Source organism: Niallia laureatilytica (assembly GCF_046613985.1).
GTDB lineage: Bacteria > Bacillota > Bacilli > Bacillales > Cytobacillaceae > Niallia.
Genome location: NZ_JBKKHP010000003.1, coordinates 230687 through 346029 on the forward strand (window position 1 = coordinate 230687; position 115343 = coordinate 346029).

At 39.8% G+C, this 115343-nt stretch carries 118 protein-coding genes and 1 pseudogene (2 of these 119 running past the window's edge); 91 read left to right on the forward strand and 28 right to left on the reverse strand.

Going from position 1 to position 115343, the window contains the following annotated elements; genetic code table 11:
• Positions 1-443: the 3' portion of a YwgA family protein gene (locus ACLIJJ_RS10830; RefSeq protein WP_411410873.1), read on the forward strand. The gene continues 64 nt to the left of window position 1, outside the view; 443 of the gene's 507 nt are visible here — the last part of the coding sequence; the start codon falls outside the window, past its left edge; it ends in the stop codon at positions 441-443.
• Positions 444-498: 55 nt separating this feature from the next.
• On the opposite strand, the gene thmT is transcribed toward ACLIJJ_RS10830, so the two are convergent.
• Complete coding sequence (thmT, locus tag ACLIJJ_RS10835) at positions 499-684, reverse strand: 2-hydroxymuconate tautomerase (protein WP_233315954.1); 186 nt, start codon at positions 682-684, stop codon at positions 499-501.
• A 220-nt stretch (positions 685-904) separates the two neighbouring features.
• Here thmT and ACLIJJ_RS10840 point away from each other — a divergent pair, with 220 nt between their 5' ends.
• A complete protein-coding gene (locus ACLIJJ_RS10840) occupies positions 905-1525 on the forward strand; it encodes a site-2 protease family protein (protein WP_411410874.1) in 621 nt (206 codons plus the stop codon).
• 27 nt (positions 1526-1552) lie between these two features.
• A complete protein-coding gene (locus tag ACLIJJ_RS10845; protein WP_233315952.1) occupies positions 1553-2062 on the forward strand; it encodes a YwhD family protein in 510 nt (169 codons plus the stop codon).
• A gap of 37 nt (positions 2063-2099) precedes the next feature.
• Here ACLIJJ_RS10845 and ACLIJJ_RS10850 read toward each other — a convergent pair whose 3' ends face one another.
• A complete protein-coding gene (locus tag ACLIJJ_RS10850) occupies positions 2100-4175 on the reverse strand; it encodes a transglycosylase domain-containing protein (protein WP_233315951.1) in 2076 nt (691 codons plus the stop codon).
• 380 nt (positions 4176-4555) lie between these two features.
• On the opposite strand from ACLIJJ_RS10850, the gene speE reads away from it, so the two are divergent.
• The 4 genes from speE to argS all read left to right on the forward strand — a co-directional run bounded on the left by speE (position 4556) and on the right by argS (position 8961).
• Positions 4556-5383 (forward strand): spermidine synthase, encoded by an 828-nt coding sequence (gene speE, locus ACLIJJ_RS10855; protein ID WP_233315950.1) that lies wholly within the window; start codon positions 4556-4558, stop codon positions 5381-5383.
• 86 nt (positions 5384-5469) lie between these two features.
• On the forward strand, positions 5470-6342 hold the full coding sequence (speB, locus tag ACLIJJ_RS10860) for an agmatinase (RefSeq protein WP_233315949.1): 873 nt from the start codon (positions 5470-5472) through the stop codon (positions 6340-6342).
• Between the two features lie 502 nt (positions 6343-6844).
• Complete coding sequence (locus tag ACLIJJ_RS10865; protein WP_233315948.1) at positions 6845-7294, forward strand: YwiB family protein; 450 nt, start codon at positions 6845-6847, stop codon at positions 7292-7294.
• The gene (argS, locus tag ACLIJJ_RS10870; protein WP_411410875.1) at positions 7291-8961 is read left to right on the forward strand and encodes an arginine--tRNA ligase; all 1671 of its coding nucleotides are present in this window, start codon (positions 7291-7293) and stop codon (positions 8959-8961) included. The genes ACLIJJ_RS10865 and argS overlap by 4 nt, the downstream gene beginning before the upstream one ends.
• 36 nt (positions 8962-8997) lie before the next feature.
• Here the strand turns inward: argS and ACLIJJ_RS10875 are convergent, their stop codons facing one another.
• Both ACLIJJ_RS10875 and ACLIJJ_RS10880 read right to left on the reverse strand, forming a co-directional pair.
• Positions 8998-10155 carry an ABC transporter permease gene (locus ACLIJJ_RS10875; protein ID WP_411410876.1) on the reverse strand — a complete coding sequence of 386 codons (1158 nt, stop codon included), beginning with the start codon at positions 10153-10155 and terminating at the stop codon, positions 8998-9000.
• Positions 10145-10897, reverse strand: coding sequence for an ABC transporter ATP-binding protein (locus ACLIJJ_RS10880; RefSeq protein ID WP_233315945.1), 753 nt, complete (start codon positions 10895-10897; stop codon positions 10145-10147). Before ACLIJJ_RS10880 ends, ACLIJJ_RS10875 begins: the two co-directional genes overlap by 11 nt.
• Positions 10898-11125: 228 nt before the next feature.
• On the opposite strand from ACLIJJ_RS10880, the gene ACLIJJ_RS10885 reads away from it, so the two are divergent.
• The 3 genes from ACLIJJ_RS10885 (at position 11126) to ACLIJJ_RS10895 (ending at position 13077) form a co-directional block, all read left to right on the forward strand.
• Positions 11126-11824, forward strand: a complete 699-nt coding sequence (locus ACLIJJ_RS10885) for a LytR/AlgR family response regulator transcription factor (protein ID WP_233315944.1) — start codon at positions 11126-11128, stop codon at positions 11822-11824.
• A 13-nt stretch (positions 11825-11837) separates the two neighbouring features.
• Positions 11838-12818, forward strand: a complete 981-nt coding sequence (locus ACLIJJ_RS10890; RefSeq protein WP_411410877.1) for a sensor histidine kinase — start codon at positions 11838-11840, stop codon at positions 12816-12818.
• A 73-nt stretch (positions 12819-12891) separates the two neighbouring features.
• Entirely contained in the window at positions 12892-13077 is a 186-nt protein-coding gene (locus ACLIJJ_RS10895) for a XapX domain-containing protein (RefSeq protein ID WP_233315942.1), read from the forward strand.
• Between the two features lie 39 nt (positions 13078-13116).
• Here ACLIJJ_RS10895 and uvsE read toward each other — a convergent pair whose 3' ends face one another.
• Together uvsE and cls are read right to left on the reverse strand one after the other, a co-directional pair.
• The gene (uvsE, locus tag ACLIJJ_RS10900) at positions 13117-14073 is read right to left on the reverse strand and encodes a UV DNA damage repair endonuclease UvsE (RefSeq protein ID WP_411410878.1); all 957 of its coding nucleotides are present in this window, start codon (positions 14071-14073) and stop codon (positions 13117-13119) included.
• A 31-nt stretch (positions 14074-14104) separates the two neighbouring features.
• A complete protein-coding gene (gene cls / locus ACLIJJ_RS10905) occupies positions 14105-15304 on the reverse strand; it encodes a cardiolipin synthase (protein WP_341079117.1) in 1200 nt (399 codons plus the stop codon).
• Positions 15305-15627: 323 nt separating this feature from the next.
• Here cls and rpoE point away from each other — a divergent pair, with 323 nt between their 5' ends.
• Together rpoE and pyrG are read left to right on the forward strand one after the other, a co-directional pair.
• Positions 15628-16215: a DNA-directed RNA polymerase subunit delta gene (gene rpoE / locus ACLIJJ_RS10910; RefSeq protein WP_237942065.1), complete on the forward strand. Its 588-nt coding sequence runs from the start codon at positions 15628-15630 to the stop codon at positions 16213-16215.
• Positions 16216-16518: 303 nt separating this feature from the next.
• The gene (gene pyrG / locus ACLIJJ_RS10915; protein WP_233315938.1) at positions 16519-18123 is read left to right on the forward strand and encodes a CTP synthase; all 1605 of its coding nucleotides are present in this window, start codon (positions 16519-16521) and stop codon (positions 18121-18123) included.
• A gap of 41 nt (positions 18124-18164) precedes the next feature.
• On the opposite strand, the gene ACLIJJ_RS10920 is transcribed toward pyrG, so the two are convergent.
• Positions 18165-18698 carry a DUF2529 domain-containing protein gene (locus ACLIJJ_RS10920; RefSeq protein ID WP_233315937.1) on the reverse strand — a complete coding sequence of 178 codons (534 nt, stop codon included), beginning with the start codon at positions 18696-18698 and terminating at the stop codon, positions 18165-18167.
• 292 nt (positions 18699-18990) lie between these two features.
• Here ACLIJJ_RS10920 and ACLIJJ_RS10925 point away from each other — a divergent pair, with 292 nt between their 5' ends.
• The 6 genes from ACLIJJ_RS10925 (at position 18991) to ACLIJJ_RS10950 (ending at position 25391) form a co-directional block, all read left to right on the forward strand.
• Positions 18991-19353: a response regulator gene (locus ACLIJJ_RS10925; RefSeq protein ID WP_127738990.1), complete on the forward strand. Its 363-nt coding sequence runs from the start codon at positions 18991-18993 to the stop codon at positions 19351-19353.
• A 329-nt stretch (positions 19354-19682) separates the two neighbouring features.
• Positions 19683-20540 carry a class II fructose-bisphosphate aldolase gene (locus ACLIJJ_RS10930; protein WP_233315936.1) on the forward strand — a complete coding sequence of 286 codons (858 nt, stop codon included), beginning with the start codon at positions 19683-19685 and terminating at the stop codon, positions 20538-20540.
• 603 nt (positions 20541-21143) lie between these two features.
• Entirely contained in the window at positions 21144-22430 is a 1287-nt protein-coding gene (gene murA, locus ACLIJJ_RS10935; protein WP_233315935.1) for a UDP-N-acetylglucosamine 1-carboxyvinyltransferase, read from the forward strand.
• A 448-nt stretch (positions 22431-22878) separates the two neighbouring features.
• On the forward strand, positions 22879-24156 hold the full coding sequence (gene rho, locus ACLIJJ_RS10940) for a transcription termination factor Rho (RefSeq protein WP_233316151.1): 1278 nt from the start codon (positions 22879-22881) through the stop codon (positions 24154-24156).
• 184 nt (positions 24157-24340) lie between these two features.
• Positions 24341-24553, forward strand: coding sequence for a 50S ribosomal protein L31 (gene rpmE, locus ACLIJJ_RS10945; RefSeq protein ID WP_233315934.1), 213 nt, complete (start codon positions 24341-24343; stop codon positions 24551-24553).
• Between the two features lie 223 nt (positions 24554-24776).
• Positions 24777-25391: a thymidine kinase gene (locus ACLIJJ_RS10950; protein WP_237942064.1), complete on the forward strand. Its 615-nt coding sequence runs from the start codon at positions 24777-24779 to the stop codon at positions 25389-25391.
• 48 nt (positions 25392-25439) lie between these two features.
• Here ACLIJJ_RS10950 and ACLIJJ_RS10955 read toward each other — a convergent pair whose 3' ends face one another.
• Complete coding sequence (locus ACLIJJ_RS10955; RefSeq protein ID WP_251646615.1) at positions 25440-26288, reverse strand: STAS domain-containing protein; 849 nt, start codon at positions 26286-26288, stop codon at positions 25440-25442.
• Positions 26289-26456: 168 nt separating this feature from the next.
• Here ACLIJJ_RS10955 and prfA point away from each other — a divergent pair, with 168 nt between their 5' ends.
• From prfA to spoIIQ, 27 genes are all read left to right on the forward strand, one after another.
• Entirely contained in the window at positions 26457-27530 is a 1074-nt protein-coding gene (gene prfA, locus ACLIJJ_RS10960) for a peptide chain release factor 1 (protein ID WP_233315931.1), read from the forward strand.
• 10 nt (positions 27531-27540) lie between these two features.
• Positions 27541-28398: a peptide chain release factor N(5)-glutamine methyltransferase gene (gene prmC / locus ACLIJJ_RS10965; protein WP_411410879.1), complete on the forward strand. Its 858-nt coding sequence runs from the start codon at positions 27541-27543 to the stop codon at positions 28396-28398.
• A 101-nt stretch (positions 28399-28499) separates the two neighbouring features.
• Positions 28500-29246 carry a stage II sporulation protein R gene (spoIIR, locus tag ACLIJJ_RS10970; RefSeq protein WP_233315930.1) on the forward strand — a complete coding sequence of 249 codons (747 nt, stop codon included), beginning with the start codon at positions 28500-28502 and terminating at the stop codon, positions 29244-29246.
• 216 nt (positions 29247-29462) lie between these two features.
• Entirely contained in the window at positions 29463-29921 is a 459-nt protein-coding gene (locus ACLIJJ_RS10975; protein ID WP_233315929.1) for a GNAT family N-acetyltransferase, read from the forward strand.
• A gap of 163 nt (positions 29922-30084) precedes the next feature.
• Positions 30085-31125 (forward strand): L-threonylcarbamoyladenylate synthase, encoded by a 1041-nt coding sequence (locus tag ACLIJJ_RS10980; RefSeq protein WP_237942060.1) that lies wholly within the window; start codon positions 30085-30087, stop codon positions 31123-31125.
• A 109-nt stretch (positions 31126-31234) separates the two neighbouring features.
• Positions 31235-31789, forward strand: a complete 555-nt coding sequence (locus ACLIJJ_RS10985; RefSeq protein ID WP_237942059.1) for a manganese efflux pump MntP — start codon at positions 31235-31237, stop codon at positions 31787-31789.
• A gap of 199 nt (positions 31790-31988) precedes the next feature.
• Positions 31989-32432 carry a low molecular weight protein arginine phosphatase gene (locus ACLIJJ_RS10990; protein WP_233315926.1) on the forward strand — a complete coding sequence of 148 codons (444 nt, stop codon included), beginning with the start codon at positions 31989-31991 and terminating at the stop codon, positions 32430-32432.
• 11 nt (positions 32433-32443) lie between these two features.
• Entirely contained in the window at positions 32444-33739 is a 1296-nt protein-coding gene (locus tag ACLIJJ_RS10995) for a methyl-accepting chemotaxis protein (RefSeq protein ID WP_233315925.1), read from the forward strand.
• 128 nt (positions 33740-33867) lie between these two features.
• A complete protein-coding gene (gene rpiB / locus ACLIJJ_RS11000) occupies positions 33868-34317 on the forward strand; it encodes a ribose 5-phosphate isomerase B (RefSeq protein ID WP_233315924.1) in 450 nt (149 codons plus the stop codon).
• Between the two features lie 32 nt (positions 34318-34349).
• Positions 34350-34922, forward strand: coding sequence for a TIGR01440 family protein (locus ACLIJJ_RS11005; protein ID WP_233315923.1), 573 nt, complete (start codon positions 34350-34352; stop codon positions 34920-34922).
• A gap of 310 nt (positions 34923-35232) precedes the next feature.
• Positions 35233-36474, forward strand: coding sequence for a serine hydroxymethyltransferase (glyA, locus tag ACLIJJ_RS11010; protein WP_233315922.1), 1242 nt, complete (start codon positions 35233-35235; stop codon positions 36472-36474).
• A 153-nt stretch (positions 36475-36627) separates the two neighbouring features.
• Positions 36628-37257 (forward strand): uracil phosphoribosyltransferase, encoded by a 630-nt coding sequence (gene upp, locus ACLIJJ_RS11015; protein WP_127739133.1) that lies wholly within the window; start codon positions 36628-36630, stop codon positions 37255-37257.
• 138 nt (positions 37258-37395) lie between these two features.
• Positions 37396-39624 carry a S8 family serine peptidase gene (locus ACLIJJ_RS11020; protein ID WP_411410880.1) on the forward strand — a complete coding sequence of 743 codons (2229 nt, stop codon included), beginning with the start codon at positions 37396-37398 and terminating at the stop codon, positions 39622-39624.
• A gap of 403 nt (positions 39625-40027) precedes the next feature.
• Positions 40028-40417 carry an ATP synthase subunit I gene (locus tag ACLIJJ_RS11025; RefSeq protein ID WP_233315921.1) on the forward strand — a complete coding sequence of 130 codons (390 nt, stop codon included), beginning with the start codon at positions 40028-40030 and terminating at the stop codon, positions 40415-40417.
• Between the two features lie 25 nt (positions 40418-40442).
• A complete protein-coding gene (gene atpB, locus ACLIJJ_RS11030) occupies positions 40443-41147 on the forward strand; it encodes a F0F1 ATP synthase subunit A (RefSeq protein WP_396953816.1) in 705 nt (234 codons plus the stop codon).
• A gap of 70 nt (positions 41148-41217) precedes the next feature.
• The gene (gene atpE / locus ACLIJJ_RS11035; RefSeq protein ID WP_127739009.1) at positions 41218-41430 is read left to right on the forward strand and encodes a F0F1 ATP synthase subunit C; all 213 of its coding nucleotides are present in this window, start codon (positions 41218-41220) and stop codon (positions 41428-41430) included.
• A gap of 102 nt (positions 41431-41532) precedes the next feature.
• Positions 41533-42063 (forward strand): F0F1 ATP synthase subunit B, encoded by a 531-nt coding sequence (locus tag ACLIJJ_RS11040; RefSeq protein WP_233315919.1) that lies wholly within the window; start codon positions 41533-41535, stop codon positions 42061-42063.
• Entirely contained in the window at positions 42060-42596 is a 537-nt protein-coding gene (locus ACLIJJ_RS11045) for a F0F1 ATP synthase subunit delta (RefSeq protein ID WP_233315918.1), read from the forward strand. The genes ACLIJJ_RS11040 and ACLIJJ_RS11045 overlap by 4 nt, the downstream gene beginning before the upstream one ends.
• A gap of 24 nt (positions 42597-42620) precedes the next feature.
• Positions 42621-44129, forward strand: a complete 1509-nt coding sequence (atpA, locus tag ACLIJJ_RS11050; protein ID WP_233315917.1) for a F0F1 ATP synthase subunit alpha — start codon at positions 42621-42623, stop codon at positions 44127-44129.
• 35 nt (positions 44130-44164) lie between these two features.
• The gene (atpG, locus tag ACLIJJ_RS11055; RefSeq protein ID WP_233315916.1) at positions 44165-45025 is read left to right on the forward strand and encodes an ATP synthase F1 subunit gamma; all 861 of its coding nucleotides are present in this window, start codon (positions 44165-44167) and stop codon (positions 45023-45025) included.
• A gap of 61 nt (positions 45026-45086) precedes the next feature.
• Positions 45087-46508 carry a F0F1 ATP synthase subunit beta gene (atpD, locus tag ACLIJJ_RS11060; protein ID WP_233315915.1) on the forward strand — a complete coding sequence of 474 codons (1422 nt, stop codon included), beginning with the start codon at positions 45087-45089 and terminating at the stop codon, positions 46506-46508.
• 21 nt (positions 46509-46529) lie between these two features.
• A complete protein-coding gene (locus ACLIJJ_RS11065) occupies positions 46530-46937 on the forward strand; it encodes a F0F1 ATP synthase subunit epsilon (RefSeq protein WP_233315914.1) in 408 nt (135 codons plus the stop codon).
• Between the two features lie 198 nt (positions 46938-47135).
• Positions 47136-47372 (forward strand): DUF1146 family protein, encoded by a 237-nt coding sequence (locus tag ACLIJJ_RS11070; RefSeq protein ID WP_233315913.1) that lies wholly within the window; start codon positions 47136-47138, stop codon positions 47370-47372.
• 208 nt (positions 47373-47580) lie between these two features.
• Positions 47581-48336: a YwmB family TATA-box binding protein gene (locus ACLIJJ_RS11075; protein WP_233315912.1), complete on the forward strand. Its 756-nt coding sequence runs from the start codon at positions 47581-47583 to the stop codon at positions 48334-48336.
• Positions 48337-48369: 33 nt separating this feature from the next.
• Positions 48370-49677, forward strand: a complete 1308-nt coding sequence (murA, locus tag ACLIJJ_RS11080; protein WP_233315911.1) for a UDP-N-acetylglucosamine 1-carboxyvinyltransferase — start codon at positions 48370-48372, stop codon at positions 49675-49677.
• Between the two features lie 285 nt (positions 49678-49962).
• Complete coding sequence (gene spoIID / locus ACLIJJ_RS11085) at positions 49963-50979, forward strand: stage II sporulation protein D (RefSeq protein ID WP_237942057.1); 1017 nt, start codon at positions 49963-49965, stop codon at positions 50977-50979.
• 189 nt (positions 50980-51168) lie between these two features.
• Complete coding sequence (spoIIQ, locus tag ACLIJJ_RS11090) at positions 51169-52089, forward strand: stage II sporulation protein SpoIIQ (protein ID WP_233315909.1); 921 nt, start codon at positions 51169-51171, stop codon at positions 52087-52089.
• 103 nt (positions 52090-52192) lie between these two features.
• Here spoIIQ and ACLIJJ_RS11095 read toward each other — a convergent pair whose 3' ends face one another.
• The 3 genes from ACLIJJ_RS11095 to ACLIJJ_RS11105 are packed head-to-tail and all read right to left on the reverse strand — an operon-like array spanning position 52193 to position 54167.
• Positions 52193-52777, reverse strand: coding sequence for a ferric reductase-like transmembrane domain-containing protein (locus ACLIJJ_RS11095; RefSeq protein WP_233315908.1), 585 nt, complete (start codon positions 52775-52777; stop codon positions 52193-52195).
• Positions 52770-53693, reverse strand: a complete 924-nt coding sequence (locus ACLIJJ_RS11100; RefSeq protein WP_411410881.1) for an FAD:protein FMN transferase — start codon at positions 53691-53693, stop codon at positions 52770-52772. Before ACLIJJ_RS11100 ends, ACLIJJ_RS11095 begins: the two co-directional genes overlap by 8 nt.
• 12 nt (positions 53694-53705) lie before the next feature.
• Entirely contained in the window at positions 53706-54167 is a 462-nt protein-coding gene (locus tag ACLIJJ_RS11105) for a hypothetical protein (RefSeq protein WP_411410882.1), read from the reverse strand.
• Positions 54168-54549: 382 nt separating this feature from the next.
• Between ACLIJJ_RS11105 and spoIIID the strand changes: the two genes are divergently transcribed.
• The 7 genes from spoIIID (at position 54550) to ACLIJJ_RS11140 (ending at position 59870) form a co-directional block, all read left to right on the forward strand.
• Complete coding sequence (gene spoIIID, locus ACLIJJ_RS11110) at positions 54550-54822, forward strand: sporulation transcriptional regulator SpoIIID (RefSeq protein ID WP_016204804.1); 273 nt, start codon at positions 54550-54552, stop codon at positions 54820-54822.
• Between the two features lie 629 nt (positions 54823-55451).
• A complete protein-coding gene (locus tag ACLIJJ_RS11115; RefSeq protein WP_233315905.1) occupies positions 55452-56453 on the forward strand; it encodes a rod shape-determining protein in 1002 nt (333 codons plus the stop codon).
• 267 nt (positions 56454-56720) lie between these two features.
• Positions 56721-57539: a flagellar hook-basal body protein gene (locus ACLIJJ_RS11120; RefSeq protein WP_233315904.1), complete on the forward strand. Its 819-nt coding sequence runs from the start codon at positions 56721-56723 to the stop codon at positions 57537-57539.
• A 49-nt stretch (positions 57540-57588) separates the two neighbouring features.
• On the forward strand, positions 57589-58431 hold the full coding sequence (locus tag ACLIJJ_RS11125) for a flagellar hook-basal body protein (RefSeq protein WP_233315903.1): 843 nt from the start codon (positions 57589-57591) through the stop codon (positions 58429-58431).
• A gap of 15 nt (positions 58432-58446) precedes the next feature.
• The gene (locus ACLIJJ_RS11130) at positions 58447-58725 is read left to right on the forward strand and encodes a DNA-directed RNA polymerase subunit beta (protein WP_233315902.1); all 279 of its coding nucleotides are present in this window, start codon (positions 58447-58449) and stop codon (positions 58723-58725) included.
• Positions 58726-58829: 104 nt separating this feature from the next.
• Positions 58830-59267, forward strand: a complete 438-nt coding sequence (gene fabZ / locus ACLIJJ_RS11135) for a 3-hydroxyacyl-ACP dehydratase FabZ (protein ID WP_233315901.1) — start codon at positions 58830-58832, stop codon at positions 59265-59267.
• Positions 59268-59435: 168 nt separating this feature from the next.
• Positions 59436-59870 (forward strand): hypothetical protein, encoded by a 435-nt coding sequence (locus ACLIJJ_RS11140; protein ID WP_411410883.1) that lies wholly within the window; start codon positions 59436-59438, stop codon positions 59868-59870.
• 36 nt (positions 59871-59906) lie between these two features.
• Here the strand turns inward: ACLIJJ_RS11140 and ACLIJJ_RS11145 are convergent, their stop codons facing one another.
• Positions 59907-60344: a YwpF-like family protein gene (locus ACLIJJ_RS11145; RefSeq protein ID WP_233315899.1), complete on the reverse strand. Its 438-nt coding sequence runs from the start codon at positions 60342-60344 to the stop codon at positions 59907-59909.
• Positions 60345-60725: 381 nt separating this feature from the next.
• Between ACLIJJ_RS11145 and ACLIJJ_RS11150 the strand changes: the two genes are divergently transcribed.
• Positions 60726-64523, forward strand: coding sequence for a S8 family serine peptidase (locus ACLIJJ_RS11150; RefSeq protein ID WP_411410884.1), 3798 nt, complete (start codon positions 60726-60728; stop codon positions 64521-64523).
• A 94-nt stretch (positions 64524-64617) separates the two neighbouring features.
• Here ACLIJJ_RS11150 and ACLIJJ_RS11155 read toward each other — a convergent pair whose 3' ends face one another.
• The 4 genes from ACLIJJ_RS11155 to ACLIJJ_RS11170 all read right to left on the reverse strand — a co-directional run bounded on the left by ACLIJJ_RS11155 (position 64618) and on the right by ACLIJJ_RS11170 (position 71435).
• Positions 64618-67443 carry a DEAD/DEAH box helicase gene (locus tag ACLIJJ_RS11155; protein ID WP_237942054.1) on the reverse strand — a complete coding sequence of 942 codons (2826 nt, stop codon included), beginning with the start codon at positions 67441-67443 and terminating at the stop codon, positions 64618-64620.
• Entirely contained in the window at positions 67430-69046 is a 1617-nt protein-coding gene (locus tag ACLIJJ_RS11160; protein WP_237942053.1) for an SWIM zinc finger family protein, read from the reverse strand. Before ACLIJJ_RS11160 ends, ACLIJJ_RS11155 begins: the two co-directional genes overlap by 14 nt.
• Positions 69047-69256: 210 nt before the next feature.
• Entirely contained in the window at positions 69257-70327 is a 1071-nt protein-coding gene (locus tag ACLIJJ_RS11165) for a C40 family peptidase (protein WP_233315895.1), read from the reverse strand.
• Between the two features lie 211 nt (positions 70328-70538).
• The gene (locus ACLIJJ_RS11170) at positions 70539-71435 is read right to left on the reverse strand and encodes a helix-turn-helix domain-containing protein (protein ID WP_233315894.1); all 897 of its coding nucleotides are present in this window, start codon (positions 71433-71435) and stop codon (positions 70539-70541) included.
• A gap of 452 nt (positions 71436-71887) precedes the next feature.
• On the opposite strand from ACLIJJ_RS11170, the gene dcuS reads away from it, so the two are divergent.
• Both dcuS and ACLIJJ_RS11180 read left to right on the forward strand, forming a co-directional pair.
• Positions 71888-73486, forward strand: coding sequence for a DcuS/MalK family sensor histidine kinase (gene dcuS / locus ACLIJJ_RS11175; RefSeq protein ID WP_237942052.1), 1599 nt, complete (start codon positions 71888-71890; stop codon positions 73484-73486).
• Positions 73483-74190 carry a response regulator gene (locus tag ACLIJJ_RS11180; protein WP_233315892.1) on the forward strand — a complete coding sequence of 236 codons (708 nt, stop codon included), beginning with the start codon at positions 73483-73485 and terminating at the stop codon, positions 74188-74190. The genes dcuS and ACLIJJ_RS11180 overlap by 4 nt, the downstream gene beginning before the upstream one ends.
• Before the next feature lie 55 nt (positions 74191-74245).
• Here the strand turns inward: ACLIJJ_RS11180 and ACLIJJ_RS11185 are convergent, their stop codons facing one another.
• Positions 74246-74635: a thiol-disulfide oxidoreductase DCC family protein gene (locus ACLIJJ_RS11185; protein ID WP_233315891.1), complete on the reverse strand. Its 390-nt coding sequence runs from the start codon at positions 74633-74635 to the stop codon at positions 74246-74248.
• Between the two features lie 223 nt (positions 74636-74858).
• On the opposite strand from ACLIJJ_RS11185, the gene ACLIJJ_RS11190 reads away from it, so the two are divergent.
• From ACLIJJ_RS11190 to ACLIJJ_RS11200, 3 genes and pseudogenes are all read left to right on the forward strand, one after another.
• Positions 74859-76859 (forward strand): penicillin-binding transpeptidase domain-containing protein, encoded by a 2001-nt coding sequence (locus tag ACLIJJ_RS11190; RefSeq protein ID WP_233315890.1) that lies wholly within the window; start codon positions 74859-74861, stop codon positions 76857-76859.
• Positions 76860-77034: 175 nt separating this feature from the next.
• The gene (locus ACLIJJ_RS11195; protein ID WP_233315889.1) at positions 77035-78450 is read left to right on the forward strand and encodes a SpoVR family protein; all 1416 of its coding nucleotides are present in this window, start codon (positions 77035-77037) and stop codon (positions 78448-78450) included.
• Positions 78451-78589: 139 nt separating this feature from the next.
• A pseudogene (locus ACLIJJ_RS11200) lies at positions 78590-79609 on the forward strand (homoserine dehydrogenase); the annotation flags it as partial.
• 165 nt (positions 79610-79774) lie between these two features.
• Here the strand turns inward: ACLIJJ_RS11200 and ACLIJJ_RS11205 are convergent.
• Entirely contained in the window at positions 79775-79966 is a 192-nt protein-coding gene (locus ACLIJJ_RS11205) for an aspartyl-phosphate phosphatase Spo0E family protein (RefSeq protein WP_233315887.1), read from the reverse strand.
• A gap of 356 nt (positions 79967-80322) precedes the next feature.
• Between ACLIJJ_RS11205 and ACLIJJ_RS11210 the strand changes: the two genes are divergently transcribed.
• The 4 genes from ACLIJJ_RS11210 to ACLIJJ_RS11225 all read left to right on the forward strand — a co-directional run bounded on the left by ACLIJJ_RS11210 (position 80323) and on the right by ACLIJJ_RS11225 (position 83737).
• Complete coding sequence (locus ACLIJJ_RS11210) at positions 80323-80628, forward strand: PTS sugar transporter subunit IIB (RefSeq protein ID WP_127739040.1); 306 nt, start codon at positions 80323-80325, stop codon at positions 80626-80628.
• Positions 80629-80648: 20 nt separating this feature from the next.
• Positions 80649-81977 (forward strand): PTS cellobiose transporter subunit IIC, encoded by a 1329-nt coding sequence (gene celB, locus ACLIJJ_RS11215; RefSeq protein ID WP_233315886.1) that lies wholly within the window; start codon positions 80649-80651, stop codon positions 81975-81977.
• Positions 81978-82082: 105 nt separating this feature from the next.
• Positions 82083-82412 (forward strand): PTS lactose/cellobiose transporter subunit IIA, encoded by a 330-nt coding sequence (locus tag ACLIJJ_RS11220; RefSeq protein WP_127739042.1) that lies wholly within the window; start codon positions 82083-82085, stop codon positions 82410-82412.
• Complete coding sequence (locus tag ACLIJJ_RS11225; RefSeq protein ID WP_233315885.1) at positions 82409-83737, forward strand: 6-phospho-beta-glucosidase; 1329 nt, start codon at positions 82409-82411, stop codon at positions 83735-83737. Before ACLIJJ_RS11220 ends, ACLIJJ_RS11225 begins: the two co-directional genes overlap by 4 nt.
• Before the next feature lie 85 nt (positions 83738-83822).
• On the opposite strand, the gene ACLIJJ_RS11230 is transcribed toward ACLIJJ_RS11225, so the two are convergent.
• A complete protein-coding gene (locus ACLIJJ_RS11230; protein ID WP_282581408.1) occupies positions 83823-83948 on the reverse strand; it encodes a hypothetical protein in 126 nt (41 codons plus the stop codon).
• A gap of 133 nt (positions 83949-84081) precedes the next feature.
• A complete protein-coding gene (locus ACLIJJ_RS11235; protein ID WP_233315884.1) occupies positions 84082-85041 on the reverse strand; it encodes an exonuclease domain-containing protein in 960 nt (319 codons plus the stop codon).
• A 286-nt stretch (positions 85042-85327) separates the two neighbouring features.
• Here ACLIJJ_RS11235 and ACLIJJ_RS11240 point away from each other — a divergent pair, with 286 nt between their 5' ends.
• The 8 genes from ACLIJJ_RS11240 (at position 85328) to ACLIJJ_RS11275 (ending at position 91118) form a co-directional block, all read left to right on the forward strand.
• Positions 85328-86209, forward strand: coding sequence for a GNAT family N-acetyltransferase (locus ACLIJJ_RS11240; protein ID WP_237942049.1), 882 nt, complete (start codon positions 85328-85330; stop codon positions 86207-86209).
• 49 nt (positions 86210-86258) lie between these two features.
• Positions 86259-86969, forward strand: coding sequence for a class I SAM-dependent methyltransferase (locus ACLIJJ_RS11245; protein ID WP_251646592.1), 711 nt, complete (start codon positions 86259-86261; stop codon positions 86967-86969).
• Between the two features lie 64 nt (positions 86970-87033).
• Positions 87034-87495 carry a GNAT family N-acetyltransferase gene (locus ACLIJJ_RS11250; protein WP_237942047.1) on the forward strand — a complete coding sequence of 154 codons (462 nt, stop codon included), beginning with the start codon at positions 87034-87036 and terminating at the stop codon, positions 87493-87495.
• Positions 87496-87883: 388 nt separating this feature from the next.
• Entirely contained in the window at positions 87884-88210 is a 327-nt protein-coding gene (locus ACLIJJ_RS11255) for a MazG-like family protein (RefSeq protein ID WP_233315880.1), read from the forward strand.
• Between the two features lie 81 nt (positions 88211-88291).
• A complete protein-coding gene (locus ACLIJJ_RS11260) occupies positions 88292-89020 on the forward strand; it encodes a hypothetical protein (RefSeq protein ID WP_411410885.1) in 729 nt (242 codons plus the stop codon).
• A 6-nt stretch (positions 89021-89026) separates the two neighbouring features.
• The gene (locus ACLIJJ_RS11265; protein WP_233315878.1) at positions 89027-89863 is read left to right on the forward strand and encodes a metallophosphoesterase; all 837 of its coding nucleotides are present in this window, start codon (positions 89027-89029) and stop codon (positions 89861-89863) included.
• Between the two features lie 141 nt (positions 89864-90004).
• Positions 90005-90757, forward strand: coding sequence for a DUF2087 domain-containing protein (locus ACLIJJ_RS11270; RefSeq protein ID WP_237942045.1), 753 nt, complete (start codon positions 90005-90007; stop codon positions 90755-90757).
• A gap of 19 nt (positions 90758-90776) precedes the next feature.
• A complete protein-coding gene (locus tag ACLIJJ_RS11275) occupies positions 90777-91118 on the forward strand; it encodes a GIY-YIG nuclease family protein (RefSeq protein ID WP_233315876.1) in 342 nt (113 codons plus the stop codon).
• 24 nt (positions 91119-91142) lie between these two features.
• Here the strand turns inward: ACLIJJ_RS11275 and ACLIJJ_RS11280 are convergent, their stop codons facing one another.
• Entirely contained in the window at positions 91143-91565 is a 423-nt protein-coding gene (locus tag ACLIJJ_RS11280) for an NUDIX hydrolase (protein WP_233315875.1), read from the reverse strand.
• Between the two features lie 220 nt (positions 91566-91785).
• Here ACLIJJ_RS11280 and ACLIJJ_RS11285 point away from each other — a divergent pair, with 220 nt between their 5' ends.
• The gene (locus ACLIJJ_RS11285) at positions 91786-92298 is read left to right on the forward strand and encodes a DinB family protein (RefSeq protein ID WP_411410886.1); all 513 of its coding nucleotides are present in this window, start codon (positions 91786-91788) and stop codon (positions 92296-92298) included.
• Between the two features lie 29 nt (positions 92299-92327).
• Here the strand turns inward: ACLIJJ_RS11285 and ACLIJJ_RS11290 are convergent, their stop codons facing one another.
• Entirely contained in the window at positions 92328-93236 is a 909-nt protein-coding gene (locus ACLIJJ_RS11290) for a LysR family transcriptional regulator (RefSeq protein ID WP_411228714.1), read from the reverse strand.
• Positions 93237-93354: 118 nt separating this feature from the next.
• On the opposite strand from ACLIJJ_RS11290, the gene ACLIJJ_RS11295 reads away from it, so the two are divergent.
• On the forward strand, positions 93355-94320 hold the full coding sequence (locus ACLIJJ_RS11295; protein WP_411410887.1) for a quinone oxidoreductase family protein: 966 nt from the start codon (positions 93355-93357) through the stop codon (positions 94318-94320).
• A 19-nt stretch (positions 94321-94339) separates the two neighbouring features.
• On the opposite strand, the gene ACLIJJ_RS11300 is transcribed toward ACLIJJ_RS11295, so the two are convergent.
• Positions 94340-94732 (reverse strand): GNAT family N-acetyltransferase, encoded by a 393-nt coding sequence (locus ACLIJJ_RS11300; RefSeq protein ID WP_237942042.1) that lies wholly within the window; start codon positions 94730-94732, stop codon positions 94340-94342.
• Positions 94733-94876: 144 nt separating this feature from the next.
• On the opposite strand from ACLIJJ_RS11300, the gene ACLIJJ_RS11305 reads away from it, so the two are divergent.
• The 4 genes from ACLIJJ_RS11305 to ACLIJJ_RS11320 are packed head-to-tail and all read left to right on the forward strand — an operon-like array spanning position 94877 to position 97389.
• On the forward strand, positions 94877-95260 hold the full coding sequence (locus ACLIJJ_RS11305; protein ID WP_233315870.1) for an aminotransferase yhxA: 384 nt from the start codon (positions 94877-94879) through the stop codon (positions 95258-95260).
• 25 nt (positions 95261-95285) lie between these two features.
• Positions 95286-95684, forward strand: a complete 399-nt coding sequence (locus tag ACLIJJ_RS11310; protein ID WP_233315869.1) for a DUF350 domain-containing protein — start codon at positions 95286-95288, stop codon at positions 95682-95684.
• Positions 95685-95699: 15 nt separating this feature from the next.
• On the forward strand, positions 95700-96155 hold the full coding sequence (locus ACLIJJ_RS11315) for an RNA helicase (RefSeq protein WP_233315868.1): 456 nt from the start codon (positions 95700-95702) through the stop codon (positions 96153-96155).
• 1 nt (position 96156) lies between these two features.
• Positions 96157-97389 carry a glutathionylspermidine synthase family protein gene (locus ACLIJJ_RS11320; RefSeq protein WP_411410888.1) on the forward strand — a complete coding sequence of 411 codons (1233 nt, stop codon included), beginning with the start codon at positions 96157-96159 and terminating at the stop codon, positions 97387-97389.
• 333 nt (positions 97390-97722) lie between these two features.
• Here ACLIJJ_RS11320 and ACLIJJ_RS11325 read toward each other — a convergent pair whose 3' ends face one another.
• Positions 97723-98343, reverse strand: a complete 621-nt coding sequence (locus ACLIJJ_RS11325; protein ID WP_411228717.1) for a TetR/AcrR family transcriptional regulator — start codon at positions 98341-98343, stop codon at positions 97723-97725.
• 170 nt (positions 98344-98513) lie between these two features.
• Here ACLIJJ_RS11325 and ACLIJJ_RS11330 point away from each other — a divergent pair, with 170 nt between their 5' ends.
• The 10 genes from ACLIJJ_RS11330 (at position 98514) to ACLIJJ_RS11375 (ending at position 107439) form a co-directional block, all read left to right on the forward strand.
• The gene (locus tag ACLIJJ_RS11330; protein ID WP_237942037.1) at positions 98514-99695 is read left to right on the forward strand and encodes a YhgE/Pip domain-containing protein; all 1182 of its coding nucleotides are present in this window, start codon (positions 98514-98516) and stop codon (positions 99693-99695) included.
• A 132-nt stretch (positions 99696-99827) separates the two neighbouring features.
• Positions 99828-100292 carry a hypothetical protein gene (locus tag ACLIJJ_RS11335; protein WP_237942036.1) on the forward strand — a complete coding sequence of 155 codons (465 nt, stop codon included), beginning with the start codon at positions 99828-99830 and terminating at the stop codon, positions 100290-100292.
• Positions 100293-100641: 349 nt separating this feature from the next.
• Positions 100642-101475 (forward strand): transketolase, encoded by an 834-nt coding sequence (locus ACLIJJ_RS11340; RefSeq protein ID WP_233315863.1) that lies wholly within the window; start codon positions 100642-100644, stop codon positions 101473-101475.
• Positions 101475-102419 (forward strand): transketolase family protein, encoded by a 945-nt coding sequence (locus ACLIJJ_RS11345; protein ID WP_233315862.1) that lies wholly within the window; start codon positions 101475-101477, stop codon positions 102417-102419. Before ACLIJJ_RS11340 ends, ACLIJJ_RS11345 begins: the two co-directional genes overlap by 1 nt.
• A 23-nt stretch (positions 102420-102442) precedes the next feature.
• Complete coding sequence (locus tag ACLIJJ_RS11350) at positions 102443-103201, forward strand: SDR family NAD(P)-dependent oxidoreductase (protein ID WP_237942035.1); 759 nt, start codon at positions 102443-102445, stop codon at positions 103199-103201.
• A 193-nt stretch (positions 103202-103394) separates the two neighbouring features.
• Positions 103395-104057 carry a FadR/GntR family transcriptional regulator gene (locus ACLIJJ_RS11355; protein WP_233316148.1) on the forward strand — a complete coding sequence of 221 codons (663 nt, stop codon included), beginning with the start codon at positions 103395-103397 and terminating at the stop codon, positions 104055-104057.
• 239 nt (positions 104058-104296) lie between these two features.
• On the forward strand, positions 104297-105646 hold the full coding sequence (locus tag ACLIJJ_RS11360) for a gluconate:H+ symporter (RefSeq protein WP_233315860.1): 1350 nt from the start codon (positions 104297-104299) through the stop codon (positions 105644-105646).
• 22 nt (positions 105647-105668) lie between these two features.
• A complete protein-coding gene (gene rpiB / locus ACLIJJ_RS11365) occupies positions 105669-106118 on the forward strand; it encodes a ribose 5-phosphate isomerase B (RefSeq protein ID WP_411410889.1) in 450 nt (149 codons plus the stop codon).
• Positions 106119-106139: 21 nt separating this feature from the next.
• Positions 106140-107066 (forward strand): ATP-dependent 6-phosphofructokinase, encoded by a 927-nt coding sequence (locus ACLIJJ_RS11370; protein ID WP_233315858.1) that lies wholly within the window; start codon positions 106140-106142, stop codon positions 107064-107066.
• Between the two features lie 106 nt (positions 107067-107172).
• Complete coding sequence (locus ACLIJJ_RS11375; protein WP_233315857.1) at positions 107173-107439, forward strand: hypothetical protein; 267 nt, start codon at positions 107173-107175, stop codon at positions 107437-107439.
• A 36-nt stretch (positions 107440-107475) separates the two neighbouring features.
• Here ACLIJJ_RS11375 and ACLIJJ_RS11380 read toward each other — a convergent pair whose 3' ends face one another.
• The 3 genes from ACLIJJ_RS11380 to ACLIJJ_RS11390 all read right to left on the reverse strand — a co-directional run bounded on the left by ACLIJJ_RS11380 (position 107476) and on the right by ACLIJJ_RS11390 (position 108265).
• Complete coding sequence (locus tag ACLIJJ_RS11380; protein WP_233315856.1) at positions 107476-107637, reverse strand: hypothetical protein; 162 nt, start codon at positions 107635-107637, stop codon at positions 107476-107478.
• 82 nt (positions 107638-107719) lie between these two features.
• On the reverse strand, positions 107720-107953 hold the full coding sequence (locus ACLIJJ_RS11385) for a hypothetical protein (RefSeq protein ID WP_237942032.1): 234 nt from the start codon (positions 107951-107953) through the stop codon (positions 107720-107722).
• Positions 107954-108019: 66 nt separating this feature from the next.
• Complete coding sequence (locus ACLIJJ_RS11390) at positions 108020-108265, reverse strand: DUF3949 domain-containing protein (RefSeq protein WP_411410890.1); 246 nt, start codon at positions 108263-108265, stop codon at positions 108020-108022.
• Between the two features lie 205 nt (positions 108266-108470).
• Between ACLIJJ_RS11390 and ACLIJJ_RS11395 the strand changes: the two genes are divergently transcribed.
• The 5 genes from ACLIJJ_RS11395 to ACLIJJ_RS11415 all read left to right on the forward strand — a co-directional run bounded on the left by ACLIJJ_RS11395 (position 108471) and on the right by ACLIJJ_RS11415 (position 114722).
• Entirely contained in the window at positions 108471-110501 is a 2031-nt protein-coding gene (locus tag ACLIJJ_RS11395; RefSeq protein WP_233315853.1) for a Na+/H+ antiporter, read from the forward strand.
• 107 nt (positions 110502-110608) lie between these two features.
• Complete coding sequence (locus tag ACLIJJ_RS11400; RefSeq protein ID WP_233315852.1) at positions 110609-112531, forward strand: BglG family transcription antiterminator; 1923 nt, start codon at positions 110609-110611, stop codon at positions 112529-112531.
• 136 nt (positions 112532-112667) lie between these two features.
• Positions 112668-112982 carry a PTS sugar transporter subunit IIB gene (locus ACLIJJ_RS11405; RefSeq protein WP_285109765.1) on the forward strand — a complete coding sequence of 105 codons (315 nt, stop codon included), beginning with the start codon at positions 112668-112670 and terminating at the stop codon, positions 112980-112982.
• Positions 112983-113018: 36 nt separating this feature from the next.
• Positions 113019-114338 carry a PTS sugar transporter subunit IIC gene (locus ACLIJJ_RS11410; RefSeq protein WP_233315851.1) on the forward strand — a complete coding sequence of 440 codons (1320 nt, stop codon included), beginning with the start codon at positions 113019-113021 and terminating at the stop codon, positions 114336-114338.
• A gap of 42 nt (positions 114339-114380) precedes the next feature.
• Positions 114381-114722 carry a PTS sugar transporter subunit IIA gene (locus tag ACLIJJ_RS11415; RefSeq protein ID WP_233315850.1) on the forward strand — a complete coding sequence of 114 codons (342 nt, stop codon included), beginning with the start codon at positions 114381-114383 and terminating at the stop codon, positions 114720-114722.
• Positions 114723-114734: 12 nt separating this feature from the next.
• Here the strand turns inward: ACLIJJ_RS11415 and ACLIJJ_RS11420 are convergent, their stop codons facing one another.
• Positions 114735-115343, reverse strand: partial view of an aminotransferase-like domain-containing protein gene (locus tag ACLIJJ_RS11420; protein WP_411410891.1) — the final stretch only. The gene runs 822 nt beyond the window's last position; the window shows 609 of its 1431 coding nt (coding positions 823-1431); the start codon falls outside the window, past its right edge; the stop codon is at positions 114735-114737.

Below are 115343 nucleotides of genomic sequence, written 5' to 3' on the forward strand. Positions count from 1 at the left end.
AAAAATTGCAAAAGATGATTTACATCGCAAAGAAGCTGGATTTCCCTTTCCATGAAAAATATCAATTTCATTTTTTTGGACCGTATTCAGAAGAGCTGACATTGAGGATAGAAGAACTTTGCAATATGGGATTTCTCAATGAAATAAAAGAAAAAAAGGGCGGCTATTATCAGTATCGGTATACGCTGACAGACAACGGCCAAGAATTTTTAGAACAGAATGATGTGGAAATGCCGGCATTGCCTGGCTGTCTGAATGATATGAACAGACAAAACTCCCGTTTCCTTGAACTTGTATCCACTGTCCTCTTTTTTGACAATTTGGAAAAGGAAGAAGTGCAAGAAAAGGTATTTACGTTAAAAAGCAAGCAGAAGTATACAGTGGAAGAAGTCGAAGCTGCTTACCAATATATTGATTCTTTAAAAGGGCTGGCAAAACAATAAGAAAAAAGGATAGTGTTCTTTTAAGGCAAAGCCAAAGGAACACTATCCTTTTTTTCTATTCGTCGCTTTTGCGCACACCTGCAATTCCGTAATGGTTTGGGGACATTTCATCAATGAAAATAACAACTTTCTCCTTTGGTACGCCAGTCGTTTCAACAACGGCCTCTGTCACCTTCGCAACAAGATTCTTCTTTTGCTCCTCTGTTCGGCCTTCCAGCATTTTAACTGTAATATACGGCATATATATCCCTCCAAATGCATTTTTTTTAGTTTTTCATATTTTCAAAAAAATAGCAAGTAAGCTAAACAAAGCCAGTTGCTGTTTGAAAGATTTCTTTTCTAATTTATATCATGTATAATTTTATCAAGTACGTCTATCTAAATAGAGAAAATAGAAAGAAGATATAGAAAACAATACGTAATTTGAGGGGAGAAAAAGCATTTTGTTATTTTCACAATCTTTGGCGAGTTTGCCATACATTATCATCTCCATCATTATTGCTTTTACGGTCCATGAATTTGCCCATGCATATGTGGCATATAAGTTTGGGGATCCGACCGCACAAAAACAGGGGAGGCTCACATTTAATCCGATTGCCCATATTGATCCAATCGGGGCCATCTTCATTTTGATTGCCGGCTTTGGCTGGGCGCGGCCAGTTCCGGTCAACCGTCATTATTTTAAACGGCCAAAACTTGCTGGTGTTTTAGTTTCATTTGCAGGACCTTTTAGTAATCTGATCTTAGCGTTTATTGGCTATGCAGGTGTGTCTATTTTGTACCGATTAGGGGTTCCTGCTGGGACTGCCTTTGATCTCTATCCGTTCCTGTCCATTTTTGTGTCTATAAACTTAATGCTTTTTGCATTTAACCTGCTGCCGCTGCCTCCATTGGACGGCTATCGTATTATTGAAGACTTAGTTAATTCAAGAGTTAGATCTATCTTGTCCAAGTATGAAGTGTATGGCTCGATTCTTTTTATTGTGCTGCTTGTAACTGGATTGTCTGATCAAACAATTTCACCATGGATAAATAGTATCTCTGGATTTTTTGCCAGTCTATTTACTTCCATCTTGTTTTAACAAAATACTATTAAAGGAGTGTACACATTGGAAGAGAAAAAGAAAAAGCCAGTCGGCTTCAATATTATTAAAAATGATCCGACAGACGGTCATAAAGGCTTCGGCATCGGCTCTTTGAGCTTGGAGAATGTCTCTCCAGTAATTATAGATGTAGAAGCTGGTGAGGCAGTTGTCGATGTCGGCGCCATGCATGCTAGAAGTGCTGTTGAAAAAGGAATAAAGTTTTTGAAAGAAAAAGAAGAAGTCCCGAACGGTAAGCCATACTGGCTTGTGTGGGTAACAATCGACCGTAAGCTTGAAGGTCCATACTATGCTGGTGTGACAGCTTGTGAAATGACAGTTGACCGCTCTATTCGCAGAGGATATAAATCCCTTCCGGAACATGTCAATAAAATGGATAAATCAATGAAACGCCATATTATGGTAGATCATATGGATGATAAATCAAAAAAAGTGCTTGCTGATTTTCTTATTAATCATGACGAGTCACTTTGGAATAATTCAACAGATCAGCTGAAAAAGGATTTGCTTGGATAAATAAAAAACAGCCTTCTCTATGGAAGGCTGTTTTCTATTACCAATGAAAAATCCGCTTATACCAAGGCTGTTTTTCCACTTGTTCTTTCCCGTCATTTTTCTTCCCGCTTTGTTCTGTTGAATCATATTTAGGAAGATCATCGCAATATTGGGTTGGTACTTTCTCTTTTGTAAAGTACATAAGCCTCTTTGTTGAACAAGCCTCTGTTGCCAGCTTTCCGCTTTTTGGGTCTATATAAGCAGCTGCAGTGCCTTTTGTCGGTTTAAAGCCTAGAATAGGTTCATCTTTCAAGGCATTTTCCATAAAGTTCACCCAAACCTTTTTAGCATATGTTTTATCTGCAGACAGAGTAATAGACTCTCCTTGGTCATAACCTGTCCAGACTGCAGATACAAGCTGTGGGGTGTATCCGATCATCCAGCTGTCTGATTCGGTCGATCCTGACTTGCCTGCATAAATCCTTGTTATGTCATTTACGATTGTGCTCCCTGTCACGCTTGCATAGCCATTTAGATTTTTATCAAACATGCCTGTCATCATGGAATTCATGATAAATGCTAAATCAGTGTCTAACACTTGTTCATTTTCTTGTTTTTGCTTATAAAGCACTTGGCCGTCGGCAGTTTCAATTTTTGTGATAAATACGGGAGCTACCTTATTCCCGCCATTTGCCAGCATACTGTATGCATTAGCCATGTCCAGCACCTTTACATTCGAGGTTCCGAGCGCAAGTGAAGGAACCTTTTGCATTGGAGTGGTCAGTCCAAATCTTTCAGCAGTGTCCGCCAAGACATCCATGCCTAGAAATAAATGTGTTTTAACAGCATAAACATTATCGGATAAGGCAAGTGCCTGTGCCATTGAGATGTTTCCTTCAGCATATTGATTGTTAAAGTTATGAGGAGTATAGGAATCGCGCCCGTCATCAAATCGGAAGGTCGTTTTCTCACCGCTCATCATCGTCACAGGTGTAAAGCCATGCTCCAATGCAGCATAATAAAGGAGCGGCTTCATTGTAGAGCCAGGCTGACGTGTTGCTTGGGTAACTCTGTTAAATGGGCTTTCGCTGTAATCTCGCCCCCCGACCATTGCTTTAACATAGCCGCTGCTAGGATCCATTGCTACAAACCCAACTTGAATCTTGCTTGTATCACTTATCTGTTTTTTTATCGTATCTTCAGCGATTTTTTGCTGCTTTGTATCTAATGTTGTATATACCCGTAAGCCGCCTAACTGGATAGTGCGGTCATCCATCTTCAGTTCTGACTTCAAGATGCTTTTAACAGCATCCTGGAAGTAAGGCGCAGTTTCTGTGCTGGAAATCGGAAACTCTCCTGTGAATTTGAGCTTTTCTTCAAACGCTGTCTTCTTTTGCTGCTCGTTAATATAGCCATTCTCCAGCAAGGAATTTAAGATGATTTCCTGTCTTTTTTTTGCGTTATCAGGTGAAACAAGGGGAGAGTAAATACTCGGTCCTTTCGGTATACCCGCAAGCATTGCGGCCTCACCTAAAGTTAAGTCAGAAGCAGGCTTGCCGAAATAATATTGACTTGCCGCTTCAGCACCGTACGCGCCGTGACCATAATAGATGGTGTTAATATAACCTTCCAGAATTTCTTGTTTTGTATAAAACATTTCAAGTCTGATTGTATAAAAAGCCTCTGAGAGCTTTCTTTTCCATGTTTTTTCATGCTCAAGAAACAGATTTCTGGCATACTGCTGTGTTATCGTGCTTGCACCTTGCACCTTCGCCATTGCCTTTATATCTGCAAGTACAGCGGCACCAATTCGCTTATAATCAAAGCCATGGTGATCATAGAAGCCCTTATCTTCTATCGATACGGTCGCATTGACTAAATCTGGACTTATTTCCTCAATCGGCACCCAATACCTTTTTTGTCCGCTGTTGCTTTCGCCAATGATTGTACCATCATCAGAATAGTAAATGGTCGATTGGGACACAGTTAGTGGCGGTGCTCCTAATGCTTTCGCATATATGAGGACACCTGCAAAAATAACGCTGAAAATAAACCCGGCGAGGATGGCCAGAATAATGAGCAGCCGGATATATTTGGCTGAATTTTTAAGGCGATCCTTTGCGATGAGTTCCATTTACGCCGCACCTCCGAGTGGATTTGTGATTTTTATAAATCTTGTCATATTGTGAACTCCTATAGCGAGGAATGCTCAAGTTTTTTAGATAGCACTAGTATGTGGATAAGAATGGCATTTTAAACCTTTTATAACTGTGCTAGTAAATTTTTCTTGCATTTTAGCGAATTTACTCTATACTTTTTTTCGTGTTTGTTATTTATTTGTTTGGGAAGTATATAGGAAGGAATAGTCAACTTGGCCCCTTTTCATGCTTTTTAAATGTAACAGCCTGTCTCTGTTGATTTGAGCCTTTCATAGTAAGGCAAGAGGAAATCAATGGCGAGAGCACCTTTTTCAAACCCTTATTTTGAGGTAATAAAGAATGGAGGAAGCAAAAGATGGGATTATGGTTTACAGAAAAACAAACAGATAATTTCGGAATTACGATGAAGATAAAGCAAACATTACATACAGAGCAAACAGAATTTCAAAAGCTTGATATGGTTGAAACAGAAGAATGGGGCAATATGCTCTTATTGGACGATATGGTCATGACCTCCGTCAAGGATGAGTTCGTATATCATGAAATGGTGGCACATATACCGTTATTCACACACCCGAATCCAGAGAATGTGCTAGTAGTCGGCGGTGGCGACGGCGGTGTTATTAGAGAAGTTCTAAAGCATCCTACTGTTAAAAAAGCAACCTTAGTAGATATTGACGGGAAGGTAATTGAATATAGTAAAAAGTTTTTGCCGGAAATTGCAGGTAAGCTGGAGGATCCACGAGTTGATGTTAAGGTTGGAGACGGATTTATGCATATTGCTGAAAGTGAAAATGACTATGATGTAATTATGGTCGATTCAACAGAGCCAGTTGGCCCTGCTGTTAACTTGTTCACTAAAGGCTTCTATGCAGGAATTTCAAAGGCATTAAAGGCAGATGGCTTGTTTGTAGCGCAATCAGACAACCCATGGTTCAAGGCTGACCTCATTCGAACGGTGCAAAAGGATGTTAAAGAGATATTCCCGATCACGAGACTGTATGTTGCTAATATTCCAACATATCCAAGTGGTATGTGGGCATTCACTATTGGTTCAAAAAAGTATGACCCGCTTGAAGTGAAGGAAGACCGTTTTCATGAATTGGAAACAAAATACTATACGAAGGAGTTGCACAAAGCTGCTTTTGTGCTCCCGAAGTTCGTAAAAGACTTAACAGAATAGACGGCTCTTTTAAGGATAAAGAATCTTTGCAGAGCCTGATATAAAAAGAAGCTTAGGGAATAACCCTAAAAAGGAGTGGACAGGTTTTGCGTTTTGATGAAGCATATGCAGGTAATGTTTTTATAAAAAGTCACCCAAGTTTTGAGGAAAGCAAGGCAGTTCTTTATGGAATGCCTATGGATTGGACAGTTTCTTTCCGTCCCGGATCTCGCTTCGGTCCATCAAGAATTCGTGAGGTGTCAGTTGGGCTAGAGGAATACAGCCCATATTTAGATCGTGACTTGGCGGATGTTAATTATTTTGATGCTGGAGATATTCCGCTGCCATTCGGTAATCCACAAAAAAGCTTAGATATGATTGAAGAATTTGTGGGAAAAGTACTGGCAGAAGACAAGTTTCCATTAGGAATGGGTGGAGAGCATCTAGTATCATGGGGTGTTTTCCAAGCGATGTACAGAAAATATCCGGATTTGGCAATTATCCATATGGATGCACATACAGATCTTCGCGATGAATACGAGGGAGAGCCTCTTTCTCACTCAACACCGATTAAAAAGGTTGCAAACCTGATTGGTCCAAAAAACGTTTATTCCTTTGGAATCCGTTCTGGAATGAAGGAAGAATTTGAATGGGCAAAAGAAGTGGGCATGCATATTTCTAAATTTGAAGTGCTAGAGCCACTTAAAGAAATTCTGCCAACATTGGCTGGCAGACCAGTATATGTAACGATTGATATTGATGTACTAGATCCTGCCCATGCACCAGGTACAGGAACAGTTGATGCAGGCGGAATTACTTCGAAAGAATTGCTTGCATCCATCCACGAAATCGCTCGTTCTGAAGTAAATGTCGTAGGAGCAGACCTAGTAGAAGTAGCTCCAATCTACGATCCATCAGAACAAACAGCAAACACTGCAAGTAAGCTTATCAGAGAAATGATCCTTGGTTGGGTGAAATAAGTAAGAGTATGAAGTAGCTATCCTGCTTCATAAAAGGAGATTGATTGGAGCGGATAGGTGAGACTTCTTGCTTTTATTAGCGAGGATCGGCACTCGACCCGTGGAAATCTTTTCTAGAGGATAATAAGTCTTCCATTTGCAAGAGGCTGTGACATAAGTATTTAATCCTAAGTTGGAACCGAACTATTTTAACCTTTTATTGGTTAAATAGTTCGGTTCTTTTATTATTGATTTAAAATGTTAGGGAAAAGGTGCAGAGGTCACCTCTAGTGAAGCGAGTGGCCGAGCGCAATGGAACGAACCCATTTTCCTGTCAACTCAAGGACCGTATGTTTCAAAGTATTTATTATTCGTCTTTATGGATCAGATAGGATGGATTGCCCCCCCGCTTTTTTATACAAACCAAGATACTTTCATCTATATCCATACATCATCTTGCACTTCCCTTTTAAAAAATTTATACTTATTAAGTTATAGTTTAGAGGAAAAGGAAGTGTTGCCGTTGTCTAATACGTTAGGGCAACAAACACCTGTTAAAATACATGTGACCACCAATATCTACAATGGAAGCAACAAGGAAAGTATTGAGTGGGTTGGATTTGGACAATACTTAGAAAAAGATGGAAGCAGTTATGTGAAGTATGAAGAAGTGATCGAAGAAGGGACCATCAAGACAATCGTCAAGATTGCAGAACACGAAGGTTTAATACTTCGCAGCGGAGCCGTTAAAATGCGCCTTTCCTTTCTGTTGAATAAAAAGCGAAACGGAAGCTATGAAACCCCCTATGGAACCTTTCTGATGGTAACAGATACGAAGCGGTTGAGCTTTGAAAAGGAAGCAGAAAGTTTATCTGGGCTTATTGATATATTGTATGATTTAAATGTGAATGGCAATAACAATGGAACCTATCATATGACCATCCAACTGAAGGAGGAAAAAGAACAAGCATGAATATAGTAGACCAAATAAAAGATAAACTGAAGGATGAAATTAAAGCAAGTGTTATGAAGGCAGGTCTTGCTGAAGAGGCACAGATTCCAGAAGTAATCCTTGAATTGCCAAAAGACAAAGCGCACGGAGATTACTCTACGAATATGGCGATGCAGCTGGCGAGAGTGGCAAAAAAAGCTCCTAGAGCAATTGCAGAAGCAATTATCGAAAACTTTGATCAATCGAAAGCTTCCATTGAGAAGGTTGAGATTGCTGGTCCTGGATTTATTAATTTCTATATGAATAACAGCTATTTGGCTGATTTAATTCCGACAATCCTTGAAGCAGGCGATGCTTACGGAGAAACTAGCTTTGGAAATAAAGAAAAGGTACAAGTTGAGTTCGTATCAGCAAACCCTACTGGAGATCTTCATTTAGGACATGCCAGAGGTGCAGCTGTTGGTGACTCTTTGTGCAATATCCTTGATAAAGCAGGCTATGATGTTTCTAGAGAATATTACATCAATGACGCTGGTAACCAAATCAATAACTTAGCGCTTTCTGTTGAAGCACGTTATTTCCAAGCTTTAGGCTTAGAAAAGGAAATGCCTGCAGACGGTTATCATGGAGAAGATATCGTTGAAATTGGAAAGAAGCTTGCCGCTGAGTTTGGCGATAAATATGTAAATGCTGATGAAAAGGAACGTTTTGAATTCTTCCGTTCATACGGACTTAAGTACGAAATGGGCAAACTGAAACAGGATCTGGAAGATTTCCGTGTTCCGTTTGATGTTTGGTATTCGGAAACTTCCCTATATGAGAACGGAAAAATCGATGTAGCATTAAACTCTCTAAGAGAAAATGGCTATATCTTTGAAGAGGATGGAGCAACTTGGCTTCGTTCTATGGATTTCGGCGATGATAAAAACCGCGTGCTTATTAAAAACGACGGTTCCTACACATACTTGACTCCAGATATTGCTTACCATAAAGATAAGCTGGAAAGAGGCTTTACTAAGCTTATCAATGTTTGGGGTGCTGATCACCACGGCTATATTCCACGTATGAAAGCAGCTATCCAAGCATTAGGCTATGATAAGGATGCTTTGGAAGTGGAAATCATTCAGCTGGTTCATCTTTACAAAAACGGCGAAAAGATGAAAATGAGCAAGCGTACAGGAAAAGCTGTTACAATGAGAGACTTAGTGGAAGAGGTAGGTTTGGACGCAACACGTTACTTCTTTGCGATGAGAAGTGCTGATACACATCTTGACTTTGACCTTGATTTGGCTGTTTCTCAATCTAACGACAACCCTGTTTACTATGCTCAATATGCGCACGCACGTATTGCCAGCATCTTAAGACAAGGGAAAGAACAGGGCATTGAGCTGGACAATAACCTTGATGTTTCCTACATTTCGGCAGAAAAAGAATTTGACCTATTAAAGAAACTAGGAGAATTCCCGCAAGCGGTGACAGAAGCTGCTGCAAAAAGAATGCCGCACCGCATCACAAATTATATCTTTGATTTAGCATCAACATTCCATAGCTTCTATAATGCTGAAAAAGTATTAGATGCAGATAATATGGAAAGAACAAAAGCGAGATTGGCATTAATTCAATCTGCAAAAATCACACTTAAAAACGCACTGCGCCTTATCGGTGTCTCTGCGCCAGAGAAAATGTAATAAAAAAAGGATGGAATTGCTTCCATCCTTTTTTCTTTAATTCATCACCCATTTATCCTTCAAAAACATTATTCTTCCGATAAAGAAAACAACTACTAATACAATAAGATTGCTGGCAATTGTGATAAAGAAATGCTCATAGTTAGTAATGCCGAAAATCAGCTCTTTTAACAGGGCATAAATATTCATAACCGGTATGGCGAAATGCTTGAACTCTAATTCATTGATGCCGATATTTGACATTAACATTAATGGCAAAATGGTAACCATCATAATTGGCGCACTATAGCTTTGTGATTCCTTAATAGATTTGCCGACGATGCTAGTCAGCATAAGCAGGGAAGCGACAAACATCGAATAAACAATGGTGAGCACGAGTGACAAAGTAACAACTAATAGAAAGTTGTCTTTGAATTCAATTGCATTTTTTAAGTTTTCTGTCAGGAAGGCTATTTCCAAAACAACCACAAGCAATGTAACGATTCCCGTGATTGTACCGATTGTAGAGATTGTCAGCCATTTAGCAAATACAAGTGTCGAACGACTAACAGGGGTCATCAGCAATGCCTCCATTGTTTTCTTCTCCTTTTCTCCTGAGAAGAGGTCGGCAGCAGCCGGTCCGGCACCAACACCGATTGCAACAGCTAGAATAAGCGGAATGAGCATGGCAACAAGATTAATAGTCGGATCCTCGCTGTTTAATTCCTCCTGATTAATAGAAAATGGCTTTATGGTATCAGTTTCTATGCCAAGATCACCCAATCTTTGGGAGACTATCATGCTCTCATATTGGGATAACGCAGCTTGTGTAAGGGACATGAGTGTAGAAGAGCTTTGACTGAAAGAATCTCCGATTATTGTTATTTCTGCGTTTTGTCCTTCTGATACAAGGTTAGCGAGATTATCATCTGCTACTAAGGCCGCTTGTGCATCTCCGTTTTGCAATGTTTCTTTAGGGTTTTGTGATTCTACTAGTTCAATGCTGCTGTTAGCAAGCAAGCTCGTTTTTACTTCATCTGACAGAGAAGAGGCAACCGCTAGTATATAGGATTCTCCTTCGTCTTCAGATACCAACTTTTCATAAAAAAGGGTAAGCATAGTCATAATGATAATTGGTAATAATACGGTCAATAATAAGGTTCGTTTATCCCTGAAAGAGTCTTTTAATTCTTTTAAATATATATTAAGAAACATGGGTATTTCCTCCTCTGACAAGTCTGCTCATAAAGATATAGTTCAAATCACTGCTTCCTTCGGCAGTATATAAGTCTTCTAGACTTCCATGATGAACAAGCTCTCCTTTGTGCATCATTGCAACACTATCGCACAGCAGAGAGACCTCCTCCATAATATGGCTTGAGAAGATAATTGTTTTTCCATCCTGCTTCAGCTGATGGACAAGCTGGCGAAATACATTGGATGAAGTAATATCAAGGCCTGTCGTCGGTTCATCAAAGAGAATAATCTCCGGATTATGAATAAGTGTCCTCGCAATGGCCACCTTTTGACGCATCCCTTTAGAGAAGTTGCCGACTTTTCGGTCCAGATAATCTCTCATTCCGAACATCCTTGCCAATTCATCAATTCTTACCTTTGTTTCATGTTTGCTGAGACCATAAAGCCTGGCAAAGTATTCTAAGTTTTCCCTTGCGGTTAAGCGATCGTACAAACCCGTTTCACCACCAAATAAAACACCAATCTTTTGCTTTATTTCATTTGGGTTTGCCTTCGTATCAAATCCAGAGACAGTGATAGAGCCTTCTGTTGGCTGAAGCAATGTGGCGATCGACCTAAGTAAGGTTGTTTTTCCTGCGCCGTTTTCCCCCAGCAAGCCGACAGTTTCTCCTTTTTTTATTTGAAAGGAAACATGCTTTAAAGCTGTTACATATATCTTTTTATCCTTAAATGTTTTCGTTACTTTATTTACTGTTATCATCTAGTCACTTCCTTCTCGTTTTCTATGTCTTTATCATACAGATAAAGGAAATGAGCGTCTGTATAGATGTCGTAAAAAGTCCGTTTCCTGTCGTGAAAATGCCAGAAGAAGTAAGGGAAGGATATTTCCTCTTACCTCCTAATATTTCCAAGGTGGCAAACATGGTGAGTTAAAAACATGGTAAAATAAAACAATGTGGAAAATACTCAACAAGGGGATACAATGAGGATGAAAATTGGATTGGTAGACGATAGAGCAATTGATTTGGATAAGTTAGCGGGCATTGTCTCTTCTATTCCAGAAGCAGAGATCGTGTTTGCCACTACTTCTGCAGAGGAAGCATATGAACAAATCAAAAAAGAATCCATTACACTTCTGATTGCAGATATAGAGATGCCTAATCTGTCAGGGTATGAGCTTGCAGATATTATCCACTCTCATGCTCTTAATATCGCTGTTATTTTTGTAACAGCAAGCAGCGGTTATGCTGTTCACGCTTTTGAGTTGAATGTCCATGATTATATTATGAAGCCCTATTCAAAAGATAGACTTGTCCAATCTGTTAAAAGGCTGATGGAGAAAACCAGTTCAGCTGAAATAGCTGGGAGATTATATATTAAACAAAAGAATGACATACATATTATCCTGAAGAAAGAAATTATTTTCATTGAAAGATCCGGCAGGTCGACGACCATTCATACGAAGTCAGAAGCAATCAAAACATACCAGACACTTAATGAATTAGAGGGTGAATTGAGAGAGAGGGACTTTGTCAGATCACATCGTTCCTTTATTATTAACATTCACTGCATAAAAAGCTTCTCTTTGTATGCCAAGAACTCCTATACTGTTACATTTGAAGGAACGGAGGCAAAAGCCATGATTACAAAGGAAAAGGTAGAATTCATTCAAAACAATTATTTTTAAGGAGTAAAAAATAGTGAAGGCAGACCACTTATCTTGGAGTTTAATCAGCTTATTTTCCGCCATTCATCTTGGAGCATTCCTTTACGCTTTTGGATGGCATAGTGCCATTTATATATTGGTGCTCATGCTTTTAGCAGAAGGCTTCCTTCTAGTGAGGCTAGGAAATAGGCAAGGCGCATCATTGGACTGGAGACTTGAGGTCTTATTTTGGCTCGTTCAGGCTATGATTGCAGCTGCTGCAGTTATGCAGGAATCAGAATATATTCGGCTTCTGTTTTTCCTGCTGTTCTTGCTTGTTGAAGTTATCAGGGCTATTCAAGTTAGAAAACTGTCTAAATTCAGCAAAGAAATTAACAGGCTAGATGAAGAAATATTTCGCATGAATGAGACATTCAGGACTGTCAGAAGCGAGCGCCATGATTTTCTAAAACATATAGCAGCCATTCATTTTATGCTTGAAAAAGAAGAATTTAAAGAAGCAGGGGCTTACTTAGATGTGCTTGTTGACGGGTACAACGAAACAAATCTCTCCATTAAGGGGGAAAGCGGAGCAGTTGCGGCAACTTTGCACCAGTATTACCTAAAGGCTCAAAAGGAAGGAATGGAAATCATTTATGATATAGAAGTTCCTATCTCCTCTATGCCGGTTCCGGATAAAGAGCTTGTAGGACTTGTCGGCAATTTGCTTGAAAACTGCGTTGAAGCATGTTTGAATTGGCAGAAGGTTAATCAGCAGCATGCCTTTATTACACTTCAATTAGTAAAAAGAAGCGGATTATATATATTAACAGTCAAAAATAAGTCATTGCCAATCCCTGCAAAAATTTTAGACAGGCTTTATCATCAGTATGGTCTGTCGACAAAAGCAGGGAATGAAAGAGGCTATGGGACAAAAATAATTGCCGATATTGTCAAAAAACATCAAGGTGTTTTGGATTTTGTTTATAAGGAAGAAGAATTTACAGTAAAAATCAAGCTGCCGTCCATTCGCTGATTTAATTATGTTATGAGGTTTAAATGCGCCTTCTTTTCAAATAATAAGAGCAATAAGGAAAAGGAAGGTGTCTATGAAATTACTTCTATTAGCATTAATAACTGGATTTTTGACAGGATTTATCTTTGCCTTGCTCAAGCTGCCGATACCAGCACCAGGCGCATTGCCAGGGATTATTGGGATTGTTGGCATTTATGCAGGATTTAAAGTGTATGTAAGTTTGGAACCGTGGATTTCTAACCTTTTTTCAAAAAACTAAGCAGAAGAGGCGGCAGAAAACGACTGCCGCCTTTAATTTTTAATTCCATTCTAGTGTTGCTCCGCCAATTCTTTTAACTCCTCTTATCTTACTGAAATCCTCTACGAGCTGCAGACAGGCCTGATCTTTAAGCTTTGCTTCAATCATAAAATCAACATCCATCTGGAGCGGGCGCAAAAGCTGTAAGAGCGGTTTAACAAACTCTGCATCTACAAAATCTGCATGAGAACGGAAAGCCTTCTCTGTTTTTGGAGAAGACAGATGGATTTTCGGTGTAATCCCTCGATGCTTCCATGTTTCAAAAACTGGTAACAGCAATTCTTCCAGCGGTTTTTCACATAAGTTCGCCATATGGTGATGATAGTCAAAAACGAGTGGGATTGTTTCGTTTTGACATACTGTCAAAGTTTCCTCTGTGTTATATGTCTTGTCATCATTTTCTAATGTCATTATTTTTTTAATGTGTAACGGCAATGACTGTATATTTTCATAAAAGCGGGCCAGTGTTTTTTCTTTATCACCATATGATCCGCCAATATGAATGTTAATAACACTTCTGTCCTCTATTCCCATTGCTTCAAGCATTTTATAATGATATTCCATATCAATTACAGCGTTTTTAGTCACTTCCGGTCTTGGGGAAGTAAACAGGGTGTACTGGTTCGGATGGAAGCTGACCCTGAGTCCATGATCTTTCACAAGCTGCCCCACTTGGGCAAACTCCTTTTCAAAGGGAGTTACAAAATCCCACATCACCTCAGGATGGGTTGCTAACGGAACGATAGAGCTCGACATGCGGTATAACATGATTTCATGTCCGATATTATAGTGAAGTGCTCTCATTGTATTCGTAAGGTTTGTCCTCGTAATTTCAAGCAGCTTCCTTTGCCGTTCTTCGTCAGGTAGTTCACTGTAGCGTGCATAAGTCATTGTTTTGGAGGGAGAGGCGTCCCAAAGATTAGTCGCAGTAGATACATAGCCGAATCTGAATTTCATCTTTTTCTCCTTTCCCTTATTTACCAGTGAATCACAGCAAGGGTGCAAATAATCGGGCAAGATACTCCAATAACACAGTTTTAAATTTAGGTTTCAGCAAGAATTTAAGTGTGTACTCTTCCGAAAAAGAAAGGTCCTGCCTTACAATGTTGTTCATCCTTGCTATGAAGCTGGAATCAAAAACACAGCAAATTATTTCATGGTTTAAAAAGATACTTCTCTTATCAAAGTTGGCAGTACCAATAAAGCAAATTTCGTCATCTGCTGTAATAATTTTACCATGAAAAAAACCATGTTTATAATGATAAGCCTTTGCTCCACGTTTCAATAAGGTGCGTAAATAACGGAAAGATGCCTCTTTTACTAAAGGATGATCTGGTTTTGTCGGTAAAAGTAACGTTATCGCCACATTACGGTCTTGTGCCAGGCTAAGCTCTTCCATAATCCTTTTGCTTGGAATAAAGTAAGGTGTTCCGATAAACAGTGTTTTTCTAGCATTTCGAATAAGACCGCATAAGACGTCCTCTAAATACACACCTTGTGTCGGAATGAACTGATGGCGGGAGTGTCCCTTCGGCTGTTCAGGAAAATATACAGGGTTTTGTAGGAGATTTGTTTTTGTCGCAGCAGACCAATCGAGCAAAAATTCCCGCTGCAGGTCATCGACACCTTCTCCTGTCATTTTAAAGTGATAGTCTCTCCATGGACTCAATTTTAAGTTGCCGTGAATATAATCTTTTCCGACATTGAAGCCGCCTACATAGCCGATTTTACCATCGATAATGGTGATTTTTCGGTGATTTCTGACTTGCAGGGTATAGAATAACGGCATTTTTGGTGTATTGCAGTAGGAGAACTGCACACCAGCTTCTTTTAATTTATTCCGGATTTTTTTGCGTACTTGAAAGCTGCCGAGCCAATCGAGCAGCAGTCTTACTTCAACGCCCTCTTGCGCTTTTCGCTCGAGAATGGATAAGAACTGGTTGCTGATTGTGTCAGCCTTAACAGTGTAAAATAATATATGTATATGATTTTCTGCCTCTTCAAGCTCGTGAAACAGGTCTGGGAAAAGATCCTTCCCATCATTGAAAATATGAAAATCACTGTGCCTGAACGGATAATTTCTTCTCGTTACCTTCCGTTTAGTCAGTGCCTTGCCTACGATTAAATCTACATAAAGCAAGATGATTAGCAGCAGCAAAATGCAGATGATAGTCCAAAAAATTTGCATGGAAGTTCCCCCTTGGCTATGTATTGTGCCCCAATTTGCTATATTCTATAAGAGGGAAGAAAGACGTGATAAACTTCTCTTAAATTTTTAGTGAATGAAAAAGAAAAGTAAAAGCTAAATAAACCTTAGCTAGAACTAGCATATTCACTAGAAAATTGTTTATAATGGAGAATATGTATTTTTCTCTTTACTATGAAATGGAAACTGTATACAATGAAACTCCATGAGGTAATTAAGCTGGTTTACAGCTTTCAATAAAGAAATGGTATAACACCATACAATCCAATTCGGATAAAGAGCAGATAGCGAAAGGAAGTGCCAAAATGAGTGTTGATAACTATACAAAAGAACAACTAAATGAAATGTCTTTAATTGAAATCGCATACGAACTATTAAATGGCGCAAAAACGCCGTATTCTTTCCATGAAATTGTGAAGGAAGTAAGCAGACTGTTGAACTTGTCTGAAGATCAAGTCAATGATAGAATTGCCCAATTCTATACAGATATAAATATTGATGGACGCTTTTTATCATTAGGCGACAATCGTTGGGGACTGCGCACATGGTATCCAGTTGATAAGTCAGAGGAAGATGTCGTTACTGTGACGAAGCCGAAGAAGAAGAAAGCGAAAAAAGCTGCCGAAGACGATTTCGATGACTATGATGACAGCGTTGAAGAAGATTATGATGAATTCGATGATGATGATCTTCTTGATGACGATGAAGACGAAGATGTTATCGAAGAAGAGGACGATTTGCTGGATGACGATCTTGCAGAGGAAGATGATGACGAAAGCTTTGAAGACGAAGATACATATGAAATCGACGAAGATGAGCTGGACGAGGATCTGGAAGATGAGGAAGAAGACGAGGATGAAGATGAGTTTGAGGACGAGGAAGAAGATAAATAAGACCCTTGACTTTTATATGCCTTGCTTGTAAAATCATTTTTGGGCTCCTTAAAAAAGGAACGAACTGATATTTGCTTAAATAGCGCTCCCTTACTTGAAGAAGTAAGTGGAGCTTTTTTGTTTTTATAAAATGATTTTCTAGGCCCAGAACCTGCTTAAAATGCTAAGCATAGGGTGCTGAAAGGCTTTTTTATAAAAGTAGCTTTACGGCAATTTGTTTCACTCCCCTCGAAAAAAATATTCGATTATTTTTCTTTAAATAAAGACAAATATGCACAAACTTTAACTAAGGGGGATTTTAAAATGACAAAATATATTTTTGTTACAGGTGGGGTAGTTTCATCACTTGGAAAAGGAATTACTGCAGCATCATTGGGAAGGCTGCTTAAAAATCGCGGAGTGAGCGTGACGATTCAAAAATTTGATCCATATATTAACGTGGACCCAGGAACAATGAGTCCTTACCAACATGGAGAGGTTTTTGTAACAGATGACGGCGCGGAAACAGATCTTGACTTAGGACACTATGAGCGTTTCATTGACATTAATTTGACGAAATTCAACAATGTTACAACGGGAAAAATCTATTCAACTGTCCTAAGAAAAGAACGCAGAGGCGACTACTTGGGAGGAACTGTTCAAGTTATCCCGCATATTACAAATGAAATTAAAGAAAGAGTTTACCGAGCAGGCCGTGAAACGAATGCAGATGTTGTTATTACGGAAATCGGGGGAACTGTTGGTGATATCGAATCACTTCCATTCCTGGAGGCAATTCGTCAAATCAAAAATGATATTGGCAGAGAAAACGTGATGTATATTCATTGTACATTGGTGCCGTACATCAAGGCTGCCGGCGAAATGAAAACAAAGCCAACACAGCACAGTGTTAAAGAGCTTCGCAGCTTAGGTATTCAGCCAAATGTGATTGTTGTAAGAACGGAAAAGCCAATTTCTCAAGATATGAAAGATAAGATTGCTCTTTTCTGTGATATTGACACGAATTCAGTAATTGAGTGCCGTGATGCAGATACATTATATACAATTCCATTAGCTCTTCAAGAACAACACTTGGATCAAATCGTTTGCGACCATCTTCACCTTAAGTGTGAAGAAGCAGATATGACAGAATGGATTGAGCTTGTTGATGTAGTCCGCAATCTGTCTAAAACAGTTAAAATCGCTCTTGTTGGTAAGTATGTTGAGCTTCAGGATGCCTATATTTCTGTAGTTGAAGCATTAAAACATGCAGGTTATGCCTTTGATGCAGACATCGAAATTGATTGGATTAATGCAGAGCACGTAACTTCTGAAAATGTAAAAGAGCTGTTGCAGCATGCAGACGGAATCCTTGTTCCAGGAGGATTTGGTGATCGTGGAGTAGAAGGGAAAATTATCACAACACAATATGCTCGTGAAAATAAAGTACCTTTCTTTGGAATCTGCCTTGGTATGCAAGTAGCATCTATCGAGTTTGCGCGTAATGTATTAGGCTGGAATGGAGCAAACTCATCTGAGTTGGATGAAAATACGGCATATCCTGTTATCGACTTGTTGCCAGAGCAAAAGGATATCGAGGACCTTGGCGGAACGCTGCGCTTAGGCTTGTATCCATGTAAGTTGAAAGAAAATACAAAAGCATACGAAGCATATCAGGATGAGGTTATTTATGAAAGACACCGTCATCGTTATGAGTTCAATAACCAATACCGCCAAGAGATGGAAGAAGCAGGTTTCGTCTTCTCTGGAACAAGTCCAGATGGCCGTTTGGTAGAAATTATCGAGCTGAAGGATCACCCTTGGTTTGTAGCATCACAATTCCATCCGGAGTTTATCTCAAGACCAACTAGACCACAGCCTTTATTCCGTGAGTTTGTAGGTTCATCCCTGCGTTTCTCTGAAAAATAAGCAAAAAAAAGCTAACCTTTATAGGTTAGCTTTTTTTTTGCTTAGAGTTCATATTCTTTAATAAACTCATCCAGCGTAAATTTAATACCGTAATAAACAAAAATAGCCGCGATAGAAGCAGGATAACCAAAGCGGTTTCCCTCATCATCAGGGAGCAGACCTTTTGTCAATTTAAGGTCTATATGTACATCTGCTTTTGTGTGAATACCGTGTGAGTCTGATGACATTATAGTGCTCACTGATACAAATGGGATGTACTCCTTTGTGAGTTTTTCAGCAAAGGGCAGCAGTTCCTCATCATCTGAAGTTCTAGAGAAGAATAGAAACCGGTCATTAGGACTGATATTTTCTAACGAGTGGGAGCTCGTCCATTCTTCTGCTCCTTGCAGCGGTTCGGCGCTGTATAATGCTTCTGCAACTACTGCTTTCATTTCGTTTGTTGCACAAATGAAGATTTTTCCTTCCCCGCTTAATGCTTGGGCAAGTATTCTTGCACTATCCTCAATTGCTTCTTCTTCTTTTTCATGCAGTCTTTTAAATAACCCACTTAACTGTGTGGAGAACATTTTTAACAATGTGAGAAACCTCCTGTGTTTATATTTCAAGGTTATGCAATGGAATTAGATTCAATAGTATTATAAGTAATGTACAAGAAAAGGCAAAATTTATGCTTGTCAGCAGGAATTTGTCAATAAAAAGTAGAAAGTTATTTAAAGAAAAAAACTTTGTTATATAATGGATGTAATTGGGTCTATTGTCTAAAATAGTCTTTTTGCTGTGTCGATTTATCAGCAGTATGTGTGAGTGGGAAATAACGGGGAATATCTTTTCAAAAAAATAGAGAACACATAGAAGGGAAGGTCTACAATGAAAGGGAAAATATTAATCGTGGATGACCAGTTCGGCATCAGAATTTTATTGAATGAAGTATTCCAAAAAGAGGGCTATAAAACTTTTCAGGCAGCAAATGGTGTACAAGCGCTTGAGATAGTGACACAGGAGGTGCCTGATTTAGTGCTCCTCGATATGAAGATTCCTGGAATGGACGGCATCGAGATCTTAAAGCGAATGAAAAAATTGTACAAGGATATCCGTGTTATTATTATGACTGCTTACGGAGAGCTTGATATGATTCAGGAAGCAAAGGATCTTGGCGCTTTGACACATTTTGCAAAACCATTTGACATTGACGATTTGCGTGCGGCTGTTAAAGAGTATATTGTCAGCTGATAAACATATGTCTAATCTTGGCTAAAACTGCTGTATCCTGGCATTATAAGTTTAAAAATTACTATAAATACATAATAAAAAATATTAATAGAGCTGTTGCCAGCTCTATTAATATTGTGAATAAAAGCAATTTTTTTTATGACATTTAATAAAAAGTGGTTGGATTGATAGCAATTCTCTGCTTATTTTGGTATGATTACCTATGGAATTTAAAAGCAAAGTGATTCGTTTAGATTACTTTGGGTAATATATACATATTCAAATTCTCTTTGGGAAATTTAATAAAGGTTACCTAGTAATTGAACGATCATAAGAAGGAGGAAGAATATATGCCTTTAGTTTCAATGAAAGACATGTTAAACAAAGCAAAAGCAGAAGGCTATGCTGTTGGTCAATTTAACTTAAATAACCTTGAGTTCACTCAAGCTATTCTTCAAGCTGCAGAAGAAGAAAAATCTCCAGTTATCCTTGGGGTATCTGAAGGTGCTGCTCGTTACATGGGTGGTTTCACAACTGTAGTAAAAATGGTAGAAGGTTTACTTGTAGACTATAAAATCACTGTTCCAGTTGCTATCCACTTGGATCATGGTTCTAGCTTTGAAAAATGTAAAGAAGCTATCGACGCTGGATTCACTTCCGTTATGATCGATGCTTCTCACCACCCATTTGAAGAGAACGTTGAAACAACTAAAAAAGTTGTTGACTACGCTCATGCAAAAGGTGTTTCTGTAGAAGCTGAGCTTGGAACTGTTGGCGGACAAGAAGACGATGTTGTAGCAGAAGGCGTAATCTACGCTGATGCACAAGAGTGTGTGGAACTTGTTAAACGCACTGGCATCGATACTTTAGCTCCAGCACTAGGTTCTGTACACGGACCATACAAAGGTGAACCAAACCTTGGTTTCAAAGAAATGGAAGAAATCGGTAACCTAACTGGTCTTCCACTAGTATTGCATGGAGGAACTGGAATCCCAACAAAAGATATCCAAAAATCCGTGTCACTAGGAACAGCTAAAATCAACGTTAACACAGAAAACCAAATCGCTTCTGCTAAAGCAGTTCGCGAAACTCTAGCTGCTAAACCTGAAGAGTATGATCCACGTAAATACTTAGGACCAGCTCGTGACGCTATTAAAGCAACTGTTATCGGCAAAATCAAAGAATTCGGTTCTTCTAACAAAGCGTAATATAAATGGAACGATTGAAACCGTCCTTATCAGGGCGGTTTCCGTTCATTTATTGTATTTTAGCAAGTCAGTCGAATAAACAGACAAATTGTCGGTTATGATGTATAAAGAGTGATATATCCCCATTTTGAAGACTGGCTGTCTGCTGCTTAAAGGAATAAATCAAGCAGTCCCCATCTGGACTAGACTAAAGCACCTTTTTGTTCAACACATCCAGTATTCTAGTTATCAAGCTTCTATTGAAAAAACACCCAGACTTAAATTTTGACTTATATTAAATTTCTTCATTCGCAAATTAGACCTGGCAATATTAATTTTGACACATTACTACTAGAGATTTATTAGCCAAATTAGGAACAGGCCTATTTGTCCATGTTAACCTACTTAGGTCATGCACCTGTCCTATTATTAGTGCATGTGCTTGCACTTTTCCTATCTTCCTCAACTTTGGTATAATAATTGAATTAGTAGTAATTCTTAATTAATTACATCCAAGTGTTGATTCAATTTTTATATTCCTGTAAACAGGGAAGTTAATGGCGAAGTTAGTACGTGTCCTAGACAAGCAGTACATGCTTTGCTTGGCTTAGAAGGGAGTTAGAAATGGAAAAACTTATGATTGCAGGTGGATCTCCATTAAAAGGGACCGTTCGCATTAGCGGAGCAAAAAATAGCGCAGTTGCATTAATACCAGCCACTATTTTAGCAGAATCTCCAGTAACCATTGAAGGGTTGCCTGACATTTCTGATGTTCACATATTAAAAGGGATTATGGAGGAGTTAGGAGGAAGCGTTTCATTTTCTGATTCCGATATGACGATTGATCCGACATCAATGATATCTATGCCGATGCCAAATGGAAAGGTCAAGAAGCTTCGTGCCTCCTATTATTTGATGGGAGCGATGCTCGGCAGATTCAAAAAAGCTGTTATTGGCCTGCCGGGAGGCTGTCACTTAGGTCCAAGGCCAATTGATCAGCATATAAAGGGCTTTGAGGCTTTAGGAGCTCAAATAACGAATGAGCAGGGAGCCATTTATCTTCGTGCTGATGAGTTAAGAGGAGCAAGAATATACTTAGATGTTGTAAGCGTTGGCGCAACTATCAATATTATGCTTGCGGCTGTTAGAGCTAAAGGCAGAACCATCATTGAAAATGCTGCAAAGGAACCTGAAATCATCGATGTTGCTACATTGCTGACAAATATGGGAGCAAAAATCAAAGGTGCAGGAACGGATGTAATCCGAATTGATGGGGTGGATCATTTGCATGGCTGCCGCCATACCATTATTCCTGACAGAATTGAAGCTGGAACTTATATTATTATCGGTGCAGCAGTTGGCGATGGAATCCTTATTGATAATGTTATCCCGCAGCACTTGGAATCTTTGATTGCAAAGCTAAGGGAAATGGGAGTGCAAATCGAGTCAAGCGGCGACCAAGTCTTTGTAAGTTCCAATCCTGATTTAAAGCCTGTTGATATTAAAACATTAGTATATCCAGGATTTCCGACCGATTTGCAGCAGCCGTTTACCTCGCTGCTGACGAAAACAAACGGTACAAGCATGGTAACTGATACAATCTACAGTGCCCGCTTTAAACATATCGATGAGTTAAGAAGAATGAATGCTACCATTAAGGTGGAAGGAAGATCAGCAATCATTAATGGACCAGTTCATCTTCAAGGAGCTCGTGTGAAGGCTAGTGATTTAAGAGCTGGAGCCGCGTTGGTAATAGCAGGACTCATGGCGGACGGTATTACCGAAGTCACTGGTGTTGAGCATATTGACAGAGGCTACGGTCAGCTTGTAGAGAAGTTGAAAGGTTTAGGGGCGTCCATATGGCGTGAAGGCATGTCCCAGGAAGAGTACGAACAGATTAAGAATGTGTGATGATAACAAGGCGGGATCAGGTTAAGATATTCTTTTGAGCATTTCTTAGATAAGACTTGCCTGATTCTGCCGTTTTACCAACATGCTTTTTGGTTTACTAAACAGAAAGCATAAAAGATAACGATTGCAGTAGCTGTTCTAAAGGGAGAATGGCTCGTTTGTCTGCCTTCTCAAAAAGTTAAGGTGAAGATGCAGTCTATTAAAATATTGTTGCATATAAACGTTTATATTAGGTAAAATAGAGATTGCTTTTTAGTGACTGAAAAAACGCATTGCCTTTTAACTGGAAGGAATGCGATAATCAATACTATACTTCATTAACTATACTCAATTTATAGTTTTTTCTCTTCAAACATATAACGCCTCAAAAAAACGAAAACATTCCTTTCCAAATACAAATTTCGCTAAATGGTAGGAATAACTGAAAATGAAAAAGAGTGGTGGCAAAATGGGATTGAACATATCTAGTTTGGAAAACATGAAATTAAAAGAGCTGTATGAATTGGCTCGTGAATATAAAGTTGCTTATTACAGCAAGCTGACAAAAAAAGAATTAATATTCTCTATTTTGAAAGCGAGAGCGGAACAGGAAGGATATTTCTTTATGGAAGGCGTTCTGGAGATTATCCAATCAGAAGGTTTTGGTTTCTTAAGACCAATCAACTATTCACCTAGTTCGCAGGATATATACATATCTGCTTCCCAAATCAGAAAGTTTGATTTGAGAAATGGGGATAAAGTATCTGGAAAGGTGCGACCTCCAAAGGAAAATGAACGTTATTTTGGATTGCTGCAGGTGGAAGCGGTAAACGGCGATGACCCGGCAACGGCAAAGGAAAGAGTCCATTTTCCGGCATTGACGCCATTATATCCAGACAGACAAATGAAGCTGGAAACAACACAAAAGTATACATCTACTCGTATAATGGATGTTCTGGCTCCTGTTGGTTTTGGACAGCGTGGATTGATTGTTGCGCCTCCTAAAGCAGGTAAAACAATGCTTATTAAGGAAATTGCCAACAGCATTACGACAAATCATCCGGATGCAGAGCTTATTGTCCTCTTAATTGATGAAAGACCGGAGGAAGTGACTGATATTGAACGTTCAGTCAGCGGCGATGTAGTCAGCTCCACTTTTGATGAAGTTCCAGAAAACCACATTAAAGTGGCAGAGCTCGTGTTAGAAAGAGCGATGCGCCTTGTAGAGCATAAGCGTGATGTTATCATTTTAATGGACAGCATTACAAGACTTGCAAGAGCATACAATCTTGTCATTCCTCCGAGTGGAAGAACTTTATCAGGGGGGATAGATCCTGCTGCCTTCCATCGTCCGAAACGCTTCTTCGGGGCAGCTCGTAATATTGAAGAAGGCGGTTCTTTAACCATCCTGGCTACAGCGCTGGTAGATACAGGTTCCCGTATGGATGACGTTATATATGAAGAGTTTAAGGGTACAGGTAATATGGAGCTTCATTTGGATCGCTCTCTTGCGGAAAGAAGGATTTTCCCAGCGATCGATATTCGCCGTTCTGGTACTCGCAAAGAAGAACTGTTAATACCGAAGGAACATTTGGACAAATTATGGGCCATTCGCAAGTCTATGTCAGATTCTCCCGATTTTGCGGAGCGTTTCTTAAGAAAGCTTAGACAAACGAAATCCAATGAAGAGTTTTTTGCTGTGCTGTCTGATCAAATGAAGGCAGGAACAGCTGGGAAGCGTTCTTAAATCTAGTATTAGCTGGAAAAAAATTCATAGCAGTGGATGAGGAAATGAAGTTGCAAAATGCCTATGTCTTTGCTATAATGATGACAGTGTGTTTTTAAAATAATAATGTATGGGAATAAATAATTCTATACGTTATTCTATAACTCTGCTTCGAAAGTTGCAGGGCGGAAGGAGATGAAAAGGAATGAAATCAGGAATTCATCCAACTTATAATGAAATCACGGTAAAATGCGCTTGCGGTAATGAGTTCACAACTGGATCTGTTGCAAAAGAGATGAAAGTTGAAACTTGCTCTGAGTGCCATCCGTTCTATACTGGACGTCAAAAATTCGCTGAAGCTGGCGGACGTGTTGACCGTTTCAACAAAAAATACGGTCTTAAACAGCAACAGCAATAATCAATCCGAAGAACAGGCAAGAATGCTTCATACCTTGCCTGTTCTTTCTTTATGAGATATTGTCTTCTATTTATGGAAAGAGGAAGTTTAAGAATGCAAGGATCTTCACCGTTTTTTGTATTCTTAAGCGTCTTCTAGAGAAAGTTGAACGCTGCAGTCGCTTTGCTAAGAGAAGTTAGTTTATGTAAAGGACATGTTTTTGGAGGAAGGAAGGAGAGGTTTCATGTACGTGATGAAACATCATGGATGGGTAGAAGTGATTTGCGGAAGCATGTTTTCCGGTAAATCAGAGGAGCTTATCCGTCGAGTAAGAAGAGCCCAATTTGCTAAACAAAACATCGTTGTGTTTAAGCCGAAAATAGATAACCGCTACAGTGAGGAAGCTGTCGTTTCTCATAATGGTTCTACTACAATTGCTGTTCCAATCAGTGAATCCTCGGAGATTTTTGAATATGTGACACCAGATGTCGAGGTGGTTGCGATTGACGAAATCCAGTTCTTTGACCCGGAAATAGTGGCTGTTGTCCAGCATTTAGCCAACAGCGGCTATAGAGTCATCTGTGCAGGATTGGATCAGGACTTCCGTGGTGAACCATTTGGAAAGATGCCTGAACTTATGGCAATAGCTGAGCTTGTGACAAAGCTGCAGGCAGTCTGTGCAGTATGCGGTTCACCGGCCAGCAGGACTCAGCGGCTGATTGATGGTTCACCAGCATCATATGATGATCCCATTATACTAGTAGGTGCTTCTGAATCTTATGAGCCAAGATGCCGTCATCATCACGAAGTTCCGAAATCCCCTTCGCTGAAAAAGGCAGACAGCAGCACATCCATTTAGCTAAAATCTCCCATTAGAGAAAACTCTAATGGGAGATTTTTTTATGATTTATGAAGAAACAGCTAAACCGAGTTTAGAAAGCGCTTGTTTTAGTGTGCTGAACGTGGGAATGTCATCTAAACTGATTCCTAATGCATGTATCACTTGCGCCATGTCTGGTCTGAGTCCAGAGATAGTGGACTTCATACCTGTATATTGGAGGACCTTCACTAATTTCATCAGCTCTTGCAGCACCATTGTATCAATGGTAGACACTCCGGAAACATCAATAAATAGATGTCTGATTTGCTTCTCCTGACATCTAGCAGGCACATTCTCAAGAATTGCTTTCCCTCTTGCTGTATCAATGGCCCCGATGATTGGAAGCACACCAATATGATTGATAATTGGAATAATCGGGTTGCTCAGTTCGTTGATTGTCGCTTGTTGGGATAATAGCTTTCTTTGATTGTATTCATGATACATCTCGGTGAATTCGTTGTTTAACTTATCAAATGTAAGATGGAATATCGAACTCCACTCTAGTATAGTTGCTTGTGGAACATTCCTGAGCTCTTCTATGAATCTCGTAATCATATCCCAGATGGTTTGCCTTGTCAGACTTAACGCGTGCAGGACTTCATGAACAGGCACCCCTAGTTCCACTCTGCTTTGCGCAATTTTAGTTGCCCATTTTGATAAGTTAGCAGAGAAAATGGTATCATCGTCCAAAAAAGAGCTGATAACTGTTTCAATTGTAAAGGCATGCTGAGCACGGAGAAGATTATTGACGTTATCATCAGATTGTTTGCTGTAAATAGAGCCTTCCTCACCATCTTTTATGGCGAACCATTTTTCTGTTATTACCGAAGCATTTTCCATTATATAATGGTAGACAGAACTGTTGGATAGGGACATATAGGAGCCCTCTCTTTCTATGAATATCTTCATTATAAAGCAATTTCGGTTTAATATAAGTGCATAAACGCGATGAAGCGGTTTTTTTCCTTGTTAATTTGGTTTTGACGGGGATAATAGCCTATAATATAATTAAAATGTTATGGAAAAAAATTGAGGTGAATATACGTGTTTGATCGTCTGCAAGCGGTAGAGGATCGTTATGACAGGCTTAATGAGTTATTAAGCGATCCTGAAATTGTCAATGATACAAAAAAATTGCGTGATTATTCTAAAGAGCAATCAGATATACAAGAAACGGTGGAAGTTTACCGGGAATATAAAGAAGTAAAAGCACAAAACCAAGACGCCCGTTCTATGTTAGAGGAAAAGCTTGATCCGGAAATGCGGGAAATGGTAAAAGAAGAGCTTGATGAAACAGCAGAGAAAATCGAAGAGCTAGAAGCGCGCTTAAGAATACTGCTAATACCGAAAGATCCTAATGATGATAAGAACGTTATCATGGAGGTTCGCGGAGCAGCGGGCGGAGATGAAGCAGCCTTATTTGCGGGAGACTTGTTCCGTATGTACAGCCGTTATGCAGAATCACAGGGCTGGAAGATGGAAGTAATTGATGCAAGTTCAACAGGTGTAGGCGGATATAAGGAAATCATTTTCATGATTAACGGAAAAGGCGCTTACTCAAAGCTTAAGTTTGAAAATGGAGCACACAGAGTACAGCGTGTGCCTGAAACAGAATCTGGCGGAAGAATTCATACCTCCACTGCAACTGTTGCTTGTCTGCCTGAAGCAGAAGAGGTTGAAATTGAAATCCATGAGAAGGATATACGTGTAGATACATTTGCTTCGAGTGGACCAGGCGGACAAAGTGTTAATACCACGATGTCAGCAGTAAGATTGACGCATTTGCCGACAGGAACAGTCGTATCCTGTCAGGATGAAAAGTCGCAAATCAAAAATAAAGAAAAAGCAATGAAGGTTTTACGTGCTCGTGTTTATGATAAGTTCCAGCAAGAGGCGCAAGCAGAGTATGACCAGCAGCGCAAATCAGCAGTTGGTACAGGGGACCGTTCTGAGCGCATAAGAACGTATAACTTCCCGCAAAACCGTGTAACAGACCATCGAATTGGACTAACTATTCAAAAGCTTGATCAAATTCTCCAAGGAAAAATGGAAGATATCATTGATGCCCTAATCTTTGAAGAACAATCAAGCCGTTTGGAAAGTGCATCTGATGTGTAATAGAAGACAAATGAAAGTTTTTGAAGCCCTTAAGTGGGCTTCTTCTTATTTGCAGGAGCACGGACGGGAGGAGCATGCCGGCGAGCTTTTACTGCGGCATGCATTAGGTGTGACTCGTTCCGAAATGTTAATGAAATTTCGGGATGATATGAGTGAAGAGTCCTTTAAGCTGTTTGAGCAAAATATCACTCTTCATGGTAAAGGGATACCAATTCAATATTTAATTGGCTATGAAGAATTTTATGGCCGTATTTTTGAAGTGAATGAAGAAGTTCTAATCCCGAGGCCTGAAACAGAAGAACTTGTATATCATATGTTGGAGCGAATCAAGGTTTTATATGGAAGTCGGGAAGTCAGTATAGTTGATATAGGCACAGGAAGCGGAGCAATAGCTGTTACGATGAAGCTGGAAAACCCTAGACTGCAAGTGACTGCAAGCGATTTGTTTGAGGAATCATTACAGGTTGCAAAAAAGAACGCAGAGAGAAATGGTGCTGAATCAATTGATTTTGTCCATGGTGATTTGTTTGAACCGTTTATAAAAACAGGCAGGAGGTTCGATATAGTCCTTTCTAATCCTCCATACATTCCAGATGAAGATATTGCTGAAATGTCAGAAGTAGTTGTAGAGCATGAGCCTCATCGGGCACTGTTTGCTGGAATAGATGGTTTGGATATTTATAAGAGAATTTGTGCACAGCTGCCTTCCGTTTTAAAGGATAAAGGCATAGTCGGCTTTGAGGTCGGCATGGGTCAAAGCGAGGCAGTTTCACAACTGCTGTTAGATGCCTTTCCTGCAGCTAAGGTGGATGTTGTGTATGATATTAATAAAAAGGATCGAATGGTCTTTGCAGAAGTTGGATTTTAACCGCGGTTCTTCCGCGGTTTTTTATTTTGAAAAAAATAAAAGTTGCTAGTTTAAGAATCTATTAATCTGTCCACACTGTTTGTACAAGGGGGCGAATTAATATGAAAAGAAAATCAATGGCAACAAGTTATATATTTGTACTTATCATATCAACTATTTTTAGTTTATATATACCGAAAAACGAAGTAACAGCAAACGAGCAAGTGGTGATTCCAAATGATGCTATCAGACTAAGAATCTTAGCGAACAGTGACAGTGAAGAAGATCAAGCTTTAAAACGAAAAGTTAGGGATGCAGTGAATGCAGAAATTACAAAGTGGGTAGCAGATTTAACTTCAAAGCAAGCAGCTGAACAGCTATTAAAAGCAAAGCAGCCGGAAATTCAAAAAATAGCAGAAAACGTAGTTATGGAAGAAAATTCTGATCAGGCAGTGAAAGTGAAATTCGGAAAAGTAGATTTTCCTACAAAGCTTTATGGAGAGTTCTTATATCCTGCAGGCGAGTATGAAGCAATCTTAATTACATTAGGAGCAGGTGAAGGTGCAAATTGGTGGTGTGTATTATTTCCGCCATTATGTTTCCTTGATTTCTCCAACAGTGTTGCTGTAAGTGACGGATTTGAAGAGGAGAAGAAGGAAGAGGGCAGCAAGCAGAAAGAAAAAGCAGATAAGGAAGAAGCAGATAGTAAAACAGCAAGTGCGGAGTCAGTGAAAAAAGAAGCAAAACAGGAAAATAAAAAAGAAGAAAAAGAAAACAAGGAAGACCCTGTCTATGTTGATGAATCAACAGAGAGTGATGTAGAAGTGAAGTTTTTCTTAGTAGAGCTTTGGGATAAAATTTTTGGATGAAAAGAAGCCATCTGCGCAAGTAGTATACTGCAGATGGCTTTACAATTTTAGAAATCAACGATATTTTCTGCTAAGTGTTATATAATAATGGTCGGAATTGCTGATGGTAGATAGATACATATATATTAGAAAATATTCTATCATTTTTTTCGGTCCCTTTTCATATTAATAGAATTAAGAGCAGATTCATTTTATGATAAAAAGGAGACGGAGATAATGGAGCATATCGTACGTAAAGCAAATCGTGAGGATTTAGAGAGCTTGAAGGATTTTATGGGAACAACAGAAGTGAAGTTACATGATCTCGAAAGCTGGATTGACTTCTGTCTTCTAGCGAGTGATGCAGAGTCAGGTATGCTGAAGGGAACGATCGGTATTCAGCCTTTTGCAGATTCTGGATTATTAAGAGCGCTAGTGCTTAAGGAAGGATCTGCAGAGGAAATTCTATTTTTACTCCAGCAGGCGATAAAGTTGGCTAAAGAAAAAAATTTAGGTATGCTATATTGCGTAGTAAATAATAAAAATGCGAGTAATCTCTTTTATTTGCTGGGCTTTAAGGAGATTAATGTCGAAGATTTGCCTGTTGATGTCAGAGAGTCATCAACAGTTAATGCGATGAAAGTTGTGAATAACTCGAAAATTATGTATTATTCCATTAATAATGTGGATAATTAAGGAGAGTTATCCACAAAAATCATCATTTTATTCACAATTTGTGGACAAGTCAGATAAAAGATAAAAATTTTGGCGTGAATCAGTTAAAAAATTCTTGTCGAAAATTGAAGAATCACAAGCAATTTCATGTATTTAAACAAGTTTTGGCTAAAGGTGGATAAGTATGAAGACAAATATATGGTCAGTGGATAAGTATGTGGATATAGATAGTGGTTATCCACAAATACAACAGGCTGCAGACCTTTTAAACAAGAATGAAGTAGTTGCATTTCCAACAGAAACGGTTTACGGACTTGGAGGTAATGCCAAAAGCGATGAGGCGATAGCTAAAATCTTTGCTGCTAAAGGGAGGCCGTCAGATAATCCTCTCATTATTCATATCGCTAATAAAGAGCAGCTGACAGAACTAGTTTCAGAAGTGCCCGAGAAGGCTGAACAGCTCATGGAGGCTTTCTGGCCAGGAGCGCTGACAATTATTTTCCGATTGAAGGAAGGAGCCTTGTCTAAGCTTGCTACTGCAGGACTAGTTACTGTTGGAGTAAGAATGCCTGATCATCCTGTTGCACTAAGGCTGCTCGAAGAGGCTAATTTGCCAATCGCTGCACCGAGTGCTAATACTTCTGGCAAGCCGAGTCCAACTACAGCTCTTCATGTGAAGGAAGATTTAGATTCTATCATAGCAGGCATTGTCGATGGTGGTCCAACTGGTGTCGGAGTGGAGTCAACAGTAATTGACTGCACGGATGCTGTACCGACGATTTTGCGTCCAGGTGGAGTGTCACAGGAGGAAATGGAAAAAGTCATTGGAGAAGTGAAGCTTGATAAGGCGCTTGTAAATAAAGAGTCTGCCCCGAAGGCACCAGGGATGAAGTACACGCATTATGCCCCAAACGCACCGTTGTTTTTAGTGAAGGCTCCAAGAGAAAGAATTCAGGAGTTAGTAGCGGAAGAACGTCGGAATGGCAAAAAAGCAGGAGTGCTTACAACAGAAGAAAATCAAGATTTCTACCAAGCAGATTATATTTTTGTATGTGGAAAAAGAGCTGAATTATCCACAGTCGCTGCGAATTTATATGATGGGCTGAGAAGCTTTAACCATAGTAATGTTGATATTATTTTTTCTGAGATGTTTCCATATGAAGGTCTAGGACACGCAATCATGAACAGATTGATGAAAGCAGCCTCTCACCAAGTGATAGAGTAACCCTGAGGAAAAAATGCCAAAAGAAATTTCTGAATAGACCATAGACAAAATGCTTCTAAAAAAACTTGGACGTGCATATTCTTAACTAGCAAGTCCAAGGGGGAAGGTAATGTCTACACTAATCGGAGAAATATTTACACTTATGCTGATGGCATTTGCTTTAGGAATGGACGCATTTTCTGTTGGGCTGGGAATGGGAATGTACAGACTCCGGCTAAGGCAAATAATGAAGATAGGATTTATTATCGGAATATTTCATGTCATTATGCCGCTTGCAGGCATCCTAGCTGGAAGATTCTTATCTGATAATTTTGGAGAAATTGCCGGTATTATTGGAGGAGTGCTTCTTGTCATTTTAGGTGTGCAAATGATATGGACTGGCTTTAAAGAAGATGATGAACATAAAATCACACCAGTCGGATTCGGCCTGATTGTGTTTGCGGTCAGTGTGAGTCTGGACAGCTTTTCAGTCGGCTTAAGCTTAGGTATTTATAAAGCGAAAACATGGCTAGTTCTGCTTGCTTTTGGCTTGAGCGCAACATTACTCACATGGCTCGGCTTGATTATTGGGAGAAAAGCACAAGGACTTTTAGGTAATTACGGTGAGGTGTTAGGCGGAGGGATATTGCTTGCTTTTGGCGTAAAGCTGCTATTACATCTTTAACTACATCGAAGTGATAAACATGCAGGCAGCTTCATTGACAGGCTGCCTTTTTGTTTTGCAAAAACAGCTAAATCTTTGGAATGAAGTGTAAAAATAATAATTCCTGTCGATAGATATATTAGTGATTCCAAATGGTGACATAAAATTAGGCTGACAAAAAAGTCTATACTATACTTTTACTTAAAAGGAGGTAGAAAATATGGTACGTGTACTGTTTGTTTGTACAGGGAACACTTGTCGCAGCCCAATGGCAGAAGCAATCCTTAAGAATAGCAGCGTAAATATCGAAGTTAAATCTGCCGGTGTTTATGCAATAGACGGCGCGGAGGCTTCTTATCAATTGAAGGAAGTGCTTGCGGAAAAGGGAATGGAACATAATCATCGCTCCTCCATGCTGACTAGCGACTTGTTAGACTGGGCAACACATGTGTTTACGATGACGGTCGGCCATAAGAATGCAATTGTCAATCAGTTTCCCCATGCAATTGAAAAAACATTTACGTTAAAGGAATTTGTAAATGATGATAAGTATGGAGATATTGTCGATCCATTTGGAGGTTCGGTCGAGCTTTATAGAATGACATATCAGGAATTACATAGCTTGATACAGTCACTGATAAAAAAATTAGAAATGGAAAACTAGGGGAGAACAAAATGGATAAGACTGCTTCATATAGGTTCAGCTTAAGAAAGAAACTGGCATTGTTTATTACAGTATTGGCATTGATTACTTACTCAACAAGTGCGTTTTTCATCTATGTTCTGTTTCCTTTGCTTCCAGATGATTTAGGAATTAGTGCCTTTGTATTTAATCTTCTTACATTGACATTAGGAGTCTTATGGTCTGGATTTCTGGCATTTTTGGCAGCGGGTTTTATCATTAAGCCGCTTAAGCGTCTGGAGCAGAGTGCAATTAAAGCAGCACATGGAGATATAAGAGAAGAAGTGGAAATTTCAAGTTCGGATGATGAAATTCAATCACTAGGCATTGCTTATAATGATATGCTGGCTAACTTGCGGGAAATGGTTAAAAGTATTGAAGATAACTTTAACAGCACTAATGCAACAGTTAAAACAATTACAGGTAAATCACAGGAAGCTCATGAACAGACAGTGTCTATTTCAAAGGCAGTGGAAGAAATTGCAGGCGGATCTGAGGTAGCAGCCAATTCTGTTCAAGCAACAGCTGAAGCAGTGGAGCAGTCGATGAAAATTGCCCAAACAGTCCAGGAAAATGCAGATCATACACAGCAAATCTCTAATGAAATGCTTGCAAACTTAGATGAAACGAATAAAGTGGTTCATTCTCTTGTAGCTGGCCTTAAGCAGTTGGCCGAAGAAAACAGCCGTTCCTTATCATCTGTAAAAAGATTAGAAGATAATGCCGCTAAAATCGGTGATATTCTAAAGTTTGTTGGAACAATTGCCTCACAAACAAACTTACTTGCTTTAAATGCCTCCATTGAAGCGGCAAGAGCTGGGGAACACGGTAAAGGATTTGCGGTTGTAGCAGAAGAGGTAAGGGTTCTAGCGGATGAGAGCGCCAAAGCTGTTGAAGGTGTTGGTGAACTAATTGCCAATATGCAGTCAGAAGTCAAAAATGTCGTTGGCCAGATTAAACAGCAGGTTCAAAGCGCCAATGCAGAAGCACAACAAGGTGAAAAAACGAATGCTACCCTTCAAGAAATGACAGCTATTGTGAAACAAATGGCAGATTCCACTAAACATATTACAGCCCAAGTTCATCAGCAAATGGAGCAGATTGAGCATACCTCCAGACAGTCTCAAGAAGTAGCGGCAATTGCGGAGGAGACATCTGCAGGAACGCAGCAGGTAATGATTATTGCAGAAAGCCAGACGAAGATCATTAATGAAGTTGATATTCTTGCAATGGAGCTTCAGCAGCAGGCTGAGCAGCTGAAAGAAACTATCACCAGATTTAAGATTTAATCGTATTATAAGTGCTTTTTCCTGCTTACTTTTTACTTAGTTTTCTGTTTCTAAAAAGAATGTAAACAGCCTTTCTATTTGCTCTTTTTTATGTGAAAATAATAGAGGAATAAGAGGAGGTTAACAGGATGAAAGTTGCTATAGCTTCAGATCATGGCGGATTGAATATTAGAGAAGAAATCAAAAGCTTGCTTAATGAATTGCAGATAGAATATGTAGATTTTGGGTGTGATTGCACTACTTCAGTAGATTACCCGGATTATGCACTGCCAGTTGCAGAAAAGGTTGCGAGCGGAGAGTTCGATCGCGGGATTCTGATTTGCGGAACTGGTATTGGCATGAGCATCGCAGCTAATAAAGTAAAAGGTATCAGATGCGCACTTGTGCATGATGTTTACAGCGCCAGATTGACTAGGGAGCATAATGACAGCAATGTGATTGCAATGGGAGAAAGAGTAATTGGTCCGGGACTTGCCCGGGAAATAGCGAAGACTTGGCTGCTTTCTGATTTTAGCGGCAGCAGACATCAAACAAGAATCGATAAAATCGCAAACTATGAATTAGAAACATCTTCCTAAGCATAATGCTATAACGAAAGGCAGTGTTGTTTATGGGTATAGATAAGTCATTGTTAGTGGAACAGCTGCACAGCATCTTAAATGATTATCAAGAACAGGCAAATTTGACGAGCCGCCATCTGTTTGTTGTTGGCTGCAGCACAAGTGAAGTCATCGGTGAAAGAATCGGGACTGCAGGTGCTGAGGATGTCGCAAGTATTATCTTTCAAGAGTTTAAGCAATACGAGGAACAAACAGGTGTTGCATTGGCTTTTCAATGTTGTGAACATCTAAACAGAGCTTTAGTAGTTGAGCGTAAGCTGCAAGAGGAAAAAGGTTGGCCGGAAGTTACTGTTATTCCTGTACGCCAGGCAGGTGGAGCTATGGCGGCATATGCTTATCAGCATATGGCAGATCCTGTTGTCGTTGAACATATTACAGCAGACGGCGGCATTGATATCGGAGATACTTTAATAGGAATGCATATAAAGCATGTTGCAGTGCCGATAAGAGTAGCGCAAAAGCAGCTCGGTGCAGCACATGTCACTCTTGCCAAAGCAAGACCAAAGCTGATTGGCGGACAAAGAGCTGTATATGAAAAAAATAAAGAGAATGAATCTTGCTAGAAAAAAGATATCCTGAAAGAAGTCAGGATATCTTTTTTTATTATACAAATAAGCTGCCAATCTAAAAACGGCAGTGTTTTTTATATATGATAACTGCTAAATCTTATAAAAAAAACGAATTTATATTATTTTAAGAAAATAATCAGACGGAATTGGATGTTTTCTTAGCAAAACACGAACAATAAATAAAGGTATAAAAATAATAATTCGTATTTTTTAGCTTCTTTTTAAATTTGTTACGTGTTAGAATATAAGAAGATTTTCCGTAGAATCAAAGAAATATAATATAAGTGTTACAGGGAGGATTCAAATGAAGCATTTAGCACAAAACGACCAACAAGTATACAAAGCTATTCAGCAAGAATTGGGCCGCCAACGATCAAAAATCGAGTTGATTGCATCAGAGAATTTCGTAAGTGAGGCAGTAATGGAAGCACAAGGTTCTGTCCTTACAAATAAATATGCAGAAGGCTATCCGGCAAAACGTTATTATGGCGGTTGTGAATATGTTGATATTGTTGAAGATATCGCTCGCGATCGTGCGAAAGAAATTTTTGGTGCAGAGCATGTCAATGTTCAACCCCATTCTGGAGCACAAGCAAATATGGCTGTATATTTCACTATACTTGAGCAAGGGGACACAGTGCTCGGTATGAATCTTTCCCACGGCGGACATTTAACACATGGAAGCCCAGTAAACTTTAGTGGTGTTCAATATAACTTTGTTGAATATGGTGTTGACAAGGAAACAGAACAAATCAATTATGAGGACGTGCTTGAAAAAGCTCGCGAACATAAGCCGAAGCTTATCGTAGCTGGTGCTAGTGCATACCCTCGCGCGATTGATTTCAAGAAATTCCGTGAGATTGCAGATGAAGTTGGCGCATACTTAATGGTCGACATGGCTCATATCGCCGGACTTGTTGCTGCAGGATTGCATGAAAATCCAGTTCCGTATGCAGATTTTGTTACAACAACAACGCATAAAACATTAAGAGGCCCTCGCGGCGGAATGATCCTTTGTAAAGAGGAGTTCGGCAAAAAAATCGATAAGTCAATCTTCCCAGGAATCCAGGGTGGACCACTTATGCATGTCATTTCTGCTAAAGCTGTTGCTTTTGGAGAAGTATTGCAAGATGACTTTAAAGTATATGCTGAAAACATTATCGCAAATGCAAAGAGATTAGCAGAAGGATTACAAAAAGAAGGTTTGAGACTTGTATCTAATGGAACAGACAATCACCTGTTGCTAGTAGATTTACAGACTCTTGGACTGACTGGTAAAGTTGCCGAGCATGTTTTGGATGAAGTCGGCATTACGGTAAACAAAAATACAATTCCATTTGATCCTGCAAGTCCATTCGTGACAAGCGGAGTTCGTATCGGTACAGCTGCTGTGACATCCCGCGGTTTCGGTTTGGAAGATATGGACGAAATTGCTTCTATTATCGGCTTCACATTGAAAAATCATGAAGATCAAGAAAAATTAGCAGAAGCAGCTAAAAGAGTGGAAGCATTGACTAGCAAATTTGTATTGTATAAAGAACTATAAGAAACAGCAGCCAGCCTATCATAAGCATAGGCTGGCTCTTTTTTGGGTAAAAATAATGTAAGTAAAGTTAAACTTTCAGTTGATTTGAAAGCCTTTTTTCTGTAGAATTACAAGAAGTGTGTTTACGATAAAGAAGGAAACGGAGTGAAAGATGTGGCAAAAGTATACGTATTTGATCACCCACTTATTCAACATAAACTTACATACATTCGTGAGAAACAAACAGGTACAAAAGAATTCAGAGAGTTAGTAGATGAAGTGGCAACATTGATGGCTTTTGAAATCACTCGTGATATGCCTTTAGAAGAAATTGAAATTGATACTCCAGTAAGCAGAACAAAATCAAACGTACTTTCCGGTAAGAAGATAGGGATTATTCCAATCCTGCGCGCAGGTATCGGAATGGTTGACGGTATCCTGAAGCTTATTCCAGCTGCAAAAGTTGGACATATTGGGCTTTACCGTGATCCAAAGACACTTAAGCCTGTAGAATATTATGTGAAGCTTCCGTCTGATGTAGAAGAAAGAGACTTCATTGTAGTAGATCCAATGCTTGCAACAGGCGGTTCAGCGATTGAAGCAATCAACTCCTTGAAAACAAGAGGCGGAAAGAACATCAAGTTCATGTGCTTAATTGCAGCACCTGAAGGTGTAGAACTTCTGAAAGAAGCTCACCCAGATGTAGATATTTATATCGCTGCACTTGATGAGAAGCTAAACGAAAAAGGTTACATTGTTCCAGGTCTTGGAGACGCTGGTGACCGATTGTTCGGAACTAAATAAATAGCTAAAAGACTGGCCTGTATAGGTCAGTCTTTTTTTTGTGCTTCGAGAACATGTAACCAAAAATGCCCACACATATTTTAATCACTTCTGCAAATTATAAAACCAACTACATCCCCTTTGCTAAGGAGAATACATATGAAGAAACTAATCCTGCTGCTATCGCTTATAATCCTCCCTTGTTCTAATCATATTATTGCAGCTGCGCTCGAGCTCCCTGATCTACCAATAGAAAGCAAACAGGAAAAAAAGGTAGCCATTGTAAAGCTAAAAGGCGGATGTTCTCAGGCGAAAGTGAACGAGCTAATGACGAAACTGAAAAGTGGCGAAAAGAGAACCGTATTTTGTGAAATTTTTTCAGGATTTTCCGTGCGCGCTACGGTAGATGATTTGCATAAGCTTGCTGACAATCATGATGTGGAGCTTGTATCACAAGTTAAAACATATACTGCAGAAAGTGAACGGCCTGCTGAGATAATTGGTGCTGATTGGATAAGAGGGGCATTAAAGGAGAGCTCTGCCTTGACTGGAAAGGGAATAAAGGTAGGAGTGATTGATACAGGCATTGATTATAATCATCCTGACTTAAAGAAAAGCTTTAAAAGAGGCTGGGATTTTGTTGATCGTGATAAGGACCCGATGGAAACAGTCGGAAACGGGTTAAGAAATACTTTGCATGGTACACATGTCGCTGGAATTATTGCCGCAAAGGGCAAGCATCAAGGAGTTGCTCCAAATGCAGAAATTTATGCGTACCGTGCGCTTGGTCCTGGAGGAGCAGGAACAACAGAGCAAATATTAAGTGCGATTGAAAAAGCGGTAAAGGATAAGGTCGATGTGCTTAACCTCTCACTTGGCAGTGAAGTGAACGGGCCGGATTTGCCGATAAGTATTGCCTTAAATAAGGCAGTTGAGAAAGGGATTGTGGCTGTTGCAGCAGCAGGGAATGCAGGGCCATCCGATTGGACAGTAGGTTCTCCGGGCACAGCTGCTAAGGCTATATCAGTTGGAGCAACAACACCTAATATGAAAATTCCTTATATAGAGGTAGACGGAGCAAGGATTATCTTAAATAAGATGGATAAAAGTAAGCAATGGAGCTTTACAAATAGTTTAGAAATAGCACAAGGGGGGCTTGGCCGCAAGAAGGAGTTAAATAACGTAAAAGGAAAGGTAGTGCTCCTGAAGCGGGGGGAGCTAACGTTTGGGGAAAAAGCTGAAAATGCATATAAGGCAGGAGCGAAGGCTGTTCTTATTATGAATGATATGGATGGTCCTCTGCTTGGAAGCTTGGAAAAAGATATACCAATTCCAGTTGCAGGCGTAACGAAACAGGAAGGCAGTATTCTCCTTGAGAAGCTTGGCAAAAATAAGTTATATGCAAAAATCAACAGTTATTGGGAAAAAGATATTCTGGCAGAGTTCAGCTCAAGAGGACCTGTCACAAGCACATGGGATATAAAGCCAGATGTTGTTGCTCCTGGGGTAGTGATTAACAGCACAGTGCCTGGAGGCTATCTGGCGCTTCAAGGCACGAGCATGGCAGCTCCTCATGTAGCCGGTGCTGCTGCTCTTCTGCTAGAAGCTCATCCTGATTGGAGTCCGGAAGATGTGAAGGTAGCTTTAATGAATACAGCACTGCCGCTTCGCAACAGAAACGGGGAACTTTACAAGGTGTATGAGCAAGGTGCTGGCAGAATCCAGGTGGATAAAGCTGTACGAGCAGAGGTGCTTGTTTTGCCGGGCAGCATGAGATTCGGGAAATTTAAGCTTGCAGACCATCTACATGAACATACTTCCTATTTAACAATAGTCAACAAAGGAAGTGAACCTCAATGGGTAACATTTAAACAGCCTGCTAAGCAAAGAGGCATAACATGGCAGTTGCCGTTGTCCTTTACATTAGCTCCCGGCAGTACCAAAAAAGTGCCGATCCGAATGATGATAGACAATAAATTATTTAAAAACAAGCTGCAGAATGGAGCGCTTGAAGTAAATGCAGGTAGGAATTCCATAACGATACCATATTTGTATGTACTTGAAGAACCGGAATATCCTCGTTTAATGGGCTTTAATATGGTAGAGGAGAATAATGGGAGCTTCAGTTATGAAGCCTATTTACCGACAGGTGCCGAAGAGTTTGGCATAGCTGCATTCGATAAGGAGTCCTTAAAGTTTGTGAAATTTCTTGATTGGAAAAAAGAGGTGAAACGAGGTCAGTTAAAGGGGAATATTAAGAAAGATTCTCTGCCAGACAGTGGTATATATGAAATTATTGCGTTTGCCAAAAAAGCAGGCAAAGAAGATGCTGTCAGCGGACAATTAACGGTTGTAGGTAACAAAGTTAATTATAGTGAAAAACGTTAAGCGAAAATAGTTTGGCAATTGTAAACATCTCCCTAATATAAAAGTAATAGGAAATTAATTGAAAGATATGTGAATAATCTCCTTTTTCGATATAAAATTTTTCGATTCATGATAGAATAAAAAAGAAAATTTTTACCGGGAAAGGAGAGAAAAAATAAAACGCTTCATATATGATAATTTAGGGGTTAAACGATAATATTTAAAGGTGAGATTTTAATCTTTTTATGTTGTTAATACTAATTGACATTTGACATAACCTTATTGTATGCTTACAAAGTAGATGATAGGGTTTTCAGGGCCTTTTCAAAAAATATTGCTTTTTTTGTGACGCAAAAAAGGCTGTTTTTGTTCCCTGTTAAAGCTGTCTGAAAGAAAGTCTGTTGTCAGGAGATTTGGCTAAATTATGTTTGAAATAAAGCAGATGCTTACAAAACAACTTAAGTACATATCTATACTGCTTTCACTTTACCTTATCGGGTGGGTTGCAACCCCTTATAAGCCTGTTTTTATGGGTCTGTTAATTGGGACAGCCTTAAGCCTTTATAATATTTGGCTTTTAGTGAGAAGGATGGCAAGATTCAGCAGAAACATAGATGAAGGAAAAAAAACGCAATCATTAGGAATGCTGCAAAGAATGGCGGCTGCGGTCCTTGGGGTTGCATTAGCCATGGAATTTCCTGAGCAGATACACCTTATCAGCGTTGTTATTGGATTAATGACGGCTTACATAGTCATTATGATAGATTACTTATTTAGTACTATTTTTAAAAATAGTATTAGAAAAGAGAGGTGAGAATTGCTTGGATCACAAAGAGAAAGTGTTTTACCTTTTCGGTTCGGAATACTTGAGAGTAGATTTATCCAGTGTCTTGATGATAGCCATAACAAGTTTGATCGTATTTATTATCGCTGTTGCTGCAACGCGCCGACTGGCCCTCAAGCCTACAGGGATGCAGAACATGATCGAATGGGTAATGGACTTCGTGAAAAACATCATCAAAAGCAACATGGATTGGAAAGATGGAGGGAAGTTCCACATGTTAGGGATGACAATCATCTTTTACGTGTTAATTTCCAACCTGCTTGGTTTGCCGTTTTCTATAGTGGTTGACGGTGTTCTTTGGTGGAAATCACCAACAGCCGATCCGATTATCACATTGACATTAGCTTCTATGATCATTGCATTGACACATTATTATGGTGTTAAGCAAAAAGGAGTTAAAGGGTATTTCAAAGGCTATGTTCAGCCGATGAAGTTCTTGCTTCCTTTAAAGATAATCGAAGAGTTTTCCAATACTTTGACGCTTGGTTTGCGTCTGTACGGAAATATTTATGCCGGGGAACTGCTATTGTCCCTATTAGTAGGTTCATTAGCGTGGACAGGATGGGCAGGCTTTATTGCTGCAATTCCTTTAACAATGGCATGGCAAGGTTTTTCTATCTTCATAGGGTTTATACAAGCCTATATCTTTACAATGTTAACTTTTGTTTACATGTCTCATAAAGTAAGTGACGAGCATTAATCTATTCCCTTATTTTTTTAAGGTGAAACTATAAAAAAATCATATTGATATATTTAGGAGGAAATTAATAATGAATCTTTTAGCAGCAGCAATCGCAATTGGTTTATCAGCATTAGGAGCAAGTATTGGTAACGGTTTGATCGTAGGACGTACAGTTGAAGGGATTGCACGCCAACCAGAAGCACGCGGTTTCCTACAAACAACAATGTTCATCGGGGTAGCTTTAGTTGAGGCATTGCCGATTATCGGAGTTGTAATTGCATTCATGGTACTTAACCGTTAATAAATAGCTAAAAAATGGCGAAGACTTTTTTGAAAACTTCGCCTTTACTTTATGCAAAAAAAGTCAGTTTGAAGGTAAGCAGTTGGAAGGGAGTGAACCGTTGTGTTATTAAATAGCTTCGTATTAGGAGCTGCTGGAGCAGCTTCTCACGGTATAAATGGTGGAACAGCCATATTTCAATTAGTAATCTTTTTAATTCTTCTTGCGCTATTGAAGAAATTCGCATGGGGACCGATTATGGGAATCATGAAGCAAAGGGAAGAATTTGTAGCAAATGAAATAAACAGTGCGGAGAAAAACCGCATCGAGTCTTCTAAGCTTCTAGAAGAACAGCGGGCATTGCTGAAAGAGGCGCGCACTGAGGCAAAAGAATTGATCGACAATGCAAAGGCTCAAGGTGAGCTGCAAAGAGAAACAATCATTGCTGATGCAAGAAAAGATGCGGAAAGACTAAAGAATTCAGCATTGCTTGAAATTGAACAACAGAAGGAAAAGGCAGTTGTTGCAATTCGCGAGCAAGTTAGTTCCCTATCTGTATTAATCGCTTCTAAAGTAATCGAAAAAGAGCTGAGTGAACAGGATCAGGAGAAACTGATTAATGATTACATACAAGAGGTAGGCGAAAAACGATGATGGATACAGGAGTATCAAAGCGCTATGCTTTAGCCCTTTTCCAAATCGCGAAAGAAAATGGCAATGTGGAACAGTTGGAAGAGGAAATGCGTGTTGTAAAAGCAGTTGTGGCCAACTCACCGGATTTGCAGCAAGTTTTCAAGTCTCCTAATATCTCATTGGAGCAAAAGAAAGAGATAGTAAAAAATGCGTTCAGTTCAGCAAGTGTTCATGTGCAAAACATGTTGATGCTTTTAATGGACAGACATCGCGAAGATTATATCGTCAGCATCTGTAATTACTTTTTGGAATTTGTTAATGATGCAAAAGGAATTGCAGAAGCGAAAGTCTACTCTGTAAGACAACTTACAGATAGTGAAAAATCGGCTATCTCTGCGGCATTTGCTGCCAAAGTAGGGAAACTGTCGCTAAATATTGAAAATATTGTTGATTCCAACCTTTTGGGCGGAATTAAAGTTCGCATAGGTAACAAAATATTCGACGGCAGCTTACAAGGCAAGCTTGCACGTCTGCAACGTACATTATTAGGATAAGATTTCAAGATAGGGGTGAAACGCATGAGCATCAAAGCGGAAGAAATCAGTGCTCTTATAAAAAGGCAAATTGAAAATTACCAATCAGAAGTTCAAGTGAGTGAAGTAGGTACGGTTATCAGTATTGGTGATGGAATCGCTCGCGTTCATGGATTGGACAACTGTATGGCAGGGGAACTTGTTGAGTTCTCTAACGGAGTTATGGGTCTTGCCCAAAACTTAGAAGAAAGCAATGTCGGGATCATCATCCTTGGTCCTTACACAGACATTCGCGAAGGTGACGAAGTGCGTCGTACAGGCAGAATCATGGAAGTGCCTGTAGGCGAAGAATTGATTGGACGTGTTGTTAACTCATTAGGTCAGCCTGTGGATGGAATGGGTCCGATTAACTCAAGCAAAACTAGACCGATTGAGTTCTTGGCACCTGGTGTTATGGACCGTAAATCAGTTAGCGAGCCGCTTCAAACAGGTATCAAGGCAATTGATGCACTTGTGCCAATCGGCCGCGGACAGCGTGAGCTTATCATCGGTGACCGCCAAACAGGTAAAACATCTGTAGCAATCGATACAATTCTTAACCAAAAAGACCAAGATATGATCTGTATCTATGTAGCAATCGGACAAAAGGAATCTACTGTTCGTAATGCGGTTGAAACACTTCGCAAACACGGTGCATTGGATTATTCCATCGTCGTGACTGCATCTGCTTCCCAGCCGGCTCCATTGCTTTACCTAGCTCCATATGCAGGTGTAGCTATGGGTGAGGAATTCATGTATAACGGCAAGCACGTTTTAATCGTATATGATGATCTTTCTAAACAAGCATCAGCATACCGTGAATTATCCTTGCTGCTTCGTCGTCCTCCAGGCCGTGAAGCATATCCAGGGGATGTATTCTACTTGCATTCTCGTTTACTTGAGCGTGCAGCGAAGCTGAGCGACGCTAAAGGCGGCGGTTCTATTACTGCATTGCCGTTCATTGAGACACAAGCAGGAGACGTATCTGCATATATTCCAACAAACGTAATCTCTATTACAGATGGTCAAATATTCTTGCAGTCTGACTTGTTCTTCTCAGGAGTACGTCCTGCAATCAACGCAGGGTTGTCTGTTTCCCGTGTAGGTGGTTCTGCACAAATTAAAGCGATGAAAAAAGTTGCAGGTACGCTTCGTCTTGACTTAGCGTCATTCCGTGAGCTTGAGTCATTCGCACAGTTTGGATCAGACCTTGATAAAGCAACACAAGATAAGTTGAACCGCGGTGCCCGTACAGTTGAGGTACTGAAGCAAGACTTGAACAAACCATTAAAAGTAGAAAAGCAAGTAGCGATCCTTTATGCATTGACGCGCGGATTCCTTGATGATATTCCAGTACATGATATCAGAAGATTTGAAGATGAGTTATTGAACTGGATGGATCATAACCGTAAAGAATTGCTGGATCACATTGTGTCAACGAAAGAGCTTCCTTCTGACGACGATATGGCAGCTGCGATTAACGACTTCAAAAAGACGTTCGCTGCAACTGAGTAATAAAAGGAAAATCTGATGAATGGTGGTGAAAACGTTTGGCATCATTACGCGATATAAAGTCACGTATTAATTCAACGAAAAAGACAAGCCAAATCACAAAAGCGATGCAAATGGTATCTGCTGCTAAGATGAATAAAGCAGAAGCAAATGCAAAGTCTTTTGTTCCATATATGGAAAAGATAGAAGAAGTGACACAGTCAGTAGCGGCAGGGAGCAAAGGCAGCTCCCACCCAATGCTGGTTGCCCGTCCGGTTAAAAAGACAGGTTATATTATTATCACATCAGACCGCGGACTTGCGGGTGCATATAACAGTAATGTTTTAAGAAAGCTGAACCAGATTGTACAAGCTAAGCATCAATCAAAAGATGAGTATGCAGTTATTGCAATCGGTAAAGTCGGCAGAGATTTCCTTGTGAAGCAAGGGACAAATGTCATTTTGGACATTGTCGGAATTGCGGACCAGCCGGACTTCTTGGACATTAAGGATATTACGAACAAGTCTGTCGGCATGTTTAGTGATGGAACATTTGATGAAGTACACATCATTTACAGCCATTATGTGAGTGCAATCCAGCAGGATGTAATGGAGAAGAAAATTCTCCCTCTTACAGATATCGGGAATAACTCTGCTGCACTTACTTCCTATGAATTTGAGCCTTCTGCAGAAGAGATTTTGGATGTATTGCTGCCGCAATATGCAGAAAGCCTAATTTACGGTGCATTGCTTGACAGTAAAGCGAGTGAACACTCTGCTAGGATGACAGCAATGAAGAACTCTACTGATAATGCGAAAGAAATTATCAATGATTTGAGTCTAGTTTATAACCGAGCTCGCCAGGCTGCTATTACGCAAGAGATTACGGAAATCGTCGGCGGTGCAGCTGCGCTGGAATAGGATTTAAGCAATAGAATTGCGACTTTGCAATTCTATGAAAAGAAGTATTGGAGGGAAAAACATGAGCTTAGGACAAGTTCTTCAGGTAATGGGTCCTGTAGTCGACGTTAAGTTCGATGGTGGCCATTTGCCTGATATAAATAATGCTTTGAAAGTGGTTCGTATTTCAGGAGAAAATGCTTCTGACAACGCTGAAGTAACCCTTGAAGTTGCCCTGCATTTAGGTGACAATACGGTCCGTACAATCGCGATGTCTTCTACTGATGGAATCACTAGAGGAACTCAAGTAACAGATACAGGTAAGTCTATTTCTGTACCAGTTGGTGATGTTACTTTAGGACGTGTATTTAACGTATTGGGAGAAACAATCGACCTTGATCCAGAAATTTCAGCTGATGCTAGAAGAGACTCTATTCATAGAGAAGCTCCGAAGTTCGAGCAGCTTTCTACACAAGTTGAAATACTAGAAACAGGTATTAAAGTAGTAGACTTGCTTGCACCTTATATTAAAGGTGGAAAGATCGGTCTATTCGGAGGAGCAGGTGTTGGTAAAACGGTTCTTATCCAAGAACTTATCAACAACATCGCTCAAGAGCACGGCGGTATTTCTGTATTTGCCGGTGTTGGAGAGCGTACGCGTGAAGGAAATGACCTATACCACGAAATGACAGATTCCGGCGTTATTAAGAAAACAGCAATGGTATTCGGACAAATGAACGAGCCGCCAGGTGCTCGTATGCGTGTTGCCTTGACTGGTTTGACAATGGCTGAATATTTCCGTGATGAGCAAGGACAAGACGTTCTGTTCTTCATCGATAACATCTTCCGTTTCACACAAGCAGGTTCTGAAGTTTCTGCCTTGCTTGGACGTATGCCTTCAGCAGTAGGTTACCAGCCGACTCTAGCAACAGAAATGGGTAAATTACAAGAGCGTATCACTTCTACAAACGTAGGATCAGTAACATCTATCCAAGCGATTTATGTACCAGCAGATGACTACACAGACCCAGCGCCTGCAACAACATTTGCTCACTTGGATGCAACAACAAACCTTGAGCGTAAATTGACAGAGATGGGTATTTACCCAGCGGTGGATCCATTGGCATCTACATCACGCGCTTTGTCGCCTGAAATCGTAGGAGAAGAGCACTACAATGTTGCTCGTCAAGTACAATCAACTTTACAGCGCTACAGAGAGCTTCAAGATATCATCAGCATCCTTGGTATGGATGAGTTGAATGATGAAGATAAAATGGTCGTACATCGCGCAAGAAGAATTCAATTCTTCCTGTCACAAAACTTCCACGTAGCAGAACAGTTCACAGGACAGAAGGGTTCTTATGTTCCTGTTAAAGAAACTGTTAAAGGCTTCAAGGATATCCTTGATGGTAAATACGATCACCTTCCAGAAGATGCATTCCGCCTAGTCGGAAGAATCGAAGAAGCAATCGAAAATGCTAAAAAAATGGGTGTTGAAGTATAATTCTAGTCAGGAGGGGTAGAAATGAAGACGATTAAAGTCCATGTAGTAACTCCTGATGGCCCGGTGCATGATTCAGACGTTGAGACGGTTATCGCAAAAGCAGAAAGCGGAGAACTTGGAATAATGGCAGGCCATGTTCCAATGGTTGCTCCCCTTAAAATAGGTGTCATACACTTGAAAAATGGAAAGACTTCTGAGTATTTGGCAGTCAATGGCGGAATCTTAGAGGTTCGGCCAGATAAAGTAACGGTGCTTGCTCAATCTGCGGAAACTGCGGAAGATATCGATTATGATCGTGCTTTACGAGCTAAGGAGCGTGCAGAGCAAAGATTGCATGCGCAGAGTAGTGAACATATAGATTTTAAACGCGCAGAGCTTGCTCTCAAACGTGCAATGAACCGTATTTCTATAATTGAAAAAAGATATTAAAACCAAATGCCTCCTTTGCAAAAATGCAAATTGGGGGCATTTTTTTCGTTCGTGAAAGGGCTTTAAAAGAACAAAAAAGGTCTAGAAGAAACGAAAATGAAATAAAAATGAAATGAAAATGAAAAAATATGAAACCTTTTAGGTAGTTAGTTCGTCAAATAGAAGTTAGCAAGGAAACTTAAGAGTGGAGGTTCGGCCGTGATAGAAGATTTTGGCCAACAGGCGTTGCTCAGCATTGTAACAAATGTGGTATTTATTGCCCTGGCTTGGTGGGCATTGCAGTCCTTGAACATTGAAAAGTTCATCCGTGCAAACAAAGTAGTTCAAGCAAGAGTTTTATATGTGTTATTATCGATAATAATGGGATCACTAGTCAGTGACTTCTTCCTTAATTATCTGCTTTGGTCACAACAGTTGCCACTAATTATGCAATAAGATGCATTGGAAGAAACAATTACCAACTAAATAGGTCTTCATACATGTTTTCTTTTGTTCACTTTTTCAGTACAATTCAACTTGCGTGTTGAATAAAATTAGTTTGTACGCTGATATAGAATATATTCATGTCAAAAAGTGACGACAATTCGTGAGTATTTCATTCCCCTACTATGGAAACAATGCTAGTAAGGGGGAGGAATATAAGATGAATAAAAAAAGAACAGTAATTTATATCGTGTTAACAATACTAGTTGGTTTGGCAGCAGTCACTTTTGGGAATAACCCAATTATCGCGAAAAAACAGCTAGACCTATTTATCATAAATGGAATTTTACAAGAGGAACAGAACATTAATGTAACTGAATGGTCTCTGCATGCAAGAGAAAAATTGGAAAATGTGAAAAGCTTATCAGATGCAAAAGCCGTTCAGGCTGAATTGCAGGAAAAATTTCCTGATGCAAAATGGACGGAAACAGAAAACAGCAGCAGCTGGCAGGCTAAAGCTTTACTTTCAGCTGACAGCAGCAAAGAAGAGAGTATAACGGTCACTGCTTCATTAACAACTCAAACTGCTCAATCATATGTTATATATGAAGTGAAAGGGAAGGAGTTAAGTGACCAGTTCAGCAAAATGCTGAAAAAGGATATAGAAGAAAAAGTTTCAGCTATATTTCGTGGAAAACCAACAATTTTCTCTTGTATAAAAGGCGAATTCAATGATAAGATTAGTAAGAGTCTGCCTTATTATGTAAACCATTTATTGGATGCTTTTCAAGCGAAACAAATAGAGGCGTTAGAGGAAGATGATTTTGTATCAGCTTCAGCCATAACGTCTATCTTTGATGAGAAAATTCAGGAAAATGACAAGGCAATGAACTTGCAATTGGGAATCAGGACACAAGGAATGGGCGGTAAGACTACCTTTGTAGTTGGCACACCCATCATAACGATTGAATATTAATATAGAGACATTGGACGCGGAGGGGAATACACTTTGGATAAAATCATCGTCCGCGGCGGAAAAAGGTTAAATGGAACGGTTAAAGTAGAAGGCGCAAAGAATGCCGTTTTGCCTGTAATCGCCGCTACATTATTAGCAAGTGATGGAAAAAGCATAATTAAGTCAGTTCCAACTCTTTCAGATGTATTTACAATAAACGAGGTATTGCGTTTTCTTAATGCTGACGTAACTTTTGCCAACAACGAAGTAACAGTAGATGCATCAAAAGAGTTGAGTGTGGAAGCGCCATTTGAATATGTGCGCAAAATGAGAGCTTCTGTTTTGGTAATGGGTTCATTATTGGCTAGAAATGGCCATGCAAGAGTAGCATTGCCAGGAGGCTGCGCAATTGGCTCTAGACCGATTGATCAGCATCTTAAAGGCTTTGAAGCAATGGGTGCAAAAGTACAGGTAGGAAATGGTTTTATTGAGGCGTCTGTTGAAGATCGTCTGCATGGAGCGAAAATTTATTTAGATTTCCCAAGTGTAGGGGCAACAGAAAACATTATGATGGCTGCGACACTGGCTAAAGGTACAACAATCATCGAAAATGTTGCTAAAGAACCTGAAATTGTTGATTTAGCTAATTTCCTAAATGCAATGGGTGCAAAAGTAAGAGGTGCAGGAACTGGCACACTTCGAATTGAAGGTGTAGAAAAGCTGTACGGTGCAGAACATACAATTATTCCGGATAGAATTGAAGCTGGAACGTTTTTAGTTGCCGCTGCTATCACAGGCGGAAATGTCCTTGTACAAGGTGCAGTGCCAGAACATCTTTCATCTTTAATCGCAAAAATGGAAGAAATGGGTGTAGTCTTCAAAGAGGAAGAAGACGGACTTCGTGTTATTAGTGCAGAAAACTTAAAAGCTGTTGATATTAAGACAATGCCTCATCCTGGATTCCCAACAGATATGCAGTCACAAATGATGGCATTGTTGCTTCGCGCTAAAGGAACTAGCATGATAACAGAAACTGTTTTTGAAAACCGTTTTATGCATGTTGAAGAGTTCAGACGCATGAATGGCGATGTGAAGATTGAAGGTCGTTCTGTTATTATGAATGGACCAACAAACCTGCAAGGTGCTGAAGTAGCAGCAACAGATTTACGTGCTGCAGCAGCATTAATATTGTCAGGACTTGTGGCTGAAGGTATTACAAGAGTTACTGAACTGAAGCACTTGGATCGCGGATATGTTAACTTCCATGAGAAGCTGGCGGGATTAGGTGCTGACATTGAACGAGTGACAGAAGAAGAGCAAGTTACATTGACTGCAACTTATGTCGCAGATATGAATGCGTAATAAAACATAAGCAGCTATTATTCATTTCCCTTATGAGATGGATATAGCTGTTTTTTTTTGTGCAGTTAAGCTTGGAAGAGGTTAATGAGGAAATGAAGAGATAACGAGAGATTACTCCCATACTATGCAAAGTTAGAAAAAATAGAACGCCTAGACCGATTATTTTCATGGTTTTTTCCTGATGAATAAAGTCATAAATGCTTGTCCAAGCCCATAAGAATGTTTTGTAAGACATTAATCGTCTTCTCGAAGCAATATCTACATCGTTCTTATGGAGGCTTATATATGATCAAATTCAAACCCTTTATCGCACTAGGAGCCATTCTGTTCAGCATCACTTTATTGCTTCCAGCTGTTTTGGTGCTTCCCTTTATTTCAGAACGAGGGAATGACAAAAATGATACGCCAGCACAAGTTACGCCAGCAGAAAACACAGGTCCATCTGTGGAAGTTTCCATCTATCGGGAAGAGCAAAAAAAGATAGAGAAAGTTGATTTAGAAGAATATGTTGCCGGTGTTGTGGCACTGGAGATGAATGCAAGCTTTGAACCTGAAGCACTAAAAGCGCAAGCATTAGCAGCAAGAACCTATATCGTCCGCAGGATGATCTCCCAAACGGATTCAGGATTGCCTGATGGAGCAATAGTCGGTGATTCTATTACTTATCAAGTATATAAGAATAAAGCAGAATTAAAATCAACCTGGAAAACCGGTGATTATGATTGGAAGATGAAAAAGATTGAGGATGCCGTTCAAGCAACAGCAGGACAGATTCTGACATATGACGGAGAGCCAATCGATGCTCTATTTTTCTCCACAAGTAATGGATATACAGAAAACGCTGATGATGTCTGGGCTAACTCTCTTGCTTATTTAACGAGTGTTGAAAGCCCGTGGGATAAGAACTCCCCAAAGTTTAACGGCAAAGAAGAGCTCAGTATTCAAGAGTTCGAAAGCAAACTTGGCGTCTCTGTAGGAAGCAGTACAAGCATTATGACAAATGTAGAGTATACGAAAGGCAAGCGAATTGCAAAAGCGAATATAAGCGGAAAAGAGCTTGCAGGGACAGACATTCGCGATAAGCTTGGTTTAAAGTCAACAGACTTCACTATGACCAGAGAAGGCCAGAATATCGTTGTGACGACGAAGGGATATGGTCATGGTGTCGGGATGAGCCAGTATGGTGCAAACGGAATGGCGGCTGAAGGCAAGACATATGAGGATATCGTCAAGTATTACTATAAAGGTGTAGCTGTAACCGATTCTGAGAAACTTCTGACAGCTTATATGGCAAATAAATAATAAAGAAATAGCAGGAAGCTTCCTTGGCAGCAAGGGGGCTTTTTTTACTTTTCATCCCTTTAGAAAAAAGTTTTTATTTTCATGCATAAATAAAACCAGTTTGTCGAAAAATAAGTTTTTAAAAAATTTTTTCTTGCATGTATATATTTATCATTATCTGTTCAGAATGATTGCTGAGGTGATGATAAAATGAGAGAGGAAGAAAACAAACGTACTTCTCCAAAATCAAAAGTAAAGAGTTTCTTTAAAAAGCGTTGGGCATTTCCAGCTGTTTATATCGCGAGTGCAGCTATTATTCTAACAGGTGTCCTTTGGTATCAAAACAGTGCAAGCGATACAGACAAGTTCAATTATGATGCGTCAAAAAATCCAAATACGCAGCTTAATGGTGATGAGCCTTCTGTACCAGTTACAAATGATGTTGAGAACTTTGCATGGCCAGTAAATGATCCAGATGCAGTAATTACTCAAAAAGGTTTTTATGACAATAGCCAAAGCAAGGAAGAGCAAATAAACTCACTAGTTTTCTATGATAATATGTACCAGCCTAATACTGGTGTAGATTTGAAAATGGAAGATAACAGTGAATTCGAAGTACTTGCTTCATTAAGCGGAACAGTTACAAAAGTATCAGAAGATTCTGTACTTGGTAATTCAATCGAAATCGAACATGCTGATGGTATCAAAACTTTCTATCAGTCTGTAAAGGATATCCAAGTAAAAGAGGGCGATGAAGTGAAAAAAGGTCAACCTCTTGCTACTTCTGGACAAAGCTTATATAACAAAGATGGCGGCATACATGTTCACTTTGAAATTCGTAAAGATAATGTAGCAGTAAATCCAATTGATTACTTCAATAAATCATTGGCTTCATTAGAAAATGCTGATACTTCTGAAGCAAGCAGCACTTCTGAGGAAAATGAAGTAACAGATGAATCGAACAAAGAAGAGTCTGTTTCAGAGGATGCAACAGAAAATCAATCAAATAAAGAAGTAACAGAAGAGTCAACAGACTCGAAAAATACAGATGCTGACGCAACAGATGAATCAACAGATTCTTCAAGTGATGATGCAGCAGACGAAAGCACTTCAGCTGATCCAAACGCATAATGCAAAACGAAAGAGTCCCATTCTTCGACAGAATGGGACTCTTTTTTCATGAATAAACCTATTTCAATGACAAATTTCTCGGGAAATAATCCATACCTGTAAATCATGCTTTTTTGTCCATTATAGGCTTCTTTTTTAGCTGCATTGCTTGGACAATTCGCAGGATAGTTAAAATAAACACGGTTGCGCCTGTGAATATATAGAGTATAAGCATCCATGTTGTCTGGCTGTCTGTGCCCAGCAGCAATCCGTGAAGAAGAGCTGCATAGAATGTTGGGAATGCGAGAAAATGGATGGCTCTCCACATCTTCTTCCCAATCTTTTTTAAGAAGTCTGTTGATAAAACTAATAACAAGAATCCATAAAAGGCAAATATGCCTAATGATAGGGAGATGACATTATGTTCAACTGTAAAAGGAATCAGGATATTAAAGATGGTGTAAGAGGTATATTCTGTATCGAATACTAGGACAAGACCATGAACCATTCCAAAAAGCAGCCCGAACCAGCCGGCAGCCTCATGAGTATTTAGAATTATTTTTTGCATTTTCTTCGGAAATATTGGAAGTTTAAAAGTTAGCCCAGTCAGCATGGAGATAAACAGCAATAAATAAGATGTGATGGCTGCTGCCCTTGTTACATTCCAAATGCTGAATAGGTCGCCAAAGGTGGATAACCATTCATTCATACTGTTTCACTCCTTCTTTTGCATAAAAGTTTATATTGCCAGCTTGCAGGCATTGGTCATCGCTTGTCAGCCCGATAAAAGCTAAATTATTTCCTTTAAATTGCTTTAAGCCTTCCTCCCAGCCAAGGATAAGCATGCATTTAGCAAGAGCTTCTGCCTCTGTTAATGTTGGGGCAATCACAGTTGCCTGAATAAGGTTGGAGGTGCTCGGCAGGCAGGTTCGCGGATCTACTATATGGTGACAGTGCTGTCCGTTGGCAGTTATCCAATGCCTTTTTACTGTAGAACTTGTTGCAATACCTGCATCTCTTTGTAATTCAATGGAGGCAATCGTTTCGTCTGGTCTGCTTGGATGATCTATTTTGACCACACGCTTTCTTTGCTCTAAACCCCAAACACAAATATCCCCGCCTGCAGAAATAGCGCCAGTCTTTATTCCGTCATCCTGTAAAAGCTCAGCGATGCATTGTGCTGTCCAGCCTTTAGCTATGCCCCCTAAATCTATTTGAATATCTTGTTCAAGGGTTACGCTCCTCATGCCTGTATCGATTGTGAGCGGGCGGGAAATCAGTCTAGATGAGGTAGGCTGTTCAGCTGTATTCGGACATGCCTCCATCAGTTCAAAGCTCCGGTCATAACCGAGAGCACAAAGCGTCCTGCCTAGATAAGGATTATAAATCCCTTTTGTGACTGTAAAGTAGAAGTCCGCAATCCTAATAGCTTCAAACAGGATAGAGCTGCATACAAAAGGGATGTGGATGGTCCTATTTAATTGTGATAATTCACTAGCCTTGTCAAACCGTGACAGCGTCTTTTCTGCCTTTTTAAACAGATGTAATGTTTTTTTGGATGATTCCTCTGGTAAATCAAATGTGCGAATAGTGGTGTTCATACATGGGAATTCTGTTTGCTGCATATACTTATCTCCTTAAGATGAATGGCTGCGAAGGTCTCCACTTTCAGTTGTGCTCCCGTTAGTTGGAGGTGCTTGAAAGGACCCGCCGCTGAAATTATTGGACCCGCTGTTTGGGTCTGTTGTGGTACCTCCGCTGCTGTCACTTGACGTATCAGAAGAACTGTCCTCTTGATAATCACCAGCCCAAGAGTCGCTGCTTCCAGATGAATAGGAACTTCCTGATGAATCACTGCTGCCTGAACCGTCGTCAGGGGTTGTATAACTTCCATTGCTCCCATTTGAAGGGATTTGGCTTCCGTCTTCCTGTGCGAAAGGATTTTGGCTGCTTGGCAGCTCGCTGGTGCCCCCTGATTGATTAAAAGCAGTTTGCTGACTGTTCCCAGTTGAAGTTGTTCCATTTAAAAACCCTATAAAACCTGTAAAAGCTGCAACGCTGGATAAACCTATAATCCACTTTGTTTTTTTTGGTGCCATATACATCCCCCGTATCTATCAATATTTATTAATAAGGATTGTACGAAACAATCCTTAATTATTTCTTAAGCGCTACCCACTTTTAAAAAAATCAAAGGAAACCTTGTCCCTATTCATAATTTTCTGCATAAACTTTGACCCAAGCTAATAAACTGTTACAAACCTTACAAAGATGAAGTTTGGAGTGAGGGATCGTTTATAGATAAATGGATATGTAGTCGAGGACATGTTTAATCACGATAAGATCAGAAAGCAAAAGCTTTCTGCCGCATGTAAAAAGGAATATTCATGAAAGGAAACGTGCGGGATGAAGAATTTCGATGAAGCGAAAAGCGAGTCTCATTTCACACTTCTCACATCCAATTTAGGGAGGGCGAGTGGTGTGCACGATTACATCAAAGAGAGAACTATCAAGATTGGAAAGTATATCGTGGAGACGAGGAAAACAGTTCGCGTTATAGCGAAGGAGTTTGGCGTATCCAAAAGTACAGTCCATAAGGATTTAACAGAAAGGCTTCCTGAAATAAACCCGGATTTGGCAAACGAAGTAAAGGAAATTCTTGATTATCATAAATCGATTAGACATCTTCGCGGTGGGGAAGCGACAAAAATGAAGTACAAGAAGGAAGAATTGGAAGGGGAAACAGTACAATAACAACATGGAAAGAAAAAAACACAAGAATTTCATTTATGCTTATCTATCGATGGAGGACATCCTCCATCGGTAGAGAAAAAAACAGACAGAAATAGGACTTAGGAAATACTAAGTCTTTTTTATATGTCAAAATACATATTCAACACGCTCCTGTTTTACTAACAGTTATATAAGAGATTGGAAAAAAATAGATAAATAATCGTTTAAGCGAACAAATATGAAAATTTTACAAATAAAAATAAGAAAAAATGCGCATATTTTTGACAAAAAGTTACTTCTTTCGTCAGCGGTATGATAGAATAGAAAATTAGAGTAGGACTAATATGATACGTGTTATGGCAAGGGTTGCAAGACATGTGAAGTGTTAGACATACACTTATCAGAAAACGAATATAAGAGAGTCAGCAGTTGTATTTTATATCGAACAACTGTTCTTCTGTCTGTCATAGTATTGCTTGAATTGTTAAAATGATCTGCTTATTAAAATGCGTTACATAATTTAATGAAACTAGTTTTGCTTTTTTGCGTTTAAATAATAGGAGAAATATTAACTTTTCATGTAAAGGTCTGTTTATAAAGAGAACAAATGGAAAAAACTGAATAATAGCCATAAGGAGGAAGTGTAAAAAATGTTCGCTAGAGATATCGGTATTGATTTAGGAACAGCAAATGTGTTGATTCATGTAAAAGGGAAAGGGATCGTCTTAAATGAGCCTTCGGTAGTCGCTCTCGATAAAAACACAGGCAGAGTGCTTGCAGTTGGAGAAGAAGCGCGCCGTATGGTTGGACGTACACCTGGAAATATTGTCGCTATTCGTCCGCTGAAAGACGGAGTTATTGCTGATTTTGATGTCACAGAAGCAATGCTTAAGCATTTTATCAATAAATTGAATGTAAAAGGATTTTTATCAAAGCCACGCATCCTTATCTGCTGTCCTACAAACATTACAAGTGTAGAGCAAAAAGCTATTAAAGAGGCAGCAGAAAAGAGCGGCGGCAAAAAAATCTACCTGGAGGAAGAGCCGAAAGTTGCTGCAATTGGAGCGGGTATGGACATCTTCCAGCCGAGCGGCAACATGGTTGTGGATATCGGCGGGGGAACAACTGACGTAGCTGTTCTTTCAATGGGTGATATTGTTACTTCTTCAAGCATCAAAATGGCAGGGGACAAGTTTGACAGTGAAATTCTTCAATATATTAAGAGAGAATATAAGCTCTTGATTGGAGAAAGAACGGCAGAAAACATCAAAATTAACATTGGAACTGTTTTCCCTGGCGCGCGTAAAGAAGAGATGGAAATTCGCGGCCGTGATATGGTTTCAGGTCTTCCTAGAACGATTACGGTTCATTCAGAGGAAATTGAACAGGCGCTAAGAGAGTCTGTAACAGTGATTGTACAAGCTGCTAAGAGTGTTCTGGAAAGAACTCCGCCTGAGCTTTCTGCAGATATTATTGACAGAGGAGTTATTTTGACAGGAGGCGGCGCGCTTCTTCATGGAATTGACATGCTGCTTGCTGATGAATTAAAAGTTCCAGTCTTGGTTGCAGAAAATCCAATGGATTGTGTCGCAATTGGTACAGGCATCATGCTTGACAATATTGACCGTTTACCAAAAAGAAAGCTTGGCTAATCAGGCTTTTCCATTGCTAAATAAATGAAAAATCGGCTGCCCGAAAGGGTAAGCCGTTTTTTTTGTTTAAAATTTAAAATAAATTTCTGTTTTGCATTAAATACCATTAGATATTTGTAAATAACATCCGATATAATAGGGGATGAAGTAAATACAATACAAAATATGACTTTTTTCAACAAATGACTACAGAAATGAACCTAACTTATTTTATAATATAACTAACTGTAATATGACCTTAACTTCTCAAAGATTGGAGAAAATGATATGTTTAAAGGATTTTATACAGCTGCATCAGGTATGTTAGCACAGCAAAGAAGAACTGAAATGCTGACAAACAATATGGCAAACAGCAATACACCTGGATATAAAGCCGATCAATCTGCTGTCCGCACATTCCCGGAGCTGCTTCAGCAAACGGTAGATACCTATACTCCCAGCGGAAAAACAACAAAATCAACAATTGGCTCTTTAGGGACTGGTGTTTATATGCAAGAAGCCATCCCAACATTCACACAAGGTGATATTACTCAAACTGACTTGAAAACAGACATCGCCCTAGTGAATATAAATGTTCCTGGGGATGACAATAATACGGCAGGCTCCATATTCTTTAATATTCAAAATGCAAACGGTGAGACAAGATATTCTAGGAACGGAAACTTCACACTGGACGGCCAAGGTTATTTGACAACAGGAAGCGGCTTATATGTAATGGATGAAAACAATGAGCGAATTCAGCTGCCTGACGATAACTTTTCCGTGTCTAATGAAGGTGTGCTTACAACAAGTGAAGGGCAAGCATACCGCCTTGGGGTGAGCTATACAGCAAATCCTAAATCTTTAGTAAAAGAAGGCGATGGCCTTTACCGGGCTGAGGATGGACAGGCACTTGAAAATGCTTATACAGCAAACGGTGTAACATTCCAGCTTAAACAGAACTTCCTGGAGAGTTCTAACGTAGATACATCCAGGACGATGACAGATATGCTGTCTGCATATCGTTCATTTGAAGCAAACCAGAAGATTCTTCAAGCATATGACAAAAGCATGGATAAAGCCGCAAACGAAATAGGTAAAGTTTAAGGCAGACCACGTTTGGGGAAGCAACCCAGGTTAAGGGGGAGAATATAAGATGAACAGAACGATGCTTATCGCTACAAATACATTGACACAGTTGCAAAAACAAATGGATACAATCAGTAATAATATGGCTAATGTTGATACGACTGGTTACAAAAAGAATAATGCTACATTCACTGATTTGCTTGTCCAACAGGTTAATAACCAAAAGGATCTTGCGCAGGAGGTTAACCGTCAGACTCCTAATGGCATTAGACAAGGAAACGGTGCAATGGTTGCCCAGACCCAGACAGTTATGACACAAGGCACTTTAAAAACGACGAACCGTCCGTTGGATACGGCATTTACGTCAGAGGGCCAGCTTTACCGTGTGCTTGTCCAAAATGGGCAAAACACTGAAGTTCAATACACAAGAGACGGTGCTTTTTATTTGTCTCCGGTATCAAATACGGAAAACATGCTTGTGACAAAGCAGGGGTATGCAGTTCTTGATGAAAATAATAATCCGATAATGCTCGATAAAAATGTAAGTCAATATACTTTATCAGAAACAGGTACTCTATCTGCAACTCTGAACAATGGACAGACTCAGAACGTTAATCTAGGTGTGACAGCTGTTAATTATCCTCAATTCCTTGAGAAAAAGGGAGATAATCTGTATGGTTTGCCTGCCAATCTAGATGAGCTTAACATGACGAGAGATCAAGTTCTGACAGATTTGGACGGAGCACTACGCGGAGAAGTTTCCGTCCAGCAGAATGTTCTGGAACAATCCAATGTTGATATGAGCAAGGAAATGGTTAACTTAATGTCGACACAGCGCTCCTATCAGTTTCAGTCAAGAGCTATCACTATTGCTGATCAGATGATGGGATTAGTAAATGAGATACGCTAAAAGGGAGATAAAATAATGTCAGTTAATACAAGCAGTCAAGAAGTCATGAAGACAAGGGAGCAGATAAGGGAAGAAAGACAAGATAATAACTCGCAAGAGAAGTCTTCTTCAAGGTTTGGCAGAGTTCGGATGTTCCCGATTTGGCTACGGTTAATCTTAATTATTGTATTGACAGCTGTAAGCATCACAGCCGGTGCTGTAATTGGCTATAGTGTTATCGGTGACGGTAAAGCTGGAGATACTTTCAAAAAGTCGACATGGACACATATAATAGATCTTGTTGAGAAAGAATAAGGATATATAATTATTTTTTTAAGGAAGGGATAATTTCCCTTCCTTTTTTATAAGGTTATTTAGTACAATTATACATAACCACATATTAGTAGGAGGTCATAAAAATGTTAGATATAAATCAAATTAAAGAAATCATTCCCCATCGTTACCCATTCTTGCTGGTCGACCGCATCTTAGAGGTCGAGGAAGGGAAGCGTGCAGTCGGAATCAAGAATGTTTCAGCAAATGAAGAGTACTTTAATGGTCACTTTCCAGAATTCCCAGTAATGCCAGGTGTGCTTATCGTTGAAGCATTGGCTCAAGTTGGAGCTGTGGCGATGCTGATTAAAGAAGAAAATAAAGGAAGACTTGCTTTCTTTGCAGGTGTTGACAGCTGCCGCTTCAAAAAACAGGTATACCCTGGCGATCAGCTTCGTCTCGAAGTAGAAATGACAAGAGTGCGCGGAAACTTTGGCAAAGGAAAATGTGTTGCTACTGTAGACGGTGAAATAGCGTGTGAAGCAGAAATCATGTTTGCATTAGGAGATAAAAAAGAAGAATAGAGCTTTTGCTCGGCAGAAGCATCTGGTGTTTAATGCCTATTGTTATATATTTATGGGAAAGTCAAATGACATGTAAAATGTCCTTTTTCTTGGACAAGATAATTATTGACCATATAAAAGGTCTTTAAAAATCTTAAAGGAAAAGGGGTTTTTCACTTGAATAAATGGATGACGCTATTAGGTGTTTCTGCATTGTCTGCAATGCTTCTTACTGGCTGCGGTAATAATGATGATCAAAGTCCGGCTCCGGAAGATGATACGACTGTAGAAGACACAGATACTACAGACAATAATATCATTCCAGACAATAACATCATTCCAGACGGTGACATGAATAACGGGACAGACAATAATCGTCTTAACAATGATGATGGTCTGAACAACAGAAATGGCGACAATGACAACAATGACAACAATGACAACAATGACAACAATGACAACAATATAGACAACGGTGATGATGGCTTTATCGATGACAACAATGACAATAATGACCGTAACACTGACAACGATCTTGATGCCGCTGAAGATGATAATGATCCTGGCGAAGACATGATTGAAGACCGTAAAGATCGCAATGACAAGGATGACAAAGATAGCTGATTTTAAAAAGGCAGTCTACAAATGTAGACTGCTTTTTTAGTCTGTATTTTTTTCTACAAAGAGCTGCTGTTTGCTGTGCATCAGTTCTTTAAACCTTTCAGACAGCACACGGCCTTCATAGCCGCTTTCAAGGAGATGATCAAGCAGCATCTCTGCATAATCCTTGCGATTCCTCATCAAGCTCCCTTGCAGCAGCACACTGATTGTGTCCGTAAATTTACTGACAGAATGGACAATGACTTCAAACGGTGCGGGGTCATTTTCCTTTTTAGAAATGACAGCATGTACTAGTAGCTTTTGTCCATCATTTAGCGCATTTTCAAAAAAAGAGTAATCTGTGTGAGCCATATATAATTCGATCAGCCAATTATGATGGTCATCCTCTTTATTGATAATTAATCCGTCTAAAATAGGTATTGCTGTTGCGTTCCCCCCTTGCAGCAGCTGAATGGAGATAAGTTTGAATGTCTTCACTAGAATGCCTCCCCCGAAAGTATCTTAGTTCCTTTTATTATAACGCAGATTGGTTCATGCTCCAATGCATGCATATATTGACTGTTTTGACAATTTTGATTTTGCTGCTGAATTATTATTGTTATTACTATATTAAGAAATTTTTTAGGATTTATACTGCTAAAGTGGTGGAGGAAAGGATAGAAACTTGTCATACTATCGTGCCTTTCGCAAATATGTGTCGAATGGCGGGGGAATATGCGATGGAAACCAACTATTATCCTAGTATAAATTCCTGTGCAAAAGGACTTTAGCACCTTAATAGTAGAAACTAACTATGATATTTTTATAGGGTATCGATATATTCAGAAAATAAAGAATTATCAGGAGGGGAGCCTTGATATGCAAAAAGGGAAGATTTTAATCTTTGTCATTATGCTGTTTATGTTATTTTCCAATAGCGTCTTAGCTGCTGGCATACCAAATAAGGTGGAAAGTACTAAGGGGAAGGACAACCAGCTTACAGTAAAAAAAATCAGCGGCAGTGATGTAAAGGAGAAATATAAAGACACAGATACTGTCCGGGTCGTAGTCGAGATGGCAACAGAGCCGACTGTCGATTATGCTCAGAAACAGGACAAGCAAGTAAAGGAGCTGCCTAAAGCAACGAAGAAGAAGCTGAAAGAAGATAAACTTGCAGAACAGAAGGAAGTCAAGGCGAAGGTAAAGCAGGAAAAAGTTAAATTTACAGAAAAGGAAAGCTTTACAACAATCTTCAACGGGTTTAGTGGTGAAATGAAATATGGTGACATTAAAACCGTGGAAGAGCTTCCGGAAGTGGCAAAAGTACATATCGTAAATTCATATGAAAGACCAGACGAAGAAACAGATATGGTATACAGCAAAGAGCTTGTTCAAGCCCAAGAAGCTTGGCGGGATTATGGTTATAAAGGAGAAGGAATGGTTGTCGGTGTCATTGATACTGGAATCGATCCAAATCATCGAGATATGATTTTGTCTGAAGGGACAGAAGGGGAACTAACGAAATCTGAGGTAGACAAAGCTAAAACGGATACTGGCCTACTAGGCAATTACTACACAGAAAAGGTTCCGTATGGCTACAATTATATGGATGAAAACAATATTATCCAGGATGTTGCCGAAGGGGCAAGCATGCATGGTATGCATGTAGCTGGAACTGTCGGTGCGAATGGTGATGAAGAAAATGGCGGGATTAAGGGAATTGCTCCAGAGGCTCAAGTGCTTGCACTTAAAGTTTTCGGAAATGACCCTAATATGCAGTCCACATGGGGTGATATCTATATTAAAGCAATCGATGATGCAATCATACTTGGTGCAGATGTCATTAACATGAGCTTAGGATCCACAGCTGGGTTCGTAGCAGAGGATTCTCCAGAACAGCAGGCAATCAGCAAGGCTGTTAATAACGGCATTCTTATGTCCATTTCAGCAGGAAACTCTGCACATTTAGGCAGCGGCTTTGCAAACCCGCAAAGCTCTAATCCGGACATCGGCGTGTCTGGTTCACCAGGCTTGGCCTATGACAGTGTCCAAGTAGCTTCTGTTGAAAATAATTTTATGAAATTGGATGGCTTGAATTATACAATTGGTGATGAAAATGGACAAGCAGCCTTCTTATCAGCTGGCAGTGTCCATCCCAATGATTTAGAGCAGAAGGACTTCGAGCTTTCTTATGCAGGGCTTGGAAAGCCAGAAAACTTTAACAGTGATGTTAAAGGGAAGTACGCGCTTATTCAAAGGGGAGAAATAGGATTTGTGGATAAGGCAATAAATGCCCAGAATGCTGGTGCTGCTGGAGTAATCATCTACAACAATACAGATGGATTTGTCAGTATGGCAAGTGACCCAGCTATTAAAATTCCGCAACTGTTCCTTCAGAAAACAGATGGAGATAAATTAGCAGCTGTCTTGGAGCAGAATGAAACAGTGTCTATTAATTTTGATGGCAGCCAAGTGACAGCAGCTAATCCTGAAGCCGGCAAAATGAGTGCCTTTACTTCATGGGGATTAACACCAAATCTTGATTTCAAACCAGAAATCACCGCACCTGGTGGTCAGATTTATTCTACATTAGAAAACAATCAATATGGGGTGATGAGTGGTACTTCCATGGCAGCACCGCATGTATCAGGCGGATCTGCCTTAATATTGGAAAGAGTGGACAGTGAATTTGGGGCAACAGGCTTTGATCGTGTCCGCATTGCCAAGAATTTGCTGATGAATACCTCTGAGCCTGTAACGGATATCGGTACAGTAAACAGCGCATTTGAATGGGATATTCCTTATTCACCGCGGAGACAGGGAGCAGGCTTAATGCAGCTTCATTCTGCCCTGCAATCGCCAGTCATCGTAACGGAAAATAAAACGGATGAGGCAAAGGTATCCTTAAAAGAGGTAGGCAATACATTCAGCTTTACCTTAAAGGCGGAAAACTTTAGCGATAAAGCAGTTTCATATGACATTACTGCGAATCTACAAACGGATTTTGCAGCATATGGAGAGCTAGGCTATAGTGCAGATGTTCTTGAAGCACAGGAAATTCTTGATGCGAGCATCTTGATTGACGGCAAAAAAGAGAAAACAGTGAAAATCGGGGCAAACAAAAGCAAAAAAATTAAAGTTACTGTCGATTTGAGCAAAGCAAAGGTAGTTGAACCATCCTTAACTGGAGACTTTGAAACACCTGTCGCGATTGATCAAGTGTTTGAAAACGGCTATTTTGCTGAAGGCTTTGTAACATTCACAGACCCGACAGACATGAATGCAGACTTGAATGTCCCTTATGTAGGCTTTAAAGGGGATTGGAACAAGGCTCCTATTCTTGACGGAATGAAATATGATACAGAGTCTTTCTATGGCATGAGTGGAGCAGTAACTACAGATGGAGAAGATTTCTCCTACTTAGGTTATGATCCTGTAAACGATAAATATACGAAGGAAGGCATTGCATTTTCACCTAATGGAGATGGTATTCAGGAAGATATCATTCCAGTGCTTTCATTCCTGCGCAATGCAAAAACCGCCGAGTTCTCTATTGTAGACAAAAACGGGAAAACAGTGCGTACCCTTCTTACAGAGGAAGAAGTGACAAAGGATTATTATGACAGCGGCAACGGAACATCCTACAAGCTCGACAGCGATTGGGCATGGGATGGAAAAGTGAACAATAAGCTAGTGGATGGTCAATACTACTATCGTATCAGCGCTACGATTGATTATCCTGGTGCTAAACCGCAAATTGTTGATATCCCAGTGAAGGTCGACACGAAATCTCCATCTGTTAAAGCAGAGCTGACAGAAAATAATAAAGTGCTTGCAGTAGCTGCTTCAGATGATAAGAACGGGTCTGGTATCGCATATGTAGATATTTTGAAAGATGGAAAGTCCCTTTTAGAAAAACCATTAAGTGCTGACAGTGAAAGTTATACATTGTCCAAAGCGTTAAATGCTGGTGAAAGTCTGACAGTTGTTGCTTATGATTATGCTGGAAATGCAGCAGAAACAAAGCTTACAGCAACAGATACTAAAAAGGATACAACCATCCCAGTTGTTTCTTTAAATGATCCAGAAGCGCTTGGTATTTTTAATACGTTAGAGGTGCCTTTCACAGGCACGATTAAAGATGAATCAGCAATTAAGGAACTAATCATTGCTGGGAAGACGATTCCAACAACGCTTAATCAAGAAACAGGAGAATATGAATTCAGCCAAAGCTTGCCTTTCAAGAGCGGTGTCCACGCTTTTGAAGTAAAGGCGGTAGACGCTGCAGATAATACGGCAGTCTTCAAAAGAACGATTATGGTTGATAATGAGAAGGCATCTCTGCAATTAAGTGGTTTGCCAATAAACCGTATCGTAAAAGCAAACAAGAAAAGTGTAACAGTTGACGTTACAGCACGTGATAATTTTGATGAGCTGAAGCTTACCCTTAACAGCAGCCAGCTGTTTGCACAGAAATTTAAAGAGCCGTATGCAATGAGAAGTATAGAGAAAAAGCTTAAGAAGGTGGAGCTTATGCTTGAACCAGGCCTAAACGAATTCACTTTTGAAGCGATAGATCTTGGAGGTAATAAAACATCCAAGACAATCTATTTCTACAAGCTCGGAAAAACGGAGAAGCAATCAAGTAAAACAGTTGTTCCTGCTGATAAAGAATAGTTAGAAAAACCTAAAGGCCAATCAAATTGGTCTTTAGGTTTTTACTTTGGAAAACGATAAAACCCGGAGCTAGCGAGGCTCCGGGTTTTAGTGATTAAGAGAGGGATACAAGATCCTTCAGGTCATCTGTTGAAAGCTCTGTCAGCCAATTTTCATTTTGGATGATTTGGTCATTCAACGATTGTTTTTTCTCAAGCATAGCATCTATTTTTTCTTCCAATGTTCCTGTGCAGATCATCTTATGAACATGAACAAATTTTGTTTGTCCTATTCTGTATGCACGGTCTGTAGCCTGATTCTCTACAGCCGGATTCCACCAGCGGTCATAATGAATTACATGGTTTGCTGCAGTCAGGTTTAGTCCCGTTCCTCCAGCCTTTAAAGACAGGAGGAACACAGGGAACTCATTATTTTGGAATTGCTGTATCAGTGTATCCCTTGTGTTTTTCGGCACACTGCCATTCAAGAAAGGTACGTCCACCTTGTATTTCTTTTTGATCATTTCTTGAATCATATGACCCATCTCAATATATTGAGTGAAAATCAGGCAGCTTTCTCCTTGCTCTAGAATAGCATCAACAAGTTCGGCAAGTTTCTCCATTTTGGTGGAGCGGTCGATTAATTGAGCAGGATTTTCTTCCTTCAAATACAAGGCAGGATGGTTGCAAAGCTGCTTCAGCCTGCTTAGCATCTGTAATACGAGTCCTTTTCTTTCAAAGCCGGTCAGCTGCTCTATCCGCACAAATGTATCCGTAACAAGCTGTTCATAAAGGGCTGCCTGTTCAGGGGTTAAGCCGCAATATTCCTTCTGCTCAAGCTTATCAGGCAAGTTAAGGGCAACCTCTTCATCCTTTTTCGTTCTCCGCAACAGGAATGGACGAATGAGTGACTGAAGCCGTTCAATTCTTTCCTTTTTATTATCCTTTTCAATTGGAATGACAAACCGCTTTTGGAATTGCCCGATACTGCCAAGATACCCATGATTCGTGAAATCAAATATCGACCATAATTCATTGAGTCTGTTCTCCATTGGTGTGCCGGAAAGGGCGATATAATGTCGGCCTTTTAATTTACGGACAGCACGAGATTGCTTCGTCTGCGCATTCTTTATGTTCTGTGCCTCATCAATCGAGATGGAGCTCCATGTCACCTTTTCAAACTGATCAAAATCAATATGAGATAGACCATATGAAGTGAGAACAACATCATAATTCTGCAGCTCTTCAAGGAATTCCTCATCCTTCAAACGGTTTGATCCATAATGCAAATAGGTTTTGAGTGACGGTGCGAACCGTTCTATTTCCTTTTGCCAGTTCCCTAACACAGATGTAGGACAAATAATCAATGCTGGAGCATGATCCTCCCTGTCCGTCTCCTTCACTTTCAGCAAGTAGGAAATAAGCTGAACTGTTTTGCCGAGTCCCATATCATCTGCGAGAACCGCGCCAAATCCATACTTGCGTAAGAACAATAGCCAGCTCATGCCGAGAACCTGATAGTTTCTCAAATCTCCGAGAAACTTGCTTGGCACTTGCTCAAGGGGCAGATTTTTAACCTCCTTCAACTGGTGAATCATCGTTCTCCATTGCCTGTTAAGCTCAATCTGGATTTTCGCAAAAGCTTTAGGATTATCCAGTTCATCAGCAGATAAGTCATCCTGCTGATTTAGCTCCTGTTCAATTAAATCCCTCACATGCAAGCCTTCCTGCTCTGCTTTTTTCATGAGATCCTGAATTTGCTTAATAAAGGAGGGATCGAGCTTAATCCAGCGTCCTCTTATAAAGACAAGCCTCCGTTTTTCCTCTACCATTTGCTTAAATTCATCTTCAGACAAAGTCACACCATTCATGGAAAAGCGCCAATTATAATCAAGCATTGCCTGCAGGCCGACAAAAGATGGGCGGTGGCTAGTAGTCGCAACCTTAGCCTTCACTTTCATGCTGGCACTTTTCATCGCTTGCCACCATGATGGCAGCAGAATGTCAACTCCAAGGGCAAGCAATGTTTCACTCGCATCTGTAAGAAAAAGCCATGCTTCTTCTTCTGTCAGCTGATTTGTCAGCCCTTTTTTGCCGGCGAGCCATGGGAACAGGGAAATCCATCTGGCCTGCTCTTCTTCAATATAACCTTCGTATTCAAGCCACTTTGTTGGGATGCCCTGTTCTTCTAAATCAATGACATTATCAGGATTGCTTTTTGCTTTCAAGAATATGTCGATATTCCATGTTTCCGTTAAATCAGCAGGCTCCACAAGTTTTATTCCTAATGTGAAAGGGTATGGAGTACTTTTGAGTCCCATCCATTCTTGCCAAGTTTCCTCTGTGAAATAGGCAGCCAGACTGGCAGAGGAAATATTTGCATTCCGCAACGCATGGATTTTCTCTCCAAAGACCCGTTTGCTTTCTTCATGCTCATTTAAGTACTCATCCAATGAGTCATGGAACCATTTTTTGATAAAGGATAAATTGCTTGTTCCTTCCAGTTCTTCGTCCAATGTTTCTTCCCAGAAATAGTCATTGAACTCTTCTGTGACACGCTTAGGCAACGCCCATTGGAAGGTATCCTTTTCCCAATTGCGGAAGTCTGGAATCCACTCTTTATTTTGGATAGACTCATACAAGCTTGGCGCTGCTGACAAGCAAACCTGCGCAGTGTCATTCCAATCCCATTCCATAAACCGGTTGAACCGTTCATTGGCAAACAGGGTGACCAGTTGCCATGGAGTGAGAGCAATTCCTTCCGTGCCAGCGACAGTTTCAGCGTTCAAAAATGTACCATAAAAGCTTTCTTCATGATGCTGGAAGAGAAGATTCTTCCAATAGCTTGGATATAAGTAGTCGTGATCAGCCTCTCCAGTTAAGAAAAAGCCTTTATCTTGATAATAATGAACATTAATTTTTAAATAATTATTCTTCAGCATGTATCAATTTACCCTTTCTGCATTCTTCATGAAAGGCTCTTAAACGTTTCGTCCGATCAAGCGTCATCTTTAAGAACAGCTCAAATTGCTGCTGTTTTTTTAATTTTTTATAGATAGTCCGCAGCTTTTTCATTTGGCGGACAGCAATGCGGTAATGGTCTCTGCTTTTTTGATCAATATGTTCCTGGACAGAGCGGTGATACAGCGATAAGAGCAATGCTTGATCGTATTCCTGCAGTGTCTTAATTTGCTCTTTTGTCAGCATATCGATTCCGAGTCCCATATAGGTATATAAATCAATCCATTTATCAAACTGCTTCTGTTCATACAAGAAGTCTTCGTATTTCCTGTAGCTGTATGGCAAAGTTTGATTAAACAGCCGTTCTAAAATATCCATCCTGTTTTTAGCATGACAAAACGGAGTAGCTGCCCTGATGCTCATACTTGTGAATTCATGGCAGAATTCAAAGTCATTCTCCTGTTGGATATAAGCTTTTAAGGATTGGATAAAAGGCGTTAAATACAATTCTAGTCTGTTCCAATCTCGTTTACTGTTGAGAATGTCTAACCAATAGAGCATATATGGCATGATCTCTACCTGCAGTTCCTGAATGCTGTGAACTGCCTTTTCGTCTTCTCTTAGAAGGACTTGCAAATGGGTAGCAGCAACCTTCTCTGTGAAAACTGGAGATTCTATGCTTGTGAGCTTTTTCAGCTCATCAAGTCTCCATTGTTTTTTCGTGAACAAGTTGGTCCAAAGGATTCGATATATTTGAATACTCTCAAATTCAATCGTCTTATGGAGATGCAATATTTCCCCGCTGTCATCTTTTAGCTTTTCCAAAAAAAGATCAAAGGCGAAGGGAAAGGTGAAATTGGACAGCCTGTTTAAATACTCCTGCACTCCTTGGAGCAAATCCTGAAATATATGGCGGTAATAACGGTTGATTACTCCGTCCGCGTGATTATTTTCTTTGCTCATGGAAAGAAACAGCTTAAAGGTGATTACATGCCCAACTAAAAGGTATAAATACTTCCACTCATTTTGCTGAGGAGAGGAATTTTTTAATTTGCGCATATATATATAGTACATTTCAGATATAGCACTAGGCTTCCTGCTGCTTTCTCCAATAACAGACTGAAAGGTTTCAGTGAAGAAGTCGACCCATTCTTCATAATCCGGTTCTTTGTTTCCCGGTTTTTTCAACAGATCGCTTGCACGCATAAGCGGAAGGCTGCTTAAATCAACAGCAGCTTTTTGAGGCGGCTGTCTCCACTCTGAAAGCCAAGCTGATACTTTGCCTGCAGCTCCGAGCACAGAGAAAAACAAGGCAAGCTGATGCCTGCAGTATCCTTCAGCAAAGCAAGTGCAACTGCTCATAGAGATATCATCAATATGAAGCACAGCCTTTGCAGAATTTACATCTTGTATAACCCCAGTCACTGTTTCGTGATCAATCTTCACTTGTGAGACATAATTTTGCCGATATAGAAGCAGCCCTTTTTCGACAACTTTCTGCGTAAGGGGATCACTAGAATCGAGAGCTTCTTGAAAGTTCTTAGCACATTGGTTTAAATGCTCTAAATATTGTTCATGCAGCATAGTAAATCCCTCCAGAAATCAGCGAAACCAAACAATCATGAGAAGCTGATTCATAATATGATAATCAAGAACTTGGCGTTCGTTTCTAAAAAAAGTCCATTTAATAATTATAGCGTTTTTTTGCAGGAGATGGTAGGGAAGAGGCAGGAGAAATAACAATTGCATAAAAACAAACAAGACCAGCCTTTTATAGGCTGGTCTTTGCTTTCATTAGTATAAACGTTTAATACTGTTAAAATGCTTCTTGTAATAAGCGTTATCTAAGCTTGTCTTTCTGACACCGTCAGAATCTGCGTGAACGAACTGATTATTGCCGATATAGACGCCGACGTGAGAGATTCCTTCTTTGTATGTATCCTCAAAGAAGACTAAATCACCGACAGCAGGGACATCAACATAGAAGCTGCGGTCATAATAACCTTGTGCAGAAAGACGGCTAATGGAATCACCAGTTTTGTTAAACAAGTAGTAAATTAGTCCGCTGCAATCAAAACCAGCTGTTGTAGATCCTCCCCAAGCATATGGAATACCAATTAAACTGTTGGCTACCGAAACAATGCTTTTATTAGAAGAGCTGTTGTCAGAAATGAATTCTGGCTTGCTTGCTTCCTCTTTATCAGCAGAGCTGTTTGTTTCCGTTACATTTCCTGTTGAACCGGTAACCTTCAGCTTTTGGCCAGGGAAAATAAGATCAGATGTTAAATTATTCAACTGCTTTAGTTTCGCAACGGAAAGATTATAAGATGATGCTATTTTTCCTAATGTATCTCCGCTTTTGATGGTGTATGTACCTGTACTCACAGTTGATGAGTTGTTTAATGATGAGCCAGAACTTGATGAATTGTTGCTGCTGGAAGACCCAGAAGAAGATGGTCTTGATACAACAAGCACATCACCAGGATATATAATGGTAGAACTGATGTTATTCCATTGCTTCAATTCGCCTAACGTAATCGAGAACTTGTTTGCAATCTTAATCAATGAATCTCCGGAAACGATCTTATAAGTTTTTGTGCTTGAAGTTGTTGTCTGTTTGTTTGCAGTTGTTGTGCTGCTTGAAGATGAACCTGTGCCTGCCACATTCAGCTTCTGATTCACATAAATAAGATCAGAGGATAATTTATTATCAGATTTCAATTGCTTGACAGTAGTATTATACTTGTTCGCAATCTTGCTTAGAGTATCGCCTTTCTTAACTACATAAGTACTAGCTGACGCATGGACAGAAAAAGCAGTCGAAAGAATAGCGGCAGTAGCAAAGACTGTGACTTTTTTCTTCATTTTTTTACACTCACTCCCAAAAAAATATAATTATCTAAAACTATCTTATCATAACGCATCGGTCTATAGTACCCGTTTTCATAGAAAAATAGGGTCGAAGAAGCAAAAATAGGAAATTAATCATGGTTAATTTAGGGTCTATTAAACATATTACGGGGAATAGGAGGAAAAGTGTCTAAAATAAAAAAGACAGGCGCCAAATAGGGATTTCCTAATCGGTCAGCCTGTCATTATGCTCCTCTTGCCATCTGTCTATCTTCTCTTGAATATAATCTGTATATCGGCTATCCTTTACTAAGTGGAAAATAACAAGTGCTTCTTTCATATAATTGCTGGCAAGCTTGAAATTCTCCTGCTGCTCATAATTATAGCCGATATGATAGTGAAAATGGGCAAGTAAGTATAGGTTGTCCTTTTGAATAGCCCAATCGATACCTTCTTTACAATAGGAAATGGAAGACTCGTATTCATTCAAGTCTGTAAGTGCTTTGGCGATGTTGAAGTACAATCGGCTTTTAATTGTCTCATCCTGCAAATGAGGTATTTTTTGCAAATAGGATAAGGCCTTGTAATAAATCTGCAAGGATTCCTCTAGTAATCCTTCTTCATAGTGAAATATTCCTTTGCTGATAAAAATCTCAATCTCTTTTTCGGTGAAAATCTTTTCAAATGTTAAGGCGATGGCATCTTCAATCAACTCTAGAGCTTTAGGGAAATCCTTATCTACCTCATAGACATATATGGCCTTATGCCATAGAAGGATTTGATAATGCCTCTTATTGCGTGTAAACAGCGGGTTTTTCTCTTCCGCTTCAACGATTTGCTTGATTGTTTCATAGTCTGTATTTCGTCGGGCAGCTTTTAATTGTCTGCTTGTTTCGATAACGTAATCGAGTCTTGGAGTTGTGCCGATATCAAAGAAATAGTTCACGTCTATTCCTAACCTTTGTGAGATTAAGTACAATGTGGATGAAAGCGGCAGGACCTCTCCCTTCTCAATTTTACTAATTTGCGCTTGTGTGCAAATATTGTGGGAAAGTTCTTTTTGTGAAAGTCCTACCTGTTTTCGCAATTCCTTTATTTTCTCTCCAACAGCTGAAAAATCCAATTGATCACTCCCTAAAAATATTCCTAAAGTTATATTTTTGTGCGCATGCATGTAAAAAAGCCTAAAAAAAGAGCTATATCACTCGTTATCAGTCATAATCACGAATACATCTATTTATATAATATGATTTAATAGATTTTACCGCAATATATTAAGAATATTTTGCTATTTAAAGAAGTGCCCACCTACGCCTTCTTTAAAAGGAGAGCAAGATAAAATCTTAATTGAGCATACTTAATAGAACCTTATCGGTTTCTATTAAACCCCATTTATCTGTTTTACGAGTAGTCCTTTTATCTCCAATTTTCTGCCGTTTTCTTTATGAGAGCGGTCTTTTTTTATGTGAATTAATTCTCCCCCCATTTACTCTTCAAAGGTGCTGGTTCCATTCATTATTGCATGCTGCCTCATTCTGCTATAATAGGAAAAAAACCTGTTGGGAGCAAAAAGTAATGAAAAAAAGATGGAGCCTGTTTGCTACCATTATGACACTTATCAGTGCAGTGGTTATTTTCTCCTTATTAATGACAGATATCCTGATCAGCAATTTGATTAATAATCATACAATAAACAGCCTGGAGGAAAAGGCTTTAACTATATCTAGAATTGTAGCGAAAACAGAAATTGTTCAAAATGCTCTTGAAGGAGACGAAGAAGCAAAGAATCATATTCAGGCATATACGAAGGAAATTCAGCTAGATAATGGCGTGGAGTTTGTCGTTATTCTTGATATGAACGGAATTCGCCTCACTCACCCTGATGTCCAAAAGATAGGAAAGAAGTTCAAGGGTGGAGATGAGGTGAAGGCTTTGTCAGGGAATGAACAGACTAGTGTTTCAAAAGGTACACTAGGAAAGTCGATGCGGGCATTTACTCCTGTTTATTCAGAGGAAGGCAAACAAATCGGAGTTGTAGCAGTCGGAATTTCTCTTGCTAAAGTCAATGAAGTGCTGGCTGAAGGGAAGTGGATTATTGTATACGGGTCCCTGCTCGGATTGCTGGCAGGAATAGTTGGCGCCTATCTGCTGGCAAAATATATTAAAAGAGTGATGTTTAACATGGAGCCGGCTGCTATTGCTAAACTGCTGCAGGAAAGAAGTGCAGTCATTAATTCTGTCAGAGAGGGCATTATAGCAGTTGATATGGCAAGAAATATCACCCTCGTCAATCAGTCTGCTATCGATTATTTACATAAACTAGGATTAAATACGAATCCAATCGGCCTGCCGATCAGCAGTTATATTCCTTCAAAGGAACTCGACCTTGTATTAGAAACAGGTGAAGCGCAGCTTGATGAAGAACAGATTATCAATGGCACGACCATCCTTGTAAACAGGGTGCCGGTTAAGGTCGATAATAAAATTGTGGGTGCGTTGTTCACCTTCAGAGACAAAACAGAAATAAAAAAACTGTCCGATCAGCTTTCTGGTGTGAAAACCTATGCAGAAGCATTGCGGGCACAATCCCATGAATTTATGAACCGCATGCAAGTTATTATCGGCATGCTTCATATGAAAAATTACGACAGGCTGAAGGAATATCTTGATGACATTGTCGATCAGCAAAGCGGAGATATTTCTGCCATTACTAGTAACATAAAGGATCCAGTCATAGCGGGCCTTCTGCTTGGTAAGCTCAGCTATGCAAGAGAAAAGGGCGCAAGCTTGAAAATATCCGTTCTAACCGTTATTCCTGAATTGACTGCAGCTGCTTCCTTTGAAATCATCACAATATTAGGGAATTTGTTGGATAATGCTTTAGATGCAGTGGAGACTAGTTCGGATAAAGAAATTGAACTAAAGCTTAAAATGACCAACGGAATGATAGATATGATAGTGAAGGATACAGGGAAAGGCATGACTAAGGAAGAAGAGGCTCATATCTTTGAAAAAGGGGTTTCCTCAAAGGGAGAAAATCGAGGTTTTGGTCTTTATTTAGTCGGTGAAAGCTTGCGCAAGGTGTGTGGAACGATTGAAGTGAAAAGCGTCCTTAATAAAGGGACGACATTTAAAGCAAGTATTCCCTATATGAAGGAGGAAAACGGAAGTTGATTTCTGTATTGATTGTAGAAGACGATCCAATGGTAGCCGAATTTAATAAGCAATTTCTACAAGAGCTGAATGGCTTTAAAATCGGCGGCGTTGCCAGCCAAGTGGACGAAGCGATAGAGATAATTAAGAGAGAAAGTATTGATTTAGTGCTGCTGGATGTGTTTATGCCCGGAAAAAGCGGACTGGATTTCCTTTCTTATATAAGAGAGCTAAATGAAAATATGGATGTGATTTTAATCACAGCCGCATCTGACATGGAGCATATTCAGGCAGCCCTCCGATTAGGAGCTGTTGACTATATAATTAAGCCTTTTAAATTTGAACGCTTTAAAGAGTCATTAATGAACTACGCTCAAAAGAAAGAATTTATGAAGGAGCAGACGAAAGTCAGCCAGAGCTTCCTTGATGAACAGATCCTTAACCGAGACCAAAAGGCTGCAAAAGCAGAGCTGCCGAAAGGCTTGACGAAGGAAACGCTCAAAATTGTCTGGGATGCGATAGAAGCACAGCTTGAACAGGAATTCACAACAGACATTATCGCAGATGAAACACAGATATCAAGGGTGTCAGTAAGAAAATACCTGAACTTCCTTAACGAGCAAGATATTATCAAGGTAAGGCTGACATATGGCAGCATCGGCAGACCGGTCAACGTCTATTACGTAAATACGAAAAGAGCTGGCTGGATTGAGCAGTTTCTGTAATAAAGCATGCATATATAAGAAGGTCCCTGATGAACAGGGGCCTTTTTGCATTAGCTTATAGAAACCGCCGCTTTGTATCCTTTGTCGGGAGCATGCAATGATCTTTTTTACCGAACCATTTATAGCGATTTTTAGCGACATAGTCATAGATTGGGTCCCGTATGAATGAGGGAATAATTTTAAAGATATAGGCAAGCTTCCAAGCTCCCTGTAAATGGAGACAGATTTGAAGAGCAGCAGCTGATTTTTCATAAAGCCTACCATTTTCAATAAGTATGACACTATTTATCGTGAGGTCCTTTTTGAAGGGAGTGAGAAGCTCCTTGCCTTTTTCCTCCTGCAAAGGTGCAAAGGTAAAATAAGCGGCAGGGTCTCTTTTAATGATAAATTGAACGGCACTGTTGCAAAGATTGCAGACACCATCAAATAATATGACCGCCTTCATTTTTCCACCTGCATTTCTATGTTTTTTTCTAATCTAACATTTTTCCTTTATTAAGGAAAATATATTTCAAGAAAATGACAGGATAAATTATAATGAAATATGAAATATGGCAAGAAAAAGGCGATGTGCTGATATTTGTAAGAAAATTAAGTGGTGCTGTTGTAATATTCTTTTAATTTAAGTGTAAAAAATGGTACGCTTATACTAGGAGGGGAGAATGAGAATGAAGAAACTATTATGGCTATTGCCGATGATTCTGATTGTAATATTGGCTGGATGCAATAATGATGAGCCTACCCCGGATGATAGGCTTTCCCAATACATAAAGCTGTGGAATGACCAGAAGTTTGATGAAATGTACGGCTATCTGTCTTCCGAAGCGAAGAAGTCAGTTTCAAAGGAAGATTATGTTTCTCGTTATGAGAAATTATACAGTGATTTGGAAATCAAAGATTTGAATGTTTCTGCTAAAAAGCTGTCAGAAGATGAAAAGGATGATAATAAGAAAAAAGAGACTGCAGAGATTCCTTTCACAGCTAAAATGAACAGTATGGCAGGAGAAATCAGCTTTGATAAGGCTGCGAAGCTTGTGAAAGAAGAGCGCGATAAAGAAGAAAACTGGTATATAGATTGGGATACAACGTATATCTTTGCCGATTTAGGTGCTGAGGATAAAGTTTCATTAGAAACGGTTCCTGCAGAACGGGGAGCTATTGTTGATGTTTATGAAAATCCAATGGCGATGAATGGCATCATTTATCAAATCGGTCTTGTGCCTGAACAAATGGAAAATCAGACAACAGAAGTAGAAGAGCTTGCGAAATTGCTGGATATTAAAAAGGAAACAATTGAAAAGGCTTTAAGTGCAGATTGGGTACAGCCAAACCTGTTTGTGCCAATTAAGAAGCTGGCAACAGGCGATCAAGCATTTCTTGAGAAACTGTTTGCTCTTCCAGGTGTTCAGAAGCAGGATGTTGCAGGCAGAATTTATCCATATGGAGAAGCTGCAGCTCATTTAATCGGCTATATTGGCAACATTACTGCCGAAGAGCTGGAAGAGCAAAAAGGCAAAGGCTATTCAAGCTCTGATGTTATTGGAAAAAGAGGCTTGGAGCAAGTTTATGAAGAGAAGCTGAGAGGCGAAAACGGCGCGACAATTTCGATTTCTAAGGTCGATGGCACAAGTGTCACTCTCGCTGAAAAAGAAGTCAAAAATGGTGAGAACATCAAGCTGACTATCGATGGCGAGCTTCAAAAGAAAATATATGATGAAATGGACGGAGAAGCAGGAGCAGCTGCTGCAATCAATCCGACTACAGGGGAAACGATGGCCCTTGTCAGCAGTCCGTCTTATGACCCTAACAAGGTGGTTGCAGGGCTGACAATTTCTGAACAAGAAGAGTACAACAATAATAAGCTGGAGCCTTACACGAACCGCTTTAAGAACACATATGCACCAGGATCTGTGCTGAAGCCGGTTGTGGCAGCGGCAGCTTTAACAGAAGGTGTCATCACACCAGAGCAGGAACGCAAAATTACGACAAAGCAATGGCAAAAAGACAAATCATGGGGCAACTATTATGTAACGAGAGTGCATACTAGCAGTGAACCTGTTAATCTAGCTGATGCCTTGCTGTACAGTGATAATATTTACTTTGCGCAGACAGCATTAGATATGGGCAAAGATAAATATACAACAGAGCTGAAGAAATTCGGTTTTGAAGAAGAGTTTGATTATGCATATCCAATTACGAAAGCAACGATCGGCAAGCTGGACAGTGATATTCTGTTAGCTGACTCAGGCTATGGCCAAGGCCAGGTTCAAACAAGCGTTATTCAGCTTGCAGCAGCATATACACCGTTTGTTAACGGCGGCAACTTAATCAAGCCAATCCTTCTTCAAGACGAAGAAAAGGGCAAGGTCTGGAAGGAAGGCATCATGAGCAGTGCAACTGCTAATACAATTTCAGATGATTTGCAGCAAGTAATCGACAGTCCAAGTGGAACAGCACATGCTGGCAAAATCAACGGTATGACGCTTGCTGGGAAAACGGGTACTGCCGAGCTGAAAGCAAAGCAAGGTGAAAAGGGTACAGAAAACGGCTGGTATGTGACATATGATAAGAAAGATAAGGATATGCTTGTGGCGATGATGATTGAAGGTGTCCAAAATAAGGGCGGTTCTAGTCATGTTGTGAAAAAGGTCAAAAATATCCTCGAATAAACGTTAAGTCTGCAAAGGGCAATCCTTTGCAGGCTTTTTTCTTTAGTTTGGCAAAATATTTTTTTGAGTAATTGCTTGCAAGAATTTTTTTCCACTTTTTAAAAACAGTGAAATAACTCATCATTCTGCGATTTCGCTCATACATTAATTTAAGACGGTGAAGGGAGAGAACGGAATGAATGAAGTAGAGCAAAAGGAACTTCAATACGCCATCGAAGAAATTACAGAAATCGCCACTGGCTTTGGGTTGGACTTCTACCCGATGAGGTATGAAATTTGTCCTGCAGATATCATTTACACATTCGGCGCCTACGGCATGCCTACACGTTTTTCCCATTGGAGCTTTGGCAAGCAATTTCATAAGATGAAGCTTCATTATGATTTAGGCTTGTCTAAAATATATGAGCTTGTGATTAATTCTGATCCTTGCTATGCTTTTTTGCTCGACAGCAATTCACTTATCAATAATAAGCTGATTGTTGCCCATGTATTGGCTCATTGTGATTTCTTTAAGAACAATGTCCGCTTTCAAAATACGAAGCGGGAAATGGTTGAAAGCATGGCAGCCACTGCCGACCGTGTCCGCCAATATGAAATACTGTATGGCAAGCATGAAGTGGAAACATTTCTTGATGCAGTTCTTGCCATTGAAGAGCATATCGATCCAAGCTTAATGAGACCGAAGCTTGCTTGGACAATGGATGATGTAGAATTTGAGGAAGTGGAAGAAACGGTAGAAACGCCATATGATGATTTATGGGGCTTGGATTCCCGCAATAAGCCAAAGAAGGAAAAAAAGAAAATCATTAAGAAATTTCCTCCACAGCCTGAAAAGGATCTTATGCTGTTTATCGAAAGCTTCAGCAGAGAGCTGACAGACTGGCAACGTGATATTTTAACAATGATGAGAGAAGAAATGCTGTATTTCTGGCCACAGCTTGAAACGAAAATTATGAATGAAGGCTGGGCTTCCTATTGGCATCAGCGAATCGTTCGGGAGCTTGATTTAACGAGCTCAGAGGCTATTGAATTCGCCAAGCTGAACGCAGGTGTTGTGCAGCCGTCAAAAACGGGAATTAATCCTTATTATCTTGGTCTGAAGATATTTGAGGACATTGAAGAGCGTTACAATAATCCGACAGAGGAAATGAAAAAGAGAGGCGTTAAGCCAAACTCAGGCAGAGAGAAGATGTTTGAGGTCAGAGAAATTGAATCCGATATTTCCTTTTTGCGGAACTATTTAACGAAGGATTTAGTAACAAGGGAAGACATGTATTTATTCCAAAAGCAAGGCAGAGAATACAAAATTGTTGATAAAGGCTGGGAACAGGTAAGAGATCAGCTTGTCAGCATGAGAGTCAATGGAGGCTTTCCTTATATCACTGTTAATGACGGCGATTACTTAAAGAACGGCGAGCTGTACTTAAAGCATGGCTATGAGGGGATTGAGCTGGACCTTAAGTATTTGGAAAAGGTTCTTCCATATATACATCAGCTTTGGGGCAGAAATGTTCATATGGAAACGATTGTTGAGGACAAAAATATGCTGTACACCTATGATGGAAAGGCATTGCACCGCAAGTATCTATAAGAGGGAAATATTCGGGAGGCTTGCAGCTGCGGGCCTTTTTTTCTGTTTCAAAAGGATTTTATAAAAGGAAAAAAGGATAAATACTCTTTCATCAAGAATTAAGTAAAAAAACGCTGAACAAGAAACGAGGGAAGGATCTGCCATGGAAGAAAGAAAAATAATCATAACAGGGTACGGAACGGTTGCAAAGGAAATAGTAAAGATAATTAAGGAGCACAATAAGAGATATCAGGATACCTATGGTTTTTCTAGCAAAATTACTGGCATTATCGGGTCACAAGGAATGATTTACGAGGAAGCTGGATTAGACTTAGAAACATTGCTGTCCTTCGGCAAAGGATCACAAGCTCTCAAGCAGTATGCCCAATACAAGCAGGTGCCATTGGCAACAGCGCAAATGAAAGGTGACGTATTGATTGAATGCTCCCCAACCAATCTGGAAACAGGTGAACCGGCATTGACCTATATAAAAGCTGCTTTAAAGGAGAATATGGACATTATTTCAGTGAGCAAAGGCGCGCTTGTTCATGCTTTGCCTGAATTGAAGCAGCTTGCTGACAATAACGGCTGCCGCATCAAATACAGCGGCGCAACAGCTGCAGCTCTTCCGACTCTGGATATTGGTGAATACAGTCTCGCAGGCAGTCAGATTACCGGGATAGAAGGCATCCTGAACGGCACCTCTAATTTCATTTTAACAAGTATGTCAGATGCTAATCTTTCCTTTGAGAAGGCTCTGGAGCTGGCCCAAGAAAAAGGGATTGCCGAGGCAAACCCAGCACTTGACGTCCAAGGATATGACAGTGCCTGCAAAATACTGCTGCTCGCAAACGGTCTGTTTAATAAAACATGGACGTTAAAGGATATTAGCATTGAAGGCATTGAAAAGGTAACAAAGGGCGATATGCAATATGCTAAAATAAACGGCAATGATATTAAGCTTGTCGCCAGTGCAAGAACCATCAATGGCAAAGTGTCTATTCAAGTAAAGCCTGAAGTTATTTTTGCAGATAACCCGCTGATTAATGTGAAAGGAACAAACAAAGGCATCTTGTTTCACACAGAAGAAATGGGTACGATTTGCTGTATTGGCGGCGCTTCCCATCCTAGAGGAGCAGCAGCGGCAGCTGTTAAAGACATGCTTAATTTATATCGGTAAAGAATAAACCGGCCATCATTCGAAGGCCGGTTTTTATTAAGGAGATAACGCTAAAAGCTGTTAAGAGAGTATCTGTGGTTGCATTCTGCTGACACCGCAGGCATAGCAAGCCGGATAAGCTTCCGTCCATAGGGGGCAGCTTCTCATACTACGGCTTGGCTTTAGTCATAGTGCTGATTTCTGGGCAGCGAGTCGCTGATACTTGACGATATACGTATCAAGCTGTTCACTGATCTGAAGTGTTCCCGGATCATTAAGTCCTTTATCGCTGCCTGATTTAATCAGCTTCAGCTTCAACGATTCAATATCTTGCAGCAGCGCGCTCATACTCTCCTTATTATCTTTTCTCGTTATCATAATGATTACTCCTAGGTATCAATCTTTGTACTTATTTTAACAAATTAATTTGGAAAAATTAAGTGTTTTTATAAGGAAATTTACATAATTTGAAAACATCCGACAAAAAACTGCAAGTTTGGTACAGACTTTTTCCAAAGAGACACAATCATTTCCGTTAGGCAAAGGAAAAACATTATGTGTTCATGTAAGCGCTTTTACATTAAGATAAGGACATAAGGTAATACAGCAACACGGAATGCAAAAAGCATATACGGCAAACAAAAACAAACTTAAATGAAACAATGGTATATGCTAGGAAGCATTCCAAAAAACTCTTTTATTATACAATTTTAATTTCTAGGAGGAATTATATTATGAATATTCTACTATGCTGTGCTGCAGGGATGTCTACAAGTCTATTGGTAACAAAAATGGAAGCTGCTGCAAAAGAACAAGGTATTGAGTGCAAAATCTGGGCAGAAAGCGCAGATGCAGTAAAAAGCCATATCGATAACGCAGATGTCCTATTGCTTGGACCACAAGTTCGCTATTTGCTTCCGCAAATGAAAAAGCTTGGCGCAGAAAAGGGAATTCCAGTAGATTCTATCAATATGATGCATTATGGAACTTGCAACGGAGCAGAAGTACTAAAATCAGCTATCAACCTAGTTAACAACTAAAATAGGATAAGGTGATAAATATGAATAAGTTCTTAGCCTTCTTAGAAGAAAAATTTATGCCTTTTGCAGCCAAATTGGCTGCTCAAAGGCACTTAGGCGCATTAAAAGACGGTATCATATTGGCAATGCCGATGATTATTATCGGTTCAGTATTCTTGATTCTAGGTTATCTGCCAATTCCAGGCTACGCAGACTTCATGGCAAGAACATTTGGCGATGCATGGCTGACAAAGATTTCTTATCCAGTTGATGCAACATTCAATATGATGGGTCTAATCGCAGCATTCGGTATTGCGTACAGATTGGCTGAAAGATACTCATTAGATGCTATTACAGCAGGGGTTATCTCACTATGTGCTTTCCTGTTGGCAACACCATTTAATGTTCCTTTCCTTGCAGAAGGTGCAACAGAAGCTGTAGCAGTAGGCGGCGCTATCCCAGTTGCATTAATGGGAAGCAAAGGTCTATTCGTAGCAATCTTAATCGCATTATTCTCAACAGAAGTTTATCGTTTCATCATTAATAAAAACATGGTAATTAAAATGCCGGATGGTGTTCCACCAGCAGTCAGCAAATCATTTGTTGCTTTAATTCCGGGCTTCATTGTAATCGCTATCATTTGGGTAATTCGTTTAATTGTAGAATATTTCGGTATTAACAGCATACATGATATTGTAACATTAGTTCTTGGCAAACCGCTTGGCCTATTAGGTGGATCATTAATCGGTTCCATTATCGCTTACGGATTAGTAATGCTTCTATGGTCTGCCGGTCTTCATGGTACAAATATCGTTGGGGGAGTTATGAACCCAATCTGGCTATCTAACACAGATGCTAACAAAGCTGCTTTCCAAGCAGGAAAAGAACTTCCAGAGATCTTTACAGCTCAGTTCTTTGAAGTATTTATCAACATCGGTGGTTCTGGTGCAACATTCGCATTCGTACTAATGATGGTATTGTTTGCACGAAGCAGACAAATGAAGGATTTGGGCAGATTATCAATCGGTCCGGGAGCATTTATGATTAACGAACCAGTTATTTTTGGTACACCAGTCGTAATGAACCCATTACTAATCATCCCGTTCTTCTTAACACCAATTGTAACAATCACAGTGACATATTATGCAATGAAACTTGGCTTTGTGGCAAAACCAGCAGGAATTGCAATTCCTTGGACTACTCCGCCACTAATCGGTGGATACTTGGCAACAGGCGGAAAGCTTTCCGGTGCAGTGATGCAGCTTGTCAACATTGGAATCGCATTTGTACTTTACTTCCCATTCTTCCGAACTTGGGATAAACAAAAACTAGCAGAAGAAAAAGGCACAGAATTCACAAAGGTAAGCTAATAACTATAACAACTTAGTGCGCAAGTGTTTTTGAAAACGCTTTAAAAATACTTGCGCTTATACTTAACAATTTTTACATTCTAAAATAGAGAGGCTGATTATAAAATGGCTAATATGGAAGAAACAGTATTCCAGATTATTCTCCACGGAGGAAATGGAAAAAGCTGTGCAATGGAAGCAATTGCTGCTGCTAAAGAAGGAAACTTCGAGCTTGCGAAACAAAAGATGGAGGAAGCTGCTGAAGCATTGAATGATGCCCACCATATCCAGACATCCCTCATCCAAAATGAAGTAAGAGGGAACAAAATTGAGGTTTCCTTGCTGATGGTGCATGCACAGGATCATTTAATGAATGCCATTACGCTTAAGGATTTAGCACAAGAAATTATTGATTTATATGAACTTGTTAAAACTCCTGGAGGTGTCCAAAAATGACAAACGGAATTAAAATTGCCACAATTGGCGGAGGATCAAGCTATACACCAGAATTAGTAGAAGGTTTCATTAAAAGATATGACGAATTGCCGATCAGAGAATTATGGCTTGTTGATATTGAAGCAGGGAAGGAAAAGCTTGAAATCGTTGGAAATCTAGCAAAACGCATGATTGAAAAAGCTGGCTTGCCAATTCAAGTTCATTTAACACTTGACCGCAGAGCTGCACTTAAAGATGCAGACTTTGTTACAACACAATTCCGTGTCGGCCTCCTTGATGCCCGTGCGAAGGATGAAAGAATTCCGTTGAAATACGGCGTGCTAGGACAAGAAACAAACGGACCTGGCGGTTTGTTCAAAGGCTTGCGCACTATTCCTGTTATTTTGGATATTTGTAAGGATATGGAGGAGCTTTGCCCTAATGCATGGCTGATTAACTTCACAAACCCTGCCGGCATGGTAACAGAAGCAGTGCTTCGCTATTCTAACATCAAAAAAATAGTAGGCTTGTGCAATGTTCCAATCGGCATGGAAATGGGTATCGCGAAGCTTCTAGAGGTTGATCATTCTAGAGTTCGCATCGACTTCGCGGGATTGAACCATATGGTTTACGGCCTTGATGTTTATGTAGACGGAGAAAGCGTAAAGGATAAGGTTATCAACCTGCTGACAGATCCAAACAACAGCTCATTCGTAAAAAATATTGAAGGTCTTGGCTGGGAGCCTGAATTTATCAAAGCATTGAATGTACTAACATGCCCTTACCATATGTACTACTATAAAACGAGCGAAATGATCGCGAAGGATCAGAAGAATTCGAAAAACGAGGGAACTCGTGCTGAAGTTGTACAAAAACTTGAAAAAGAATTGTTCGAACTCTACAAAGATCCAAATCTAGCAATCAAGCCGCCGCAATTGGAAAAACGCGGAGGAGCATACTACTCTGATGCTGCAGTCCGTTTAATCAATTCCATTTACAATGACAAACGCGACATCCAGCCTGTTAACACAATCAATAATGGTGCAATTGCCGGCATCCCGAATGACTCAGCTGTCGAAGTGTCCAGCATCATTACAAAGGACGGCCCAAAACCAATCGTGATGGGTGAGCTTCCAGTAGCAGTAAGAGGACTTGTTCAACAGATCAAATCCTTTGAAAGAGTTGCAGCAGAAGCAGCAGTAACAGGAGACTATGACAAAGCTATTCTAGCTTTGACAATCAATCCGTTATCACCATCTGACACAGTTGCGAAAGAAATAATCGACGAAATGCTTGAAGCACATAAAGAGCATTTACCGCAGTTCTTCAACAAAGTAGAAGCTTAAAAAATATAAACCGAAAAAAGGCGGAGCAATCCGTCTTTTTTTGTTTGAACAGCTTTTCTTAAAAATGTATGATAGCAAAATTAAATTAAACAGCTGCTTCTTCAGAGTTATCTGTTTGTGTATGTGTAAATAAATAGGTTAGGTAGGAGTGAAGCTCAAATTTTTCCTCTGTAATAAAATCCGTTACATTCATTTTCGTCATTTTCTTCATCGTTAATTCCTCCTTTATACTAGCATTCTTCCCAAACTAGCAAACTCTTATGCATAGAAAGTGAAAAAAGATTAGTAGAAAAGAAAAAAACTATATGTAAAAGCCATGCAATTAGCATGGCTTCGGTTTATGACTATCCGTTCTTTCCATCAATCAGGCGCAAGAATTGCTCTTCGTTAACAATCTGGATATCCTGCCCCTTTTCTTGCAGCTCAAAAGCTTTCTTTTCTTTTGTGCTGATGCCTGAGGCACCGACAAGCTGTTTATCTTGAACGCCGACAACAAGGAAGTTTGTTTTTCCGCTCACACCGCTTTTGACAAGTCCGCCTGCGTCAACGACCTTCTGCATTGCTTCTTTCCTGTCTAGTGTTGCTAAGTCCCCTGTGAAGACGACGTTTTTGCCGAACAGTGCATGTGTCTCGTCAAAGGTTTCCGTTGTTGCTGCAATTTCGGAAATTGCTACAGAATTAAATTTCTTAACAGGTTTTGGAGCCGTTCTTTTTTTGCTGAAGGATATTTGCGGCTTTAATGCTGAAAATGGCTTTACTGAAATTCGTCGATTTGTCGTTAAATAAGCATCAAGATCACGTTCATCCATCGCTTTCACGCAGGCAATTACTAACTCTGCACAGGCAATCGCATCCGCTCCTGCATGATGATGGTTTTCTAACATTACACCAAAGCGGGCGGTGCGTGCTTTTAAAGATTGTCTCACACCTTCTCCCCTGCAGGCAGCCGTACTGATGGATATACTGTCAGCAAAGCGCAGCTGCGGTGCTTTAAGATTGTATCTTGCCAGACAGCTGTGCAAAACACTCATATCAAACTGAGCATTATGAGCAACAAGCAGCTGACCTGTCAGCTCAGACTCAAGCTGCTTCCATACTTGATCAAATGCTGGCTGCTCCATAACATCCTCTGCAGTAATGCCGTGAACTCGAATAAATCTCTCATTGAACTTTAACACGGGCGGTTTAATGAGATAATAGTCTGTCTTTACAACCCGATTGTTTTCCACATAAGCAAGTCCGACCGAACAGGCACTGTCCATCTCTTCATTCGCAATCTCAAAATCTATCGCAATAAAATCCATGTTATCACTCCTCGCACATACTTCTTATTAATAATATAACATGTACATTCACTAGAGTGATAATCAAGAAACAGAGCAAATTATTCCAAGCTGAGGCTCCTAGTCTTATAAACAGTATCCCTTCCTCCTTTCAAGGGATTTTCTAATGATTCTCAAAGATAATTTCCAATCTATTAATATTTTAAAATAATTATTACTCTGTTGTAATCTTCGTCGAAAGATTACTTTTTCTGCATATATAGTCATATAATGGATATGTGAGTTTAGAAGTAAAGGAGGGATATAAATGGAAAAGTTGAAATTTGTGAAAGATTACAAACAAGATGACGTTTTGCGGCAAAGTTTTTCAGAGCTTGCTAGCAGTGTATTTGGGATAAGTTTTGAGGAATGGTATCAAAAAGACTGCTGGAATGACCGGTATATTCCATATTCTTTTCATGATCACGGAAAGATTGTTGCTAATGTCTCTGTTAATCTAATTGATTTACTAATAGCAGGACAGAAGAAGAAGGCTGTGCAAATCGGTACAGTTATGACACATCCAGACTACAGGGGATGTGGATTATCTCGCAGTTTATTAGAAAAAGTCCTTGCAGATTATGAGGAGAAAACAGATGTAATATATCTTTTTGCTAACAATGAAGTGCTGGATTTTTATCCGAAATTCGGTTTTAAAGAAGTGGAAGAGCAAGAGTTCTTTCTTGAATACAAGCATAAACAGACAGAAGGTGTGACTGTTCGTAAGCTCAATGGAAAAAGTGTAGACGATCTTCGGTTCATTGAGTCTGTGGCACGCAGGAGAAAACCGTTGTCTCAAGCATTTTCGACAGAGGGGGCATGGGGGATTCTGCTGTTTTATTGCTTGAATGTATTTCATGAGCATATCTATTATTTGGAAAAAGAGGAAGTTATCGTTATCTGCGAGATGGAAGGGAATAAACTTCATCTATATGAAGTGATGGCGAGTCATTCCATTGTTCTTGAGAAATTACTAGCGCAAATCGCAAAGGCTGATACGACTGAAGTGGTCTTTCATTTTACCCTAGACAACCTGACTGGTTTGTCAACAAGGCATTTGCCTAAAGAGGGTGATGCGCTGTTTGTGAGGACGGTAGGGGAGACTGTTTACCCGGAAAACAAGAGGCATTCATTATTAACAAAGGCATAAAATTATACTGGAATAAAAAAGATGAATATGTCTGGAAAATAAAAAAGGAGTGAGGACAATAGAAAAGGAAGGGCTCTCACTAGAAAGAATTATCTTTATCGGCAGGACATATGAGGAATATATCGATATGTTCTCACTGTCTTTAGAAGAATTAAAAGGTAAGCGGATACTAGATTGTCCAGCAGGTGCCTGTTCCTTTACTGCAAAAGGGACAAAGCAGCATCTAGATATAACAGCATCAGACATAGCTTATTACTATGGAAATGATGAGTTGTATGAAAAAGGTCTTGAAGACATAAAGCATACTGCCTCTGCTCTTGAAAAAGTAAAGGAACATTTTGTCTGGAACTACTTTAATGATGTCACAAGCTTGCTAAAGCATCGAAAAGCAGCGCTTAACGACTATTACCAGGACAGAGCTAGTAACCCTAAAAAGTATATTCCGTGCACTCTGCCAACTTTGCCCTTCGCAGAAGAGGAATTTGATATCGTGCTGTCAGCCCACTTTTTATTCACGTATGCAGACAGACTGGATAAGGAGTTTCATTTTGCTGCAATCGATGAACTGCTTAGAGTGACAAACGAAGAATTGCGGATTTTTCCGACAGCAGATCTTGACGGCAATAGATATGCTCATATGGATGAGCTGATTGATAGACTGACAGCAAAAGGTTATAAAGCACAAGAAATGAAGGTCGGTTATGAGTTTCAGAAAAATGCTAATACGATGCTGCGTATTATTAAAGGACATCACGAGTAAGCTGATGTCCTTTTTAACGCCATAATGATAGACTAAAGAACAAACGTTAGAAAGGGTTAGGAGCATGCAAACAGCGATAATGACAAAAAGCTGGGCAGAGGAAATCCTCAGCTGGAAGTATGAACCGCCATATGATTTTTACAATGATCATAATAAGGAAGAGTCGATGCAAGAACTGCTTGAAGAGCCTTATTTTGCAGTGTTGGATGACGGCGGGGCATTGATTGGTTTTTACTGTACGGGTACTTCTGCGCAAGTTCCCCTCGGGCTGTTTTATGGTGTTTATGTGGAGGATAGTCTAGATATTGGCTTAGGAATGAAGCCTGAACTGACTGGAAAGGGAATGGGGGCGAGCTTTATCCGCTATATTTTGAACCAGCTTAAAACAACCAGCAGCTCCGTCCGCCTCACTGTCGCAGCCTTTAATGAACGGGCAATTACTCTTTATGAACGTGCTGGCTTCCGAAAAACATATATGTTTACTGGTGAAGATATGATATTTTATGTAATGGCAAAAACCATTTAGAAAGGCTTATTTTGATAGATAATATAGAATGACCATAATTAATACACTTGGAATAACAAGAAGACTTGTGCGTATCCAATAGAACCTTGCCTTTGTATATTGGTTCTTTTTTCTTTCGAGTTTTTTCACAGATAGGCTCATGAATAGTATAGTGATTCCGGCTAAAAGACTTGCTGTGATATTATTCATCAGAACAAGACCACGAGAAAACGGCAGTTTTTCATAAACATCCTCCTTTAAATCCTATTATATGAAATATCTCTAATGAAAAACTTAGTCATTTAAACCTAATAGTGAAGGCTTTGTGTCCATGACTTAGGTGTCTGTCTTATTTGCACAAAGATTTTTTGATAAGATTTATAGTGTAAAAAAAGGGAGGCGGATTTTTGTGAATGTAAATGAATTTCAAGAATGGGTTAAAGCTTATTATGAAAAACGGGGCTGGTCCGAGCTGGATATTTTCATCCGCATCGGTTTTTTGGCAGAGGAAACAGGCGAGGTTGCAAGAGCGATACGGGCGTTAGAAATTGGCAGAGACAGACCGGACGAAGCGGAAGGAACAGTTGATCAGCAAAGACAGGAATTGACAGAGGAGCTTGGCGATGTGTTAGGCAATATTATTGTTATTGCTAACAAATATGACATTTCTCTTGAAGAAATCTTCCATTCCCACCGCGAAAAGCTTAATAAACGCTATGCTGAAAACGTAGAATAAAAATAGTTAAATAGAAAAAATTGGAACTTTCTCCTCCTAATCTGGTAATATATTGGTAGAGTAGCAGACAGGAGGATAATAATGGATAGAAAAGCGTGCTTGCTCAGTGATATTGCTGGTGCAGGGTTTTTGGCAGTTTTTTATATGGGATTAATCCTGTTTTTTGACTGGAATATGTATGCGTTTACGGTTGATGGATCTTATTGGCTTCTTTTTTGGTGCAGCGGAGCTCTTGGTTCTTTTTTAGTGAGCCAGATTGCTGCAAGCTATCCAAAATGGACACTGCCAGCATACACAGCTGCAGCTGTTATGTTTTTTCTTTTGCTCAAGCCGAGCTACACAATTGTTGTCTCTGTCCTGCTTAGTGCCGCATGCACACTGTTGCTTTATTTCGGGAAGAGTTTGGCAAGAAAACTCAAGCTATTCAGATACAGCTTTTGTGTGCTTCCCATCCTGTGCTTGTTGATTACCCTACCAGATATAACAATCAAAAAGGAATGGAATGAGGTTGTCGGCAAAAACTCATATTCTGCTTATTTTTTATACTTTGATGGGGCAAAGGAAATACCAATTGAAGTGAAAAAGGGTGAGGAGCTACTTGTGACGGTAAAGGTAAAAAATGAAAATGGCGGCGGATACAGCTATTATATTGTTGATAAACAAAACAGAACTGTCTCCTCCATAAAAACAAATCCAAGTCAGCTCAAGCTGAATATAGATAAAACCGATACTTATACAATAATAGTAAAAGGGGAAAGCTTGCGAGGCGGTTTTGATGTAGAATGGCAAAATCGCACACAAGACTCTTAGAGGTTTATGATGAAGAAAAGGAACCTGCTGCTTGCAGCTGGGCTTATCATTTGTGCAGCCTTGTTTTCTTATTACCAAAATAACAAACTAGATTGGAGCAGCTATACCATAACATCACAAAAGTTAGCTGGTGCTGGTGTGAAAATTGTTCAGCTGTCTGATTTACACAGCAAGCAATTCGGTGAGAATCAGACGCGGCTCGTTACCAAGGTGAAAGCAGTCAAACCTGATATTATTACATTTACAGGTGATCTTGTTGACCAGAAAAAATATAATGAAAAAGCTGCTCTTGCTTTAATGAAGCAGCTTGCAGCTATTGCACCAACCTTTTATGTTACTGGAAATCATGAGTATTGGTCTGGGCGTTATGAACAGTTGGAGGAAGGGTTAAAGGCGGCCAATATTAATATCTTGCATAATCGGAAGGAAAAGCTTCACATGAACGGAACGACGCTTCTTATCGCAGGTGTTGATGATCCAGCTGTCAGCGGAAACGATGATGCGGCATTAACAGTTGAAGGGGAGCTGAAAGTAGCTCTAGAAGGCGTGACAGAGCAGGATTTTGTTCTGCTGTTATCACATAGACCTGAGCTATTTTCCTTATATGAAAAGCATGATATCGATCTTGTATTGTCTGGACATGCACATGGCGGCCAGGTGAGAATCCCTTTTGTTGGCGGATTAGTCGCACCTGACCAAGGCTTTATGCCAAAGTATACTGCAGGTATGTTTGAAAAAAATGAAACAGCAATGATTGTAAATCGCGGGCTCGGCAACAGTATTATTCCACAAAGGGTGTTTAACACCCCGGAAATAGTCGAGATTACTATTAAGAATAAATAGCCTTAAAAGGAGAGGATGCAGAGAACTGTATCCTCTCCTTTTTTGAGTTATTGACAATTAATTTAAAAATGCATAGAATATAAACAAACGAAAGTAAAATTTGTTTGTTTAAATACAAACTTTTAAACGGAGTGTTTGTTTATGAAGGAAGACTATTTTAGCAAATCAACCCTAGAAGACTTAAAAAAGGGATATGTCGAGGAAACGGACACTTTTATCTGTCTTTTATGCGGTGAAGCAGTTGAAAAAGGAATCATCTATCCTGATGGAAATGTGCTGTACGAAGCGGAAAAGTTTATGAAGCTTCATATTGAAAGAAGCCATCAATCTGTTTTTGAATATTTAATAAGTCTTGATAAAAAAATAACAGGCCTAACTGACCACCAAAGCAATCTGCTTCGCCTCTTTTATCAAGGTAAGAGTGATGCGGAGGTACAGAAGGAGCTTGAAATCGGCAGTGCCTCAACGATTCGTCACCACCGCTTTGTGTTGAAGGAAAAGGAAAGGCAGGCAAGAACCTTTCTTGCATTGATGGAGCTGTTAAAGGAAAAAGATGACCATGCGCCAAGCTTTGTACCTATTCATAAAACAGCAAAACAAGTGGATGACCGCTATAACATCACAGAGGAAGAACAAGAGAAAACAATTCGCAAATATTTTGAGAACCAGCCAGAAGCAAAGCTGAAAAAATTCCCTTTAAAAGAAAAGCAGCGGCTGATTATTTTAAGAGAGATTATGAAAAGTATCGATAATGAAGTGATATACAGCGAAACAGCTCTGAATGACTTACTAAAGCCAATCTATGAAGACTATGTACTAATTCGAAGATTGCTGATTGAGTACGGCTTTATTGACAGGAAAGACGACGGAAGCGAATACTGGGTCAAAAAATAATGCCAAGCAGGTGAATAAAATGGACAGGAAAAAGGAATTAAAGCAATTATATAAAGAAACACCAGTCGAAGCAGGTATCTATCTCATTAAAAATCGTGAAAATGGCAAGCTATTTGTTGGAAGCACACGAAATCTGAAAACATTAAACGGTGTGAAATTCACACTCGAAAACGGTGGACATACGAATAATGGGTTAGCAGCTGAGTGGAAGGAATATGGAAAGGATGCCTTCACATTTGAGGTGCTGGAAGTCTTAAAGAAAAAGAACGATCCATATTTCAATGAAAAAGAAGAACTAGGCAAGCTGGAGGAAAAATGGCTAGCAGAGCTGCAGCCGTTTGGAGAAAGAGGCTATAATTAAGAGGATGGGATGCCCATCCTTTTTTTATGGTTGGAAAAGTAAATATGGCACAGATACTTCCTCTTGGTCCAATCCTTGTTGCTCTTTAAGGAATATATACTGCTCTGCTTCCTTTAGCTCCATCCAAGCGATAGCTTCAATCTCTTCAGGCTGCTGTATAGCTAATTTCCCGCTCATAATTTTTCCGTAAAAGGTGAAAAAGACAGCATGGTGACCTCTGTCTGGAAAAAATTTTTCTGTAATTGAAGAAATTCCGCCTACCTCAACCTCTAATCCTGTTTCTTCCGCTACCTCTCGGACAGCTGCATCCATGAGAGTTTCGCCCTGTTCAACAGCCCCGCCTGGCAATGTCCAGTAAGGACCATTGCTGCCGCTGTTTTGCACCATTAAGACATGTTTTTTTTCATCATCAAACAGCAAAACATAAACAACATCTACTCTTTTCAATCGACTTACACTCTCCCTATGGTAACTCGTAATTTAATAAGCTTAGTGTATAGATAAAGCTGTACTTTTACCATATTTATTCAATAAAATTTAACACTAGTAATGCATACTATTTTTTGCTGCAATTATTTTATAAAGCAGTATTCTGAAATTAATGAGGAAGGAAAAACTGGAAATAAAGCAGAATCAATTAAGAGACACTAAAAAAGGAGTGACAAAGTTGAAACCAGCAATTACAGATTATCCAGAGCATTACCGTAATTATGTTAACCTTGTGCCTGAGGGAAATATCATTGAAATCCTCGAAAGCCAGCTTCATGACACGAAGAACCTGCTTGCAGACATAAAAAAAGAGCAGGCTGATTTCCGCTATGCAGAGGGAAAATGGAGTGTGCTTGAGGTTGTCGGCCATGTGATGGATACAGAGCGAATTATGAACTATCGGATATTGCGAATGGCAAGGGGAGATCAAACACCGCTTGCTGGGTATGATGATGAAAAGTATGTGGAAGAATCTAACTTTTCAAGCAGAACGATAGCTGATCTTCTGGCAGAATGGACTGTTGTAAGAGCTGCCACTGTTGCTTTGTTAAAGGGGCTGCCTGAAGCATCTTGGACGAAAACAGGCTTTGCCAACAATGGAGAATTCACAGTAAACTCTATTGCTTATATTATTGCTGGCCATGAGCGTCATCATGTCGGTCTCCTTAAATCAAGATACATGCTTGGTTGATGGTTTAGGGAAAGCATATTGGCAGTAAATCAAGTCGCCAATATGCCAGTTCCCGACAGATAGATGTTAGAGCTTATATTTATAAAATCTTTCAGCAGTGGTGAGAGATGTTTATCTTTGTGCCAGGCGAGATTTGTATAAATAGATGGAAGACTATTGCCCCAATCCAGCTTCTTAATTAAACCAGTCTCAGCCTCTTTTTCTATCGCCATTAACGGCAATATGGCAGCACCCATCCCTAAAAGGGCACATTGCTTAAGTGCTTCAATGCTAGAAAATTCCACCTTGGAGCGTGCATAATTCCCTGAGAGTGCCAATGTTTCTTCAAACGCTGTCCGATAAGAGCAGCCTTCCTCTGTCAACAGCAAGGTTTCCTGTGCTAATTCCTCTGGAGACACATATTGTAATTGAGCTAGTGGATGATCAGAGGCGACAAAGAGCACCATTTCCTCCTCCAAAAGCCGGACTGTATGCAGATAAGTGTCACTCCGGGAGATATCGGTAATGAAAGCAGCATCCAATTCCCCTTTTAACAGTCCTTCTCTGGCATGTTCATCAGAATGGGCCGGTTTGAAAATAACCTTCACCTCAGGATATTTCTGCTTAAATGTCTTTAAAATCGGCGGCAGCCTGTAAGTACATTGGCTTTCTTGCGCACCAATAATAATTTTGCCTGTCCTTGCTTTTTCATTAATAGATGTATGCGCCTCTTCTGACAGTCTGATTATTTCATCGGCATATTGCTTATATTTTTTTCCTGCATCCGTTAAGACAATCCGCTTGCCGAGCCGTTCAAACAACGGAGTACCAAGCTCTGCTTCAAGACTTTTTATTTGGGCTGTCACACTCGATTGTGCAAAGTTGAGCTGCTTGGCAGTCAACGTGAAATTTAAATTTTCTGCTGCAGTTTTAAATGTTTTTAGCTGTTTAATCTCCATATTCCCACCTCTAAATCGGTTTTTTCGATGATTTAAATAGTTATATTCAGCTTTTTTGATTAATGCTACCATTATAAAATAAAGATAAGGAAATAAGAACTTAAAAGGAGGATTTTTAATGAAGGCATTATGCTTTATGGAATTTGGACAAAAGGAAGTGTTGCGTTATATGGATGTGCCTCATCCGGTTATGAAGGAAGATGAAGTGCTAATAAGGACAAAAGCAATCGGGCTGAATTATGCTGATATTTACAGAAGAAAGGGCCATTATCATCTTGAAGGCGAACCGCCGTATATTCTCGGCTACGAAGGGGCAGGAGTTGTAGAAGCTGTTGGCAAACAGGTGCAGGGAATTAAGATTGGTGACTCCATTGCTTTCGCTGATGTACCTTATGCTAATGCCGAATTAGTGGCAGTCCCATTTCATAAAGCCATCCCAATCCCTGATAATATTGCCTTTACAGACGCAGCGGCTGTTCTGCTTCAAGGTTTGACTGCTCAATATTTGGTAGCGGACAGTTTCCCTGTCCAACAAGGAGATACAGTGGTTATTCATTCAGCTGCAGGCGGTGTCGGTCAGCTGCTTGTTCAATTGGCTAAAATAAAAGGAGCAAAAGTGATTGCTATTGTCTCATCAGCGCTTAAAGCAGAGGCGGCCAAAAAAGCAGGAGCGGACCATACGCTCACATATGCTGATAATTGGACAGCTTCCGTGCAGGAATTGACCGATACTAAGGGAGCGGATGCAGTCTATGATGCGGTCGGAGTAACTTTAATGCAAAGCTTTGAAGCAGTAAAGGTAGGCGGTACGGTAGTATTTTACGGAATGGCTGGCGGCAATCCACCGCTCATAGATCCTCGTATGTTGATGGATACAAGCAAAACACTCACAGGTGGAGACTTGTGGAATGTCCTAACTACCAGGGAAAACCGAATCACCCGCGCAGGCGAGCTGTTTCAGCTAATGGCAGAAGGCAAGCTTTTGCTTCCTTCCATAACTACCTTTCCATTAAGCGAGGGGCAAGCTGCTCATGGCTTGTTGGAAAGCAGAAAAAACATCGGAAAAATAATCCTCCTGCCATAAGAGCTGGAGGATTTATTTATTAGTCCAAGTAAAGCACACCGCCGGATGATACCGTAAAACCGGACGTTTTGTAAAAGTTAGCATTATGCTCATCAAAGGAAACAGTCAGAATTCCTAACCCGAACTGTCTTGCCTCCGCAATCAATGCTGTGACAAGTTCCATGCCAATACCTTGCTTTTGTTTGCTTGGATGGACCATTATGTCCTCCACATAACCGTGTTCCAAGCCCATCCCGCATACATAGCCAAATGCGACAAGCTTGCCGAACTCATCCCTGCCGCCAGCCCAGAAATTACATCTCTCTAATAAAGAAGGATAGTCCTTATCCCGTCTTCCCCAGCCAACAGCCTCCCTGAGGTCAGGAACTTCATGATTTTCAATTGGAAGGTTAACCGCAATATTTACTTTCATGTATGCCACCCCTTTTTTTAATGAAAAAATGCTGTAAAGTAATTATAAAGGAATAGATTAGGTAACTTGACTATTTTTTTGTAAATATAGAATCTTTATGAAGATATATTCGTATAGTTACATCATGAGAGTGGGGTGATTAACATGGGGAAAACAAAAACAGTCATGACAGGGATTTTATCAACAGCTGTCCTTATTGGCATTACCGGCTGCAGCAGCAGCGGAACAGCAACAGGCAGTTCATCAAGCAATAGCGATATTCCACCAGTACCAGATGATACAAACTGCACCAATTGGGAATGGGATGATGATGATGGTGTCTGGGAATGCGAGGACAGCAATTCCAGATATTACGGCCATTATTTCTACGGTGGAAAATATTATAATTCAAAGTCTTCTTTGCTTAAAAATACGAGCTATAAGAAACAGCAGCAATCAAGCAGCTCCAGTTCAAGTGTGAGCGGTGGCAGTGATTCAACCAATAAATCAAGCGGCTTCGGAAGCGGCAAAAAAAGCTATGGCGGCTAATATATTTTAGAAAGGGAGTGTAAACGTGAACTTATACCTTAATTTCGGTTCTTATTTAGGAGTAGCAATTGTGCTGCTAGTTATCGGTATTCTGTTATTTATGTTAAGTACACCAAAAATAAATGAAATGAGGCTGATTGCAGAGAAAAATGTCAGTGCGGCACTGCTCCTTGGCGGTAAGGTCGTCGGCTTGGCAATAGTATTAGGAGCAGCAGCTGAATATTCGGTTTCACTGATAGATATGGCGATTTGGGGAGCAATCGGTATTGTAGCACAGATTGTCGTTTTCGTATTGGCAGAGGTAGTTACAATCCGCTTCAGTATCAGCAATGCTATTAAAGAAGATAATCGGGCAGTGGGCGTCATGCTGTTTTCATTATCTCTTGCGATTGGCTGGATTGTGGCAAAATGCCTGTCCTATTAATGAGGGAGCTGTAAAATGAAAAAACTGACGTATTTTATTGATAAAGGCAACGGAAACTATGAGCCATTTTATGAGTATGATGTTCGGGATGTTGGTATTGATGAGCTGTATGCAAGGCAATTATGCACATACCTCATCATGAGAGGCCAGCAATATGAGCTTGTATGCAATGAGATGTCAGGCAATGAGGAAATTCTCGTCATTCAGGACAGAGGCAGAAATGTCACCGTGCTTGATGAAAAGAACTACAGAGGCAAAGGCATCCATATCGAGTTTAGAAAGCATCGTGAAGCAGATAATTATCAATTGCTTGCTTCGATTCCTATCGCAAGCCACTTTGATGTGATTCGCTTTTTACTGAAAGATATCACGGATATTCCCAATGTTGGCCAAATGGAGGTAACTTCAACAGAAATCGATGAAGACAGAGGCGTATACGTCCTGTATGTAAAGGATTTGGAGGAGGAATAGAATGGATCGCCACATAGAAAACAGAAGGCGCTTCTATTCGCAGATAGACAGCTTCTGGGCAGATCTTTATGGGGAGGAGTATGCCCTTTATGATGTGCATATGCTGTCACAGGAAGAAGTGGAAAAGATACGCCAAGTCAGTGAATATACTGGGCGAATATTCTTTAAAACATGGGAGCTTTTAAAGGAAGTGCCAGACCGGACATTGCGGGAAATGGGCTTTCCAGAAGAAGCCTTCTCTTTCTTGCGTCTGGAGACAATGGCAATAAGAAGTGTTATTTCCAGGCTTGATTTAATCCCATATCAAGACAGCTATAAATGCATTGAAATTAACGCAGACACACCAACCTTTATTAAAGAGCTGTTTTCCATAAACGGCAAAGTATGCTCAGAGTTTGCCGTAACAAATCCGAATGAAGGCTTGGAACAGGCATTAAAGAAGGCTGTCCGCACTGCGATCGAGGAAGCAGCAAAGGCAATTGGCAAGGACAGGCCAACGATTGCCTTTACTGCCCATGACGACAATATCGAAGATAAAGAAACAAGCCTGTACTTGCTGAACATTTCAGAAACAACCGGCACATACATACCGCTGCATAAGCTCCAGATTGAAAAGGGGAAGGGGCTGTTTGACGAGGCTGGAAATCAAATTGACATCCTGTACAGACAAACCTTTCCAATTGAAAATCTTATTCTTGATGAAGATGAAGAAGAAAATAAAATTGGCATCTGGCTGTTAGAGCTTGTTGAGGAAGGGAAGCTGTCCATCATCAATCCACCATCTGCCTTCCTGCTGCAAAACAAAGCAGTTCAGGCAGTTATTTGGAATCTGCATGAACAAAGACATCCATTTTATACAGATGAAGAGCATCACTGGATCGAGTCCTATTTTCTGCCAACCTACCTCGAGGCTGAACCCTTCATAGAGCGGAATATGGATTTTGTGAAGAAGCCAGCCTTTGGCAGAGAAGGAGACACTGTTGAAATATATAAAGGGAGCGGCAGGCTCGCCCTTGCGGATACCCAGAAGTCCTATACCGACTTTCTCCCTGTCTATCAGCAGTACATCGAGCATCCAAAAGCATCAATACAGACAGAAAAAGGCCGACAAGAAGGGAGCCTTCTTATCGGCAGCTTCCTTCTTAATGGAAAGCCCTCAGCCATCGGACTTCGGGCTGGAGGTACTATTACGAATAATTTATCTTATTATCTTCCGGTTGGGGTTAGGGAATAAAAGAAAAAAGGGTATCAGAAGGAGATCTGATTCCTTTTTTTGTTTTGCTTTTTAAATATAATATCTTTTTTATTTTTACTTGAATGTTAGCAATCAGTGACCTGCATTATCTGTAAAGTGCCCGTCACCATCATTCATAGAAATATACAAATTTCATGAGTCAGCTGAAGTTCCTGAATATCCTACTGAAAACCCATTAATGGTGTCGTAGTAAGTCCTTAATAAAAATCCCAGCTAGTTTTGTGAATGAGCTGGGATTTTACGTTTTTTTGTGTGTAAATGAAAAATTTAAGAATGTTGGGCTAAGTCGATGCATTTCTTCGCTTCTAATAGTTAGTTATTTTTTAACCCAGCTGCATAAAGAGGACCGTTGACTGTAATGGTTGTCAGGATACGAGCCATTTCTTGGGGAGATTCCTTCCTGCCACTATGCAACCACTGTTGCACTACTCCAATCAATGCCGTTCCCATGTAGGATGCCAAGTATTGCCCTGGAACAAGGAAATTTTCTTCTTTTACAAGAGAGCTTGGATTGTTTCCATAAAGTGAATTCCAGATAAATTCTCTCAGTCTTGTCTGAAATGATAAATCACCTTTTGGACCTAATAAAGCTTTCATAATAGCACTATTACTGTTTAAATATTCAAATAATGCAACGGTAAGAGGAAATGGTGGCACAACTGGAGCATCCGCCTCAAGTGAAGCAATAACACTGGGGAAGTTTTGCTTTGCAATACTGGACATTTCCTCCATGATTTCTTCTTCACATTTTGCCATTAAGTCAAATTTATCTTGATAATGGGCATAAAATGTTCCTCTGTTAATTTTTGCTTTAGTTGTTATATCTTTAACTGTAATGGCTTCAAAACCTTTTTTGGTTATTAACTCTATCAATGCGTCTAGAATAGATTCCTTCGTTCGAGTGACTCTTAAATCAGTTTTACCTTCAGACATCTCAGGTTCCTCCTTTGTTGTTATCCAACACAATTTATAAAGGTGTTCTTTATCCAACATATACTATTTATTTGCTTATTGAAGGAAGTACATTTCATCCATATAATTTAGAAGATAATAAACAACACGTTGTTCGTTTATTATACTTATCTTTTTGGAGGAGTTCAAATATGTTTAAAAACAAACTATTACTGTTATCACCATTCATTACATTGGTCATAATATTTATATTTTTATTAACATTAATTCCATCGGTCCAACCAGTGCCTAAAAATCTGCCGATAGCAATTGTGAATGAGGATGCTGGAGTGAAGATACCAGATCAATCAGAAATGAATGTGGGCAAAACAATAGTGGAAATGATTAAAGAAAATTCACAGACAACTTCAGACCAAGAAGACCCTGCAGTCAAATGGATTGAAGTAAGTAGTCTTAAGGAAGTTCAAAAAGGATTAGATAACCAGGAATATTATGCAGCCATGGTTATTCCGAAAGATTTTAGTGCTAACCAGGCTTCTTTACAAACAGCAGCACCTGCTTCACCATCTGAACTTCAAATCTTTATTAATCAAGGTATGAATACAATGGCATCAACATTGGCAGGGCAAATTTTGAACGGTGTAGTGGACAATATAAACAGCAATGTTCGTACACAACTACTAAATGGACTAGAAAAACAAGGAACAGCAATAAGCATACAACAAGCTGAAGCCCTGGCAACACCTATCACTTCAAAAGTTACTAATGTTAATGAAACTGGTACTAAAAGTGCTAATGGCAATGCACCTGTTTCTTTATTCCAGCCTCTTTGGATGGCAAGCTTAGCGAGTGCTGCCATTATTTTTATTTCACTTAAAAAGGCAACCATAACTAGTCGAAAAGAAAGTTTAGTAGTGAGATCAGTGCAGGTTTTTATTGGAGCAATTATCACACTGGTCGTAGGATTTGGATTAACTTGGCTGGCAGATGGAATGGTAGGACTTCATATTCCTGATTTTTTGAGTACAGCTTTATTTTTATCGATAACATCCTTTAGCTATTTTCTAATGATTTCAGCTGTCCTTTCCATTATGGGACTAAGAGGTATGCCTATTTTTATCTTAATGCTATTCTTTGGTGCACCATTACTGGCAATGGCTCCAGAAATGATGTCACCATTCTATCAAAACTGGGTCTATTCTTGGTTACCGATGCGATTTATGGTAGAAGGCTTACGAGAACTACTATTCTTTGATAAAGGTTTAACTTGGGATTCTGTTTCTACCCTTGTTTGGATTGGAGTTGTAGGCTTTGTCGTCATCTTAGCTTCTGCGTTAAAATTCAAAGCAACAAATAAGCAAACACAAAATTAAAAATTAGAAAAAATCCCAGCTTATCAGAAGTAGGGTTATGGTCAAATGAAAGAGGTATTTTCATTCTAGACAATCAACCGTTTTGAACTGCGATGCATATAATTTATCTATGTCGGTTTTTAGGTGAGTGTAATGAAGCTGGAGGACAAAACCTTAGATTGTCGTTTATTAAGGGAAATACAACGGGATATTGATATTGTGATTGCTTCGTTGCTTTTAACTGGGCAAATAACCGTTAGCCGAATTTACTTTGGTCCAGGTTACTTTGGTTTTACAGTCGGCGGGCCAATTACAGGTGGATCTAGGCTAGAAGCGAAAAAGGGCAATCAGTTTGCTGATATTTCATTAGATGTTATTGATATTATCTTAGCCATTCTGTTGATAAAGGACGAAATTAATCTTGTTGGTCTGTTTATCTCATCAGATGCGAGATTTTCTTTAAGTATCAGCGGACCCATTTTTGGAAGGGAAAAGGTAGTTCCGGTTCTTCCATACTTAAAAAAGAATCAAAGGGAATTCAGAAATATTGTCAATACCAGCTTTCGTCTCGATACACAGCTAGTGGATAAACTTAAAAAAGCTAGTGAGGTGTTCTAAATGAGTTTAACAGATTTGCCTGTCATTAAAGGAACGAGCAGTACAGGGAAGTTTCTAATCGCATTATCTCTTGTGATTTTTATTTTCTTTTTTACTCAAGATAAGGAAATGGATAAATAAATACTTTCAAACGCTAAACAGCAAAGCTGCTTAGCGTTTTTTGTTGTCGTTAAATAGCGAAAATTCTAATAAATACTAGAAAAATAACAAATCCACCCAAATAAATCGTTTACATTTCTGTTGACAAATGTTGAAAACGTTTTATAATGGTAAACAAAGGTAACTTAGTATACAAGTAGACAAGTAAATAAGTATACAGGTTAAAATTCAATTCCTTGGGGTGATTAATATGAATGCAACAATTATTGAAGAGTTAAAGCAAAATGCAGTTGATCTTAGAAAAACGGCACTGACGATGATTCATAAGGCACAATCAGGGCATCCTGGAGGTTCATTTTCGGCGGCTGATATTATTGCGGCACTGTATTTTAAGGAAATGAACATCGATCCAAACAATCCTAATTGGGAAGATAGAGACCGTTTCGTTTTATCAAAAGGGCATGTTTGTCCAATTCAATACTCGGCTTTAGCGCTAAGAGGGTTTGTTGAGTATGACACCATTTATACACTCCGCCAAATGGGGTCTCCATTCCAAGGTCATCCGGATATGAAGAAGTGTCCAGGAATTGATATTTCTACAGGCTCTTTAGGTCAAGGTCTTTCATGTGCAGTCGGAATGGCGTTGGCAGGAAAAAGAGACGAAAAAGAATATAGAGTGTTTGCAATGGTTGGTGATGGCGAATGTCAGGAAGGACAGATTTGGGAAGCTGCACAAAGCGCCGTTAAATATGAATTAGATAACTTAGTAGTTTTTGTGGATGATAATGGACTGCAAATTGATGGTCCAACAGAAGAAATTATGCCGAACCAAGATCTTGAGCTGAAGTTTAAGTCCTTTGGTTTTGAAACAACAAGAATAGACGGCCACTCAATGGAGGAAATTGTTGCAGCACTAGACAGTGCAAGAAACTCTAAGAATAACAAACCGAAATGTATTGTTTGTAACACTGTAAAGGGAAAAGGTGTTTCCTTTATGGAACATTCGGTAACTTGGCACGGAATTGCTCCTAATGATGAAGAATACCAAAAAGCATTGGCAGAATTAGAGGGAGGGCTAAAATAATGAGTGAAAACAAAGTGTTACAAAAGAAAGCAACAAGAGAAGCCTTTGGTGATGAAATTGTCCGTCTTGGCGGATTAAATAAAGATATTTACGTTGTAGATATTGATATCGGTAAGTCTTGTAAAACAACAGAATTTGCCAATAAGTTCCCGAAACAGCATGTTAATGTCGGGATTGCTGAACAAAATGGCGCTGGATTAGCAGCAGGTCTAGCGACTACAGGCAAAATTCCTTTTGTAAGCACTTACGCGGTCTTCGGCTCGATGAGAATGGCAGAACAAATTAGACAGGAAATTTGTTACCCGAACTTGAATGTGAAAATTGCTTGTTCACATGGCGGTCTGACGCCAGCAAACGACGGTGCGAGCCATCAAGCGATTGAAGATATGGGTGTTTTGCGTACAATCCCTAACATGACAGTTGTGATGGGTGCTGATTATCATTCCACAAGAAAATTGGTGGCGCAAGCTGCTGAGAAATATGGTCCTGTCTATCTTCGTTTTACACGAGATACGATGCCATTCATTTACGATGAGAATGAAGAGTTTATTATCGGCAAAGCGAAGCGATTAAAGGAAGGCCATGATATCGCCATTATTGCAAATGGAGATACTGTCTATCTTGCCTTGGAAGCGGCGAAGCAATTAGAAAGTAAAGGTATCTCTGTGAAACTGCTGGATATGCATACGATTAAGCCATTAGACAGAGACGCAGTTGTAGAGTGTGTGAATATCGGCAAAATCATCACTGTAGAGGATCACAATATTATCAATGGATTAGGCAGCGCTGTATGTGAGGTCGTTGCAGAAGAAGGTAGAGGGAAAGTGCGCAGAATCGGTGTTCAAGACCAGTTTGGGCAATCTGCTCCATATGAAAAATTATTAGAGCTGAACGGCATAACAATAGAAAATATCGTAAACACAGCGCAAGAATTGCTTCAATAATACTATTAAAGGGAGAGAATACTATGTTTAAATTAGATAATAGAGTTGCGATTGTAACAGGAAGCGGTTCGAAAAAGGGAATTGGACGCACGATTGCTTTAACACTTGCGAAACAAGGTGCCATTGTCGTAGTTGCTGATTTAAATGAAGAAGGAATCGAAGACACAGTTAATGCCATTAAAACACAAGGTGGAGAGGCATTTGGTGTGCTGTTGAATGTTACCAGCCAAGAATCCAATGATGCGATGGTTCAAAAAGTCTTAGATAAGTATGGCCGCATAGATATCTTAATTAACAATGCTGGAATCTCTCAAAAAGTAACAGTTGAAGACATGACAATTGAGGATATTACAAAAGTATTTAACGTAAATATGTTTGGATTATTCTTATGTACACAAGCAGTCCTAGACACAATGAAAAAACAAAATTTCGGCAGAATCATCAGTCTGTCTTCCGTGTCAGCAAAACGAGGCGGCGGTGTGTTCGGGGGAGCTCATTACTCTGCATCAAAAGCGGCTGTTCTAGGATTTTCGAAAAACTTAGCTCGTGAAGTGGCACAGCACGGAATCACAGTCAACTGTGTTGCTCCTGGTCTTGTAAACACAGATATTTGGAAGTCACTTCCGGAAGAACAGGCAGCTAAAGTAATTGATGGAATTCCAATGGGCAGACCTGGTGAAACAGAGGAAGTGGCTGCAGCTATTGCGTTTTTAGCAACGGAAGAGGCATCCTATATCACTGGGGAAGAAATAGATATTAACGGCGGATCACATATGGACTAATTAACCACTTTCTAAAAATAAATCATAGCCTTAGATAAAAGAAGCTTCGGCTATGATTTATTTTACTTTTATTGCGCTTACATATTTTTATTTTATATAATAACCTTATAGTATAATAGGTTATCTAATAATATTAACGCAGAGAGAAGTGGTTATTATTAATTTTAATCCAGTTTCCAGCAAAAAATTGTATATGCAAATATATCAGCAAATCTTATCAGAGATTGAGTCAGGAACTTTTAAAGTAGGAGATAAGCTGCCTGCAGAAAGAGAATTATGTGAGCAGTTTGGTGTCAGCCGTGCTCCAGTTCGTCAGGCACTGAGTGCATTGGAGTTAAATGGATTCATTTATTCCCGCCAAGGCGAAGGCGTTTATGTAAAAAGCAATCAAAACCAAGCTAACAATTCCCACGATCCTATCTCATTTGATTCTGTTTCTCCAGAAGAAATAGTAGAGGTTAGAATGAACATCGAGCCTTTAATCATTAAGTTTGCCGCACAGCGTGCTACAGATGAGGAAATTGCTGTGCTCAGGGAAACAATAAACAAGATGGAAGAGGAAACAAAGTCAGGTGTTTACGTTCCGGAAACAGACGAAGCACTTCACTATAATATTGCAAAAGCCTCTCATAATGAATTGTTCATCAATATTATGGCAGCAATCATTAATGCGATGAAGAAACAGGAAATGTGGCAGTTCATACGAGATCGTACTGTAACAAGACCAGATTATTTGGAAGTAAATTTAAATGAACATAAACAAATCATCGAGGCTATAGAAAAACGAGATGAAAAAAAAGCGACAGACATTATGACTAACCATATGCAAAACTTATATGACCGTTATTGGAAATGATGAGCTGCTTTTATTACATAATTTGTTGAGATAGCCTAAACAGGATTGCTTAGGAATGGCTTTAGGCGCTCTCAACATATTATTTAATAGTAACTGCTTTATTTTTTTAGTGTACTTAGCATACAAGAAGATAAGTATACAAATGTTAAGTAAAAAAGAAAGCGTATTCAAATATAATGCTAGACTGATAGATTCATTGTAGTGAAGTTCGAACCAATAAAAAGGCTGAGGTGAATAATATGCCATTACTTTACGTATCTGTTGGGGTAATAATATTAATCTTTTTAATTATGAAGCTGAAATTAAATACCTTCTTCTCACTGATTATTGTCTCTTTTATCGTTGCCCTGCTTTTAGGGATACCTTTAGAAGAGATTGGACTAATTGTTGAAAATGGATTAGGCAGTACATTAGGACATATAGCGTTAATCTTTGGACTTGGTGCTATGCTAGGTAAATTAATCGCTGATGCTGGCGGAGCAAACCGGATTGCGATGACGCTTATCAATAAGTTCGGAAAAAATAAAATTCATTGGGCGGTTGTTATTGCTTCCTTTATCGTCGGTATCGCCTTGTTTTATGAAGTAGCCTTTGTGTTAATCGTACCGATTATATTCACAATCGCAAAAGAAGTGAAAATCTCGATTGTTAAATTGATTTTGCATATGAGTGCGGCTTTGCTGATCACACACAGTTTTTTGCCGCCGCATCCAGGTATTACGACAGTTGCGAACGGACTTGGCGCAGATGTTGGGACTGTTCTTTTATACGGGCTGATTATTTCGATTCCTTGTGTGATTATCGCAGGAGTCATCTATCCGAATATTGCTAAAAGAATCGTGCCAAGTGCCTTTGAAAAGGTTACCCCAGACGGAGTTTTTAAGGAAGAGAAATCTTTTAAATTAGAAGAAACACCAGGCTTTGGCATCAGTGTATTTACAGCGATGCTGCCAGTAATTCTGCTGGCAATTGCTGCTGTTATTAAAATTATTGAAGAAGCACTGAATTATCATGACGGCCTTATTTTTAAGGTGCTGCAATTTCTTGGTGAGCCTTCCACTGCAATGATTATTTCGCTGTTAGTTGCGATTTATACAATGGGCATAAAAAGAAACATTGCTATGGTGGATTTAATGAAATCCTGTACGAAATCTATTAATTCGATTGGGATGATGCTGCTAATTATCGGCGGAGGCGGTGCCTTTAAACAAGTCATCATTGAAGGCGGTGTTGGCGAATATATCGCAGAACTATTCGAAGGCTCTGCATTATCACCAGTTTTATTTGCGTGGATTGTGGCTGCGATATTAAGAATAGCTCTTGGGTCTGGAACGGTTGCGGCCATCTCCACAGTTGGTTTAGTCACACCAATGCTTGCAATGCACCCAGAAGTTAATTTAGCGCTCGTAACTTTGGCGATAGGCTGCGGCAGCACGATTTGTTCTCACGTTAATGATGCTGCGTTTTGGATCGTGAAGGAATATTCGGGCATGACGCTGAAAGAAACATTTGGAACATATACCGTTCTTTCCACAATTTCTTCTGTTATTGGCTTGGTTTGCACGCTGATTTTAGACTTATTTGTATAAACTATAATTAGGAGGTTTTACGATGAAAATAGCAATTGGATGTGACCATGGCGGCGATGATTTAAGACCTGTTATCGCGGAATATTTACAAGAATTAGGGCATGATGTAATAGAGTATTCACCTAAGTCAGGAGAAAGCACAGACTACCCTCAATATGGCAAAATGGTTGCAGAGGATGTTGTGGCAAATAAAGTAGATGCAGGTATTTTAATTTGTGGAACGGGTGTGGGCATATCGATTGCTGCCAATAAGGTCAAAGGCATCCGAGCAGTAGTCTGCAGTGAACCGGCAACAGCAAGGCTATCAAAACAGCATAATAATACGAATATTTTAGCGTTTGGCGGAAGAATAGTCGGCAGTGTTTTAGCAAAAGAAATTGTAAAGGCTTGGTTAGATGCAGAATTCGAGGGAGGCAGACATACAAGAAGAATTGGCATGATTGCTGATATCGAAGAAGAATTCCTATGCTAAGAAGTATTGGAGGAAGTTACTATGAAGAAGCTCGCAGTCATTACGAGCGGCGGTGATTCACCAGGCATGAATGCTGCCCTGTTTGGAGTCGTAAAGGAAGCAGCACGCCATGAAATACAAGTTTTTGGCTGTGTAAATGGCTATATTGGCATCATAAAGGAAGAGTTTATGCTGTTAACTGAATCAGAGCTGTTTAAAGTCATTGATATTGGCGGAACCATTCTCGGTACGCAACGCTTTCCCGAGTTTGCAGACAAAGACATCCAAACAAAAGCAGTAGATATCTTAAGGAAGCATGAAATAGACGGGCTTGTTGTAATTGGCGGAGACGGCAGTTATCAAGGCGCTAAAGCCTTGTCCCAATTGGGCTTCCCTGTTGCTGCCATACCTGGCACGATAGATAATGATATTGCCCTTACGGATATCACACTTGGCTTTCACACTGCTGTAGAAAATGCCGTTGATGCCATTGATAAAATAAAAACATCAGCAGCAAGCCATAAGCATATTTTTGGTATAGAAGTAATGGGCCGTGAAGCCTCTGATATCGCCATCTGGGCCGGCCTGGCAACAGCTGCTGACGGCATCATCGGCACAAGCGAAGACTGGAACTTAGAAAAAGTGCTAGAAGGAATGAGAAGTTCTGCTGGAAAAAGCCAAATTTATATTTTGGCGGAGGGTGCGATTAGTGCAGAAAAGTTTAAAGCAGAAATCGAAAGTCATTCCGAATTTAAAATCCATCCACTAGTGCTTGGTCATATTCAACGAGGCGGAAAACCTTCTGTTACCGATCGTATCATGGGCATTAAATTCGGTGAAAAAAGTGTGGAAACATTGCTTGCAGGCAAAAGCGGCATATGCCTTGCTGTTCACGCTAATGCTATAGTTGAATTGGAATTAGGGAAGGTGCTTTCTAGTACAAATAAAGAGCCGTTTTTGCCTTATTAAATTTGTAAAGATTTTTTAGAAAGCTGCTGATGGCAGCTTTTTTTGCTATTATCATTGTATATTATCATTAACAGAAAATGAAAAACGAAATATACGAGGTACATAAATGTACGAATTTGAACAGGAATCCAGAAAAAAAGCGAAAGGTTCTAACACTTATATAGTCTTATTTGTTATATCTTTTTTTGTAAATCTTCTTTTTTTCCTAATAGAAGGAAATATCATTCGCAGCTTATTCAGTTTTGTATTTTTCCTGCTAGTACTTGTGTTTGGACTGCGAAAGAAATTATGGGCGCTGATTATTATTAAATATACAGTTTGGCTTCATTTAGTCGCTCTTGTTCTGTTAGCTGTCGGTGCTATCTTTAAATAAAAGGAAGGAAGATACAAATCAGTCTTCCTTCCTTTTCTATGTAGCATCCTTCTTCATTAATGCCGCAATATTTAAGACAATAAACAATAAGACAATGATTACACCTGCCGCATTCATTGTATGATGGCCAATTACTTTATAAGTAATGGCGGCAAGAAATAAAAATAAAGAAATAACATTTAACCACTTAGTATTCATCCAACGCTCCCTTTTACAAATATATCCATATATTTATTTTACCATAAAAATACATATATGTGTGTTGAATACTAAATATTACTTAATTGGTGGTTTCTCGCTTTTTAAATAGGTTTGGCAGTAAAATTCCGAGCCCGATAAGCAAGGCAATTACACTAAGAGTAAGCAAGGGTCCGCCATGTTCTTCAAGTAAATCGTGAAAATTTGCTGCTGAAGTGTTTTGAGTGGTACATAAGATGGCTATAAACATATAACGGGTAGAAAATAATAGCACAGAAGACAGGATACATGCAGCACTGATGATCGTTGTTTTCATAGAGCCTCCATTTAGTGTAATAGGGTAAAAAATCAAAGCAGCCTTGTGGAGGCTGCTAAAGGTTCCTTATATGCTTGTCTTTGGATGTTTTATTTTATAAACGATGGATGCCATAATATTGGCAAGGAAGAATAGAGCATTTCCTTGATTATGGCTGTGCAGCACTAATTCACCTGCATTCATCTCGTCGTACATTTCTCCCTGTGTTTTGCCTTTTGCTTTGTACTTACGTTCTTCTTCCTTTAATGCTACGAGAAAGCGGTATTGAACTGGCAGCATTACAATGGAAAGCAGCACATAAATACCAATCACGGTGAAGAAAATAGTGGAGTATATTTCAGTTACCTCCTTTACAGTAAAATGGGAATTTTCCGTTACTTGTAAATATTATAACATTAAATGTAATTTATTTCCTCTTGAATACTGGTTTTCATTTCACATTCGTTAACGTACTAACATAAAAGTTCCTTACAAGACAAAAACTATGCCAAATTTCATTTTTTCAAGGGAGAATGCCATGGATTTACTGATTACGATTATTTTACTGTTATTATCCTTGCTGATATCTAATATTATCAGTCACTACATACCTTCCATTCCAACGGCGCTCACTCAAATTGCGTTTGGAATGCTGTTAGCTTTCTTTTTTGAGGATATCTCCTTTGAAATAGAAACAGAGTGGTTTCTGCTGCTGTTTGTAGCACCGCTTCTTTATAATGACGGACGGTATTTTCCTAGAGAGGAGCTGTGGAATATGAGGGCGCCGATTTTCGGAAATGCGATTATCCTTGTTATCCTGACAGCAATCGGCGGCGGTTATTTCATTCATTGGATGATACCGGTCATACCTCTCGCTGCAGCATTTGCACTTGCAGCCATCCTGTCACCGACAGATCCTGTCGCTGTTAATGGAATTGCCAAACGCATTCACATTCCAGCTGGCGTGCTTCATCTTGTCAGAGGAGAATCGCTGATTAATGATGCCTCTGGCTTAGTTGCCTTTAACTATGCTGTTGCGGCAGTTGTGACAGGTTATTTCTCCTTGCATGAGGCAACTCTTGATTTTGTATATAAATTTATATTAGGAGCTTTGCTTGGAGCGGCGTTGGCGTTGCTAATCACATGGGTGCGATTTATTTTACGCAAACAAGGAATCAATGATGTTACTTTTCATTCCTTGCTGCATATCATTACTCCGTTCATCATTTTCATCGTGACAGAGGATTTGCTTCACGCATCTGGCGTAATCGCTGTCGTTGTTGGCGGGATCGTTCATTCATTAGTAAGGGAAAGGCGCGAATCTGCAAGCCCTGAAGAACAGGTGCTGACAGAAAATATTTGGTCGCTTATTCTGTTTACATTAAATGGAGTTGTGTTCTTACTGTTAGGCTTGAACATTCCATCCTCGATGAGAGAGACCGTTTCAGATCCAAGTATCGGCAATTGGCTCGTTATCGGCTATTGTCTCGCCATCGGCCTTGTTATATTAGGCATTCGTTTTGTTTGGGCATATGTGTTTGCTCATTTTGAATATCGTTATTTGAACAAGGGTGCTAAAAAACCAGATATAAAAAATGCCTTGTTCGTCTGTTTAACAGGTGTGCGCGGTGCTGTGACAATGGCAGGGATATTATCGATTCCCTACTTTTTAGACAGCGGAGATCCTTTCCCAGCAAGGTCCTTGCTCTTGTTTTTAGCAGCAGGAGTTATTCTGTTTACATTAATTGTAGCAACCGTGTTTCTTCCAGTCTTAAGTAAAGGAGAAGATATGGAGGATGCAGAAGGAGAAAAGGATTTGTCTCCATTTAAGCAGAGACTGCTAGAGAAAGCTGTCGACCAGATCAGGTCTGTAGTCAATGAGGAAAATAAGACAGCCGCTTACGAGCTAATCGGAGAATACCGGCGCCGAATTCGTGAACTGGCAAGAGACCAAGGCAAGAAGATTTCGGCAACAGATGTGGAATTGGATGTGAAAACGGAAATCCGCATCAAGGCAGTCAAAGCAGAAAGAAGATATATCCAGTCACTAATGGATAAGAACAAAATCGATGAAGAGCTTTTCTGTACATTTGAGAGGTCGCTTGAATACAGGGAAGAGGCATTAGCTGGCAGTTTGCAGTCTGGTACCCTTTATCTTGTCGGAAGAATGCTGAGAAAGTGGAAAAAGGTAAGAAAGTTTTATCGTAAAGATAAGGAATTGGCGATTGCCAAGCTGGAGAAAGGCAAGGATGTTCAGCTGCAGGCCATGCAGGCAGCAATCGATTTCCTAAAGGACTATGCAGAGGAAATGGAAGAGCTCAAACAGCAGATTCATGCAGTTATCCTTGATTACAAGCTCATGATGGAAAGACTGCGAACATCATCGCGAAATTATGACGAAATACAGGAAGAGCAGAAGGAAGAGCTTCGTATAAAGGTGCTTGATGTAGAAAGAGCAGAAATTCAAAGTATGTATGAAAGTGGAGAGATTAACAGGGACCAGGTAAAGGAGCTTAGACGATTTATTAATTACGTCGAAAGTGCCGCTTTACATGAGCATGCAGAATAAAGACTAACGGCAGCCTATTTTTTACAGGCTGCTGTTTATTTTTCGGAAACAAGAAAGCGGTTTCTGTTATAATGAGAGGAAATACTGCAGGCGAAGGGAGGATTGGCATGCTGTCTGGGAGACAAAGGGGAATCTTGCTGCTGCTGAGCAGACATAAGGAACCGGTTACGGCTGAATGGATAGCGAAAGAGCTGAGTGTGAGCGACAGAACGATTCGCAAGGAATTGAAGAATATGCAGGGTGACTGCAAACAACTTGGAGTGAGCATCAGCCCTATTAAGGGAAAAGGCTACTGTCTACATATATTAGACCATGAAGTGTTCCAGCAGGAAATCAATCCGATTCTGACGGAAGCCGATTCAGGAGGCTATGATTTTTCTGACCAAAAGACAAGGGTGCATTTTCTCTTGAAACATCTTTTGCTGCAGGAGGGTTATGTAAAGCTGGAGCAGTTTGAGAGAGAAATGTATGTTTCGAAATCAACTATTCAAAAGGATCTTCGGCATGTTCGGGAAATGCTTGGTAAATATAAGCTGTCACTGCTAGTCAAGCCTCACTATGGTGTAAATGTCGCTGGGAGTGAATACAGAAAGCGATTATGCTTCGCCAACTACAGGCTGATGGAAGACTCTTCTAAAAACAATAGCAGGTTATCAGAGAAAGCCTTTGCTGACCAAATAAAAAGAATCATTATTAATAAAGTAAATGTTCATAAAATTGAAATTTCTGATGTTGCCTTAGGTAATCTGACAAATCATATTGTGATTGCTTGCAAACGGATGGAACAAGGCTTTGCGATGGGAGAACTGGAGCATACAATCGGGGAGGCGCATCCCTTCGAGAAAAAAGTAGCGTTAGAAATTATTGGAGAGGTAGAAGCGCTAGCAGGCTTCTCGTTTCCTAGTGCGGAGCTTGAATATATAATTATCCACTTGATGGGCACGAAGCTTCTGCATGAAAATGCGCTGACAGAGTATCGCGAATTTGATGAGACACGAGAAATTGTCAGCTGTATGGTAACAAGGCTGAAAGAGGAGCTCAATTGGGATTTCACATCAGACCGGGAGTTTTTACACGCTTTGGCGCTTCATATTAGGCCTGCCATTAACCGGCTGCGCTTTGAAATGAATATTCGCAATCCGCTCGTTAATGATATTAAAGTAAAATACCCAAGTGCCTTTGAAGGAGCCATCATTGCCAGCAAATGTTTGGAAGACTGGCTGTCCGTTAAAGTGGAAGAAGATGAAATCGGCTATATTGCCCTTCATATCGGTGTTGCACTTGAGCGTATGAAAAGAAAAGCCAGGAAGCAAAAGCGTGTTATTCTTGTATGTGCTTCAGGTGTGGGAAGTGCAAAGCTGCTGTCCTACAGGCTGCAGGAGCAGTTTAGCAGAGAGCTGGAAATTGTGGAATGCATTAATTACTATAAGCTGGCAGACTATGATCTTTCTGCAATTGACCTTGTTATCAGCACGATTCCGATAGCGGAAAGGTTAGCAGCACCTGTGCAAGTTGTCAGCAACTTTCTTGAAGCAGACGATATAAAAGGAATAAAAAAGCGCCTTACCTCAACAAAGAAGGCTACTAAAGACAGTTATCTTGCTGAAGACCATGTGTTTATCGGTAAACAGCTGGAAACGAAGGAAGCTGTTATCGAATTTTTGAGCAATATCCTTTATGAACAAGGTCTTGTTTCCAAACAGTATGGAAGGCTTGTGCTCGAGCGGGAAGGAATTGCCTCCACTAGCTTTGGCAATTTGGTTGCAATCCCTCATCCGACCATGCCGGAAACAAAAGATACATTCTGGACTGTTTGCACATTAGCAAAGCCGATAAGCTGGAATGAAAATCAGATGGTTCAGGTTGTCTGCTTGTTAAATATAAGCAAGGACGCAAAGGGAGATTTAGAGGAAATGTATGAGCAGCTCATTTCCATCATTGAAGATAAAAAGGTGATACAGCAAGTAATCAAGGCAAAGTCCAAAACGGAAGTCATCGAGTTATTTCAAACAGAAACAGTAAGAAGCTAATTGTTTGTGCAATTAGCTTCTTTTTATTTCATGTAGAGATTTCCGCTTCTAAGCGGAAAATGCAAATATGATAAATTAAGCGCTTTCATTATACAATGAGGAAGTAGAGAAATTCCTTATAAGGGGGACAAAAAAAGTGAAGACAGTCATGCTCGTGTGTGCTGCGGGAATGAGCACAAGTTTGCTTGTGACGAAGATGCGCCGGGCAGCTCACGCAAAAGGCTTGGATATCACCATCTTTGCCGTATCTGCAACAGAGATAGATGATGTCCTTGAGACCAGAAAGGTTGATGCCTTGCTGCTCGGCCCGCAAGTGAAGTTCAGAAGGGAAGAAATAGAAGCAAGGTTGCAAGGAGAGAATATTCTGCTTGATGAAATCAACATCCAGCATTATGGCATGATGGATGGAGAAAAAGTACTGCAGCAAGCACTGAGTCTTGTAGGAAGCTAGTATTTTCATAAAACTTAGAAGAAACGAGGGGAGAACATGCAGAAACTTATTGAGAACCTGGAAAGCAAGATGGGTCCACTTGCAATGAAGCTTGATGGAAACAGGTATATTACGGCAATTAAAGACGGATTTTTTGGTGTTATGTCCCTATTGATTATCGGTTCGATCTTTTTGCTGCTTGGCAATATTCCAATCGGGGGCTATGCCGAATTCATGAGTTCCCTGTTAGGGGAAGATTGGGCATCCTACTTTACTGTTCCTTATGATGTGACAATGAATGTGATGACAGTGTATGTCATCATTGCAATGGCAAGAAGTCTTTCGCGCACATATAAGCTCGATGGCATTGCCTGTATCAGCATTGTTGTCGTAGCATTCCTCATTCTAACACCGATGTTAGAGCTGAAAGACGGCGGATTAGGTATCCCTGTAACTAATCTTGGCGCAAGCGGCTTATTCCTAGGGATGATTGTTGCGATTGCAGCTGTTGAAATCGTCCGTTATATCGATAAAAAAGGCTGGAAAATCAAGATGCCTGATTCTGTTCCTGAAAATGTGGCCAGATCCTTTTCAGCACTTATTCCAGCATTGTTTGTTATTATCGTCTTCAATCTTGTCCGCATCATCTTTTCATTAACACCATTTGGGACAGTTCAAGCCTTCATTTATCATTATCTTCAAGTTCCACTCCTGTATTTAGGAGACACATTGCCGGCGACTTTAATTGTTACCGTCTTTGAAGGAGTTCTATGGAGCTTCGGTATTCACGGTTCCAATGTTGTCAGCGGTATTATGAAGCCAATCTGGCTTGCTTTAACAGCAGACAATGCAGCTGCATTCAGTGCAGGTGAAGCCATTCCGCATATTATCAACTTCCAGTTTTACGCGAACTTCATGAAGGTCGGCGGCTTTGGAGGCACACTTGGACTTGCTATTATTTTGTTATTGTTCGCTAAATCAAAGCAGTATAAAACATTAGGCAAGCTGGCGATTGGACCTGGGATTTTCGGTATTAACGAACCGCTTATTTTCGGGATTCCGATTGTTTTAAACCCAATTATGATGATTCCGTTTATTTTAAATCCGCTGATTTTGGCAACAGTTGCATACTTTGCAATGGCATCTGGAATCGTGCCGCTGACAAATGGCACGAATATCCCTTGGACGACACCGCCGATTATTGCCGGCTTTCTCGTCAGCGGCTGGAAAGGCGCATTACTTAACGTCGTGCAAATCGGTATTTCTATCCTTCTGTACTATCCATTCTTCAAATCTGTCGACAGAATAGCATTGCAGAATGAGAAGGAGCAAGAAAAAACAGAAATCTCCAATGATGGCGGAGTTAACTTCAACTAATGAAATGCCAAATAAAAGGCAGGAAAAGGACGTGATATAGAAATGGCAGAGGATGCAATGGAGCTGACAGGCTTTACAATTATCAGCAATGTGGGAATGGCAAAAAGCCTCGTCATGGAAGCTCTCTATGCAGCGAAAAAAGGAGAATATGAGCTGGCAGAACAGAAACTGAAAGAATCTCAAAACTTTTTCCTCATCAGCCACAAGACACATAGCGCATTGATTCAAAGGGAAGCAAACGGCGAAAGCCTGCCGTTTTCCCTCCTCTTCATGCACGCAGAAGACCAGCTTATGAGCGCTGAGACAACTTATGAGCTGGTCAAAGAAATGATTGATATGTATAAACGATTAGATGTAATAGAAAAAGGCAGTGTCAACAGCTGACACTGCCTTTTTTTATGCGCGAAAATTCCTAATTATTGTCGCGAGCGTAATCAGGCCCTCCTCGAGCTCCTCGAAGGAAGCGTACGAATAAGACAGGCGGATATGGCTGTTGAAGTTGCCGTAAAGTGTGCCTGGATTAATAAGAATACCGTGCTGAAGGGCTTTTTTAAACAGCAACTGCAGCGGGATTTCCTTTATTAGTGACAGCCATATATAAAAGCCGCCTGCCGGCTGTTCCCAAACAGCAAGATCTGCGAAATAGGTGGACAGAAGCTTCTGTACAAAATCCCGTCTAACCTTCAGTTCATGCCGCATTTTCTCTATATGCATGTCATATTGGCCATTTGTTAAAAGCTTTGCGACAGCAAACTGGGAGAGTGTACTCGAGCCGTAATCTGTTTGCATCTTAATGTCTGCGAGCCTTTCAATGACAGGCTCTGGGGCTGCGATAAATCCGATGCGAAGTCCTGGCCCTAACACCTTCGACATGCTGCCTACATACAAAACATTGCCATGTTTATCAAGTGCCTTTAAGGGAGGCGGCGGTGGTGAGTCAAACCATAAATCACCGTAAACATCATCTTCCAAAATAGGCATTCGTTCTTTAGCACATGCCTCCAG

What these genes read in the sequence shown, in the direction of transcription:
- atpD (WP_233315915.1), top strand. Translation starts at nt 45,087, where the DNA reads ATGAGCTTAGGACAAGTTCTTCAGGTAATGGGTCCTGTAGTCGACGTT.
- ACLIJJ_RS11120 (WP_233315904.1), top strand. Translation starts at nt 56,721, where the DNA reads ATGTTTAAAGGATTTTATACAGCTGCATCAGGTATGTTAGCACAGCAA.
- ACLIJJ_RS10985 (WP_237942059.1), top strand. Translation starts at nt 31,235, where the DNA reads ATGTCTACACTAATCGGAGAAATATTTACACTTATGCTGATGGCATTT.
- rpoE (WP_237942065.1), top strand. Translation starts at nt 15,628, where the DNA reads ATGAGTGTTGATAACTATACAAAAGAACAACTAAATGAAATGTCTTTA.
- ACLIJJ_RS11230 (WP_282581408.1), bottom strand. Translation starts at nt 83,948, where the DNA reads ATGAAGAAAATGACGAAAATGAATGTAACGGATTTTATTACAGAGGAA.
- ACLIJJ_RS10875 (WP_411410876.1), bottom strand. Translation starts at nt 10,155, where the DNA reads ATGTTTCTTAATATATATTTAAAAGAATTAAAAGACTCTTTCAGGGAT.
- rho (WP_233316151.1), top strand. Translation starts at nt 22,879, where the DNA reads ATGGGATTGAACATATCTAGTTTGGAAAACATGAAATTAAAAGAGCTG.
- ACLIJJ_RS10955 (WP_251646615.1), bottom strand. Translation starts at nt 26,288, where the DNA reads ATGTCCCTATCCAACAGTTCTGTCTACCATTATATAATGGAAAATGCT.
- ACLIJJ_RS11270 (WP_237942045.1), top strand. Translation starts at nt 90,005, where the DNA reads ATGAAGGAAGACTATTTTAGCAAATCAACCCTAGAAGACTTAAAAAAG.
- ACLIJJ_RS11065 (WP_233315914.1), top strand. Translation starts at nt 46,530, where the DNA reads ATGAAGACGATTAAAGTCCATGTAGTAACTCCTGATGGCCCGGTGCAT.
- ACLIJJ_RS11115 (WP_233315905.1), top strand. Translation starts at nt 55,452, where the DNA reads ATGTTCGCTAGAGATATCGGTATTGATTTAGGAACAGCAAATGTGTTG.
- ACLIJJ_RS10930 (WP_233315936.1), top strand. Translation starts at nt 19,683, where the DNA reads ATGCCTTTAGTTTCAATGAAAGACATGTTAAACAAAGCAAAAGCAGAA.
- ACLIJJ_RS11105 (WP_411410882.1), bottom strand. Translation starts at nt 54,167, where the DNA reads ATGGCACCAAAAAAAACAAAGTGGATTATAGGTTTATCCAGCGTTGCA.
- ACLIJJ_RS11290 (WP_411228714.1), bottom strand. Translation starts at nt 93,236, where the DNA reads ATGGAGATTAAACAGCTAAAAACATTTAAAACTGCAGCAGAAAATTTA.
- ACLIJJ_RS11155 (WP_237942054.1), bottom strand. Translation starts at nt 67,443, where the DNA reads ATGCTGAAGAATAATTATTTAAAAATTAATGTTCATTATTATCAAGAT.
- spoIIR (WP_233315930.1), top strand. Translation starts at nt 28,500, where the DNA reads ATGAAAAGAAAATCAATGGCAACAAGTTATATATTTGTACTTATCATA.
- ACLIJJ_RS10880 (WP_233315945.1), bottom strand. Translation starts at nt 10,897, where the DNA reads ATGATAACAGTAAATAAAGTAACGAAAACATTTAAGGATAAAAAGATA.
- ACLIJJ_RS11095 (WP_233315908.1), bottom strand. Translation starts at nt 52,777, where the DNA reads ATGAATGAATGGTTATCCACCTTTGGCGACCTATTCAGCATTTGGAAT.
- ACLIJJ_RS11305 (WP_233315870.1), top strand. Translation starts at nt 94,877, where the DNA reads ATGGGGAAAACAAAAACAGTCATGACAGGGATTTTATCAACAGCTGTC.
- ACLIJJ_RS11345 (WP_233315862.1), top strand. Translation starts at nt 101,475, where the DNA reads ATGAGTGAAAACAAAGTGTTACAAAAGAAAGCAACAAGAGAAGCCTTT.
- ACLIJJ_RS11005 (WP_233315923.1), top strand. Translation starts at nt 34,350, where the DNA reads ATGGGTATAGATAAGTCATTGTTAGTGGAACAGCTGCACAGCATCTTA.
- ACLIJJ_RS11415 (WP_233315850.1), top strand. Translation starts at nt 114,381, where the DNA reads ATGGCAGAGGATGCAATGGAGCTGACAGGCTTTACAATTATCAGCAAT.
- ACLIJJ_RS11370 (WP_233315858.1), top strand. Translation starts at nt 106,140, where the DNA reads ATGAAGAAGCTCGCAGTCATTACGAGCGGCGGTGATTCACCAGGCATG.
- atpA (WP_233315917.1), top strand. Translation starts at nt 42,621, where the DNA reads ATGAGCATCAAAGCGGAAGAAATCAGTGCTCTTATAAAAAGGCAAATT.
- ACLIJJ_RS11275 (WP_233315876.1), top strand. Translation starts at nt 90,777, where the DNA reads ATGGACAGGAAAAAGGAATTAAAGCAATTATATAAAGAAACACCAGTC.
- ACLIJJ_RS11205 (WP_233315887.1), bottom strand. Translation starts at nt 79,966, where the DNA reads ATGATAACGAGAAAAGATAATAAGGAGAGTATGAGCGCGCTGCTGCAA.
- ACLIJJ_RS11300 (WP_237942042.1), bottom strand. Translation starts at nt 94,732, where the DNA reads ATGAAAGTAAATATTGCGGTTAACCTTCCAATTGAAAATCATGAAGTT.
- speE (WP_233315950.1), top strand. Translation starts at nt 4,556, where the DNA reads ATGGGATTATGGTTTACAGAAAAACAAACAGATAATTTCGGAATTACG.
- ACLIJJ_RS11295 (WP_411410887.1), top strand. Translation starts at nt 93,355, where the DNA reads ATGAAGGCATTATGCTTTATGGAATTTGGACAAAAGGAAGTGTTGCGT.
- ACLIJJ_RS10925 (WP_127738990.1), top strand. Translation starts at nt 18,991, where the DNA reads ATGAAAGGGAAAATATTAATCGTGGATGACCAGTTCGGCATCAGAATT.
- ACLIJJ_RS11330 (WP_237942037.1), top strand. Translation starts at nt 98,514, where the DNA reads ATGTTTAAAAACAAACTATTACTGTTATCACCATTCATTACATTGGTC.
- ACLIJJ_RS11160 (WP_237942053.1), bottom strand. Translation starts at nt 69,046, where the DNA reads ATGCTGCATGAACAATATTTAGAGCATTTAAACCAATGTGCTAAGAAC.
- ACLIJJ_RS11410 (WP_233315851.1), top strand. Translation starts at nt 113,019, where the DNA reads ATGCAGAAACTTATTGAGAACCTGGAAAGCAAGATGGGTCCACTTGCA.
- ACLIJJ_RS11385 (WP_237942032.1), bottom strand. Translation starts at nt 107,953, where the DNA reads ATGAAAACAACGATCATCAGTGCTGCATGTATCCTGTCTTCTGTGCTA.
- argS (WP_411410875.1), top strand. Translation starts at nt 7,291, where the DNA reads ATGAATATAGTAGACCAAATAAAAGATAAACTGAAGGATGAAATTAAA.
- uvsE (WP_411410878.1), bottom strand. Translation starts at nt 14,073, where the DNA reads ATGAAATTCAGATTCGGCTATGTATCTACTGCGACTAATCTTTGGGAC.
- prmC (WP_411410879.1), top strand. Translation starts at nt 27,541, where the DNA reads ATGAAAGTTTTTGAAGCCCTTAAGTGGGCTTCTTCTTATTTGCAGGAG.
- ACLIJJ_RS11320 (WP_411410888.1), top strand. Translation starts at nt 96,157, where the DNA reads ATGGATCGCCACATAGAAAACAGAAGGCGCTTCTATTCGCAGATAGAC.
- ACLIJJ_RS11395 (WP_233315853.1), top strand. Translation starts at nt 108,471, where the DNA reads ATGGATTTACTGATTACGATTATTTTACTGTTATTATCCTTGCTGATA.
- atpE (WP_127739009.1), top strand. Translation starts at nt 41,218, where the DNA reads ATGAATCTTTTAGCAGCAGCAATCGCAATTGGTTTATCAGCATTAGGA.
- ACLIJJ_RS10950 (WP_237942064.1), top strand. Translation starts at nt 24,777, where the DNA reads ATGTACGTGATGAAACATCATGGATGGGTAGAAGTGATTTGCGGAAGC.
- ACLIJJ_RS11220 (WP_127739042.1), top strand. Translation starts at nt 82,083, where the DNA reads ATGGCTAATATGGAAGAAACAGTATTCCAGATTATTCTCCACGGAGGA.
- glyA (WP_233315922.1), top strand. Translation starts at nt 35,233, where the DNA reads ATGAAGCATTTAGCACAAAACGACCAACAAGTATACAAAGCTATTCAG.
- ACLIJJ_RS11360 (WP_233315860.1), top strand. Translation starts at nt 104,297, where the DNA reads ATGCCATTACTTTACGTATCTGTTGGGGTAATAATATTAATCTTTTTA.
- ACLIJJ_RS11125 (WP_233315903.1), top strand. Translation starts at nt 57,589, where the DNA reads ATGAACAGAACGATGCTTATCGCTACAAATACATTGACACAGTTGCAA.
- ACLIJJ_RS11340 (WP_233315863.1), top strand. Translation starts at nt 100,642, where the DNA reads ATGAATGCAACAATTATTGAAGAGTTAAAGCAAAATGCAGTTGATCTT.
- murA (WP_233315935.1), top strand. Translation starts at nt 21,144, where the DNA reads ATGGAAAAACTTATGATTGCAGGTGGATCTCCATTAAAAGGGACCGTT.
- ACLIJJ_RS11315 (WP_233315868.1), top strand. Translation starts at nt 95,700, where the DNA reads ATGAAAAAACTGACGTATTTTATTGATAAAGGCAACGGAAACTATGAG.
- cls (WP_341079117.1), bottom strand. Translation starts at nt 15,304, where the DNA reads ATGCAAATTTTTTGGACTATCATCTGCATTTTGCTGCTGCTAATCATC.
- ACLIJJ_RS11140 (WP_411410883.1), top strand. Translation starts at nt 59,436, where the DNA reads ATGACGCTATTAGGTGTTTCTGCATTGTCTGCAATGCTTCTTACTGGC.
- ACLIJJ_RS11025 (WP_233315921.1), top strand. Translation starts at nt 40,028, where the DNA reads ATGTTTGAAATAAAGCAGATGCTTACAAAACAACTTAAGTACATATCT.
- ACLIJJ_RS11195 (WP_233315889.1), top strand. Translation starts at nt 77,035, where the DNA reads ATGAATGAAGTAGAGCAAAAGGAACTTCAATACGCCATCGAAGAAATT.
- ACLIJJ_RS11210 (WP_127739040.1), top strand. Translation starts at nt 80,323, where the DNA reads ATGAATATTCTACTATGCTGTGCTGCAGGGATGTCTACAAGTCTATTG.
- rpiB (WP_233315924.1), top strand. Translation starts at nt 33,868, where the DNA reads ATGAAAGTTGCTATAGCTTCAGATCATGGCGGATTGAATATTAGAGAA.
- ACLIJJ_RS11150 (WP_411410884.1), top strand. Translation starts at nt 60,726, where the DNA reads ATGCAAAAAGGGAAGATTTTAATCTTTGTCATTATGCTGTTTATGTTA.
- ACLIJJ_RS11075 (WP_233315912.1), top strand. Translation starts at nt 47,581, where the DNA reads ATGAATAAAAAAAGAACAGTAATTTATATCGTGTTAACAATACTAGTT.
- ACLIJJ_RS11260 (WP_411410885.1), top strand. Translation starts at nt 88,292, where the DNA reads ATGGATAGAAAAGCGTGCTTGCTCAGTGATATTGCTGGTGCAGGGTTT.
- ACLIJJ_RS10995 (WP_233315925.1), top strand. Translation starts at nt 32,444, where the DNA reads ATGGATAAGACTGCTTCATATAGGTTCAGCTTAAGAAAGAAACTGGCA.
- ACLIJJ_RS11100 (WP_411410881.1), bottom strand. Translation starts at nt 53,693, where the DNA reads ATGCAGCAAACAGAATTCCCATGTATGAACACCACTATTCGCACATTT.
- ACLIJJ_RS11045 (WP_233315918.1), top strand. Translation starts at nt 42,060, where the DNA reads ATGATGGATACAGGAGTATCAAAGCGCTATGCTTTAGCCCTTTTCCAA.
- thmT (WP_233315954.1), bottom strand. Translation starts at nt 684, where the DNA reads ATGCCGTATATTACAGTTAAAATGCTGGAAGGCCGAACAGAGGAGCAA.
- ACLIJJ_RS11130 (WP_233315902.1), top strand. Translation starts at nt 58,447, where the DNA reads ATGTCAGTTAATACAAGCAGTCAAGAAGTCATGAAGACAAGGGAGCAG.
- ACLIJJ_RS11265 (WP_233315878.1), top strand. Translation starts at nt 89,027, where the DNA reads ATGATGAAGAAAAGGAACCTGCTGCTTGCAGCTGGGCTTATCATTTGT.
- ACLIJJ_RS11335 (WP_237942036.1), top strand. Translation starts at nt 99,828, where the DNA reads ATGAAGCTGGAGGACAAAACCTTAGATTGTCGTTTATTAAGGGAAATA.
- ACLIJJ_RS11400 (WP_233315852.1), top strand. Translation starts at nt 110,609, where the DNA reads ATGCTGTCTGGGAGACAAAGGGGAATCTTGCTGCTGCTGAGCAGACAT.
- ACLIJJ_RS11375 (WP_233315857.1), top strand. Translation starts at nt 107,173, where the DNA reads ATGTACGAATTTGAACAGGAATCCAGAAAAAAAGCGAAAGGTTCTAAC.
- ACLIJJ_RS10895 (WP_233315942.1), top strand. Translation starts at nt 12,892, where the DNA reads ATGAAATTACTTCTATTAGCATTAATAACTGGATTTTTGACAGGATTT.
- celB (WP_233315886.1), top strand. Translation starts at nt 80,649, where the DNA reads ATGAATAAGTTCTTAGCCTTCTTAGAAGAAAAATTTATGCCTTTTGCA.
- ACLIJJ_RS11225 (WP_233315885.1), top strand. Translation starts at nt 82,409, where the DNA reads ATGACAAACGGAATTAAAATTGCCACAATTGGCGGAGGATCAAGCTAT.
- ACLIJJ_RS11355 (WP_233316148.1), top strand. Translation starts at nt 103,395, where the DNA reads ATGCAAATATATCAGCAAATCTTATCAGAGATTGAGTCAGGAACTTTT.
- fabZ (WP_233315901.1), top strand. Translation starts at nt 58,830, where the DNA reads ATGTTAGATATAAATCAAATTAAAGAAATCATTCCCCATCGTTACCCA.
- ACLIJJ_RS11240 (WP_237942049.1), top strand. Translation starts at nt 85,328, where the DNA reads ATGGAAAAGTTGAAATTTGTGAAAGATTACAAACAAGATGACGTTTTG.
- rpmE (WP_233315934.1), top strand. Translation starts at nt 24,341, where the DNA reads ATGAAATCAGGAATTCATCCAACTTATAATGAAATCACGGTAAAATGC.
- rpiB (WP_411410889.1), top strand. Translation starts at nt 105,669, where the DNA reads ATGAAAATAGCAATTGGATGTGACCATGGCGGCGATGATTTAAGACCT.
- ACLIJJ_RS10850 (WP_233315951.1), bottom strand. Translation starts at nt 4,175, where the DNA reads ATGGAACTCATCGCAAAGGATCGCCTTAAAAATTCAGCCAAATATATC.
- ACLIJJ_RS11185 (WP_233315891.1), bottom strand. Translation starts at nt 74,635, where the DNA reads ATGAAGGCGGTCATATTATTTGATGGTGTCTGCAATCTTTGCAACAGT.
- ACLIJJ_RS11380 (WP_233315856.1), bottom strand. Translation starts at nt 107,637, where the DNA reads ATGAATACTAAGTGGTTAAATGTTATTTCTTTATTTTTATTTCTTGCC.
- pyrG (WP_233315938.1), top strand. Translation starts at nt 16,519, where the DNA reads ATGACAAAATATATTTTTGTTACAGGTGGGGTAGTTTCATCACTTGGA.
- ACLIJJ_RS11020 (WP_411410880.1), top strand. Translation starts at nt 37,396, where the DNA reads ATGAAGAAACTAATCCTGCTGCTATCGCTTATAATCCTCCCTTGTTCT.
- ACLIJJ_RS11350 (WP_237942035.1), top strand. Translation starts at nt 102,443, where the DNA reads ATGTTTAAATTAGATAATAGAGTTGCGATTGTAACAGGAAGCGGTTCG.
- ACLIJJ_RS10885 (WP_233315944.1), top strand. Translation starts at nt 11,126, where the DNA reads ATGAAAATTGGATTGGTAGACGATAGAGCAATTGATTTGGATAAGTTA.
- ACLIJJ_RS11165 (WP_233315895.1), bottom strand. Translation starts at nt 70,327, where the DNA reads ATGAAGAAAAAAGTCACAGTCTTTGCTACTGCCGCTATTCTTTCGACT.
- ACLIJJ_RS10990 (WP_233315926.1), top strand. Translation starts at nt 31,989, where the DNA reads ATGGTACGTGTACTGTTTGTTTGTACAGGGAACACTTGTCGCAGCCCA.
- ACLIJJ_RS10975 (WP_233315929.1), top strand. Translation starts at nt 29,463, where the DNA reads ATGGAGCATATCGTACGTAAAGCAAATCGTGAGGATTTAGAGAGCTTG.
- dcuS (WP_237942052.1), top strand. Translation starts at nt 71,888, where the DNA reads ATGAAAAAAAGATGGAGCCTGTTTGCTACCATTATGACACTTATCAGT.
- ACLIJJ_RS11190 (WP_233315890.1), top strand. Translation starts at nt 74,859, where the DNA reads ATGAAGAAACTATTATGGCTATTGCCGATGATTCTGATTGTAATATTG.
- ACLIJJ_RS10980 (WP_237942060.1), top strand. Translation starts at nt 30,085, where the DNA reads ATGAAGACAAATATATGGTCAGTGGATAAGTATGTGGATATAGATAGT.
- spoIID (WP_237942057.1), top strand. Translation starts at nt 49,963, where the DNA reads ATGATCAAATTCAAACCCTTTATCGCACTAGGAGCCATTCTGTTCAGC.
- ACLIJJ_RS11250 (WP_237942047.1), top strand. Translation starts at nt 87,034, where the DNA reads ATGCAAACAGCGATAATGACAAAAAGCTGGGCAGAGGAAATCCTCAGC.
- spoIIQ (WP_233315909.1), top strand. Translation starts at nt 51,169, where the DNA reads ATGAGAGAGGAAGAAAACAAACGTACTTCTCCAAAATCAAAAGTAAAG.
- ACLIJJ_RS11325 (WP_411228717.1), bottom strand. Translation starts at nt 98,343, where the DNA reads ATGTCTGAAGGTAAAACTGATTTAAGAGTCACTCGAACGAAGGAATCT.
- ACLIJJ_RS11235 (WP_233315884.1), bottom strand. Translation starts at nt 85,041, where the DNA reads ATGGATTTTATTGCGATAGATTTTGAGATTGCGAATGAAGAGATGGAC.